Consider the following 97,539-nt stretch of genomic DNA (forward strand, 5'->3'; position numbering starts at 1 on the left):
CCAGTATCCTTCTGGTGATAGGTTAACGCCTCCTGTATCATCCGCATAAGAAAAACTTGTCGCACCAAACGTTGCCAAAGCCATTAATGCTAAAATTTTAGTTTTTTTCATTACTTCTCCTTTAATTCTTCTTTAAGATTAAGTATAAATTTTATTTCTTAACCTCTCGATACTAACAAAGATAATATTTTTATTCAAATATATACAAGACATTATTAGCATTTTTATAAATAAGGCTTATAATTAATTTTAATATTAAGTTATTAAGTCTATATTCTTGCAAGGAAAAATCATAACGAATTTCGGTGGCAACATTTCTGTCAAACTTACAAATGGCGAGAAAGTTTCGGCACTATTACGAAGCCACTTGAAAGGTGAACTGACTGTAGGGGATAATGTAGAATTAGAATATACAAATTCCACTTATGTAATTACTAAATTATTAGATAGAAAGAATTTAATCGCTCGTCCGAATCAATATCAGCGTAAAAATAAAAATATTGCCGCAAATATTGATAGTGCTGTAATAATTATTGCACACTCTCCGGCACCAGTTGAACACTATATTGATAGATATCTAGCTGCACTACATAACAGTAATATTGAACCAATAATTGTTATCAACAAAATAGATAATCAGACAGAAAAAGATAAAGAATATATTCAAAGCCTAGCAAGTGTTTACCAAGAAATTGGCTATAAAGTTTTTTATATATCTGCACAAAACAATATAGGAATTGACAAGCTTCTTGAAGAGCTTAAAGACAAAACATCAATATTCTTAGGTCAATCAGGTGTTGGCAAGTCTGAAACATTAAATACAATACTAGGTGAAAAAATTACTGCAACAACTGCTGTATCAGATTCTACCAAAAAAGGGCGTCATACTACTACATGCTCTACTTTGTACGAGATAGATGATACTACTAGTATAATTGACTCTCCTGGCATTAGAGAATTTGGACTTTGGCATATCACAAAAGAAGAGCTTTTTGATGGTTTCTTAGATTTCAAAAAATATAAAGGGATGTGCCAATTCAGAAATTGCTCACATGAAGAGGGATCTAAAGGTTGTCAAATTGTTGAGCAAGTTAATCAAGGTAACATCAATCCCGTTAGATTTAAGAATTATCATCGAATATTATCTGAGATCAAAAACTAAGAATACATCCTAACCAATCACCTCTTTTAGAAGTATTCAATCCAAAATGGCTTTAAACTAGTTTTAATTTGGCTTATAGTACTTAGGTGTAAATTCTATGCCATATTTAACATTCATCCACATTCTACTGATAAAACTCTGCATTTCTGCATCATGAATATTAAGAACATACATCTTTTTGATCATCTCATCAGTAGGTCTGATATTCGTATCATTAAATATATCATCTAAATATTTTTCATTTTGTGTTACTGCATTAGGCTGATATAAATAATTACTATTTTGAGCTGCCACATACGGATCTATAATATAGTTCATAAGAGCATAAGCTTTATCAAGATCTTTAGCTCCTTTTGGAATCATCAACATATCAAACCAAATATTAGTACCTTCTTTAGGTATCACATATGCTAAAGTCACATCAGGATTAACAGTTTTTGCTCTTTCGACAGATCTAACCACATCACCAGAGTATCCCATTACTAGACACAGATTACCAGCTGTGAAATCATTTTGATACTTATTACTATCAAAGTACTTAATATATGGACGTACGTTTTTGATAATATCTAGAGCTGCCTTCTCATACTCAGCTTTACTATTAGTATTAGGATCAATACCATGATAAAAAAAGTAATTACCGAATATCTGCTCAGGCTCATCAAGCAATGAAACTCCACATGGCGCTATCTGTTTGAGATACTTTTTATCAAATACATATTTCCAACTATTAGGAACAACATCCTTTCCTAATCTTTGTTCTATTTCTTGCTTGTTATAAGCTAGTCCAGTAGTTCCATAACTATATACTACAGCATAGTTATTACCCGGATCATTAATTTGAGATACCTTGTCATAAATAACTTTATTACGATAATCTAGATTTGGTAACTTTGACTTATCTAACTTAATAAGAGCATTCGATGCTATCTCACTATTCAAATACAAAGCACCCTGCTCTATCAAATCAAAACCAGAAGAGCCTGTCATTATCTTCGCTCTTGTCATATTATCATCAGATGTATATATATACTTAACTCTAGTATTAGACAACTCTGAAAAACAAGGCACTATATCCGGAGATATATAGTCAGCCCAGTTTGTAAAATTCAACTGAGTTCTAGACTCTGATGCTATAATTGGATTTTTGAGAATTTTGTTATCACAAATATACGAATCTTCTTCAGAATAAGCTACATTTAGTAAGCTAACTAGCAGGCCCAAAACAAAAACTTTTCGTTTCATAAAAGTAACACACGCTCTAGTTGTTATAAAATTCCTTTAAGTATATACTAAACCGTGGTATCGGAGAAATAGAAAAGTAGAATAATGGAACAAATTATTAGTAGTAAAAAGTTTGGTCTAATCAGACTAATAATGATAAATATTATTGCAGTTGATAGCTTAAGAAACATATCAATCACTGCTCAAGCTGGCTGGATAGTTATTACTTTTTATATTCTTGCGGGCATTTTCTTCTTAATTCCATGCGCTCTACTTACTGCTGAAATGTCTACAGGATCATCTCAAGAGACTGGCGGTATTTATATCTGGGTCAAAAAAGCTTTTGGTAAAAGATTGGGCTTCCTAGTGATATGGATACAATGGGTTTATAACCTTGTATGGTTTCCTTCTATTTGTGGTTTTTTCGCTGGTATTATTGCTTATGTAATAGCTCCGACTATAGGTCAAAATGCAAATGAGTTAGTATCTAACCCTTGGTATATGATATCAATGAGCTTGGTTATGTTTTGGAGTGCTACAGCTATCAACTTATTTGGTATCAAAACTTCAAGCACAGTGAGTACTCTTGGTGCTATTATAGGTACCCTTCTACCTATGTTTATTATTATATTAATAGCTATTATTTGGTCGTTTTCTCACACTTCTGAGATAATTTTACCCACTGTTGGTGATTTTATCCCATCAGGTAATAACATAAGTAGCTGGGCTTTATTTATAACAGTTATGTTTAGCCTATTTGGTCTAGAGATGAGCGCAATTCATGCTGCTAATGTCAAAAATGCCAAAAAGAACTTTCCTAGAGCCTTACTAATCTCAGGCTCTGTAATACTAGGTTCTTTGATTTTATCAAATATAGCTGTGATTTTAGTTAGTAGTCAGCTACAGATTGGTGATGTTGATATTGTCACAGGATTGATGGTTTCATTTCACTACTTCTTTAACCAAATCAATATGCCTTGGATGACATATGTTATTGCAATTACATTAATATTTGGTGCATTTACAACAACTTCAGCTTGGATTATGGGATTATCCAGAGCATTTATGGTTGTTAGTAATGATAATATCCTGCCACAAATATTTGGTAGAACTAACAAAAATGACGCTCCTGATACCATGCTTATAACACAAGCTCTTATCTTTACGGTATTTTGTTTCTCATATATATTCATGCCATCAGTCAATGAAGCATACTGGTATCTTAGTGACTTAACTGCGCAATTAGCTGTAATCGCATACATATTTATGTTTATAACAGCTGTTAAGCTTAAAATAAGCTATCCTCTTCAAGAAGGTCAATATGAAATATGTAAAGGCTCTCTTGGAACTATACTAATGGCTCTGTTAGGCTGTGTTGGTTGTATAGTTGCAATTATTGTTGGATTTATTCCTATAGACAGTATGGATATGTCGGTTTTAAATTTTGATATGATGCTTGTTGGTGGAATTGTAATAGCCCTAATTATCCCAGCTGTTATAACTATCAAAAAATAGCTTCTTCTCAGGTATACTTTTAATGTCTTTGTGTATTCAATTTTTTTGAAAACTGTTACAATATCTTCAATTTAATAATGATTTAATTATAAATGATTTTACAAACTATAAAAGACTGGTATCGCAATAGATATCAAAATAATGAGCCTATAGTGTTTTTTGGCTTAATGCTATTTTTCTACTTGGTTTTAACATTTTTAGGTAATTATATAGCACCTATATTGGCAGCTCTTGTTATTGCCTATTTACTCGACACACTTGTTAATATATTACAAAAATTCACCAAGATAAAACGTATCATATTAGTATATATTGTATATATGCTATTCCTTATATTACTTTTATCACTAATATTTGTATTATTACCAATTATTGTTAATCAGCTAATTGATTTTATTAAACAAGCTTCGCATACACTATCTAGTTTAAAAGAAAGCTTAGAACAGCTATCTGTAAAGTATCCAACAATACTTACCGAAGCTAGAATCAACTCTATAGTGACTTGGTTTGATAGTATTGACTGGCAAAAAATAAGCTCTAATATAGGATCATTTATTCTACAAAATACTGCGACAACAATTCCTGTTCTTTTCTCTATTTTGATATATCTATTTTTAGTACCACTTATGGTATTTTACTTTCTAAAAGATAAAGCAAGAATGATTAACTGGTTTAAATCATTTTTACCAGAGCAAAATGGTGCATTATATTTCGTTTGGAATGATCTTAAACCTAAACTTGCTGATTATGTTAGAGGCAAAGCTATTGAGCTGATTATAGTGTCTATCGTAACATATATGGGTTTTGCATACTTTAATCTAAACTATGCATTACTACTAGCTGTTGGTGTCGGTTTATCCGTAATTATACCTTATGTTGGCATGGTAATTATTACAATCCCAGTCGTCATGGTTGGTATTTTACAGTTTGGTTTAAATGGTACTTTTGTATCAATGTTGATCGTATTCTTTATTATTCAAGCTTTAGATGGTAATTTATTAGTACCTCTTCTTTTCTCTGAAGTTCTAAATATCCACCCAGTAGGGGTAGTATCATCTATCTTGATATTTGGGGGTATTTGGGGATTGTGGGGTATATTCTTTGCAATACCATTAGCATTACTATTTATATCAGGTGTAAATATGTGTCGAAACCACCTCAATGGTAAAAAAAATCTTTCTAATATAAATTTATGTTAATAAGACAAAAACAAACTAATCAAGATATATTATCTACGCTATTATCAAAAGGTTATGACTTATTTTTAGCACGGATTATCTCTTCTAGAGTAAGTAATTTTGAGAATATTGATCTTATACTAAAAGGCTCTATAAAAGATCTATCGTCCCCCTTTCTCTTCAAAGATATCGATAAAGCCGTAGATAGACTTTTTCAAGCGTTACAAAATAATGAAATCATTGGATTAGAAACCGACCACGACTGTGATGGGCAAACATCTCATGCAATTTTATATGAAGCACTGACAAAGATATTTAATTACCCTCAAGAAAAGATTCGTTCATATATAGGTCACAGAATGCAGGAAGGATATGGTCTGTCTGAATCTTTGATGAATAGAATATTAACAGATAGTATTAGACCAAATCTTATTATAACGGCTGACAATGGTTCAACAGATGAGCCTAGGATTGCTGTTCTTAAACAAAATGGAATTGATACTATCGTAACCGATCACCATGGTATTCCTCCTGAGGGAGCGCCTAAAAGTGCTATCGCCGTACTAAACCCTACTCAACATGATTGTAATTATCCAGACAAAGCTATAGCTGGTTGTATGGTTGCTTGGCTTTTTATGACAGCTCTTCGTAGAAAATATCTGCAAAATGGTAAATCATTATCTAAGTCTTATGGATTAAGTAATTTACTTGATTTTGTTGCAATTGGTACAGTTGCGGATTGTGTTAGTATGGCAAATAGTCATAATAACCGTATTGTTACAAAACTAGGTATAGAGCAACTTAAGAATAACGATCGTCTATGTTGGGACTTCTTAGATAAAGAGAAGCTATCAAGTGAGTATATTAGTTTCAGTATAGCTCCCTTGCTAAATAGTGATGGAAGAGTTTCTGATGCACTAGGATCTGTTAGCTTTTTACTTGAAAATGATGAACTTAAAATTGAAGAAACCTTTGAAAACCTAACTAAGCAAAATAACCAACGTAAAGAAATTCAAAAAAAGCTTACTTATGAGGCGATAACTAAAGCACATCAATTAGACAATGATAACAACTCACTATGTATATTACTTGATGATGGCCACTCTGGAATTCATGGTATTACAGCAAGTAGAGTCAAAGAAATGTTTGGTAAGCCTGTGATTATTTTTTCTGAAACACAAAATGATCCTAACTTAATATCAGGTTCTGCTAGGAGTGTAGATAGTATTAACATTAAAACGATACTTGATACTATAGCACTTAAATCGCCTACTTTGATGATAAAATATGGTGGTCATAAAGGTGCTGCTGGCTTGACAATAAACAAATCTGATTTCAATACTTTTTATGATTTATTTGAAAGTGAAATTATCAATTTCATTAAAAATGATAGTATATCTTTAGAGCCTATTTTAGAGTATGATTTTGAACTTGATGAAAATGATTTCAAACTACAAATTCTAGAAAAGATAGAATCTCTTGAACCATTTGGTAGAGAATTTGAAAAACCACTATTTTACAACAGTTTTACTATAGAGAATCTACGTTTAGTTGGTAAAGATAAAAATCATGCCCAACTAATTTTACGCTATAAAAATATTCCTTCAATCAAAGCGATATGGTTTAATGCCTTAGAAAATAAAATAATTGAACAAATAGCTATTGGCGATACTATAAAAGCCTGTTATGAACTTCAAAAAGAAGAATTCCTCGGGCAGACAAACTTATCTCTCAATATTAAACTTATCGAAAAATGAAAAATCATAAATATATTAAAACAGCTCTCAATAAAGTTATTGACGATATATATGTTGAACATTTCTCTACAATAGGCTCAACTAATGACTATTTACTAGAAAGAGACTTATCACATAAATATCATTTTTGCTATGCAGATCAACAAACAAAAGGACGTGGACGTCGTGGCGATAAATGGATCTCTGATAACAGTGATAACATTTACTCAACATTAGCATTTAGCTGTAACTTTAGCATCGCAAAAGACTCTTTTATAAGTCTTAAAATAGCATTGGGAGTTTTAGAAACTATCAAGAAATATATTCCAGTTGATCAAGAAGAAAAACTAAAAATAAAATTACCAAATGATGTATATTTTGAAGATCATAAATTAGCAGGAATACTTATTGAAACTAAAAATATTAAAAAAGATAGTTTTGATATTGTTATTGGTATCGGTATAAACATAAATATGACAGATATTAACGAAGATATTGATAGGCAGTGGACATCACTATCCATAATTAATAATCATGAGATAGACTCATCCAAAGTTATAGTCGATTTAGTAAGATATGTTATTAATAATTTTGAGAAATCTTACTTAGATACTCTAGAAACTTTTTCAAAGTATGATTACACGCTAAACAAAAAGATCACGTTTAACTATTCAAATAAGAATTTCCAAGGTATTGCCAAAGGTGTTACTGATAATCTAATGCTAAAAATTTTAGATGGCAATAACAATCTTCATGAATTTGATCTAGCAAATATTAGTAAAATAAGAGTCATAAAATGAGCTTAGCAAATATAAAAAAACGTGCGAAATATTTAGAAAAAATTCGTACTTATTTCAAAAACTTAGAAGTTCTCGAAGTGGATACACCCTTAGCATATGAGTTTGGTGTAACAGATCCTTTTATAGATGTTTTTAATATTGAGACAGTTTCTGGTAAAAGATATCTCCAAAGTTCGCCAGAGTATGCAATGAAAAGATTATTAGCTGCAGGTAGTGGTAGTATATACCAAATTTGTAAAGCATTTCGTGATGAGCCTTGTGGACAACTCCATAAGCATGAATTTACAATGATAGAGTGGTATCGAGTAGGTGTTGACTATCTACAACTAATGCAAGAGCTGGAGAATTTATTCTTAGCGCTTAAACCAAATTTAAACTTCATATATTTAAGTTATCATAAAGCATTTGAAAAGCATTATAAAATTAATCCTCACAATATTTCTCTAGAACATTTACAAAATATAGTCAAAGAAACAGTTGGAGATATTCAAGGACTATCAAATCCAACCATTGCAGATTGTTTAGATATACTTTTTAGTTATAAAATTGAAAGAAACCTTAACCAAAAAGATACCATTTATTTTATTTATGATTATACAATCCACCAATCGGCACTTGCTAGAAAAATATATAATCAAAATCAACAACTAGTAGCTGCAAGATTTGAAGTATTTAGTAATGGTATTGAACTAGCAAATGGATACTATGAACTAATTGATAAAGATGAACAGCTCAAGCGCTTCAATACTGATCTCGAAATAAGAAAGCAACAGAATAAAGCCTATTTAGATATAGATTATAAACTTCTAAACTGTATAGAAAATATACCAGAATGTTCAGGAGTAGCATTAGGTTTTGATAGACTTCTTATGAGTTTAGAAAATATTGATAAAATACAAGATCTAAGCATTATAGATTAATTTAATCAACAATACTACTTATGCAAAGTAATTGGATTTATTGCAAACTCCACGTTCAAATCTCTTAATTCTTTTGCAATGTTCAAAAACACTTCATCTTGAGCGGTTATAAAATCAACAAAAAATACCTTATTTACCATAGCATAAACTTGTAAATTTATACCATTAGTTCCAAAGCTACCCTCCGATCTACCGGAAATATTACTACCACTAGAAGCTAGTGATACTGATACTGTTTTATTCTGATCAATATTAGGATGAGACTTAAGCACAGCAAGAATTTTTTCCTTAATGACTGGTATCTTATCGATATATTTATAATCAACAGTTATAAACTGTACTATACGTCTATGAGTACGACGCGAAGTCGTTGTTATACAAGTACTCAAAAAAACCGAATTTGGAATATGCATCGGTGCTGTTTCATAATTATCAACCTGTGTTGTAAGAGTACCAATTTTTTTAATAGTCCCACTAAACTTAATCGATGAATTAATATCTGATGAAATAACATCGCCTTCAGAATATTTGCGATTAAATATAACAAATAACCCACCAAAGAAATTTGTAATTAGCGTACTTTGGGAAAAAGTTAAGCCAGCAAAAGCAACTCCACTAAAAGCTCCTAAAGCAGTTAACGGCACATTAAATGCAGCTAAGATTAGTATCACAGAGATAGCAACAGCCCCTAACTCAAAAGCCTTATATATAGCATTTATATCTCTAAAGTCACTGTAGGAATCTTTATTTTGTGCTTTTTTCTTCTCAATAGAAATATTCTTACTATTATACAAAAATTTAAATAAACTAATAATTATTGCCAGATAAATACAAAAATCAAAAATTTTATCTGAATATTGGATTATAACTTCTTTATAATTTGGAAAATTTACTATTACAGGTAAATCAACACAGGTCTTGATAAAGTAAGCCCAAATTATCAGGTATAAAGTTAGCTTAAACGATTTGACAAATGTAAACCTGATTGTATTTTTATACTTGATAACTAAAATGCTACCAAGTACAGAAATAACCACACTAAGAGCAAAGCATAATAGGAAATCTATAAACAGAATATACAAAGTAGAATAATTTTCTACTCTTAATAAAACATTATTCAAAACATTCATTATAAGAAAGTATTGTAGGTTTATTTGCTACTATCAATATCATCATCTATGACAATATTATTCATATTTGCAGTTGCTGGTGGATGAGCTGCCATACTATTATTAGTACTACTTTGAGGATGTTTTTTTGATTCGGTTGCTACAGCAGAGCCACTGCTTATCTCATCATTTGAGGATGGCACATTATTTTGATTAATAGATACATTACTAGAAGCAGCAGAATCATCAGCCACAGCTTGTTGATCAGTTTCATTCAGATCATAGTTAATTGGTGTATATATTATCGATGATTTAGGACTTTCTTCTGTGCTCGCTATGTACATATTTTCTTTAATATGTTTGACAACTAAAATAATTATTGCTATTGCTATTATAAGAATTGCTAACCTATTCAAATAATCAAAAAACTTTAATTTACCATAGCGTGATTTCTTATAATATAAAACATCAATTTTGTTAAGCATAGAGACTATCTTTTTCTCAGGAATTTCTAAATATTCACAATATCTTCTAATCTGATTTTTGAGTACACTACTAGAGTTTTGCAATAGCGAGTCATTATCAGCTTCTTCAATTATCTTTATTGTTTGTACTGACAAGTTTATCGCATCAGCAACTGTCTCTAGTTGAAGTTCTTTTGCTTCTCTTGTAGTTTTAAGAAAAGTTTGAAAATTATGCATAATTTACAAATATTTTATTATATTTAGATACTAAGAGAATTATATAAGAAAAAACTAAAAATTTAAATGAAGATATATACGAAAGGAGGATATTTACTTAGACTGTTTTTTCTTTTCTAACATTTTTTCTAAGAAATGTATGTTAGTTCCACCCTTGATAAACTCTTCATGATTAAGAATTTCTTGGTGAAGTGAAATATTAGTTTTAATACCACTAATAACCATTTCTTCAAGTGCAGCACGCATTTTCTGTAATGCAGTCTCTCTATCATGTCCACGCACAATCACTTTCGCAATCATTGAGTCATAATTTGGTGGCACTGTATAACCAGAGTATATATGAGAGTCAACACGAACTCTTGGACCAGCTGGAGCATGATACATATCTATCTTACCTGGAGATGGTATCATTCTCTCAGGATCTTCAGCATTGATTCTACACTCAATAGCATGACCAACTATAGCAATATCTTCTTGTTTCCAACTTAGTCCTAGACCAGATGCAACTTTGATCTGTTCTTTAATAAGATCTGTAGATGTGATCGACTCTGTAACAGGATGCTCAACCTGAATTCTAGTATTCATCTCAATGAAATAGAATTCGCCATTTTCATACAAGAATTCAAAAGTACCAGCACCACGATATTTAAGTATTTTACAAGCATTAACACACTGTTCACCAATACGCTTTCTCTCTTCATCAGTTAAACCGATAGCTGGAGCCTCTTCAATAACTTTTTGATGTCTTCTTTGAGTTGAACAATCTCTCTCAAATAAGTAGACAGCATTACCTTGACCATCTCCGAAAACTTGGATCTCAATGTGGCGTGGATTCTCTAAAAACTTCTCCATGTATACCATATCGTTATTGAAAGCTATTCTTGCTTCACTCTTAGTAAGAGAGATAGCACTAATTAAATCTTCTTTCTTTCTAACGATGCTCATACCACGACCACCACCACCACCAGCGGCTTTGATGATAACAGGGTATCCAATTTGCTCAGCGATTTCTAGATTTTTCTTTTCATCACTTCCTAATGGACCACCTGAACCAGGTACACAGGGCACACCAGCTTTCTTCATATACTTAATAGCTTCTACTTTATCGCCCATGACTTCAATATTTTCAGCACGTGGACCGATAAAAATGAAACCACTCTCTTCAACTGCTTTTGCAAATTTTGCATTTTCAGATAAGAAACCGTAACCTGGATGAATTGCATCTGCAGATGTTATTTCAGCAGCTGCTATAATAGCTTGGATATTAAGATAACTTAGATTAGGCGCTGCTGGACCAATACAAACGGCTTCATCAGCTAACTTTACATGCATAAGATTAGCATCAGCAGTTGAATACACTGCTACTGTCTTAATCCCCAACTCTCTACATGCTCTTAATATTCTAAGAGCTATCTCACCTCTATTGGCAATTAATACTTTTTTAATCATTTTGTATTACCTTTAAAAGTTTATACTAGATTTATGAAGTCTCTACTTAAATTATTGATTCGTTATTATTCAATAATAAATAAAGGTTGATCGAATTGAACAGGATCGCCATCTTTAGCAATTATTTTAACGATCTTACCAGCTTTCTCAGCTTCAATTTTATTCATAATCTTCATCGCTTCGATTATACAAAGAATATCACCTTTCTTAACTTCTTGACCTTCTTTAACATAAGGGGCTGCATCTGGTGAAGACGCTCCATAGAATGTACCAACCATAGGAGATTTAATTTCTTCACCACTAACTTCATTAGCTACTTCAACTTGCTTAGGAGCTGATGTAGAAGCTGTAGTGTTAGCTAATACTGGAGCCGCAGGTGCTACGTTACTCACAGCAGGAGCTGCTGATACAACTGTAGCAGCTGTATTATTTTTTGTCATAAAAATGCTTGAGCCACCATCTTTAACTCTAATTTCTTTGATATCGCTCGAGTTAAGAATCTCTGCTACTCTATCTATCGCTTTTAATAAATCCATATTTCTACTCTCCTTTCATATTAATGTAGTTAATTGCTTCTATTAGCGCTAATGTATATCCGTTTGGCCCAAACCCAAATATGCACCCATAAGCGATATCCGATAGAAGCGACTTAGTCCTAAACTCTTCTCTATTATATATATTCGACAAATGTATTTCAATAAAAGGCTTATCTATAGCCAAAAAAGCATCACGTATTGCAATACTTGTATGCGTATATGCTGCAGGATTAATAATTATTATTTTTGCCTCTGTTTGTTGAATTTTGTCAACGATTTCTCCTTCATGATTACTCTGAAAGAAATCAATGGCTAGTTTATTATTTTGTGCCGTTCTATATAAGTCATTATTGATATCATCAATAGTCTTATTACCATAGATATGAGGCTGTCTCTTTCCCAAGAGATTAAGGTTTGGACCGTTAATAACTAAAATATGCATGTTAAATATCCTTATAGCTTTTTAAGGCTTTAATACTATAACGCTTATGCGTCTCTACACAATAACAACTTAGCCGACCACCAAAAACACAACCCGTATCCAAAGCTATAGCATCGCTATCTTTTGTTTCCCCTTTGATAGCTGCCCAATGACCAAAAACTATCTTATATTTATTTTCAAATTTCTTATGTTTAAGTTTAAACCATGGCTTAAAATTTTCTGGAACTTGATCAATTGTTGAGCTAAATTTAAGATTTAATCTTCCATTTTTATCTATTGTTCTCATCCTAGTGAAATAATTGAGGATACATAACCATCTATCAATACCCTCTAACTCTTTATTCCACTTTTCCATTTCATTATTAAAAAGATTAGCTAACAAAAGTCTTCTTGTAGTTGGATTTTTTAATACAAATTCTACTTCATTAGCCCTTTTAAGTGCTTTTTTAGGCGACCAAATATGTGGGATTCCTGCGTGAACTATAAAAGTGTTATTTACTTTTACTAGAAGAGATTGGTTGCACAACCACTCTTGAACTTCTTTCAAATTCTTAGCTTTTAGAATATCGTCAAATGTATTCTTACTACTCGATGGTAAATAATTGTAACTAACTGCTAAAAATAATATCTCATGATTACCTAAGACAACTTGCGCCGATTCTCCCAAAGACATTATGAAATTAACTATCTCAAGAGACTTAGGTCCTTTATTTAAAATATCTCCGGCAAAAACAAGTTTGTCTTTATGCTTATCAAACTTTATATCTTGTAGCAACAGTTGTAGCTCATCATAACAGCCCTGTACGTCACCAATAACATATGTAGCCATTTGTATTCACCTTATTTAAAAAAGTTTGCTAAACTGACAAAATCCTCCACGCTTAAATTTTCTGCTCTAAGCTTAGTATCTACAGGCAGAGCACTAGGATTTATATCAAATTCTTTTAATATACCCTTAAGATTATTATGCAGAGTTTTTCTGCGTTGCGCAAAGCTTTGTTTAACAATATTTTCAAAAAAAACATAATCATTAACAACCAACTTATCAACTTTAGGCTTAAGACGTAGAATTGCTGAGTCAACTTTGGGCTGAGGATAAAAAACTTCTGGAGGAATATTCAGTATCATACTACAATCAAAATGATATTGTAAAATTACCGATAACCGACCATAAGTTTTCGAATTTGGTTGAGATATGATTCTCTCAACAACTTCTTTCTGTAACATAAAATGAGCATCAATAATTTTGTCACTTTGTTCAATTACTTTAAATAGTATTGGTGAAGAAATATTATAAGGTAAGTTACCAACAAGCTTTAACTTCTGTTGCGAATCAGCTCTTACAATATCCAAATCAAACTTTAAAAAATCTTCATTAAAGACTTTGGGTTCGCCATATTTTTGACAATTCTGTAACAAAGTATCGATGACACTAGCATCAAATTCAACAACATTAACATTATCAGAGCATTTAAGTATATAGCGTGTCAATGCTCCCAGACCAGGACCTATTTCAAGCACTATATCATCTTTTTTAATATTTGCTAATTGAACTATCTTTCTTATTATATTTTCATCTTGTAGAAAATTTTGACCTAATGATTTTTTAGCTTTTGTTTTATATTGCATTTTAATAAAGTTCTGGTGTCTTTAAATCATCTTCTAATATCTCAATGTATGCATCATCTTTCATTGAGGTTAACCACGTCTTATAGACTTCTTGAGCTTTCTCAGAAAAAATAGCTTCTAAAGCTTTTTGTTCTTTAAGCTCTTCTGCAGCGTCATGTTCTTTAACTTTTGTATATTTCATGATCATCCAAGTCTTAGGGTCTGCTTGAAAAGGCTCTGAAACCTCTCCCTCTTTCATTGTCTCTAGCTTTGCAAATGCTGCTGGTGGTATTGCTGGTGGACTATCCAACCTAGAAACCCATCTAAATTTACCATTAGCATGATCATAGTCCTGATTGTATTTCAAAGCCACCTTTGTAAAATCTTGACCACTTTCAATAGCAAGCCTTGCACGATCTAGAGAACTTTTAGCACCTTCCTCTGTCATACCACCATCTAATTTTATTTCTATAGCATAAACATAATATTTAGTAACTTTCTTACTTAACATCGGCGCTTTCTCATCAATGTTATCAATATATATCATTTGTAACGTATGATTTACAATAAAAGGCTCTGACACTTGGTGCTCTTTCAAATCTTTGACATAGTCCCTATACATACTGGGTATTGAATCAAATTTTACTTGTTGACTGACAATACCACCATAAGTAGCATTAGGAGCTTGAGAAAATTGTTTAACAACTTCAGAAAAATCAATATATCCTTTGTTAACTGCAATTGCTAACTTTTTAAATAAATCTATCTTCTTTTGTCGAGCTTTTTTTGAATCCGGCAAGGCTACAATAAGATTTTTTAGAGTATAAAGCTTAATAGGAGCCATTTCTCTATCAAATTGCTCTTGATGCTTCTTAATATACTTTTGAATTTCTTCTGGTGAAACATACACTTGTTGAGAGATTGCTTGTTGCTGTAGCTGACTAACCATAAGCTGCTCTCTTATTCTTTTCTTATAACTTTCAAAAGACATGCCCGAAGCTTCAACATTTAATTTTAAAGATTCAACCGAAACACCGTTTTTTGCTGCGATATCTTTTATTGCTGCATCAAGCTGTTGATTGGAAATTATTATATTATTTCGTTCAGCTAACTGTAACAATACACTCTGAGCAATTAAGTCTTGCAAAGCCTCTCTTCTAATTTGTAGTGAATCAGAGTGAAAGCTTGAATTTGGATTCATAGCTTCAAATTTTGCAACTTCTTGATCTAACTCAAAAGAAGTAATAGGTTTACTATTAACAATTGCCACTGTCTTGTTCACAAGATGCCTTTTATCTTCAGACATTTCTGACGAGTCTGATGGAGCACTAATACTCGAATCAAACGAGTTTTGAAACAAGCTAGAGGATATATCTGACAGACCGCTAGAGACTGTCAGCAATGTAATAACAACTGAAGTCAGCAACTTCTTCATTATATACCCTCTCCCCACTGACCTTCTTTATAGCCATTTATCTGTTGTAAACGTGAAGATAAATCACTAGTATTTCCAACTCCACCAAGACCTTTTAATTCAAACTCCAATAAATAAGTTTGTGTCAAGTCAGCTAATTTCTGCGGGTTATTTGGATCTTCATTAGTATATGAGCTAGCTTGCCACATAGCCCTAACAGCCCAAGACTTAGCATTATATTGAAGACCTGCGAATACGTTTGATATTTGCTGTTGCTTAAAATTATAGTTCCATAGTGCTGTAACACCCCAGTGATCCGTGATATTTAATAACGTTGATAAAGTTATAGTCTCTTGAGGTTGTGGAGTTTGTCCAGTATTGATTTGCTCTTGTGTAATAGAGTTCCAGTTATTTTCAATACTGTTATATGAAATATTAAAAATATTCTCATTTTCATCTTTGTATGATAATTGGTAAACCTGATAGTCAAATTTCGATGTTTGTAATCTATAATTAATTTGTGCCGATAAATAAATATTCTTTATTACTTGGAATTCAAAAGATGACATAATAGGAGAGAACATATCATTTGCATACTGATCCTCCATCTCAGGATATGGACATTTCGCATTACCTTGACATAGATTAACTTTTCTATCTGCAAAATATGCCATCTGCCCAATTTTAGCAGAGGCCAAAGTGCTCCCATCATCTTGGCTTGTAGTATATGTTTCTAAGGCATAAGTCAGCTGATTAGCATTATTAATTCTATCATAACCTGTAAATCTATTTACTTGGAACATCTGCATATACTGTTCATTCTGCATACTCGTATCAAATATTGGAATATCGGTTTGATTCTGATACGGGATATAAGTATAGAATAATCTTGGCTTAATCGTTTGCGTATATGAACCACCTTCTGTTGTATAATCCCTATCAAAATATGCAGCTGCATCTATATTGAATATAGGTAAAACACTTGTAACCGTACTATTATTAAATTTAACTGTATCAGTTGCTTTTCTATCAAGTTGATAATAACGAATTGGCAACTCTAAAGAAGGATTAAGATAACCCCACTCATTATTAAAATTACCTTTAATTTTAGGTGATTCATAAGATCTAAAGCCACTTACGTTAGTCCCTTCTGTTGGCGATACTGCAGGGTTTATTGCCCAAGGTGATTTATAGAAATATGTATTGAGCGTGTTCGCACTTAGAGTTACATAATCAGGTGTATAACCATCAGAAGTTACATTAAATTTCACTTCTGGTAGCTTGGCATAAGGTATGTTTGCTAAATCAATAGAAGGATTAACAACTCCATAATCTAGAACTGTTATTCCAGAATCAATATAATCATTATCATAATTTAAATCAAACTGTCTAGTAAGCAATGTTTTAGTAACTAAATTAACATTTCCTGCCGAGAAGTCATTATAGTAATTCTGATCACTGACATATTCATAGATAAGGTTTGTAGATAGAGTCCCATCTCCAAGTGCATAACTACCACTAGTAGTTATATCAAATGCACCTCTCATCCTACCTTCTTTGAAGTCCCAAGGAACAATAGAGCCATCAAACTCTCCTTCAAAATATTTAGTCATATAACGGAATGTACCATTTTCCATAATACCTCTTTCTGACCAAATAACGTTATTAAGTAAAAAATCATAGTTTGGTGCTAAATTAAAGTAGTATGGTACAGAAACTCCTATACCAGAATTACTATTTTGAACAAATCCTGGGAACAAGAAACCTGATTTACGCTTATCGTTTATCGGATGGGAGAAATATGGTATGTACATCACAGGCACATCATCTATCTTGAAGAAACCGTTTTTAACGTACGCCATCTCAGTATTGGTATCGATATCAATATCACTACCAGTTATCTTCCAAGCATTGTCATATGGTCCTCCTGATGTGATATAACCATCAGAAAGCATTAGATTACCATCTTCTTCTTTCTTAAGAGTTTTTGCATAGCCACGCAAGTAACCAGTAAAATTCTCTTTATCGTAAATCCTGGTATCAGGCATCTCACGAGCCATTCTAAAATAAGCTTCGCCAGTACTATAAGTGCCATTAGTCATATCAGAATCTAGCTCTTTAGTTCTAATTACAATACCTGTAGATGGTTGCTTAGCAATAACATCACCTGTCATAACCATTGATCTAATTGCACTATTATCACTCGTCAAATTTACTATGGCATTATTACCGTACAATTCTTGATCACATTGAAGAACTTGAACATTACCAGAAGCAATTAATGTACCATCATTATCAAATTCTGAATTTTCATAACTAAGATCAGTCTTCTTTGAAGCACATAGCGCTTGGGTAAACTGTGGATCATTACTGTAATAACCTCCCACAAAAGTTTCTGGTTTTTTAACCCATGCAAGATCATCAGCAAGAGCTTTCTCTCTTTCTGCAGCACTAATCTCTTTATCAAAAACATCCTTAGGCTTTTCTGCTCTTTTACAGCTCCACTGGCCATCTACAATTTCACATTTCCAATCTTCTTTGATAGGGTTTTTACTAATAATCCGCGCAGCATGAGCTTGTACTGTAAACGCTACAGTACCTAAACATACTAGTAAATACCTGTGAATCCCCTTTAACATATTTGACCTTTGAAAGCCTTAATTTTATTGAGTTTTTAAAAATAACCGTGATATTATATCTACATTTACTAATTTTTTCCATTTTTAATTTAAAGACGGTAACTTCTAAAACAAAGAACTGGATTATCTCAATGAATATAGAAAACCATTTATCAGACATATTTGCACAAGCATTTGAAAAGTTAGGATACTCTCAAAGTTTTGCTAAAGTTGTAACATCTACTCGTGAAGGTGTCGGCCACTTTCAATGCAATGGCGCGATGCCTCTAGCCAAATTTGCCAAAAAAGCACCTCTAGTAATAGCTCAAGAAATAATTGAACAAATTGAGAATGAAGATATTTTCTATAAGCTTGAGGTTGCAAAACCTGGATTTATAAATATATCTTTATCTAATAAGTTTCTAGCTGCTACAACTGATAAGTTTCTTAATTCATCTAAATTTGGTGTACAAGATAATACAAAGCCAAAAAAAGTAGTTTTAGATTTTGGTGGTCCAAACGTTGCTAAACCAATGCATGTTGGTCATATCAGATCAGCATTATTAGGCGATGCTCTCCAAAGATTACATAGATTCTACAATGATAATGTAATATCAGATGTGCATCTTGGTGACTGGGGTACTCAAATGGGTATGTTGATAGAAGAAATAAAACTAGAATCCCCTGATCTCGTGTACTTCGATGAAAACTATAATGGTGAATACCCTAAAGAATCTCCTGTAACAGTCCAAGAGTTAGCTGAAATATATCCAAGAGCTTCAAAAAGATGTAAATCTGATATCATCGAAATGGATAAAGCAAGACAGGCAACTTTTGAACTTCAACAAGGTCGCAAGGGTTATGTAGCTCTATGGCAACATTTTGTGAGAATATCTATAGAAGCTATTAAAAAAGATTTTGATAGTTTAGATGTCCATTTTGACTTATGGCTCGGCGAAAGTGATGCAAATAAATTTGTAGACGAAATGATCGCATATTTTAAGACAAATAAATTCATATATGAAGATGAAGGAGCATGGGTCATTGACACCAATAAAGAAGGTGTTCCTCCACTTATAGTCATCAAAAAAGATGGTGGTGTAATGTATGGCACGACCGATCTTGCGACACTATGGCAGCGTGCTAAAGATTTAAACCCTGATGAAATAATTTATGTGGTGGATAAAAGACAATCCCTTCACTTTAAACAAGTGTTTAGTGTTGCTAAGAGAACAAAAGTAGTTAGTGAAGAATGTAAACTTAAGCATGTTGCATTTGGCACCGTCAATGGAAAAGATGGTCGTCCATTTAAAACACGTGAAGGTGGCGTAATGCATCTTTCAGATCTAATATCTCAAGCAAAAAATTATGCTCATAAAAGAATGCCTGATGAGAATGATGAGAATATTACTAATCAAATCGCTATGGCAACTATTAAGTTTGGTGATTTGGTTAACAACTACGCTAATGACTATATTTTTGACTTAGAGAAGTTTGCACAGTACGAAGGTAAAACTGGTCCATATCTACTATATACAACAGTTAGAGCAAAAGCTATTTTGAGAAAAGTCTTCGGAGATAATTATGACATCAACTCTCTAGCTAAAGAATACAGAATAACAAAAGCAGATAATGAGCACGAAGAAAAACTACAATTACAATTGATACAATTCCCAATTGCAGTATCTCGTGCTTATGAGAATTCTCAGCCTCATCACATTTGTGAATATGCATACTCTCTTGCTAATAGCTTTAACAGATTTTATGTAAATTGTCCCATTATGAATCTTAACGATGAGCAACTAAAAAAATCAAGAATCGCACTATGTATGGCAACAGTAAAAGCCATGACTATAGCAACAGATTTATTAGGAATTTCTATTCCTGAGAGAATGTAGAGATAAATAACTACTTTAATCCTACCAAATTTAACTTTAATTTCTACTTTAAGACTCAGTTAGAAATTAATTGGAAACTAGCTTATGTTAAAAATCTTTGAACAGCCCAAGGCCTTTTATACCATCTTTATGTTAGAAATATGGGAGCGATTTGGCTATCAAGCTCTCGTTGCTATTTTAGTTGTTTATCTACAACGTGGTAGCATTCAATTAAGCGAAAGTTCGGCAATTGCAACTTATGCTGCATTCGCAGCACTGGTATATGCGTTTATAGTATTAGGTGGCTATATTGGCGATGCAATCCTAGGAGCAAAAAGAACAATCGTTCTAGGACTTATTGTCTTACTAAGTGGATATGCACTATTGACAATAGGAGATAAAGAGTCAACATTATGGGGACTTTCTTTTATATGTGTCGGTACAGGCTTATTTAAATCAAACCCTACAAGCCTACTATCAAAATGTTATGAAAAAAGTGACTCCGGACAAATCAGTAATGCTTTCACTCTTTTTTATATGGCTATAAATTTAGGCTCATTACTTGGTAGCTTAGCGATTCCAACTATTGCAAAGCATTATGGTTACTCTGCAAGTTTTGTAGTTATCTCTATAGCTTTGATCTTTGCTATAGCAACTTTTGTAGGCTTTGGTTTTACGATGAAACACATCTCTACTCACGCAGGTGCCAAAAAGCTTAGATTAAGTTATTTATTCTGGGTAATAATAGGGGTGATTGCTATGATATATATAGTCAAGGCTCTACTTGCATATTTATTCTTAGCAAAATTAATAGTTATTTTGAGCTTTATTGCTTGTCTACTTATCTATATATATCTAGCATTTTTATACAAAAAGGATGGATACTTCTATAAGATGATGCTTGCGCTGATACTAATGTGTGAGGCTATAGTATATAAGATATCATACATACAGATGGCATCATCTATAAACTTGTTTACTATCAAAAATACAGATCATTCAATTTTAGGATTTATAATAGCACCGGAGACATTCCAAGCACTTAATCCTTTCTGGATATTTGTTTTAAGTCCAATCTTAGCGATGTACTATGTACACTCTAATAACACAAAGTTTAGCTTAAATGTATATAGCAAATTCTCTACTGGGTTACTTGTAATAGGCCTATCTTTCATACTACTGTATATTTCTAAATTTACAGCTCATAGTGGTGTAATCTCATCATACTGGCTATTTGGTAGTTATGCTCTTCAAGCACTAGGAGAACTACTAATATCCGCTATTGGGTTATCTATGTTTAGCAGACTTGCTCCAGCTAAGGTTAATGGATTTATGATAGGAGTTTGGTGGGTATTCTTGGCATTTGCTTCGATTTTAGGTGGATTAGTTGCTCAATTAACTGCTATCAGTAAACAACAAGTATCTTCAGAAACCCTCACCCTATCTCTAAATACCTATACCAGCCTTTTCTTAATGATTGGAATTGCTATAGTAATTGTTTCATTTATATCTTTTGGTCTTTCGCCATTTAAAAGGAAACTTATTAATCAACAGTAATCATCTAAATTATTAAAAACGATCAAATAATTTTTGGATCTGATTTACGTTGTCTGTTTTTAGCAAACATAACTGGAGAAATATTCTCGCTTTCTCTGGTGAAAGAGTTCCTGACGATACAAGATCAAACTTATCATCCAGATTATTATAATTATGTGTAATCTGACCAGAACCTACATAACTTGAGCGTACAACAACTATACCTTTAGCTCTTGCTTTCTTGAGAAAATCAGCCTGATTAGATGGAATATTACCATCACCAAGTCCTGCAAGAACAATACCCTTTAAATCTTTAATTTCTAAAAGACTATCTAAAAATTCTAAAGACACATCAGGTGATTCAAAAACAACCTCAACATGAGGCAATGCTTTTATTTTCTCTAGATCATCTACAGATACAACATTTCCCACATATTTAGGAGTTTGATAATAGCTAACACTACTAGGAGTTACAGTACCTAATTTCCCATAATTTAATGCTTTAAAAGCATCAACATTCGTTGTATTAGTTTTAGAAACATCGTTAGCAGTTAAGATCTCTTCATTCATAACTACTAATACACCTTTATCTAAAGATTGTTTATCAACCGCAACCAATAACGCATCATAAAGATTCATAAGAGCATCACTGCTTAAAGCTGTAAATGCCCGCATTGCGCCTACTAGGACAACTGGTTTTTTAACATCTAAAACTTGATTTAAAAAGAAGGCTGTTTGCACCATGCTATCGGTACCATGAGTAATTATCACTGCATCAACATTAGAATTATCTAATAATTTTTGTATATGCTCAGCTAGCTTAATCCGCATTGCCATAGTCATATCTACACTATCAATATTATAAAACTGTTCAGATTTTATATTTGCTATTCTACTAATCGCTGGTACTTGCTCAACAATATCATCAATAGACAAACTTCCAGCTTTATATACAGAATCCGTTGATGATTTAGCAACCCCTGCGATCGTACCCCCTGTAGCAACAATATATACATTAGGCAGAGCTACTCCCATAGCAACTGTTACAAAACAAATTGATAAAATAAATATAATTTTTTTAATATTTGCCATAATGCCAGTAGACTGAAGTTAATCTACAGAAATTAAATCATAATTTTGAAATAACTCAACAAGAATTATATTAGGCAAGTAAGTAATGCTTACTCGATAAGGATAAATTTTATAAGAGACCTAATTTATCAAAGCCTATATTGTTTAACGCTCCATACAAAATCACTGCTACTGAATTTGATAAATTAAGACTACGACTATTTTTGTGCATCGGAATTTTCAGCTGTGTTTTTTCAAGCAATTTTAAAACGTCGATCGGCAATCCTCTTGTCTCAGGTCCAAAAAGTAAAATATCATCATAATTAAAATTTACTTGATGATAATATTGTTTCGCTTTAGTTGTACACGCCCAAATCTTATTTTGTTTATTTTTCTGATAAAACTCATCAAAATTTTTATAAATCTTAAGATCGGCAAACTCATGATAATCAAGACCTGCTCTTCTAAGTTGCTTGTCTTCTAATTTAAATCCTAATGGTTCTATCAAATGTAACTTAGCGCCAACATTTGCACACAACCTGATTATATTACCGGTATTTGGTGGAATCTCAGGCTCGTATAAAGCAATATTTATCATTTTTATATATCTACATCATTATTTAAAAAGTTATCAAACTCATCTTGTTTCGCTTTTTTTGCTGCTTTTTTATTTGAATGATAGCTCTCTGCTCGTGTTATAAAATCTTTATTCATAATTTTTTGCAAATATTCAGGATCAAGTAAAAATGGTTTGTTAGGTGTTTTTTGTTTTTTCATAGCTTCAGGAATTCTAACAGAATACAAGACTAAAATATCGTCATTATTCTCTATAACAACTAAGTTAGCTTCAAGATTATATTTCTGATTAACTAAATGATACTCCTTATGATTATCAATATCGATTTGCTTCACAGGTTTAACTTCATAATTAATTTTAACTGCTTTTCTAATAATTTTTTTGTTTGTTTCTTTCAAGTATTTTAGAAACTTCTGTTTATGCTTTATAACTTTATGTTCAGCAGCTATCATTTTAGGAAGAACATTGTCAAGAAAGTATTTTGTCTCACTTTCATCCAACGCAAAACAAGTACCAGACTCTTCTGATTTATAAAAACACCCTTTCGTATCAATAAATAGATAAAGCTTTTCTGTCTTATCATAATAAATATGATAATCACTCAAAGACTTAGGATGTCCCAAATAAACAAACTCATCTTGTGAAATTATTGCGCATGAAGAGATAATTAATAAAAAAAATACAACTGAAATCAAACTAAGTTTTTTTTTCACTGTAACGATACCTAAAATAATCTTATAGTTTCGATTCTATATTATTTTAAAATTTTTTGATAGTTCTTAATTTAACCAAGATGCAACATCTAAAGCTGTATAAGTAAGAATTATTTTAGCACCTGCTCTTTTCATCGATGTCAATGTTTCTATAGTGATTGCTTTTTCATCAACTAGACCTGCATTAGCAGCAGCTTTAATCATCGCATATTCTCCACTGACATGATATGCTGCTATTGGCAACTCTATTATATGACTCAGTTCATTAATAATATCTAAATAACTCAATGCTGGTTTAACCATAATAAAGTCTGCACCTTGTTCAACATCTGCTAGAGCTTCACGGATAGCCTCTTTTTTATTACGATAATCCATTTGATAAGTTTTACGATCTCCCTTAAGAGATGAACTACAAGCACTTCTAAATGGACCATAATATGCTGAAGCATACTTAACTGAGTATGACATAATACTCACAGTTTCAAATCCTGACTCATCCAATGCTTGACGCATTGCAATTATCATGCCATCCATCATTCCACTTGGTGCAACAATATCTGCACCAGCTTGTGCATGAGAAATAGCTGTTTTTTGTAATATTTCTAATGTTTGATCATTATCAACATAATCATGCTCATCCAAAATACCACAGTGTCCATGAGGTGTAAAACTACACATACACACATCTGTAGCTACTACAAGCTCTGGAGCAAGTTGTTTAATTTTTCTGATTGCTTGTTGCGTTATACCGTTTGGATCATAATTCTCTGATGATATAAGATCTTTGGTTTTTGGTACACCAAATATCATCAAACTTTTTATACCTAATTTTATAACCTGCTCAACAAGCTCATCAAGCATATCCACTGACCAATGATATTGATTTGGCATACTTGAGATTTCTTTTTTGATACCATTACCATGCACAACAAATATTGGATACATCAAATCATCTATGTTCAAATTTATCTCAGCAACCATATCTCGAAAGGCTTGAGTAACTCTAAGTCTACGTGGACGTGATATTGGAAAACTCATATTTATTTAAACCTACTTTTTCTTTATATTAGGATTTCTTCTGTATAGTACTAAGATATTACCGATTATCTGAACAAGCTCGGACTTTGTAGCTTTAACAATCTCTGCAGCAATTTCTTGCTTTTCTTGTTTCGGTAGACGACCTGCTTTTACTTTGATCAACTCGTGTGATGCTAAGGCTAGATCAATTTCTAACATTACATTCTCAGTAAGTCCTTTTTCACCCATTAACACAACTGGCTTTAAAGCATGTGCTTGGGCTTTTAAATTTTGTTGTTGTTTTACATCCATTTTATTTTACCTATTTTATAATTTCTAATATTAAATTTTCTAATACTAACTCTTTATCAACATTCTTAAAGTTTGAAAAATAACTCTTTGCATCTAATGATTTATGATAAAGGTTATATATGTAATCATCTGTAAATTTAGTCGCAAGATACTTTATAACTGCTAATTTATCGTAGTTAGCAACTTCTACCTGCTCATTAAGCTTATAATTATAAACATCTATTATTATACTAGTTAACCAATATAATGCATCTTTAAAATACGGATTAATCTCCTTTAAAAATACATTAGGATTAGTTTGATTAACCAAAACCTTCATCAAGTTATTCCTAAGCACCCAAAAATGTTGTTCAAGCTTAATCTTAGCTATAATATTTATATCATCACGAGCCATTTGCAATGATTTCTCAACAGCATCTTGAGACATATCAAATGTATACTTTAAATAGTTGTATTTATCTTTTTGGCTAAATTTAATATCATAGACTATAGATCTACTTTTAACCGTCGGCAAAATATCTGTATAGTTTTTGGTAAACATCAAAAAGAAAGTATCTGCTGTCGGTTCTTCTAAGGTTTTTAGTAAAGCATTAGCTGCAGATTCATTTAACAAGTCAAGTTCTTCAATTATGATTATTTTAGCTAAATTATTATGCGCAGTCAGTTCACAGTTTTTAATTATCTTTTTGATTTCAGAAACTTTGATTTCGTCATTTTCTATAGCGGCAACACTTACATACGGAGAGTCTTTATAGTCAGTAACATTCTGTCCCAACAATAGCTGGCACAAAGAATTCATAAAGCTATCTAATAATACTGCATCTTTTACCCTAAAAATAAGAGCATGATGTAATATATTTTTTGTTTTTTGCTCAAAAAAACTATCAAGAAGTTGCTGATGAATATCTAAAGATAACACTGTTGACCTACATTATTTTACGCGCATACAAAAAACTTGTTATAGTTTTTCTAATCATAGCAAGCTTAGATTTAATAAATCCTTTATCCTTTTTTCTAACGTAGCTAACTTCATAAACAGAATAATGATTATCAAGAAACTCAATTAAATAATCATCATAAGTTCTAATTTCATCAACTAGACCTAACTCTAAAGCATCTTTACCAAACCAATATTCTCCAGTAGCTACTTTATGCATATCTAAATTTGGACGATATGCCAAAATATGCTTTTTGAATAACTCGTGAATATTTTCTAAATCTTGCTTGAACTTTTTACGCCCTTCCTCTGTATTCTCACCAACAGTTGTCAATGTACGCTTAAACTCACCTGAAGTGTGCATTTCAACATTGATACCATTTTTTTCAAGAAGCTCTCTGATATTCGGAACTGTACCAACAACTCCAATTGAACCTACTATAGCAAAAGGTGCAGCAATAATCTTATTAGCAACCGCTGACATCATATAGCCACCACTAGCAGCAACTTGGTCAATACAAACTGTCAAGGTTATTCCTGCTTGTCTAATACGCTCTAACTGAGCTGCCGCAAAGCCATAACCATTAACAACACCACCTGGACTATCTATTCTAACCACCACTTCATCGTCTGCCACAGCTACAGCTAGAATTGCTGTTACTTCGTTGCGTAAATCTTCAACTTGAGATGCGTGAATATCTCCTTTAAAATTAATAATAAACTTTCTTTGCCTAGGTTTTTCTTGTTTATCAATTTTTTTCTGTTCTTTGACAAACTTTTTATATTCCTTTTTATCTAACAAAGTTTCTAAAATTTGCTCTTTAGTAGATTTATACTCATCGCCTATTTTATTTATTTCAAGTTTTCCTGCTGCTAATTTTGTAACTTCTTGTTTAGCTTTAGCAAGTAAAGAGAAAAAGCTCCCTACAACAAAAACAATAGCTATTACAACCAAGGCTGTACTCAAAGCAAAAAATACAAAATCTATAAAACCTTGATACCACATAGTTATTTTATCCTATCGATGAGCTCTTAAAGTCTTTAACAAAGACTCTCCAGCACCACCTTTTAAATTAGCTTTTTTAACAGAATCTCTTGCAAACACGCGTTTCTTATAATTGAAAATTGATCCATACTCTTCATCAATTACAAAGCCTTCTGCTTCTAAACAAATAATTAAAGCAGCTATATAACAATCAGCTAAAGTGAAGCCTGAAGATATAAAATAATCAGAATCTGAAAAAGCTTTTTCCATAGCTAATAAGCTTTCTCTAAGATCTTTAAAAATTGCTTTTAGCTTGGTTTTATTCTCTCTATTTTTTCTGATCTCATCAAGTACTGGATACCACTCATTATCAATCTTATCCAAAGAAAGACGTATTTTAATACGATCATTAACAACACTTGGTAATAAACTTGGCGCTGGAAAGCGCTCATCAATATATATTAATAATGCTTTTCTATTATTTATACTATAGTCCTTTTCCATAAGAACAGGAAAAATACCGTTAGGAGAGATTTTTTTAACAACATTTGGCTCTAAATCTCCTGCTTCAACAACATCCATTGCCATTTTCTTTTCTAACAGAGCAATTCTTGCTCTCAAAGAATACGGACAATATTTTGTAGTATATAATGTAACTTTCATCAAATATGCCTTTTTATGGATTAAAACAATTAGTCTTGTTTGCTATAATTGTCAGTAATAAAAAACTAGTATCAAATTTTACCATATTTGTGGATAACTACAACATAGACAAGCAAGGCTTTTTATTAGACTTTAACAGTTGGGATATTGGCTTTTGTAATAAAGTTGCTAATGATGAGAAAATCTCGTTAACAGATGAGCATATATTAGTCATCAATTTTTTACGCGATTTTTATCAACAAAACAAAAAATCTCCAGCGATTCGAGAACTTGTAAAAGCTTTAAGAGAAAAGTATGGCGAGAAAATAGGTAATAGTTTATATCTACAAATACTATTCCCAGTTTCACCTGCAGTACAAGCTGCAAAATTAGCTGGACTTCCAAAACCAAAAAGGTGTATTTAAAATATTCAAAGGAGCGAATAATGACAAAAGTTTTATGTAAAAAATACAATGAAGAATTAGATGCTATACCATTTCAACCACTACCTGGTGAACTTGGTAAAAAAATTCATTCAGAGATTTCTAATAAAGCATGGCAAGCTTGGTTAGCTCATCAAACAATTTTGATCAATGAATATCGTTTAAATCTAATAGAACCAAAAGCTAAAGAATTTCTTAAAGAAGAAATGCAGAAGTTTTTATTTGAAAACAAAGAAGATAAACCAGAACAGTTTAACGAAATTTAAAATATCCAGCTAAAGTTCATTAATATCTACTTGCGATTTATCTTTTTTAAGGTTAAATTTGCACATAATCTAAGCTTTATACCATCCATTGAAAGTGAGAAATTTAAGAAATACATATTTTTTTGATATTTTAATATTACTAACTATATATATCATTTATTTTTTCTTATTTTTAGGATCACGTCATCTAAGCATCCCTGATGAAGGACGTTATCCAGAAATTGCAAGAGAGATGCTAACATCTGGAAACTGGGTTACCCCTACAATCAATGGTGTACCCTTCTTAGATAAACCTCCCTTATATTATTGGCTTGAAGCAACTTCAATGCACTTTTTTGGAGTCAATGCTTGGGCAATTAGATTACCTCAAGCAATATTTGGTATACTCGGCTGTGTATCAATATATATTTTTGGACGATACTTCTATTCACGATTTGCAGGAGTTCTTGCAAGTTTCATACTAGCAACGAATGTACTTTATTTTTTCGAAGCTCACTATGCAAATATGGATCTGATTGTTGCTAATCTTCTATGGATTGCTTTTTTCCTATGTTTGGTTAGTTTAAAACAGTCAAGCACAAAGAGTAAAAGAATACTTATGTATATCGCATACTTTGTATCTGCTTTAGCTTTTCTTACCAAAGGACTAATCGCGATTGTTTTTCCATGTATGACTGTTTTCGTATGGATGCTTATTACTAATAATTGGCATAGACTAAAAGAGCTATATGTACCAACAGGCATAATATTATTTGCTCTAGTCGTTTCTCCATGGTTAATACTAGCACAAAAACAAAACCCTGATTTTTTATATTTCTTTTTTTATTTTCAACAGTTTTATCGTTTTGTAGGACAAGGTTTCAATAATGCCATAGGCCCATGGTTTTATTTTGTAATTCTTTTGGCGGTATTTTTACCATTCAGTATGTTACTCATCAATAGATTACCTAAAGGATTTAAAAACATTTGGCAAAATCGAAAATCTGATTATATAGGATTTTTGATAACTCTTTGGTGCATACTTATTCTTATTTTTTTCAGTATACCAAGCTCTAAAATTGTAAGTTATATTATGCCGATATTCGCTCCGTTATCACTTTTGATGGCTTTATCGTTTGAGAAAATCATAAAGACTAAAGATAATTTATCTACATTTAAAAAAATGCATTTAATTACGAGCATTCTGTTTTTTATTGTAGCAATTGCCATTGTAATATTTTCTCAAATTCAGCAAAGCATCTTAGATACTCAAGCACCTTTAGTTTATATAGCTTTAGTAGTAATACTAGCTTTGGCTTTAGCATACAGTTTTAGACTCTCATTAAAAAATAATATCAAACAAGCAATTATTTTTATAGTTTCTGTGATGATGCTCTTAAATGTGCTCGGACAAATCATAATACCTTTTTATGATATAAGAACATCTCAACCACTTGTAGAAAAAATACTCAATGACTCTAGTCCTGATACCACCTTTGTCTATTACAATAGGGCTCAACCAAAACACTTTATACTCGAGGATGAACTTAAACAAAAAGGTTACGAGGAAGATCTACCAATATTGTTAAATAAAAATATTTATATAGTTTATAACTGGAAAACTTATAAGCCTGAAATTGACAATTGGGCAAGAGAGTTCCATTATGGCATAAAACAATACCAGGATTCTCATAACGGTAAATGGCCAGAATATCTAATAACTTATACACAGTTTGATAAACTACTAAAGACAAATGATAATATGATAATTTTCATGCGTGAGAATCAATTAAGCGAATTGCAACAAAAATATCCTAAAATTGATTTTAAGATAGAAGCAACTTATAGAAAAAATATAGTTGTCAGTGTAATTAAAAAATAAGTATAAGAAAATCCTACAATATAACTAAAGATTTCTACTCTCATCTTCATCAATAATATAACGTGGACGCTTTTTTGCTTCTTCGAATATCCGACTAATATACTCCCCTAAAACTCCTAAGGATATAAGTTGTACGCCACTAAAGAACATTATACTAACAACAATAGTTGGCCAACCACTTACATCACCACCAAAAAATAAGCTTCCCATAAAAATATAAAATCCATAAGCTAAAGCAACTATAGAAACCAATATACCAAATATAGATATAAGTCTTAATGGTACTGATGAAAATGAAAATATACCTGTAAATGCTAGCTTAAAAAGCTTACGATAACCCCAACGGCTAGCTGTACCATCTTGCCTATCCGCAACATCAAAAGGAACAGGATATTCTTTAAAGCCTATCCATGCAAATAGCCCTCTAATAAACCTTCCATTTTCTGGTAAAGAATTAAACGCTTTTATGCACTGCTTATCTAATAACCTAAAATATCCAGCGTTTGCAGGAATCTTGACCCCCATTAGCTCATTACTAACTTTAAAAAAGGTTTCTGATAGAAAGCTTCTAGTTGCACTTTGATCTGTACGATTTCTAACTCCATATACATTAGAAAATCCCTCACACCATTTCTCATAAAACTGGTCAATAACTTCTATAGGATGCTGGAAGTCACAGTCCATAATAATCGCAGCATCTGCATTTTTAGATGCCTCTAAACCTGCTGTGATAGCTGCCTCTTGTCCAAAATTCCTTGAAAAACTTATAAATTTGATATTTATCTGCCCAACTAAAGATTGAATTATTTCAACAGAACCATCTGAACTTCCATCATTTATAACCACTATCTTATAATTAGGAGTAATCTGTAAAAGCTTATCAGCTAGTGCTCTAAGAAAAGACTCAATCAAAACCTCTTCATTATATACAGGTATAACTGCATAAATATTTGGATCTTTTATATTTCTAACGTTAGTCATCAAATAAAAATATTAGCCTCAACTAATGCTATTATAGCCATGTCAGTATAAAATGAGTAGCAGTAAAAAATATTTTTCTAAAACAAAGTAAGTTGTATATATGTCTAAAAAAATTATAATTTGTGCCGATGATTTCGGTATGAGTCAAAACATAAATAATGCTATTGTTGAACTTTTGAAAAAAAATATTATAAATGCCACTAGTTGCATGACTAATATGCCAGAATTTAAACAAGGTATCTCCGAGCTAAAGAGAATATACAATAATTCTATCAATGTAGGTATTCACTTAAATTTAACGGAAGGAACTCCTTTTACAGAAGCTAAATCATTAGTAAGTAATGACTCTTTTATACCCGTATCAAAACTTCTTATAAAATCACAACTAAGATTTATAAAATATAAAGATGTCTATAATGAATTGAAATATCAGATAAAATACTTCATAGATAACTGGGGAAACTTGCCTGATTTTATTGATGGTCATCAACACGTGCATCATTTCCCAATTATTAGAAAAGCTCTAGTAAGCCTCTATAAAGAATTCAATATGTATAATAAACAAACTTATATTCGCTCAACTTATAATATGTCCAAACCTGACTTTAAATCTAAGGTTATATACTATAGCGGTGCAAAAAAGCTCAATAAAATGCTAGTAGCTAACAATCTCAAGCATAACACAAGTTTTGCTGGAGTATATTCATTAGAAAGTAGCGCAGAAGATTTCCAAAAAGTTATAAATTACGCCTACAAAAATATACAAGATGGTGGAATAATAATGTGCCACCCAGCCAAAGCTATTGATAAAAATGATCCTATTGGTAAATCACGTCTCAGAGAATATGAATACTTCAAATCCGACCAAGCACTCGATGATCAAAAAAATAACAATATTCTCTTATAGTTAGAGCTATTTTTTTACTTTTTTATAGATATATTTAGGATTAATGGTATCTGCTAAAAGCTTATTTTCAAAGTCAATCCTCACTAGAATACCAAGAGTAAAACACATAATGAGCAAACTACTACCACCATAGCTTATAAGTGGTAAAGTAAGACCCTTTGTTGGCAACAATCCAGTATTAACGCCAATATTAACAAAAACCTGAAAGCCAATCCAAAAACTTATCCCATAAGATAGAAATGCTTGATAATATCTTTTTAGTTCAAAAGCTGCTTTTGCAATATTCATAGCTCTAAATACTATAAACAAATATACAACCAGTAATACCATCAGACCAACAACACCTATCTCTTCGGCAATTACAGAAGTGATAAAATCAGTATGAGCCTCAGGCAAAAAAAACTGTTTCTGAACTCCATTGCCTAAACCATCACCAAACCAACCTCCTCGACCAAAACCTATAAGAGCCTGAACAAGCTGATAACCAGAACCATTAGCATTTTCCCATGGATGAAGGAATCCCGTAATTCTGTGCATACGATATGGTGAAATAATCACAAGCATAGTCGCCATAATGAGCATAGCACCAATAAGTAGACCGTACCAACGCACCTTATTACCAGATACAAATAACATCCCCATTACACATATTGAGATAACAACTGTTGAACCAAAATCAGGTTGCATAAGCAATAAAACTGCAACACAACCTAATAGTGTAATAGGCGTAAGAATACCCTCTTTAAAATTAGCCATTTTGGGTAGATTTTCAGCAATATATCCAGAAAAAAAGATAATTGCTAAAAGTTTAGCTAACTCTGCAACTTGAATATTGATAATAATTAAAGGTATCCAACGTCTAGCTCCATTTACGCTTTTTCCGACACCTGGAACTAATACTGCCACAAGCACTATAAGCATTACAAAGAAAAAAACATTATAATTTTTCTCATAATTTTTAGTCGGTACTAACAACGCCAATAAAAAAAGGAATACTGCAATAACTGCAAAAAAACCCTGTCTAATAGAATAAAAATATGGGTTATTATAATCATCTAATGCAACAATCATCGACGCAGATGTAACCATAACCCAGCCAAAAGTAAGTAGCCCTAGCATTACAAAAACTATAGAGATATCTATTTCCAACTTCGCTCTTACACGTTCTTTTTTTGTATTTTGACCACTTAATAAAAGCTTTAATCTATATAGCACTCTACTTTCCCAATTTTTATTTTAACTCAGCAACAAGTTTCTCAAATACCTCACCTCGCTCAGCATAACCACTGAACTCATCAAAGCTTGCACATGCTGGTGATAATAATACAATCTCACTATCTTGAGCCTTTTGACTAGCTAATCTAAATGCGTCTTTCATATCATTACAAATCTGATACTGGCACAGATCTTTGATGTAATTCTCTATATATTCTTTATCTTGACCATATAAATAAACGTACTTAACATACTTAGCCAATGATTTACTCATTAAACTAAAATCACCACCTTTAGCAACTCCACCGAGTAATAATATAATATTCTTTGAACTAGTTATACTATTTAGTGCAGCTATAGTAGCCCCAACATTCGTACCTTTTGAGTCATTGATATAAGTAACACCAGCTATGTTTTTTACAATTTCACAACGATGCTTCAAGCCTTTAAATTTTTTAATTGCAGCTACAGCTTTAGAAATATCAATACCGAATCTATCAAAGATATTCAAAACAACAATAATGTTTTCTAGATTGTGTTCGCCAAAAAGATTTGTTTCAGTAATATCTAATAATTTAGTTGTATCTTTATAGATTGAACCTCTTACTATCTGATATTCCCCAGCATATTTAATGCCTGTATTATGTACATCATAAACGAAAAAATCTTTACTAAATTTTGCTAAATTTAGCTTCGACTGCTTATATTCTTCATAATTTTTATATCTATCTAAATGATCAGGAGATACATTAACTACACATCCTAAATCAAACTCAACACTGTTAAATAAATCTATTTGAAAGCTTGATACTTCAACAACACAATAATCAAATTTCTCGCCAATTTTATTTAACGGTGGTGTACCAATATTACCTACAAGAATACTCTTATAACCCAGATTTCTTAAAACAAAATCAAGCATCGTTACTATAGTACTTTTTCCATTTGATCCTGTAACGGCTATCATTTTTGCCTTAGTGTTTCTAATTGATTGATAAAACAAATCAATATCACTAACTATTTTTTGTTTAAATTTAGATAAAACTCGATACGGCGACTTATTAAGAGGAATGCCTGGGCTTACAGTTATTAGATCATATTGCTCTAAATCACAATTTATAAAATCATCATCACTCTGCGAAATATCTACTGAAAGATCAATAAAATTAGCTAAAAAATCACAAACAGACTTGCCTGTAGAGCCATAACCAACCATAAGTAGCTTAGAAATTTTTTTATTATCAAAATAAAAACTAAACATTATCTAACCTTAATAGCTACTAAACCGATTAAGAAAAGTATTAAAGAGACTATCCAAAAACGTATCACAACTTTTGTCTCAGGCCACCCCATTAATTCAAAATGATGGTGAATAGGAGCCATTTTAAAAATTCTCTTGCCATTTCTAAGCTTGTATGATCCTACTTGTAGCATCACAGATAAAGCTTCTACAACAAATAATAAACCCATAATAAAAAAGATTAGCTCTTGGCGGATCATTACTGCAATCACACCTAGCACAGCACCTAACGTCAATGAGCCTACATCTCCCATGAAAACTTCTGCAGGATGAGAGTTAAACCATAAAAATGCCAAACCTGATCCACATAAAGCTGCACAAAAAACTGCCACCTCAGCAAGACCTTGATTATTTATATATGGAAATAATAGATAATTAGCTAACATACTATTTGTTTCAATATAAGCATAAATACCTAATCCCGCAGCAACAAGGACAACAGGAACTATCGCTAAACCATCCAACCCATCAGTTAAATTAACAGCATTACTACTTCCATTAATAATGAAAAATGTCAAAACTACAAACAGGAAAATTCCCATAGGAATATGTAAATTTTTAGTAAATGGTATCGAAAGGTTCATCTGACCATTTTTAGACAAAAGGTAGAACAGAACTATAGCTAATATAATTGAAAAAATAGACTGTAAAGCAAATTTGTGCTTAGCTCTTAAACCCTTAGGATGCTTAAGAACTAGCTTCAAATAGTCATCAAAAAAGCCAATTGCTCCAAAGAAGATAACTACCAAAATTAAAATCCATAGATATATACTAGATAAATTTCCCCAAAGCAAAGCAGAAATAATAACTGAAGAAAGGATCAATACCCCTCCCATAGTTGGAGTATTTCTCTTAGAAAAATGGCTTTGTGGTCCATCATCTCTTACAACTTGACCAATCTGCATTTTCTGCAACCATCTAATCATTGGTCTACCAAGAAAAAGAGTTATTAACAATGAGGTTATAGAAATCATTATAATTCTTACAGATACATAACTACTAAAAACCTCTAGACCTTTATAGTAATGACTTAACCAATTAAAAAGATAAATTAACATATAATAAAAAATTTCAGTGTATTGGCGCTATTATAATGGATATATTATATTTTTTATAGAGAGAAAATTAGTATCTATATACTTGGTTCAAATTTCTTATATTTAACAGCGAAATCATCTTCTTCAAATTGTTCGTAATTTTTAATAAAACTTTTAATTAAAGACTTATACTGTTTTTTATATGCAGATTCATCTTCCCATAAATTTTTCAGATGTATAACCTCATCATTATCATAAATAGAAGTCAAAGCTTTAAAGTTAAAATATTTTTGACGTTCAAATTTGAAATTGACATTTTCTGGCTCTGTCAACAGGTAGTTGACAATCATCTTTGTTTCTTCAACAGGCACTCGTCTACCAGTTTTATAATCACCATCAATCCAACCAACATTAACCATATATATTTTAGCATCACTATGCTTCAAACGTTGACGCAGAATACTAGCATAACGAGTTGGTTTAAGTAATAAAAATGGTTGAGCATAACAGCATGAAAACTCTGGTTTAGGCTCAGTAACGCCTGCTTCAATTCCTGTAGATGTACATGTATAACCTGATAAGAAATAATAAATTGCTTGACCTTTACTCAGTTTAGCTACTCGAGGTAAAACCCCTTTAGCATCTTTTACAAGAAAGATTATTTTACTTGGATCATTTGTATTTACAATATTATCAAAATTTTCTCTCGGGAAAGTTACATACGTATTACTTTGTGATTTTGATTTTTCTCCAAAAATAATATTTTTATTTTCATCAAAGTTAGGATTCTCAATTAACAGATTGCCTTGAAGTGCTTTTTTTATACGTCTATCATTTTTCTTAAAACTTGCTGATTTGATAGTTAAGCCAGACTCTAAGCTATACACACCTCGTGTCTCTGTCCAAGCCACAGCTTCATTAGCAACTAAGCTTTTGTTATTATCTAATGCCAAAGTCGTTTTACCACTGCCTGATAATCCAAAAAACATAGAACTATTAGCTTCATCATCAACACTAACAGCACAATAAAAAACACCTATGTTATTCAATGATAGGTAATAACTCATAACAGATAACAATACTTTATTAATCTCAGCCAAATATAATGTCCCTACTAATAGGCTTTCACGCTGCTTTAGATTTGTAGCTATTATTTTTGATGAGTTTAGACCTATTTCAACATAGTCATCAATCTCAGTTTCTGGAGAGTGCATAATCACCCACTGCGGTTCAAACTCTTCTGACTGTTTTTGATTAGGCGCAATTGATATCAACTTAAAAAAATATGCTGCCGATGCCTGGGTTGTTATCAAGCGAACTGCAATTGAATTCTTTTCATCATGATTATAAAAACCATCGATTACGAAAATATCTTTCGTTGATGCATCCTGATGAAATTTTTGCTTAATTACTTTCCAATGCTTTCTTTTTAATCTTTTATTATCTGACCCATCTTCATGCCACCAAATATTTTTCTTAGCATATTTAGTCTCGACGATATATTTATCATCAGGAAGTCTTCCTTTGATATCACCACTATCAACAACTAAGGTTTTTCCTTCGCAACCAACAAAACCAGTATTGCTCTTGGCATGTTGAGCCAGCTCTTCTAGAGATAAATTTCGATGCACTTCTTTGATTGTATATAAATATTTGTTATCGTCTATGGTTGAAGGATCCATAATGAAAGTTCCTATGTTGCGAAGCATTTAGATTTTAACTGCAAATTATATCCAGTATATACTTTTTTTTCAAAAAAATATGTTATTGTTTTTGTAATAAAGTAAACTATTATCTAAATATATTAAGTAAATGATTTCTTCAACAAAATGAGTAGTGAAACTAAAGCAAATAAAACTAATTTTATTAAAAATATAATCAAAAAAGATATTGGAACAAAAAAAGTCTCTAGTGTTCTAACACGTTTCCCTCCAGAACCAAATGGTTATCTACATATTGGACATGCTAAATCAATATGTCTAAATTTTGGTATAGCTGAAGAGTTTGGTGGTAAATGCAACTTACGTTTTGATGATACAAACCCTGACAAGGAAGATATCGAATACATCAATGCAATAAGAGAAGATGTCGAATGGTTAGGTTTTAGATGGGAAAATGAGCCTCACTTTGCTTCAGAATACTTTGATAAGATGTATGAATTAGCAATACTGCTCATAAAAAAAGGTAAGGCATATGTTTGTGATTTATCAGCAGAAGAAGTGCGTGAATATCGCGGCACACTAAAAGAACCCGGTAGAGATAGCCCATATAGAGAACGTAGTATAGACGAAAATCTTAAGCTTTTTGAAGCAATGAAAAATGGTGAGTTTGCTGAAGGAAGTAAAACATTACGTGCTAAGATAGATATGGCTTCTGGCAATATTAACCTCAGAGATCCGGCTTTATATAGAATAAAGTTTTCACACCATCCAAAAACTGGAAATAAATGGTGCATATATCCAATGTATGCCTTTGCACACCCATTAGAGGATGCTATAGAAACTATTACTCACTCACTATGTACATTAGAGTTTCAAGATCAAAGACCTTTCTATGACTGGGTTATCGAAGAAACTGAATTTCAACAAAAACCTCAACAAATTGAATTTTCAAGGCTAAATTTGAATTATACTATAACTAGTAAGAGGAAATTGAAATACCTAGTCGATAATAACCTCGTAAGTGGCTGGGATGATCCACGTATGCCAACAATCAAAGGTTTCAGACGTAGAGGCTACACTCCTGAGTCTATTCGCAACTTCTGTGACATGATAGGAATATCCAAACAAGATTCAATCATTGATATCTCTGTTTTAGAAGAGACTATTAGAAATGATCTAAACAAAAATGCCCTAAGAAAAAATGCTGTTTTAGATCCTATCAAAGTTACTATAGATAATATGCCCGTACATGAATTAAATGTACCAAACCATCCCCAAGACTCTGAGTTTGGTCGCCGAGATATAACAATATCTTCTGATATTTACATTGAAAGAGATGACTTCGTCTTTGACTTAGAAAAAGATATGAAAAAACTCAGTCCTAGTGGGAGAGTAAGGCTTTTAAATGCTTATGTAATTGAGTGTAAAGAAGTTATTACTAATAATGATGGTGAAATTATAGAACTAATATGTTCTTATTTACCTGAAACATTAGGCGGTAAGAAACCTAATGATGGTATAAAACCTAATGGTATCATACACTGGGTTGATGCTAATAACTGTATTGACGCTGAAGTAAGAGTATATGACAGACTATTTAATCACGAGAACCCTGCAAGCTTTGATGATGTTGAAGATGTACTAAACCCAGACTCTTTACAGATTATTAAAAATGCTAAAGTAGAGAAATCTCTAGAAAATATAACCCCTGAACAACACTTTCAATTTAATAGAATTGGTTACTTTATATCTGATTTAAAAGACTGCACTAATGAAAATTTAGTATTTAACAGAACTGTCACTCTTAGAAATACTTGGGAAGCTAAATAGCTGGTATTCTTTGTATATTCTATACATTTTTATTCACAAACCTTCTCAGCAGTAAAATTATTATACTTGTTAATATCGCTATAACAATAAATGTATCTAAACCATCGCTCATATTAGCTTTAGATAAACCTAAATCACTATCTGAAATATAGAAGAAACTAGCAAGAAAACCTCCTAATTTACCTCCTACACCCAATGTAAGCAACCATATGCCCATATACAAAGCAACAAAACCTTTAGGCGCTATTTTTGTAATCATTGATAAGCCAATAGCCGATAAAGATAGCTCAGAAACACCCAATATTATATAAGCAAAAATGATACCATATGCTGAGACTTTAGTATGCTCAGGAGATATAAGTATTGAAACTAGTATTACTAAAAATGTGATCGTTAATAAAACAAAAGCAATATTAAATTTATCAATATCTTCCACTTTCATTCGCTTCTTATCTAAATAAATCCAAAATTTGCCTAGAATTCCTGCAAAAAATAATACACTTAATGATTCTACACTTAAAAACTGACTCGGATTTAATAGTGAATTATCCACTGAATACTGAGTAAACAGCAATACGCTTATAAATATTTGGAAGTACAGACCCCAATATATTATAGACAACAAGAAAAATATTCCTGCAACAAACACTTTTTTGAAACTAGATTTCTTCATTGATATACCAAGTATCACTTTAGATGCTATCACAGCAACAAATATAGATAAATTAGCAATTATTGGTTGTTCAAAGATATAAAATAAAACTATTATATATACTATTAATAATAAAGTTACTTTCAGAGTTACTGATAAAGTAAGTTTAAACTCTATAATATGTTTATTTAAAAACTTAAAGCCTACTAGTAAAAGACAAAGCATGAATGCACTAACTGCCATACTACTATAAAATGGTGCTCCATAGCCATAATTATCTTTTAGCCAACTAGCTATGAATAGTGCTCCGAAGCTTCCCAAATTAATACCCATATAGAAAATATTAAAGCCAAAATCTCTTTTTGAATCATTCAAACTAGACTTGTCATAAAATCTCCCAATAAAGGCAGACATATTTGACTTTATAAGACCTGTACTTACAGAAATAAAACTCAAACCCAAATATAACATGCTTTGACTAGTTGAATATGCCAATATAAAGAATCCGCTAAGCATGAAAAGTGAACCTAGTAGACCAGCTCGGTAATATCCCAAATATCTCTCAGCAATAAAGCCTCCTAAAATAGCTGAAATATATACCATCGAAAGAGTTGTACCAACCAAAGATGCTGATAAGTCTTGTGAAATTTGAAATTTATCTATCAGATAAAATATTAATAGTGATTGAATTATATAATATCCATAACGTTCAGCAAACTCTGCTAATGATGTAATTGCTAAAACTTTTTTTTCTTCTCTGAGATCTCTAGAGTTGATATCTTGGCTACTCATATTTAACAATATAAATAATCTTTAAACTTACATAGCCGTTATAATAACATAAATATATAATTAAATTTTGATTATTCTAATTCTAAAAGCTCTTCCCAAAGTACATATTTTTTCTCGAGATCTTCATTTAAAGAGTTGAGTTTTTGTTGAATTTCATTTTGCTGTGATTGTGATTTTTGGTAAAAATCCAATTCGCCCATTTGCTGTTGAATCAAAGTAATATTTGCTTCTAGTTTTTCTATTTGACTTGGTAAATTACGTAGCTGTTTTTTCTGCTCATAAGTTAATTTGTTTTTTGTCTGTGGAGCTTTATTTGTTTCTTTGGCTGGTTGCACAGGCTGTTTTCGTTGTGCTATCCAACTATCATAGCCACCAATATACTCTTGTAAGTTGCCATTCTCAAAAACTATAGTACTTGTCGCAATATTATTTATAAACTCTCTATCATGACTGACAATAATTACAGTACCTTGATAATTTATCAGCATTTCTTCAAGAATTTCTAGAGTTTCGATGTCCAAATCATTAGTAGGTTCATCAAGTATAATCACATTACTTGGTTTAGATAAAATTTTGGCTAACAATAATCTATTTTTTTCTCCCCCAGACAAATGAGTAATAGGAGAATGCAACCTCTCTGGAGTAAACAAAAATTTTTGTAAATAGGTAATTACGTGGGTTTCCTTACCATCTATATTGATAAAATCTGAACCCTCTTTGACATTATCTATAATGCTAAGTGACTCATCTAATTGATCTCTTAATTGATCAAAATAAGCGATTTTAATATTATCTGCTAACGTTACATTACCTTGTGTAGGTTTATCCAACCCAAGTAGTGAGTTTAGTAGCGTTGTTTTACCACACCCATTTTGACCAATAATTGCAATCTTATCACCCTTTTGAATTTCAGTAGAGAAATCTTTAAATAGAAATTTACCATCATACTCAAAGCCAATATTATTAGCTTGAATAACTTTTCTAGATGATTTGCCTGCTTCAGCAACCTTGATATCAGCTTTGCCAACATTTTCTCTACGTTGCTGTCTGTCACGACGCATTTGCTCTAGTGCTCTAACACGCCCTTCATTTCTAGTGCGTCTAGCTTTGATACCTTGACGAATCCAAGCTTCTTCTTGAGCTAACTTTTTATCAAACTCACTATTTGCTTTGTCTTGAGCATCTAGGATTTGCTCTTTCTTTTCAAGAAACTTTGTATAGTTACCATCAAATGAATATAAATGTCCCCTATCAAGTTCTATAATACTTTTAGCAACATTGTTTAGAAACTTCCTATCATGAGTGATAAAAAGTATAGCTCCAGCAAAGCCCGACAAAAATTCTTCAAGCCAACTAATAGAGTCAATATCCAAATGGTTTGTTGGTTCATCTAAAAGAAGTAAATCAGGTTTTTTTATCAAAGCTCTTGCTAGAATAACTCTTCTTTTCATCCCTCCAGATAGATCTTTAAAATAAGCTTGAGAGTCCAGATTAAGTTTAGAAGCCAAAACTTCAACATCGTTTAAATATGACCAACCATGATTTTCATCAATGTAGCTATGTAATTTTTCAAGCTCATTAGATTCAGGATCTGACATTAAAGTCTGCTGATATGCTATCAGATGCTCACCAAGCTCTCCTAAACCTTGTAATATAACTTCTGCGATACTTCCTTTGATATCACTAGGAACTTCTTGGATCATACTAGCGACAATAGCATTATTATGTACTATTACCTCACCGCCATCTGGAATAACATTACCTTCAATAATTTTCAATAATGATGATTTACCCGTACCATTACGTCCAATTAGACAAATTCTTTGTCCTTTTGTAACTTCTAAATTAACCTTATCAAGAACTATTTGAGTACCGAAGTTTAAACTTACATTTTTAAGAGAGATTAGCTGCATTTAAGAAAAATAATCAAATTTAATTAATGCTGATTATTGTACCCTTTCACGCAAGATTTTGATAGAAAAGACAAAGATAATAGCAGCAATAAAATACATAAAGCCAGCAAATGTAATAGGTGAACTTGGCGATATTGAGGATAAGTGTCCCATCATAATATCATTTAAAAACCATGCCAAACCAAAACCAGCACCAGCTGCTCCCATAGCTTTACCTTGCTCTTTGTCAGACACAGCTGCTGAGATCATTGAAAGAAGCGCTGTATAGCATATAAGCTGAGATGCTGATAAAACTATTGTTAAAACCCACTGTGCCGCTTCATTAAATATAATTGATACTAAAATAAATCCAACACCACAAATAACAGCAGCTCTCACAAAAGCTACTTGATTTGATACTTTTGCAAAAATCTTTGGTTGTATAAAAATGCTTGCTAATGCTGTGGCTAAGCCCATAACAGCATAAAAAGCACCTGTCATAGATATGTTATAACTATATGTTAAATTTAAAAACAACGCCACCCCTTGAGCATAAAACCCCCATGCGCACTGTACAAGAAGATAAACTACACCGATTAACCTAACACGTTTATCTGACAATAAAAAAGATATAGTCCTATAAATCGTACCTAATTGGATAACTAAACCTGGATTTTTTGGTAAATCTCTCTTCATAATGATAACTATAAATGCAATATTTACTAAAGCTAAAATAGCTGCAAATACAAATGGTATGGTATGGCTTACTTCCATTACAGATACAAAACTAGTGACTATTGGTCCTACTACAAAGCCTAAAGATGCGGCCATAGTTATGTAACCTAAATTTCGTGACTTATCTTCTTCTGTAGATATATCAATAACAGCAGCTTGAGCAATCTCAAAAGCTCCACCAGCTAAACCGCAAATAAACCTGCTTGCTACAAATAATAAATAATCATGAGAATATATTGCATATGCTGATAAAAGATAAGCAACACAAGTAGTTGATAAAGCTACAATCAATATTATTTTACGCCCATACTTATCAGATAACTCCCCTATTATTGGACAGCCTATCAATAACCCTAATGGCCAACAAGCCAAAGCTATGGAATAATACCAATTTTGAAAATTACCGCCAGGATCACCAAAAGTAACACAAGATTGACCAAAGAATAATGACGGCATTATTGGAAAAACAAGCCCTGCCCCCATAATATCTATAATAATTGTTGTAATAAGTATTGGAATCAAAATATTTTTAGAGTGCAAGTTCATAACTTATATAACCTCGTAACAAATGAAAATAAAAGCTTTTTAATAAGAAAATTCAAGCGTATATACTACCGTAACAGGCTTAATTTATCAATGTTTGGAAATCTGCAAAATATAGTTATGCTCTAACGAAAGTCTTTTTAATGCATTAAGAAACATCTTTATATAAAAAATGAAACTCTCATCTTTATCATTCAAAACTCTAACATCTTTTAATAAAGGTAAAATGTGTCTTTCAAAACGTAACAATTCTTTATAACTTATACGTTTGCGTTTTTTGATATCGTCTGAAACATTTGTTAGCGATTTCATGATATATTTCTTAAACTCTATAAAAGCAGGTTCTTTATCAAGATCTGCTATCGTTTGAGGGTCAAAAGAAAATTCTATATACTCATACATTACAATCATGTATCTATATAGTCTACGAATATATAAGCTCATTTTCTCAAACTCTTGCACTTTTTTTGCAGACTTTTCATATTTCAATTCTTTAATAAGAGTAAGGTGTTTTGCAAACTCATGAAATATACTAGTTCTAAGTTTTTTATGTGAATGATTACGCTCAATAAACAAAATATCAAAAAAATCATGAATCTCTGAAATTGTTTTAACATAACTTTCTTTAAGCCGTGTTTCTGCTCTAATCGGAAATATAAATCTATTTACAAATAATGAGATTGCTATACCTAGAGATATTTCAATAGCTCTATAAATAGCTACCTGCACACCCGGCTGTTTATTTAGAATAATAATTATGATAGTTATTCCTGCCAAAGTACCAGCATAACTATACTTAGAAGCTCCTGCAAAATAAACAGCTAAAAAAATAAATGGTAGAATTAACACTACTTGTAAAATATGATTTTGGACTGAAGCTATAATAACTAAAGCCACTAAGGCTCCAGTGACCGTCCCCAAAAACCTCATTAGCGCCTTATCTAGAGCCCCTCCTAAGTTAGGCTGAGTAGACATTACAACAACTACTGTAATTGTCATCCAAAGATACATTTGCTCTATGTTAAAAAAATTTCCTAACAGAAGACCTAGTGTATAAGCAATCGCAACAGCTATTGTAGCTTTAAGAGCGTTTATCGCTGCATACTTATTACTATTTAAAAAAGCAAATTGCATTACAAATATACCTTTAATTTATAAATTAACTACTCAGCACTAGCTCTAAAATATAACGAATCTACCTAAGATAGATGCTTCTTACTATTACTGTTGAGTCCTTTGTCTTACTGTTTCATACAATGCTATACCTGTAGCAACAGAAACATTTAAGCTAGAAACCTCACCTAACATTGGTAATTTAGCAAGAAAATCACAACTAGCTTTTGTGCGCTGACGCATACCACTACCTTCTGCACCAGCAACTATTGCTACAGAGTCTGCTAGATTCATCGAATATAAGCTGTCATTCGCCTCACCTGCTAAACCAATAACCCATACTCCTAATTGTTTGAGTTTTTCGATTGCTCTAGCAAGGTTAGTAACAACTACAATCTTTGTATGCTCTGCAGCACCGCAAGCAACTTTTTTAACCGTTGCATTTACTGGTGCGCTATTATCTTTAGGGATAATTATAAAATCAATACCTGCCGAATGTGCACTACGTATACACGCACCAAAATTATGAGGATCTTGGACATTATCTAATATCAAAATAAAAGCATTTTTATCCTGAGGAATTAAATTTTCAATATCATTCTCGGAGTATGTTTTAAAATCATTTATCTCTATCGCAAAGATATTTTGATGATTTGCATCTTTTCTGACTCGTCCTGGAAGTTGCTTAAAACTATCAATAAAAGTAACTTTTAACCCTTTTGACTCAGCTTTAGCGATAATACTTTCAATCTTATGATTAGCATTTGACTTCTTAAATACCAATATTTCTTTTGCTTGATTAGCTTCTACCAAACTATCAACAGCATGAATACCATATATTAAACTACTCATTTAGTCTCCAAAAGCTTGACTAGCTTTTCTCTTAACCCATCAAATGAGCCATTACTCATCATCACAAGCTGGATATTCCTATCTCGGTACTTAGTTAATAACTCATCTACACAATCAACAAAATCATCAACACTAACTATAAAATCAACATTATTACTATTTTTGAGAACTTCTTTAGCATCCCATTTTAGTAAACTATGATTATACAACAATACTCTATCAGCTTCGATAATTGACATCGGCAAATTATCTTTATTATCGCCTTGGCGCATTGTGTTTGAACGTGGATCTATAAGAGCTATTACATAAGCATCTTTAGCTTTGTTACGCACAGCTTCTAAAGTTAACTTAATAGAAGTTGGATGATGAGCAAAATCATCATACAAAGTAACATTATCCTGATGAGATAATACTTCCAAACGTCTTTTAACTCCTTTAAAGCTTTCTAAAGCAGCATTTATCACTTCATCAGATATATTTAGTTGTTTTGCTACCGCATAGGCACTCATTGCGTTAAGCGCATTATGCTCGCCTATTAAGCTCCATGATATTTCGATAGTATTACCATTAATATCACATAACTCAAACTTTGAATAATCTGCTGTATGCTTGGTTATACTGATACCATTACTAGAATTCGCTCTGACTAGTTCTGACCAACATCCCATTGATATTATTTTTTGAACATTCTCATCTTTGTCATTATAAATAATCTTCGCTGTTGATGGCATTTTTCTAAGTAACTGATGGAATTGCCAAAATATTGCGTCAATATCTTTGAAAATATCAGCATGATCAAACTCAATATTATTAATCACAAAAATACTTGGATCATAATGTATCAATTTTGAACGCTTATCAAAAAAAGCCGTATCATATTCATCAGCTTCAATGACAAAATACTCAGAATCTGTGTAACGTGATGAAACACCAAAATCACTACTAACACCACCAACCAAAAAGCTCGGATTTAAGCCAGCCTGCTCTAGTATTTTGATAGTCATTGTAGTAGTTGTAGTTTTACCATGTGTACCAGCTATTGCAATTACTTTTTTATATTTAAGAATATTCTGATATAGCCATTGTGGTCCTGAGAAATAGTTTAGCTTTTCTGCGAGAATTTTTTCTATCATTGGCATACCTCTTTTCATGATATTACCAATAATAATTTCATCAGGATTTGTATCTAGTTGATCACAATCAAATCCCTGTAAAATCTCTATGCCTTGAGACTCAAGATAAGTACTCATTGGTGGGTAGACATTAAGATCCGAACCTGTTACTTTATATCCCTTTTGTTTAGCTAATACTGCTAAAGAGCCCATAAAAGTACCACAGATACCTAAAATATGAATATGTTTTGACATTAAAAATTTTTTGAAACTAATTAATAAAGTAGTTAAATTATATCAGTTTATTGAGTTTAAATATATTAATAGATCTTCTATCTTAAACTATATTTACTTGGTATTACTAAAGTTATTATCTATAATTTATAACAAGTTTGAATATGTTAGGACATGATATATGTTTATAGAGTTTGCCCTTAAGAATCAGGTACTTAAATTTGGCGAATTTACGCTTAAATCAGGACGTATTAGTCCATATTTCTTTAATGCAGGGTTATTTAATACAGGTGATCAACTTGCCACACTTGCCGATTATTACGCTCAATTGATTATCAAAAGCGATGTCAAGTACGATATCCTTTTTGGTCCAGCATATAAAGGGATTCCTCTAGTTGCAGCTATTTCTACTGTACTAGCGCTGAAGTACAATATAGATATGCCTTACGCTTTTGACCGTAAAGAAGCGAAAGATCATGGCGAAGGTGGTGTATTTGTTGGTGCCGATATGACTAATAAAAAAGTATTGCTCATAGATGATGTGATGACTGCAGGTACAGCATTTTATGAATCATACAACAAGCTAAAAACTATTAATGCTGAAATAGCTGGTGTTGTACTATCGATAGATCGACAAGAAAAAGCTAAGGATAGCGATATTTCAGCAACTAAGAAAATATCTCAAGATTTCAATATTCCTGTTCTAGCAGTAACTAACTTTGAAAGTATTTTTGAGTATGTCAAAGAAAATCTTGATGAAACAATAATCGAAAAATTTAAACAATACCGTCAAAAATATGGCTCATAACAAAGATATTTATCTAATTTCGGATCTTCATTTAAATGCTAACCATGCTGAGATGGCCGATCTTTTTAAAAGGTTTTTAGATAGTATTACATCTACACAAAACAAGCTCTTTATTCTTGGTGACTTTTTTGATTATTGGATCGGTGATAACCATAGAGATGACTTTTATCATAAAATCACAAATTGGCTAAAAGAAGCTTCAGATCAAGGTTTAGAAATATTTTTCATGTATGGAAATCGAGATTTTTTGATTGGCAGAAAATTTGCTAAACAAAGTGGCGTGACTCTTATTAAAGATCCATACTATATAGATATATCTAATCAAAAAATACTTTTCTCGCATGGAGATCTATTTTGTACAGATGATAAGAGTTATCAAACTTATAGAAAATGGATAGCATATAACCCTATTCTGAGATTTATTTTTAGAAGATTACCTTTATTCATAAGAGAATATACTGCAAGAAATGTGCGCAAAGCAAGCTATGTAAAAAACCGTAAAAATCCAAATGTTGATGTAACAACCAAAGGTATCGAAAAATATCGTAATAACTGTAATATTGTCATTCATGGCCATACGCACAAAATGGCTATACACCTAAATGATAACTATACTAGATATGTACTTGGCGACTGGTTCAAAGATGGTAATTATATAAAAATCTCAAAGAATGGTGAGATTATGCAGGTCACTTCAATTTAAATAATCCTTTTTTAAAAACAAAATTTCTAACTAATTAATTGAAGTAGATACTACTTAAACATATAATAATTTTATCTTTATTTTTCATATTTTATAATTATGTTTTTTGGTGTTGACTATTACCCAGAGCAGTGGGACTATTCTCTTATTGATGATGATTTAAATCGCATAGCAGATTCTGAGTTAAATTGTATTAGAATTGCTGAATTTGCTTGGCATCTCATGGAGCCTAGAGAAAATGAGTTTGATTTTAGTTTCTTTGAAATGATACTAAACAAAGCTCATAAACTAGGATTAAAAGTCATGTTAGGCACACCTACAGCAACTGTTCCAGCATGGCTCTATAAAAAAGATCCTAAAGTTTTCTCTGTTGATGAAAATGGTTTACAAAGACATTTTGGTGGTAGAAGACAAGCTTGCCTAAATTCGCCAACTTATAATAAGTATGCTGAGCGCATTACTCAAAAAATGGTTGAAGCATATCATAAACACCCGGCTTTACTGCTTTGGCACATTGATAATGAGCTTGGTCATGAAACTAGTGATATGTGTTATTGTAACCAATGTGAGTTAGAATTTAGAAACTACCTAAAAGAAGTGTTTAATAATGATATCAATTCATTTAATGATGCTATTGGTTCTGTTTTTTGGTCTCAAACTTACAACAATTTTGATGAGATAAATATTCCTCGTCCAACAATTCCAGCTCCAAATCCTGGTATGATGTTATACTTCAATCGCTTTAGAGCTCAAACAACAACAAACTTTTTAGCAAGACAAGCCAAGGTTATTAAAGAGATAGTACCAAACCAACAAACTTTACATAATTTTACAGGAGACTACTTTTCTAAAGCACAAGATCATACAGATCTAGCAGAACAAATAGATATCGTTGCTTTAAACAACTATCCAGTATGGGGCGGTCAACAAATCCCAGTAGATGCATATAAGACAGCTATGAAGTTAGATCAAACTAGAGGTTTTCAAAGAAGAAATTACTGGATCACAGAACAACTGATAGGTGCTCAAGCACATAATATCATGGGATTTGTACCTCGACCTGGGCATGCTAAACTTTGGTCATTCCAAGCTATGGCTAGAGGCTGCGAAAATCTAATATACTTCAGATGGCGCACTGCTACAAAAGGTGCTGAACAATTTTGTTATGGTGTACTAGACCATGATAATAAATATAATCATCGCTATAATGAGATGTTAGATATTATTAGATTAGCAAAACAAAATCAAAAGGCAATACAAGCTCCAACACAATCAAAAGTAGCATTGCTATACTCAATGGATAATATCTATAGCTGGCGTATTCAGCAACAATCTACCGCTTTTAATATCCAACATGAACACGCTAGGTTATACAAACCTTTTTTTGATGCAAATATTAGTGTTGATGTATTAGATATTCGTCATGATTTTAGTAGTTACTCTGTTTTATTACTTCCAGTAGCTATGTTAATTACTGATGAAAATATTGCTAGAATCAAAACATTCATCGAGAATGGTGGCACAGTTATAGCTACATTTAGAGCAGGTCTAAAAGAGTATCATAATGAAATTCGTTTTGGCGTTGAGAATCCAATTCATGAACTTGCTGGTGTAAAAGCAGAATATTTTGAGCCTCTTCCTATGGGGACAGATTGTAAAATCAAATATCAAGATAAAGATTTAACTGCTACTGTATGGCGAGATATGCTTACTGTTAAAGAGCCTTGCAAATCATTGTGCAACTATATTGATGAATTTAAAAATTATAGTGCTGCTGTTAAAAATAAAGTGGGCAAGGGAGAAATTTATTATATAGGTACCGGTATTGATGATGAATATTTTTGGAATGATTTAGTCTTAGATTTAGCTAAAAAACATAATTTAGATACCTATAGTTCTCCGAGTGATATTGAAATTGTTATCAAAGGTGAAAAGGATTCTAAAATTGCTATTATCTTAAATCACAATGGAAATGAGATAGAATATTTAGGGCTTAAACTTAAAGCATATGATACTCAAATATTAAAATACTCAGAGTTTTATGAATTATACTCTAAACATTACCAATAGGAATCTATCATGAAATACAATATCCGTCGTTGGAATCCTTTTTTAATTTCAATACCCGATATTGGAATTGGAATGTACTGGTCATTAACTGGAACTATTGGATCATGGATAGTATACCAACACACAGACTCCTCTTTATTAGCTGGCTTCTTATTATCTATGGCTGCATTCACTGGTTTATTTATGCAGACGCTATCAGGAATTGTTTCTGATAAAACGTCCTCAAACACATTTCTTGGAAAAAGAACAACTTGGCTATTAGTAGGACTTGTCAGTACATGTATATTTCAAATGTTATGGCCTTTTGCTCCTAATTATATTTGTTTATTTGTAATAGCTTTTTTGACATATGCTAGCATAAACTTCTTTCAAGGACCTTACTATACAATGGTTGTAGAAGTTGTTGATCGTGATCAAATTCCTTTTGCTACACTACTAGCTAGGACTACAGCACAAATAGGAACAATAATTATTGGGCTAGTTGGAGCAATGATCTGGAACATGGGTGGTGCTTTTCTCAGCTGTATTGTTGTATGCTTACTCTTAATAGTTCCTACTATAGCTGTAATACCTTTTATAGTTAAAGAAAGACCTGAAAATCAGATAACGTCTGCTTTTAAACTAAGCTTTGATATATTCAGCAATAGAAATATTAATCTACTATTTTTAGCTACTTTTTGCATGCTAACTGGATTTGGTGCTTTTATGCCTCTAATGGGGGGATATATGAACCACTACTTAGGTTTTAGTAAAGACTTTTCAGCATCATTAGTAATGTTTTTTGGGATAGGCTCTGTCATTGTTGGAATACTAGCAACAACTATTATTAATCTAATAAAGGTTGAAAATATATTTAAAATCGGACTATTAGTATTTGCTATTGCGTTAATATGTGGATCTTTTTTAACTACAGAGAGTTATCTTTGGTATATTATTACATTCGCAGTTGCTACAGGATTTATTCTATCTCAAGTATCTTGTTATACATTAATAGCTAAACTAGCTCCTAAAGATAGGCTTGGTGAATATATGGGATGGTTAAATATGTTTTTCTCATTACCTCAACTAATTATCCTTATCTGTGGTGGATTACTTATAGATAGTAATTTAGCACCATATTTATATTGGATAGCTGGAGTTATTTTGATAATAGGATTTATTGCAGTTACTCAGATTAAATCAAGAAATTCTTAAAGAAATTTACGATCTACTTTTTCTTAAGCATCAAAAGCTCTTGCATAAACTTCACAAAGTTCATCCATAGATTTGTTTATTGCTACTTTATGTTGTTCTTTATCTAGTAGCTTCTGTAACGCTGGCGTAGCTGGAACCTGTATATCTAATATTGGCTCAATTACGCTCTCAAATTTAGCAGGATGTGCAGTCGCTACGATTATATAATCCTTATTAGCATCAAGCTGATTTTTTGCTACAAAACCTGTTGCTGTGTGTGGACAAACAACTTCATTATACTGACGATAAACCTGCTTAATTTCTTCTATGATTTCAAAATCAGAAACACATATAGCTTTAACATTAGCTTTGAAATTTTCATAATTCCCTAGCAAGTATAATAATCTTTCAAAATTACTAGGGTTACCAACATCCATCGCATTTGCCAATGTTTCAACACTTGCTCTTGGGTTAAATTCACCAGTATTTAAATAATCTATCACTGTATCATTAGCATTTAAGCTCATAGATATCTCACCAATTGGGAAGCCCATTTGCTTAGCCCAAAAAGCTGCTGTGATATTACCAATATTACCAGATGGAACAATGTAATTTGCTTTCTCTCCAGTCTGTAAATAATGCTGCCATGATGTATAAGCATAGTAAGTAGATTGTGGTAGTAATCTACCAATATTAATACTATTAGATGTATTTAGTTTGGTTCTTTCTGTCCACCAAGGTGTCTTAAAAGCTTCTTTAACTAAACTTTGACAATCATCAAAAACTCCTTCAACCTCAACAGCTTGGATATTATCACCCCAGCAAGTTATTTGTTTTTCTTGTCTCTTAGATATCTTACCCTTAGGGAACATCACTATAACACGAATACTACCCTTACCGTGAAAAGCTGCCGCTACTGCAGAACCTGTATCGCCAGAAGTTGCTACTAAAATTGTAAATGGTTTCTCGCTATCTATAGAACTTAAACAGTTGGCTAAAAATCTCGCACCGAAATCCTTAAAAGATAAAGTTGGTCCATGAAAAAGCTCTAAAACAGATGTTGTTTTATCCAAGCGCTTAACTGGCACATCAAATGTAAAAGCATTATTACAAATCTTATCTAAAGAAGCTTCAAGCTGATCTCCTTTAAAGAACTCTCTCAAAGTATTTGCAGCAAATTCAGCATAAGTTATATCTTTAGCAAAATTCTGCCAATTAACCGTTGGAAATCTCTCAGGCACAAACAGTCCTCCATCAGGAGCTAATCCAGATTGCATTGCCTCACTTAATGAAACTTTGATATTTTTATCTCTTGTACTAATAAAATTCATGTCTTACCTTTATTATTTTTTCTCTAATATGTATGCACCTTTGCCACTCATAGCACTTATCCAGCTATCTGACTTAAGGTTAAATTCTTTAAATTTATCCTGCATTGCTTTAGCAACAACATTCGCATCATCTTGTTTTTTTACAAGTGCAAACATTGTTGGTCCTGATCCTGATATACCACAAGCTATTGCGCCAGTATCATAAGCTGCTTTTTGCACATCATAAAATCCTATGATTAACTTAGATCTTCTTGGTTCAATCAATATATCTTTTAGACTTTCACTCAACAATTCAATATCTTGTGTGTATAAAGCACTTATTGTAGCTGCTAAGCATGCACTATGTTCAACTATTGTAGATAAATCATAAGGCTCTTTCAAAAGCTCGCGCGCCTTTTTTGTCTCAATTGACAGGTTAGGACAAACTATAACTACATTACAGTCTACAATTGGTAAATCTATTTTTTTACATGGTTTTGAACTTTGTAATAATACCAGTCCACCAAACATACATGGCACTGCATTGTCACCATGAAATGATCCTGATATCAAACTCTCACCATAGATAGCATAGTCAATCAAATCATCATAGCTATACGGTGTTTCAAAAAAAGCATTCATCGCGACTAGAGCAGCAACAGAAGAAGCTGCTGAACCACCCATACCAGAGCCTAGTGTTATACCTTTTTGTATATAAACATCAAAACCTATCTTGATATTTTTATCAGCCAAAAACTTTTTGATTACGGCTGTAGCGACATTTTTATCACTGTCAAAAGGTAGTTTATCTGCACCAGTAGCTCCACTAATTTGTTTGATAACCAACTCGGTATCGTCTCTTTTGATAAGTTCTACAGTATCTCCTACCCCATCGATAGCAAAACCTAGCAAATCATAACCAACTGCAAAATTTGCACTAGTTGCTGGAGCAAATGCTTTAGCTGATTTAATATTAGCTAATTTCATGACTACTTTTCTCTTATCACAGTTATAACATCTGCATATACGCCCGCTGCTGTTACCTCAACACCAGCACCAGCACCTTGGATAACCATAGGTTGAGTATATCTATCTGTATTTATCATCACGATATTATCAGTACCTTTCACATTTGCAAAAGGACTAGATTCATCATAAGCTTGGATACCTACATTTGCAACACCATTAACGATAGATCCAACATAATGCACCCCAGCAAGATCTTTCTTTTTGTCTGCAATCTGTTGCATTATTTGCTCATTGAATGCTGGAAGTTTTGCAAAAAACTCTTCTACACTACATTCACGCAACTCTTCCGGTACTAAATTTTCGATAACCAAGTCATTCAAGCCTATATTTAGACCTATTTCTCTAGCTAAGATCACAGTCTTTCTCGCCACATCCATACCTGATAAATCTTGTCTTGGATCTGGCTCTGTATATCCAGCATCATAAGCCATTTTAACTGCATCTGAGAAAATTACACCATTATTTAACTGAGTGAACAAATAACTTAAAGTTCCTGAGAAAATACCATTTATAGATCTAACATGATCACCACTTTGAACCATATTTTGTAATGTAACTATAAGAGGAAGGCCAGCACAAACGTTTGTTTCATATAGGAAACTAGTACCATTTTGCTTAGCGACTTTTCTAAGCTCTTGATAGAACTCATAGTTTCCTGAATTTGCATATTTATTAGGAGTAATTACGCTTATTCCATTCTTTAAGAAATTGCTATAATTTTTCGAAACATTTTCACTTGCTGTAGCATCAATAACAATTTTTTTGGTAGCTGAAGCATGTGACATAAATTCAGCCAACCTCTCTAGATTAACTTGCTCTGTATTCTCATTAAGTAGATTATCTATATTTTCAAATAGTAAATTCTCATAAGAAACACGCATTTGTTTTGAATTAGTAGCTCCGACTAATACTAAATTAATGCCTTTTGCATACCATTTTTCATAAGTTTTTTTGACTTGTTTAATAAATGCCTTACCAATATTTCCAGCTCCAATAACAGCAATTGCGATATCATCACTCTCAGAATTATAGTGACGATGCATAGCTTGTACGCCACGTATCTCATCTTCCGCTTTTACAGCAAATGTAACACTTCTTTCTGATGACCCTTGAGCAATAGCATGTATATTGATATTTGCTAATTTAAGTGAATTTACTAATTTTGCTAGCGAGCCAGTCTTAGACTTCATACCCTCACCAACAGCTGTAATCAAAGCATGATGTTTATGAACAACTATTTCTTCGATAAGATTACTCTTTATCTCATTTGCAAACTCTTGTCTAAGAGCTTCAGTTGCTTTGTCAGCATTGACACTATCTATAGCAAAACAGATCGAGTACTCAGAACTAGCCTGAGATATCATCATTACCGACACTTCTGCCTTCTCTAACGCTCCGAATACTTTAAATGATATTCCTGACACACCAATCATACCAGCACCTTGCACACGTACAATCGCAACATCTGAGACGCTTGTTAGACCTTTGATAATTCCTTGGTTTTCATCTTTATCTGCACTAATTTTAGTACCAACCTCATTTGGGAAATAACTACTCTTAATATAGATTGGTGTTCTTTCTAGAGCCATAGGAGCGATAGTTAAAGGATGTACTACAGATGCACCAAAATATGCAAGCTCAAGAGCTTCTTTATATGTTAATTGAGTTAGAGGTTTTGCTTCTGGAACTACTTGTGGATTAGCACTATATACACCCGCCACATCTGTCCAAATATATAATTTATCTGCTTGTAATAACTTGGCAAAAATAGCCGCTGAGTAATCACTACAATTCAAACCTAATATAGTTCTTTTGCCTAGCCTATTTTGAGCAATAAAGCCAGTTACGATGTATACATCTGCTGGATTATCATTTTTGATAGACTCAAGTAGCTCCAAACTTTTTTGCCAGTCAACTGTAACAGGATAGCTACGATCATTTACAATCAAACATTGTGATGCGTCTATGAAATAAGATTTTTTACCTTTTGATTGCAAATATAGTGTAAGAATTTTAGCTGACCAGATTTCTCCAAACCCTAGTATGAAAAATCTTAAACTATCTGCACAAAACCCTGTAATAGCAATAGTACTTAAAATATGTTTGATATTTTTTAAATCTTCTAGGATTGATTGTTGCAATAAATCATCTGAAGGAACTAATTCCTCAAGTATAGAACTATGATGCTCAAAAATAAAATTAAGTGTTTCACTATAATCTTGAGATTCAATCGCTTGATCTATAGCTTTTTGTAAATTACTAGTTGTTTTTGCTGATGCAGAAACTACCACAGCTTCATCGACACAACTAATTATATTCGAAACATTTTTTATTTTCTCAGCTGATGCTAAACTACTACCACCAAATTTATGTACTATCATATTTTACACTCTTACTCTTAACAAATATCAAATTGATTACTTTTGTATTATACTTGAGCCATAAATTTTATCACTAATAATTATGAGGGTTTTATGCTTAAAGTTGGTTTTATTGGTTGGCGTGGAATGGTTGGCTCAGTTTTGATGTCTCGCATGGTTGAATCGAATGATTTTGATGACATCATACCAACATTTTTTTCAACATCTCAAGCAGGACAACAACCTTCAGGATTTATGGAGAAATATGGCGTATTACAAGATGCCTACAGTATCAAAGAATTAGCTAAAATGGATATACTTCTAAGCTGTCAAGGTGGTGAATATACCAAAGAAATTCACTCTAAGTTAAGATCATCTGGTTGGCAGGGTTTTTGGATAGATGCTGCATCTACACTACGTCTAGAGAATGAAAGTACCCTAGTACTAGATCCGTTAAATCATGGGCAAATAATCAACGCTATTGATAGTGGTAAAAAAGACTTTATTGGTAGTAATTGTACTGTTAGTTTAATGTCTCTAGCAATCGCTGGACTACTCAAGGAAGATCTTGTTGAATGGGTTAACTCTAGTACTTACCAAGCGATATCAGGTTCGGGTGCTGCAGCAATGCAAGAACTTCTCCAACAAGCTGATCTTTTGAGTAAAGCTGATGATATAAATGCAGATATCCTAACAAGAGAAAAAACTCTAAGAGAACTATCTAAAGACTCTTCAAAAATCCCTCAACAAAAAACTGTACAAACTTTGGCTTATAATCTATTGCCTTGGATAGATGTTGGTATGCCAAGTGGACAAACAAAAGAAGAGTACAAAGCAGCCACAGAACTAAACAAAATTTTAGATACTAAAAAAGCAATCCCTGTTGATGGCGTATGTGTTAGAGTTCCTAGCCTAAGATCACACTCACAAGCTTTGACAGTCAAACTAAGACAGAAATTAACAATTGAAGAAATTAAGCAAAAAATATCTCAAGGTAATGAGTGGGTTAAAGTTGTAGATAATAATAAAGAAGATACTCTTAAGCATCTAACACCTCAAGCAACTTCAGGAACTCTTGATATCGCTATAGGTCGTATCAAATCATCTCTATTAGCTGATGATATATTTCATTGCTTCACGGTAGGAGATCAGCTACTATGGGGAGCTGCAGAACCACTAAGAAGAGTTTTAAATATTATTAAAAATAAAATCTAAGATAAAAAATATTAGAAAGTTTAGAAGATAATTATCAATTCTTTTAGGCTACTCCCAAACGTAACCTTTTGGCAAATCACAAGATACACCTTTTTGACTTAGCATCATGGTTTTCATATTTGTAATAGGACAACTACAAGTCGCATACTCTTTTGAACCTTTTTCATATTTACATGGTTGAGTCATACAACCTGCTACATCAATATTTTGACATTTAACTCCTTCACCTGGTTTTGCGATATCATAGTCCTTATTCATATCAAAACCATAAGTTGAAATTAAATCAGCACCTGGGATAAAAGATACATTATCATCTTGAGTATTTTGATCAGCTATATATTTACATACTGGAGCTTCTACTCCTTTACAATCACCACTACCATCCGGTAGACAAGTAGAAAGGTTTTTACATTTTGAACCATCTTTACCACAAACTGCTACTGTCTCATAATAAACGCCTAAGTTCATAATTCCATCAATATTGACATAATTAGGACCTGTGAAAATTTTACATCTACAATTAGCTGTTTTTCCATCTTCGCTTACTTTACATGGCATAGCTTGATTGTTTGGATTTATACCTGTTGCTTCTGGAGAGCCTGAGTAGTGACAATTTGCATAAGTAGCTTTTGCACAATACAGTTGTTTAGTTGCACTAGTTGCTCCACCACCAGACCAAGCTGAGCCATATTCAGTAGGCTTACATAAGGTCGGATAAAAAGGCATATTACTACAGTTATCGCCACAAAATGGTCTTACAGAATCACAAAGTACACTTGACTCCATTACTGGATACTTTATGATATCTTTACCAAAAGATACGCTTACAAGTAATACAAAAACTAATATGGCAAAAAGTCTTTTCATAATGTCCCTTATAAGTTTTCCTTAACAAATTTGACAACTTCTTCCATCTTAAAGCTTCTAGCTCCTTTGACAGTAAGTTTAGTATTTTGAGATTTATACCCATCAAGTACTTTTAATAGATCATTATTTAACTGTTTTTTATCATCATAATATTTAACATTTGAACCTTCATACTCTTCTAAAGCAAACTTTATTAAATTTTTTTCGCCAAATAAAAATATATTATCCAAGCCAGCCTTATTGAGCCATTGCCCCATTTTACGATGATAATTCTCGCCCTCATCACCTAATTCTCTCATTGAAGTAATTGCTATAACTTTTTTACCATCAAATTCAGCTAAATCTGCTATAGCAGCTTGGACAGCACCAGCACTAGCATTATATGTATCGTCTACAAGAGTTAACTTATCATTTAGTTTTTCGGTTGAGAATCTACCTTTATAGTTTTTGATATTTTGCGTATTTTGTAAGAAATCATTAGGTTCTAGTCCTGCAGCAACCACACTTGCTATCGCAAGCATGCTATTAGACAAATTATGTTTACCTATGTTGGGTAACTGATAGCTATATTCTTTGTTAAAAATTCTAATCTTAACATCGTATAACTCTGGCGTAACCTGATAATCTAAGATGATGATATCTGCATCTTGATTACTCATTGAGCAAGTAATTTTCTTGCAATCTAATTTATCTGCATAAGCTGGTATTCTTTCATCATCAAGATTTACAATACAAACGCCGTCTTTGGGTAAAGCTTTAAGAAGCTCACCTTTTTCAATCATTACACCATCTAGAGTTTTAAGATTCTCTAAATGACTAGCGCCAACATTTGTAATCATCGCAACATTAGGCTGGATAATTTCAGCAGCAGCTTTTATCTCACCTGCAACGCTTGTACCAGTTTCAATCACAGCAAAATCGACATCTTGTGGAGTTTCTAAAACTGTCATAGGCACACCAAGATAGTTGTTAAAATTACCTTGTGTAAAATGTACTTTTTTACCACCAAGTAGAGTTACAATCATTTCTTTAACCGTTGTTTTACCACAACTACCAGTTAAAGAAATAATTGGCATTTTTAGAGACTTACGATACTCTTTTGCTAAAGCTCGTAATCCTTTGATAGTATTGTTACAAACTACTTGAGGGATATTTATATCTTGTTTCTTTGAAACCAACAATGCTTTTGCTCCATTAGCAATGGCACTCGGGATAAATTCATGGCCATCACGATTAGCTACAATCGCGACAAATAAAGCATCTTGATTTACCTCATTAGAATTAATGCTAACTGTTTGAATTGATACATCTTCGCCGATGTATTCTAAGCCAGCTTGTGTTGCTAATTGTTTTAGTGATTTGATCATTTTTTCTCCATAAGACTCATATCAAACTCCTCTTCCGGTCACAGAGCGAAGTCGAAGTGTGAAGGGAAAATAGCTTTAAATAAACTATCATAGTGATAGATCATTGATCTGTCACTACAAATATTTGCTTAAACAAGCCACCCTTTCTCTACAGCTAAATCAATCTGTCCTTTTAAATATTGCCATAACTCCGGAGCAATGTCTTTTAATCCTAAGTTTCTACTGATAACTTTTTCTTTAGGCACTTTGCCATAAGCTACCCAACTACCACCATTATTTTGAATATTTTGCAAAACTGGGACTGCTCGCTCGATAGCTTTTGAATATTTTGCTTCTGCTGTTTGGTTATTTTCAAACTCAAGCCATAAAGCTTTATACTCATTAGCCTCATCTTTTGGCAACAATGAAAATATTTTCTCTAAAGCTTCTAGTTCTTTGGCGTTCTGTTCCTCTAGTACTGCATGATTATCAAAAGCATAAGTATCACCTGCATATATCTCAACAATATCATGGATCAATAGCATCTTAAGCACTTTTAGCATATCAAGCTCTTCAATTGCATATTCTTCTAATATAACGCCCATAAGAGTTACGTGCCAACTATGTTCTGCTGTATTCTCTCTACGATTATTATCACATTTTATCAATGCTCTACGATATACGCCTTTTAGCTTGTCTATCTCTTGGATAAAACTTATTTTCTTTTCTAAATTTGTCATTTTATCTTTTCTTTAAAATTATACTTAGCGATAACTTCTCGCTCATTAAAATGATTAACAGTAAGTGAATATGATTAATCAAACCTATCTAAAGTTATATTTAAAGGTTGAGGCCTCCAATCTTCAACACTATCCATTCTCACAGCATAAGCTAAAGCTCCTTGAAACTCTAGCGTACGAAGACTCCAGCTTAGGTCTTCATCATATGCTTTATATGTTACACTTTCTATTTTATCTGCAACATAAACTCCTATAATATGCCAAACACCACCTATAGACTTAAATATTGGACTACCTGAGCATCCTTGCCCTACAGGCTGACTTAACTCATAAAAACCACTTCCTTTAATACTTGGTAGTTTAAATGAGATTCTACGCCTTATATGACCAGAGGAATATATTAAGTCTGGTCGTCCAAGAACCCTACCACACTCATCTTTACAATCAACATCCTCATATAGGTTAGCACTAGGATAACCTAATAAACTATATGTGCATGCAGAAAATTGTTTTTCAAATAAAACTTTCGTATATACTTGATACTGCCTATTTTCAACAAATAGTAAAGTAATGTCTTCTGTTGGATGATTATCACAAATATCTATCTTAACTACATTCCATTTATTTGTAGCTGGATTAACAAACATTGCCATAATAAATTGATTAGATTCTAGAGTAATATTAACGACATGCTGTGCTGTTAAGTCATATCCTTTAGACCCAATAAAAAATCCTGTTCCTAAAAAATCTTTTTGACAATAATTATTCCCATTTTTTTCAATTAAAGATATTGGGAAAACTATATCTCTACACTTTAAATCATTTGACAAAACTTACCCCTGTTTATCACATCTCGCTCATCAAAATACTCTTTAATACCATTTTTATCAAGATAGCACTCATGTCCTTTACCTGCTAATAAAATAACATCATTAGCTTTCGAGTTTTCGATAGTATATTTAATAGCTTCTTCTCTGCTATCAATAAAAGTATGCTTATCAGGATGACTAAAACCTTTTTTGATATCATCAAAAATACTTTCAATACTTTCAAAACGATTATTATCTTCTGTGATGACTATTTTACTAGCATATTCCTCTGCTATTTGAGCCATGATAGGTCTTTTGGTAGTATCTCTATTGCCACCACAGCCAAAGATACACCATAGATTATTTGGATGGTAGTTTACTAGAGTTTGTAGAGCTTTTTCCAAAGCATCTGGAGTATGCGCATAATCAATTATAATCTTTGCACCATTTACTAGTGCAATTACTTCCATACGCCCTTTTACAGGTTTTAATTTAGAAATATTTTCTAGAAGTTGTTCTCTAGTAGAGCTATCATCTAATGCCGCTAAGCTCAAACCTAAATTCATTAGATTAAATTCGCCAACTAAAGATGTTTGATAAGTACCCATATACTTTTGAGAAATATATAAATCAAAGCTTGTTTGCATATTCTCTATACTCTTAGACTCTATATAAATATCTGCTCTTCTTGACTTTAGGCTGACTGTTATAATCTCAATACTATACTTTAAGTCAGTATCTATAGATTCCGTGGTCGGAGCCTGACGGAATGACGATTTATTGGTATTTTCCCAAAGTTTCTGACCATATTCATCATCTATATTTATTACAGCTTTTTTAAGGCTTCTAAACTGAAACAATTTTGCCTTAGCCTCAAAATAATTATCCATAGTCTTATGATAATCAAGATGATCATGACTAAGATTACTAAATACTGCAATATCAAAATCTAAACCTTCGGTACGCTTTTGATCCAATGAATGAGAAGATACTTCCATAACAAGATTTTGATAATTCTTATAATATGAAATAGTTTGATATAAAGATAATATATCTAATGTCGTATGGGTACTCTCTTGTAGATCTGGATAAATCCCATTGCCATTTGTACCTAGTAACAATGATTTTTGACCAATTAATTTTTGCAATTGTGCAATATAACTAGAAATCGATGTTTTACCATTTGTGCCTGTTATACCAATTATATTTTGAGGTTTTTTATAATCATAAAACCATTTAGCAAGATTCGATAGCTTCTCTTTTAAATTTTCAACATAAAAAATATTAGGTAATTCCCCTTCAGCTACTGAAGAGGTGGCAATCGAAGATTGACGGGGTAGTTTATCACTCAAAATAAGTTTTGTACCCTTAGCTAAAACACTATCAATATATTTATTACCATCATTTGATAGACCTTTGAGAGCTATAAATGCTGATTTTGCGTCACATTTACGACTATCTAAAGACAGCGATTCAATTTGAAAATTATTTTGAGATAAGGTTTGAATATCTAGAAATTTTAATATTTGGTTTATACGTTTCATTTTAATTTTCACCACATTAAAGCACTTTGTGGCAAGCTTATGTCAAAGTCATTGATCCAGTGACTACAACTGTCTGAGCTTGCGAGTTTTGTAGGCACCAATGACTTACATTAAAGCGCGAACATGTGCTAAGCAGTTTTGCATACTTTTTCTGCTATTGCAAAAAGTATGTCGCTAAAACTTACATCGTAAGTTAGCGAAAGCATTTAATCAATTATCTTTTTTAAAAGCTGGAAAACCCAATTTTTCTCTAGCGCTATAATATTCTTTAGCTACTTCTAGAGCTAATTTTCTAACTCTTAGAATATAGCCTTGTCTTTCTGTAACAGATATTGCATGACGCGCATCTAATAAGTTAAAAGTATGTGAAGCTTTCAATACAAACTCATAAGCTGGTATTGGTAGATTTTTTCCTACTAGTCTATAACCTTCTTTCTCTAATAAATCAAACTGTTTGAAAAGCTCTTCAACATTAGCTTCTTCAAAGTTATAAGTCGACATCTCAATTTCATTTTGTAAGAATACATCCCGATAATATAAAGGACCATTTTGCGTATTAGCCCATAATATATCATACATGCTATCAACATTTTGAATGTACATAGCTAGTCGCTCAAGACCATAAGTAATCTCGCCCATAACAGGCTTACACTCAAGTCCACCTACTTGTTGAAAATATGTAAACTGTGTAATCTCCATACCATTTGACCATACTTCCCAACCAAGACCCCAAGCGCCAAGTGTTGGCGACTCCCAGTTATCTTCAACGAAGCGAATATCATTCTCTAATGGATCAATACCTAGCTCTCTAAGTGAACCAAGATATAATTCTTGAATATCATCAGGCGATGGCTTCATCACAACTTGGTATTGGTAGTAATGTTGCGTACGGTTAGGATTCTCACCATAACGACCATCTGTAGGTCTTCTTGATGGCTGTACATACGCAGCTGTCCATGGCTCTGGACCTATCGCTCTTAGAGTTGTAGCTGGATGAAATGTACCAGCACCGACTTCCATATCTAGTGGCTGGATAATCGCACAACCTTTAGATGCCCAATAATGATGTAGTTTTAAAATAATTTCTTGAAATGTAAGCATTTTAAATATGTTATTAGCCTAATTAATTGAGATAAATTTTAACATATTTATGCTTAGAGTTGCGAAAAATGGTTATAAGATATTAGTATTTCTTTCTAGATAAGAATGCGAGCAGCCCATAGCTTGCTTTTATATAATATTGTTATTCGATTCATAGCCATTCGATTAAAAGTCGAGCTGTTCCACTATTAAATGTGACTTTGAATAACTATATCATCTTAAGTATTAGAAAATTTAGCAGAAAAGATCAATATTGGATTTTGAGCGCAACGGAAAATTTGTCCAACAGCCACCTCATTGTTATACGCCGCGTAGGTAACCTCGATTTTTTACTAATTTTTGTGCTTTTTTAGTTTCTAACAGCCAAAAAACTTCAAATATATAAATTGGAAGAAAGCACACAGAAGAAAGAACTGGATAATCCTCTATGAATTGCATATATGGGCCAATAATCATTAAAAGAGCATAAAATGATATGAGCAACCACAAAAGTATAAAGTATGAGTGAGCTTTGATTATTTGAAATATGACAGCATCTTGGTTATAGCGTATTTTTCGAATGTGATTATGCTTTTTCAACCTTCTCGCCCTAAAATAATTGCGAATAATGTTAGGAACGTGATTTAGGAAAAAAGAACTGATTAAGCTAATTAGCTTATCAATATATGGACTAATTTTGGGAATAACATAAGCGAGTATCGCACTAGCTAACAATCCAATTATCAACTCTAAACTCATTTAGAATCCTGTTTTCATATAACAACTATTAATACACTAATTATACCAATTCTAATAAAAATTAATATAACCCTCCAAAACCAACCAACTTCCATTGCCAATTAGGTTCGCCTACAGTACCAGGAGTATTTAATCTAGCCTCACTACCTAATTCTAAAATATCTTGTACTGGCAATATTACATATTCAGCATCACAATTAAGTAAATACTTAATAATCTTTCTAAAAATATTTCTATCATTAGCTTTAAAATATTTCTTTAACAGCTTTCTTTGATATCTATTTAGCTCATCAAAATACCATCCTTTGAGAGTATTATTATCGTGAGTACCTGAGTATGCAATGATATTTGTACCCTCAACAAACTTAGCTGTTTTTAGATCAAAGTGAAAAGGGAACACTTTCATACCCTTTAGCTTATAATGATCTCTTAGCTCAAATACTTCATCTCTTAAGTCTCCTAAATCTTCAGCAATAATATTAGCATCTGGAATACGCTTATAGACTGTATCAAAGAAATCATAACCAGGAGCCTCAACCCACTCGCCATTTATAGCAGTCTTTTCACCTGCTGGTATCTTCCAATATGTATCAAAAGCTCTAAAATGATCAATCCTAACAATATCAAATAATTTGAAGTTACCCTTCAGGCGTTCTATCCAAAAATCAAAATTTGTTTCTTTGAGCTTATCCCAATCATATAGAGGATTACCCCATAGCTGGCCGGTTTCTGAGAAAAAGTCAGGTGGAACACCTGCAACGAAACTAGGATTTAGATTCTCGTCTAATAGAAATATATCTTGATGCTCCCACACATCGGCAGAGTCAAAACCAAGATAAATAGGCAAATCGCCCATAATTTCGATATTATTTTGATTAGCATATTCTCTTAGCTCAAACCACTGCTTATAAAAGATAAACTGCAAAAATATTTGATAATCTATCTCGTTTTGAAATTGATCAAGTTCTATAGCTTTATCTTTGATCCAGTTTTTATATTCTTGCGGCCAAAAATTCCAAGCTTGGTTATTATTAGCCTTTCTAAAAGCTTTAAAAATAGCATAATTTTTAACCCATGAGTTTTGAGCTATAAAATTATTATATTCTTGTTCAAACTTATCTTTTGAACTTTGAAAATTGCTAAATGCTTCTTCAAGATAACTATCTTTGAAATTACGAACAAGTTCATATTCAACTTTATCAGAGTTTACATTCAGACTTTTAAGAGATGATTCTTCAAGCAAACCATAATCTGCTAGTTTTTCTAAGCTAATATAGATTTCATCACCTGCAAAAGAAGAGCTTGACTGATATGGAGAGTTGCCAAAACCTAGTGGTGTAAGTGGCAGCACCTGCCAAATCTTAGTATTTGCTTGTTTTATAATATCAACAAATTCATAAGCACTTTTACCCAAATCACCAATACCAAACTGACTTGGTAAACTTGAGATAGCTAATAATAATCCAGATTTTTTCATATACTCTCTCTACATCATAAAAAAATGCACATTGCGGTAACCAAATAGTACTAAAATATTCTAAGAGTGACAATCTCAACCGCAGTCATCCTATGACTTCACCATAGGATCCATTGGGTATAAGCTAAGTAAGTTATTGGATTCTACGATCAAGTCGTAGAATGACATATATTTATAACACTAATCATCCTTGTATCACAAGTGTAATACAAGTCTAAATCTTCCAGATATCTCTGTTATAGTCAGCAATAGTTCTATCTGAACTGAAGAACCCAGCTTTTGCAATATTTACTAAAGCCATAGACATCCACTCTTTACGGTTCTCATAATCTTTGATCATTTGATCCTTAACTTGTGCATACTCTACAAGATCTATCAAAGTCATAAACCAGTCTTTATTAAGTAACTCGTTATACAACTCTTTTAAGTTAGATTTCTTACCAAGCTTAACAAGTTTTTTAGAAACTATAAAATCTACGATCGGCTTGATCGCAGGCTGCTTGTAGTAATCTTTAGAAATATAACCACTAGTCTTATATAGATTGATAATAGTGTCACTATCTTTACCAAATGTGTATATATTATCTTGTCCAACTAGCTCAGCAATCTCTACGTTAGCACCATCCATAGTTCCTAATGTAATAGCACCATTTAGCATAAACTTCATGTTACCTGTACCACTAGCCTCTTTTGATGCTAGAGAGATTTGCTCAGAGATATCAGCAGCTGGGATTAACTTCTCAGCAACGCTTACATTATAGTTCTCAACAAATAATACTCTCATGTACTTATTCACATCAGAATCATTATTGATAAGCTCTTGTAAGCATAGTATTAGATGAATAATATCCTTAGCTATAATATAAGCTGGAGCTGCCTTACCACCAAATATAAAGTTAACAGCTCTTGCAGGCTTAAGCTTACCTGACTTAATCTGTAAATATCTATGGATTATATACAAAGCATTCATTTGTTGACGCTTATATTCATGGATACGCTTGATTTGTACGTCAAATATTCCATCTTTGATAAGCTCCACACCATAATGCTCTTTAGCAAATTTAATAAATTGTGCTTTTTTAACCTTTTTGATATCTTCAAGAGCTTTTAAAGTATCATCATTATCAAATTTTAGAAGTTTTTCTAAATCAGTAGCTTTAGTTTTAAAACTATCACCGATAACACTTTCTAAGTATTTTGTTAACTCAGGGTTAGATTGTAATAACCATCTTCTGAATGTTATACCATTAGTCTTATTATTGAATTTGTTTGGATAAATATCGTTAAAGTGCTTCAATTCATCATTTTTAAGAATCTCTGTATGAAGTGCTGCTACACCATTTACACTAAAGCTATAATGAATACTCATATGAGCCATATGCACAATACTTTTATCATCAATGATAGATAATTTCTCATCGATATGCTCTAGCTTAACTTTAGCATCTAAATATCTAATAATATCGATTAACTCTTGAGTTAGTACTTTTTTAAGATATCTTAGAGGCCATTTTTCTAGCGCTTCAGCCAAGATAGTATGGTTAGTATACGCTACTGTTTTCTTAACTATTTCGATAGCTGCATCTATAGATAGCCCTCTAGTCATAAGCTGACGTACAAGCTCAGGAATCACCAAAGTTGGATGAGTATCATTAATCTGGATAGTTGCATGCTCATGAAGCTTCTCAATTGAGTAGCCTTTGTCATCCATATCTGCAAAGACTAAATGCACAGCATTACTTACCATGAAATACTGTTGGAAAATTCTTAATAAATGTCCTGCTTCATCGCTATCATCTGGATATAAGAAAAGCGTAACGTTCTTTTCGATAGCTGTTTTATCAAAAGATATACCTTTTTTAACGATACTAGAGTCAACGCTCTCAGCATCAAACAAGCATAATTTATTAACAAAGTTATTTTGATAACCAACCATCTCAATATCATACATCTGAGATTGTATACTAAAACCATTAAAATCAATCTTATAAGCAGCCTTTCTCTTATTAAGCCAGCCTTTATCCTCTATCCATGGATTAGGTGTTTCTTTTTGTAGATTCTTTTTGAATTTTTGCTTAAACAAACCATAATGATAGTTCAAACTAACACCTGTTGCAGGGATAGCTAATGATGCTATTGAATCTAAAAAGCACGCTGCTAATCTACCCAAACCACCATTACCTAGAGATGGTTCTGGCTCACACTCTTCGATCAAAGCTATATCTTTACCATTAGCCTCAAATAGCTCTTTAACATCATTATAAATTCCAAAATTTATAAGATTATTTGCTAACATTCTACCGATCAAAAATTCACTAGATATATAATATATTTTCTTTTTAAAATCAGGCGTTGGTAGTTTTTCTGTTTGCTCTTTAACATAAGATAATAGTGCATAATATAAATCTTGATCACTTGCTTTAGCTATATCACATCCTAAAGCATCTTGTAAAAAAAGCTTGATTTGATTTTTGTTATCCATTTTTTTAGAAACCTTTGATAATAATTTATTGATAAAAAATAATTACATTAAAAATTATAATATCATTTAAGTATTTTTTTTGGTAAAAAAATATTGATTTTTTGAACTTTTTTGAAAGCCTATCAGACCAGTTGAGAATAAATTTGATGTATTTTATCAGCAGCTGCATTCCAATCTACTTTTTGTTGCATTGCAGTTTTTCTAACCTTCTTCCAGTCTGCTTTACGATTATATAATGCGAATGCTCGGCGTATTGCTAAGGTTAGAGACTCCACACTAAACTCATCAAAAACAAACCCTGTAGCCGTACCATCAGCTAAATTCTCTAATGAAGAATCTGTAACCGTATCTGCTAGGCCACCAACTTTGTGTACTAGAGGTAAAGTTCCATAAGTCAAACCATATAATTGTGTCAATCCACAAGGCTCGAAACGTGATGGTACCAATATCACATCAGAACCAGCAATTATACGATGTGCTTGGTTTTCATCATAGCCGATTTGTACAGCGATTGATTTAGGAGATTTCTTAGCAGCAGCTAAAAATGCTTCTTCCAAAGCTTTATCACCACTTCCTAACAAAACAATTTGACCGCCTCTACTAGTGATTTCACCTATTGCTTCAATTAAAAGGTTTAGGCCTTTTTGCTCAGTTAAGCGTGTTACAATTCCAAAAACCACTGCATCCTCTTTTTTCGCAAGTCCAGTCATTGCTTGTAGAGCTGTTTTACATTTTGCTTTACCAACATTCGCTGTAGTAACTGAATAGTTAGCTTCTATAAGAGTATCCTTTTTAGGATTCCATACTTGAGGATCTACACCATTAAGTACTCCATATAGATCATTATGACGATCTGCAAGTAGCCCTTCTAATCCACATCCCTGCTCATAAGACTGAATCTCTTTAGCATATGTAGGACTTACTGTGGTGATCTTATCAGCAAAATATAGACCCGCCTTCATAAAAGATACTTGACCATAGAACTCTAAACCATTCATACTCAAGAATATACCTGGTAAATCTAACTCCGCAAAAACACTCATTGGGAAAAGACCTTGATAAGCAAGATTATGCACAGTGAACACTGTTTTTACAGCTTTTTTGCCAGATGCTAGTTCACTTGCTTTGATATAAGCAGGTACTAATCCAGCATGCCAATCATGACTATGAACAACTTCTGGCTTCCACTTAGCATCCAAGCCTTCAGAAATTCTTGCTGCTACCCAACCCAATAAAGCGAATCTGAGATAATTATCTGCATAAGCTTGATTACTACTATCTGCGTATGGATTACCCGGACGAGCGAATAAACTAGGAGCATCTATTACATATATGTCGATTTTAGTATTAGGAATCTTAGCTAAAAATATGTTTATCTCTTCTGCACCAAAACGAGAAGGGATATTAATCAAAAGCTGCTTATCCTTAATAGCATTCATAAATGCCGGAAATCCTGGAACCAAAACCCTACTATCAACTCCAAAACTGGCTAATGCAGGAGGCAAAGCAGCTGTAACATCTGCAAGACCTCCTGTTTTTAGAATTGGATATAATTCACTACATACATGTAAAACGCGCATAAGCTTCTCTTATTTTTCTTTTAGTTCATCTATCATTTTTTTAGTTACTAGTACAACACCCTTATCAGTTCTGTAGAAATTCTTAGCATCTTCTATAGGATCTTCACCAATAACCATACCAGCTGGAATATCACAACCTTTATCAATCACAACTTTTTTCAGACGGCAATTTTCACCTACTACCACCTCAGGCATTATCACGCACTGATCAATCTCACAACCTGCTGAAACTCTAACTTTTGAGAACATCAGAGATTTAGAAATCTGTGACCCTAATACTATACATCCTCCAGATGTCAAAGTATTTGTAATCACACCATGATTACCCTTTCTATCTGGCACAAACTTAGCCGGTGGAAGCTGCTCTTGAGCTGTCCACACAGGCCAATCTTTATCATAGATATTCAACTCAGGCATATTAGCTGCTAGATCAAGGTTAGCTTCCCAGAATGCATCTATAGTACCGACATCTCTCCAATATGGTTCAACACCCTCACCTCTAGGTACACATGACATACTAAATGGATGTGCTAAAGCTTGATTTTCACTAACAACTCTTGGAATTATATCTTTACCAAAGTCATGGCTTGACTCTTTGTTTGCAATATCTTCTTCAAGTAAATCATACAAATAGTCAGAATTGAATATATATATACCCATACTTGCATAACATCTATCAGTAGTACCAGGAATTGTTGGTGCATTTTTCTTAGGCTTTTCGATGAAACTAGTAATTTTACGATCTTCATCAATACCCATAATACCAAATGCATACGCTTCTTCTTCAGCAATCTCAACACATCCTACAGTACACTTATAACCACTTTGAGCATGATCCCTAAGCATAACTGAGTAGTCCATTTTGTATATATGATCACCAGCTAGAACTATGACATACTCAGGACCATAAGAGCGTAAAATATCAATATTTTGATATACTGCATCTGCAGTACCACGATACCAATGCTCTTCATCAACCCTTTGCTGAGCTGGTAATAAGTCTATAAACTCATTTAACTCACCGCGTAAGAAGCCCCAACCACGTTGGATATGACGAAGTAACGAGTGTGATTTGTACTGTGTAACCACACCAATTCTTCTAATACCAGAGTTTAAGCAGTTGGATAGAGCAAAGTCTACAATTCTAAACTTACCACCAAAATAAACAGCTGGCTTAGCTCTAGTATCTGTTAGATTATATAAACGAGAGCCACGCCCACCAGCTAATACAAGTGCCATCGCTTTTTTATATAATTGATGTGATGATGAATTATGATTATCCATGATAATTAACTCCTTAGTGTTAATGCATTTTTAAATTAAGTTACTACAGTTGGTTCAGTCATTCCTGTCAGAGATTTGATATTGGTTAAATCTCCAGCAATATCTATCAGACTAGCTAAAGCTTGTTGTGTAGGTATATTAAATTTAGAAGAATCCGACTCATATTTCTCTAAATATATACGTAAAGTAGCTCCCTGTGTTCCTGTACCTGACAACCTAAACACAATCCGAGAACCATCTTCAAAAATAATTCTTATCCCCTGATGGTTAGAAACTGAACCATCTATTGGATCTGTATAACTAAAATCATCTGCTTTAGCCACTTTCTCACCATTTAATTGAGTTCCTGCAAGACTAGATAATTTATCTCTTAAAGAACTCATGATTGAGTTAGCAATCACAGTATCTATAGCTTCATAATCATGTCTTGAATAGAAGTTACGACCAAATTTTTGCCAATGTTCTTCGACCAACTGATCAATTTGCTTACCTGTCGCAGCAACTAAATTCAACCAGAACAATACTGCCCAAACCCCATCTTTCTCACGGATATGATCTGAACCTGTTCCATAACTCTCTTCACCACACAGTGTGATTTTCTGAGCATCTAATAAATTACCAAAGAATTTCCATCCTGTTGGAGTCTCGAAACAAGGTAGACCTAATGACTCTGCCACCCTGTCAACTGCTGTTGATGTAGGCATTGATCTAGCAACACCTTTAATTCCTTTTGAATATGCAGGTATAAGATGCGCATTTGCAGCCATAATTGCTAGACTATCTGAAGGTGATACATCTATTTGTTTACCTACAATCATATTTCTATCAGCATCACCATCTGAAGCTGCACCGAAATCATACTTACCACTACGCATGTGCTTGACTAAGTCTTCGGCATTTACAGGATTTGGATCCGGATGAAAACCGCCAAAATCTTCAAGTGGTTCAGCATTGACAACTGTACCAGCCGGAGCTTGCAAAAGAGTCTCAAAAATATACTTTGCATAAGGACCAGATACTGCACTCATAGAGTCAAAACGTACCTTAAAGCCATTTGCAAATAGTTCACGAATTTTATCGAAATCAAATATTTGTTGCATTAACTCAGCATAATCAGTCACTGAATTAATAACCTCAACGGTTGTATTTTCAATTTTGTATGTGCCTACCTTGTTTAAATTAACACTATCTTTAGGTGCGTCACTTATCAAGTATTGGCCAATCTTTTTAGTTTCTGAAAAAATTCTATCTGTAATTTTCTCAGGTGCTGGACCACCATTAGAAACATTATATTTGATACCAAAGTCTCCTTTTGGACCACCTGGATTATGACTAGCCGATAAAACAATACCGCCAAAAGCTTGATACTTTCTGATAACACAACTAACAGCTGGCGTAGAAAAGATACCATTTTGACCAACTATAATTTTACCAAACCCATTAGCCGCAGCCATCCTAACAATAATCTGTACCGCCACATCATTATAGTACCTACCATCGCCACCAACAACTAGAGTCTTGCCTTGTATATCATCCAAAGAATTAAATATAGATTGTACAAAATTCTCTAAATATCCTGGTCGCTGAAAAGCGGTAACTTTATTACGCAGACCAGATGTCCCTGGTTTTTGATTTTCGAAAGGTTTAGTAGATACAGTTTGAATAGCCATTTCTTTACCTTAGTTATTAAGTTAGTTTAATGAGTAAAATAAGCAACAATCTCTTACCAAATTTAGGATTAGGTAACAGCCTATACAATTCATCTTATCACTATATCTATGAATTTAAAATAACCAATAACTGTATTATTACTAAAATTATTTTTTATATTAATTATTCAGTTTACTAAGTTCTCATAAACTATTAAGATTGTAATTATAGAGATTTTTGGTGCTCACAAGCATCCAAGCTAGAAACCATGTGGATTCTATACTTTTTGATTAGGAGCTTTTATGAAAAACGTAAATTCAAAACAAAATAATCACTCTACTATTGGCGAGCAAGATATTCATTTCTTCCATGAAGGTAAGCACATATATGCTTATGAGTTCATGGGTGCTCACAAAGCATCTGAAAATGGAATTGATGGTATTAGATTTACAACATGGGCTCCAAATGCAAAAAGTATTTGTGTCATTGGTGATTTTAACCACTGGCAAGTTGAAGATAAAAATTACATGAAACGCATCACCGATGCTGGACTATGGAGCGTATTTATCGCAGATGTAAAAGATGGTGATAAATATAAGTTTGTAGTCACAAATAAAGATACTAATCATTATGTATATAAAAGTGATCCTTATGCTTTTTTCTCAGAATTAAGACCAAACACAGCCTCTGTAATAAGTACGCAAACCACTTACAAATGGCACGATGAGAAATGGTTAAAAAAGCGTGCTACTGCTGACTACTATAATAGTCCAATGAACACCTACGAACTTCACTTAGCATCATGGAAAACTAAAGATGATAGGTTTATGACTTATGAAGAGATTGCTGAAGTATTACCCAAATATGTCAAGGATATAGGATACACACATGTTGAGTTTATGCCGTTACATGAGCATCCACTAGATGCTTCGTGGGGTTATCAACCAACAGGTTTTTACTCAATTAATAGTCGTCACGGTGATTTAGTAGGTTTGAAGCACCTGGTTGATAAGCTTCACACTCATGATATTGGTGTAATCCTAGATTGGGTACCGGGACACTTCTGTAAAGATCAACATGGCTTAATCAACTTTGACGGTAGTGCATGTTATGAATACCAAGAGCCTACAAAAGCTATAAATAAAGGTTGGGGAACGCATAATTTTGATCTAGGTAGAAATGAGGTCAAATGTTTCTTAATATCAAATGCCATGTACTGGATCAATGAATTTCATATCGATGGACTTCGTGTAGATGCAGTATCGAATATCTTATACCTAAACTATGATAGAGAAGATGGTCAGTGGGTACCTAACATTCATGGAGGACATGAGAATTTAGAAGGTATTGCTTTCTTAAGAGAGCTCAATGGTGTCTTAAAACATACTTGCAAAGGAGTAATCACAATTGCTGAAGAATCATCATCTTGGCCAAATATATCCACACCTGTTGAACAAGGTGGGTTAGGATTTGATTTCAAATGGAACATGGGTTGGATGAACGATACACTACGCTATATTTCATTAGACCCTGTCTATCGCAAATATCATCACAACTTAATTACTTTCTCTATGGTATACCACTATTCAGAGAAATTTATTTTGTCTATATCTCATGATGAAGTTGTACATGGTAAGAAGTCATTGATAAATAAAATGTGGGGCGATCTGTGGAATAAGTATGCGGGACTTCGCTTATATATGTCATTTATGATTGGACATCCCGGTAAAAAACTCATATTTATGGGTAGTGAATTTGGTCAATTTATCGAATGGCGAGAGTATGAACAACTACAATGGCAAGTTGTTGATGAATATCATACGCACAGGGAGACATTAAATTTCTTTAAGAAACTAAATAAATTCTATAAAGCTGAAACTGCACTATGGGAATGTGACTATGATCATAAAGGCTTCCAGTGGATTGATGCAAACAACTCTGAACAAAGTATTTTGTCTTTTGTTAGATCAAACAAGGATGGTAAAGAAAAGCTAATATTTGTCTGTAACTTCACTCCGGTGACATATTACGACTACCACATAGGTGTTCCTGATGCAGGATCTTATATTGAAGCATTTAACTCTGATGATCTTGAATTTGGTGGCTCTGGTCAACTTATTGCCGATGAAATATTTTCAACTCCTGAATCATCGCATGGTTTTGACCAAAGGATTACAATAAAAGTCCCTCCAATGGCCACTCTTGTTCTCAAACTCAAAAAATAAAGCTATAATGGCTTAACCAAATTATTCACAAACATATTAATTTAACTTAAAGTTGTAGATATGCAGTCATCAAATAATATATGGATAGAAAAAAATAATATTTTCGAAAAATTCAATGCCGAATATACACTCGATCAAGATCCAGATACAAATAGTATTAGATTTAGAATCAATGCACATGGCTTCTCATATGGATATGTTATAGGACATTTCAATCATTGGAAAAAAGAAGATAGATATAAACTTGTTTGGGAAGCAGATCCTGACGATGGTAGTCTATGGCTAACAAAAAATGTACTTAAAATCTCTAGTCTTATCAATGGTTCAAATCAATACTCTTTTGTATTAGTTGATTTAGAAGGTAATGAAAGAAGACTATCAGCAAGCAATCGTACTTTTGAACCATTAACTTTCAATTGGTGTGTAAATCCTCAGATTCTTTCAATAAAAGCATCTGAAGACTATATAGTACCTGGTTATAAAGTAGACCTAGTTGCAATAACAGAATCATTGACAAAAAAGAGAAGTATTGTAGATGTTACATGGCGAGTAGAACCTAAATCAAAACTTATTGAAATCAAAAACAATCAACTAATTATAGATCCAGCAATAACTGATATTAGTGAAGTTAAAGTTTTCTGCAGTAGCAAAAACAATCCTAATCATAGAGCGGAAAGAGTTTTTAGAATAGCTAGAGAACCTAGAGAAGGTCAACTCGTTCATTTTGTCAAAAAGGATGATCAATACTTAGGACAGGACTTTAGTTGGGAATTATGGACATATGATGAAAAAGGCAAAACACGACCTAAATCATTATCCAAAAAAAGTGATTTTGGCTTATATGCTGATTGTGTAAATAAGAATATTATTGCTCGCAAAAGAACATGGAATATGTATTGGCAAAATGATTGGGCTGAACAAACAGGCTCATTCAAAACAAATGAAGAGCATGATAATTTTTATATAGTTTATGGTGATTATGATATCTATACATCACTAAATGATGTTATTAATCGAACTAACGCTAGAATAAATTATGCAGTATTAGATGAACCTAATAAAATTGAGGCATACCTATCTGATACGCCTCTTGTCGGCACTATATTTGAACTATGGATCAACTCAAAAAAAGTAACCCATGCGGTAAGTATTATCAAATATAAATCTAAAAAAGTTATATTTACTAATTTGCCTACAGATTTAAATCCTAGTGATTTGATAGAAATACGTGCAAATAATACCTTTATGCCAACTAAAGTATGTATCGGAAACTTCTTGGATAAATATTATTACCCAAATAATGATATGGGTGTGACATTTTCTAATGATATTGTATCTTTTAGAATATGGGCTCCGACAGCAAAACACGTTGAGCTTTTGATATATCATGAAGATGATAATGATAAGCATGAGATGCCAGATGATGCATTTAATCTAATACCTGAGCCAGAGTATGGTACTCATAGTGTAAGTATTGCTAGAGAATTCTGTGAGAATAAGTTCTATCTGTATAGATTTTATTTTGATGATATAGACTATCGTGGTAATAAGTATACAAAAATAACTTATGCTATCGATCCTTATGCGGTTGGACTTGGTGCTAATGGTAGAAAAGGCTTTATACTCGATCTTAACTCCGAAGATCTTGCTCCTGAAAGCTGGAAAAACAGCTACTTCCATACACCTAAGAATCCTCAAGACACTATTATATACGAACTACATGTTAGAGATTTTACAATCAGCCCTGACAGTAATATCCCAGATAATATTCGTGGCAAATTCTTAGGTACAGTATATGAAGGATCTGAGATAACCAGTCCAGATGGTGAGCTATCTGTTTCAACAGGTATAGATAGTCTTCATGAACTTGGAGTAACCCATGTGCATCTATTACCAATATTTGATTTCTCATCAGTTGATGAGTCAAATGCTAATATCAAAGATAATAGAAATTGGGGATATGATCCACAAAACTATAACGCTCCTGATGGAAGCTACTCTATCAACCCTTTTGATCCAACTCAAAGAATCAAAGGTGCTAGAGAGATGATTGCCGGATTCCATAACAAAGGTATTGGTGTAATCATGGACATGGTTTATAACCATATGACTGATACATCGAACTTTGACAGTATCGTTCCAAAATACTATTTCAGAACAGATAGCTTAGGCCATTTTACTAATGGTTCCGGATGCGGTAATGAGCTTGATACCGAAAAACCAATGGTACGTAAGTTTATTAAAGATTCTGTTTTGCATTGGGTTAAAAACTATAAAGTCAATGGACTAAGATTTGACTTAATGGAACTAATCGATTTGGATACTATCAAAGAAATTACTGAAGAAGTAAAACAAATAGATCCAGGTATTATAGTCTATGGTGAGCCATGGAAAGCTGGTGATTCACCTCTTAGAAATGGTACCTACAGAGGCACACAAAGAAACCAAGATTTCTCTGTATTTAATGATGCCTTCAGAGATGCTATTCGAGGTAATAATAGTCCAGGTAATGGCTATGTTAATGGTGATGCTCATAATCCCGCTAATATTGGCAAGGTTATGGAAGGATTAAAAGGATCCATACATGATCTAACTGCTAACCCTAAAGAAACTATCAACTATGTTGATGCTCATGATAACTATACACTTTGGGATCAAATAGAGAAGAGTTTGAATAGAAATATACAAGCTGGTAACTATAGACAAAACATCCAAGAAAATATCTTTGACAGTCGTAGAGTTCGCCAGAATAGTTTAGCTCTTGGCATAGTATTGACATCTCAAGGTGTACCATTCTTACATGGGGGTTGTGAATTTCTTAGAACAAAACAAGGCGATCATAACAGTTATAAAAGTAATGATGATATCAATGCTTTCCACTGGCAAGACAAATTACAATACAAGCCTTTTTTTGATTATGTGAAAGGACTTATAAAGATAAGAAAAGAACACCCTGCTTTTAGAATGACCTCTCCTGAAGATATTAGTAAACATCTAATTGTTTCAGCAGCATACCATGATCTTCATTCTGGAGTTATCGTATCTCATCTTAAGGATAATGCTAACGGCGATATGTGGAAAAATATAGTTGTAGTGTATAATGCGACAGCTATAGAAAATTACGATATCAATGATATTGTCCCTATTACCGAAACTAATGAGTGGCATGTTGTCGCAAATCATGAAAGAGCTGGTACGGAGACTATAGAAAAAACAACTAAAGGCAAGCTACCTCCTCTTAGAGCATACTCAATGTTAATTATTCATAGCTAAGGAAATAAGATGTCTAATAATTTTAAAGCTCCTCTTAATACTGAGACTAAGTTTTTATTTTCTACTTCTGGTAGTAACTCATCTATATCAAGACATAATACTGCTATACAGAAGCTAGGCTTAAATCTTTGTTATTTTACATTTTCTGGTGATATAACTGCCAAGACATATACTGATGCTATTAGAGCACCCTTTGTCAATGGTGGTACAGTAACGGCTCACAATGGTCTAAAATCAAAAGTAATACCATTTTTAGATTACATAGAGCCTTTAGCTAAAGAGACTTTAGCTGTAAATACAATTATCAATAAAGATGGCAAACTTTATGGTTACAATACAGACTGTCATGGTTTACAAACAGCTCTTAAAAAAGGTATCAAAGCATCAAACAAAACTATCAAAACCGCAGTAATATACGGTAATGGTGGCGTATCTGGAGTTGCTTTTAAAGTTCTACAAGACTTAGGTATCAAAGTAACTATAGTCGGTAGAAGTGCCGAAAAAGTAGCTCAAAAAAGAAAAGAACTAGGTATAGAAAACATTCCTCATTTTGAAGGTCCGTATGACCTAGTAGTAGATGCCACACCAATATCATCATCACCAGAACTAGAGCAAAATACCCAATTTATAGACTTAGTTAAAAATGCAAAAATAGTATTTTGTCACGCTATGCCTGAAAAAGATAATAAGAAAAATTATCTACTCGAGTATTGTAATAAAAACGATATTTTCTATATCTCTGGCGAGGATATGTATATTAACCAGCTGATTAAACAATATATGATCTACTTTGAAAATCTCAATCAAAAGAAAATCACTGAAGAAGATATAATAAAAGCTTGGAATTTATAATTCTGCTATTTAATATCTTTAATAATATCCAACCAATTAGAATAAAAAGTCTTTCTATCATTTTGCCATGAATAATTAATATTATTTTGGCTGTCATAGTAGTTATATGGCTTATCTATATTATCGGTAGTTGCTTTATCCCTTAAATACTCTGCTTCTAGGGTATCCTGAGTATATTCTAGGTGATTAAACATATAAGTAATATCATACTTTTTATCTGCTAAACAATCTAAGCCATCTATTGCAGATGCTAGGATAACATCTGTATGCTCCAATACTTTCTGATCTGTAATTTTTGTTTGTCGAGATATACAAGCTTTAAGTTCACCATCTATACCTTTTAGCAGTGGATGATCGTGCTTAATAGGCTTATGCCCATATACACCAAATAACTTCTTTTCTAGACATTGTTTGTTTATACCATATAGATAATTTAGACCGGCCTGAGCAGCCCAGCAAACTAACATCACAGATAATTTATACTCAAGACTTTTTGAAATTATCTCACAAACTTCTGGATAGAAATCAACGCTCTCAAACTCTAATAACTCAACAGGAGCCCCTGTGATAATAATTCCATCTAAATCAGCAAAATCATAATCCTGCCAATTAGCATAATTTTCTTGTAAGTAACTCTCGCTAACTCTAGTACTAGGACGTACTAATGAATGAAAAAACACTAACTCAACAATTGTAGAATTATTATGAGAAAGTACATCTGCCCAGTGCTTTTCAGTTTCTTTGACAGTTGGCATCAAATTTACAATAGCAACTTTTAATCTTTTGATACTAGAGCTATTCTTGATACTAATTTCAGTTTGATAATTAAGCTGTAAGTCTCTAAAAAACTCAAATGACTTTTTTGCATTGATCGTCATACTGCACCTCCGAATAATCCAAAGCCTGCTTTAAATCCTCTATTAGATCATTAGCATCTTCTAAGCCTATTGATAATCTTACCAAACCATCAGATACTCCTGATTGTATACGCTCTTGCTCTGTTAACTGCGAATGTGTCGTTGATGCTGGATGTATAATCAAGCTTCTAGCATCCCCGATATTAGCACAGTGTGTGAATAGCTTTGTTTGCTCGACCAAATTCTTACCAGCATCAAATCCTTCATTTAACTCTATGGTTAGCAATCCAGCGACACCTTTTGGAAAATATTTATTAGCCAAAAGATTATATGGAGAGTTAACAAGACCAGCATAATTAACTTTTTTAATCTTTGGATGAGCATTTAAAAATTTTGCTACTTTTTCAGCATTTTTGATATGCTTGTCTAACCTTGCTCCCAATGTTTCTAGACCTTGTATAGCCAAAAAAGCAGTATGTGGACTAAGAGTAGCACCTATATCTCGCAAACCAACTGCAAGCCCCCTAACGGTAAAAGCCAACTTGCCAAAAGTTTCATGAAATGAAATATTATTATAGGATCTATCAGGTTTTGCTAATAAAGGAAATTTATCATTCGCTGACCAATCAAAAGTTCCTCCATCGACAACTGCACCACCTACTATAGAACCATTACCACTTAAATATTTTGTCAAAGAATAAGAGACAATATCTGCGCCATGTTCTAATGGGTTTAATAAGTAAGGTGTTGCAACAGTATTATCAACTATCAACGGAATACCAGCTTCATGAGCAATTTTTGCAAGTGCTTTGATATCAGCAATAACTCCAGAAGGATTAGATTGAGACTCTATAAATAGTGCCTTGGTGTTCTCTTGGATAGCATTTTTGACCTCATCTAATTTATTTATATCAACTAGAGTTGACTGCCACCCAAATTGCCTTGGAAATGTATGTGTCAATTGTGTTACTGAACCACCATACAAATATTTAGAAGCAACTATATGATCACCACTTTGAAGTAGATTTAAGAAAATCAAAAGTTGTGCTGCATGTCCTGATGAGCAGGCAAATCCGCCAGCAGCTCCATGAAGATTAGCTAGCCTAGAAGCATACTCATCTACTGTTGGGTTAGTTAATCGTGAATATATACTACCAAACTCTTTTAATGCAAAAAGATTTGCAGCATGCTCTGTACTTTCAAATACAAAACTAGAAGTTTGATGTATAGGTGTTTGTACTGATCCACTCTTTTCTGGTATAGAGCGATGTACGGCTAATGTTTCTAAAGAATATTTACTCATAGTTTTCTCCTATTTATAAAACTCTTTAGCTTGGGAGAAATCTGAGAGGGAAAGATGGAATAATCCAAAACACCTTTTAGCAGATTATTTTTCGTGTCCGCAAGCTGAGTTATCAAATCAACACGTTTATAAGACTATGCTTATAATTCATATGGAATTAAGTCCATATCTTTCAGCATATTACTTAGAATTATCTTTGTCAAATGATTATTTAACAAAATTTTGAAAAATTACTATCACTTATCTCTTGTGACAGGTCTAACAGCCAACTCTGATAATATATAATTATATAATGCCCTATGCACTTGATAGGTTGGATGAACATGATCCCAAAACGCATAATCTTGGGGATTATCACACATACTACCAGCATACCCTGCATCTATAACACTTTGCATTGATGGCTGATCTAATAGATCATTCATTTTGACTTTAGAGTCTGTTTTGGCGTTAGCCTCTAGGCTATTATATGCACTATCAATACTAGACTTCTCAGATGAAAAATATCCTCCCAACCAACAAGAATCTTTGATATGATCCAAGCTTATAGTTGCATTATATTTTTTATTAAAGCTCTTAGTATTATTTACCATTTCATCAAATACTGTAGCAATATCTATAAACTTCATTTTATGCTTATCCGCATACTCTCTTAAAATTTTGTTATGCTGTTTGTATATTTTTTTGAGAACTTTCTCATTACTTAGTGATTTAGACTCTCCTGTGATACTTAGATCAGGTAATCCAACAACAATTGTCTGTTTTGCAGATACTTTTTCAATAGCATTGATGATACCATCTGTCACTTGTTTGACTGCTCCATCAATATCCGTCATCTCTGGATTAGTAGTTAGGTAATCATTACCTCCGACAAAGAATATTGCCAAATTATCTTTTATATCATCATTAGCTTCTAGATTTAGATATAAGCCTACTTGATCATCTAAGACATACGGAGTGCTATTATCAGCCCACTCTGGAAACACTATAACCGAACTACCACCTACTGCATAATTACTCACAGGAATATTATTTAAATAAAGCCTATTTGCAAACTGTTCTGACCATACCTCACCATTAGAAAACATCCCTCTATAATATGGTGTCGATTTTGGTAAGAGTTGTAATGAATATTTATACAAATTACCCTTATCACTTAAGCTATCGCCAAATATCATTATTCTTTTGACACCAAATAATAGACTATCAAATATATCTAGCTCTTGATGACATGCAGAAACTGTAAAAGTTGGTGTTATTAAACTACCATTTATCAATGTTTTAAGGTTCACTGAATAATTAGTCCAATAGTATTCATAACCCTCATTGCGGAATTGATGATTTATTTCTATATTACCTTTTGGATCTTTAAATAAAGCTCGATTGGCACCTTTTTGACCAAAATAAAAAAAGCCATTTGATAACTCGTATTCTACAGAACCTGACGAATCTTTAGATTTGAAGCCAATATCATAATACGATGTTGTTGAATCCATAAAATTATCATTTGATAGCTCTTTAGTCATATAGTATTGATGTGGTTTTAGTGTCTTTGTAAAAGTTGATTTGTTATTTTTATCTTTGATAGTAAATACAGCATCTGTACTACAGTTATTCTCGAGCATTAGTTTGGTATGAGCATATCCAAAAGAATAATTTATAGATAAAGAGGTCAATAAAAGAATACTAGATATTTTTAAGAAAATGTTACGCATCTAATAGTTACTATGGATTAGAATATAACAAAAATTATACACTAGTGAATATAAAAACTTTAGCTCTAAAAATACACCCACAAAAATATTAAAATTGTCATATCAGCAAATGTATGAGTAATGATAGGTGCAAGTACTCCTTTTACTTTATATCTCATCAAACCTAGAGCACAAGCATATACAAAGGTCATCGCAAAACCTATTAACCCATTAGGGAACCCTCCCGCATAATGAAATCCGGCAAATAAAAATGCTTGTAAAAATATTGCTACTGAAATATTAAAAACTTTAGTCAATTCAGTTTGGATAATTCCTCTAAAAATAACCTCTTCAACAATTGCATTCAATAATGCTCCAACAGGTATTAGCATTAAAATTACAATAGTACTAAGCTTCGCAAGCTCTTGAGAAGTTGCCTCTCCAACTCCAGTTAGCTCACTTGTTAATATCCCCCAAACTATCAAGCTTATTGAAGTTACTACAGATACAAGCGCTACTGCTAACCAGATTTTAATATCTTTTATTTCCCCAAAATTAAACAGCTCAAAAACCTGCTTTTTGTATACTAGTGCAGATATTAATAGTGTGATTAATAATGTTGCAAACATTGGATTTTGATAAAGAGGTATTATCAAATAAATTGGCAAGGTTGATAAAAATAAAAATAGATTTGAATTGAAAATCTTCTTATCAAAAATCACACTTGTCATAAGTGATATAGCTGCACATAGTACTGCAAGATTACTAGATAACTCGCTCTGAAAATAAAAAGATAAAGTTATAAAAATTATATTTATTACAAATATAATTTTGACTAGATTAAGATTTGTAGACATGTATATATTTTTTTGATAAATCTAAAAGGATTATAAAGAAGAATTATTTAGGCTGCCAAACGATATCTAGCTCTTTAGCTGCTTTGACATCATCAAGACGACGCGCTGGTAGATTATAAGGAGCACCTTTTAGATACTGAGGATCTTTCTTAGCAATATCTCTGATTTCAACCATTGCTTGGATAAACTTCTCCATACTATCAATATTTTCAGTTTCAGTAGGTTCTATTAATAGACACTCTGGTACCAATAGCGGAAAGTACATTGTAGGAGCATGCACCCCTCTATCTATCAAGCACTTAGCAAAATCAGTGGCTGTCACACCATAATTTTGGAACTCAGGCTTCAAAGTTACGATGAACTCATGAGAAGCTCTTCTCTCAGGATATGCTATCGTGAAGCCTTCTTGTTTTAAGCGAGCCATCATATAGTTAGCATTTAGAGTAGCTATTTCAGAAGCTTCTGTTAGACCATTACCGCCTAGCATAGCACCATAAATATATGCTCTAATTAATACACCGATATTACCATTAAATGCTGATAATCTACCGATAGTATTTGGTACATCTTTTTCTTCTAGCCATACAAATTTATCATCTTTTTTACCAACCATTGGCACTGGTAAAAACTCTTTTAGCTTATCATTAACAGCAACTGGGCCAGCACCTGGACCGCCACCACCATGAGGAGTAGCAAAAGTCTTATGAAGATTCATATGTAAAACATCAAAGCCCATATCACCAGGGCGTGCTTTACCCATGATTGCATTTAAGTTGGCACCATCATAGTACAATAAACCACCAGCTTCATGGACTTTCTTCGCGATAACTGCGATATTTCTTTCAAATACACCAACAGTTGATGGATTAGTTAGCATAATTCCAGCTGTCTTTGGACCAAGTACCTTATCTAGAGCCTCGATATCAATATCACCATCCTTCTTGGTAGGTATCTCAATAACTTTTAGACCACAAACTTTTGCAGTAGCTGGGTTAGTACCATGAGCAGCATCTGGCACGATGATTTCATCACGCTCAAAATCACCACGCTTGTGATGATATGCTTTGATCATAGCTACACCTGCAAACTCACCTTGAGCACCAGCCATAGGAGCTAATGATACACCTGTCATACCAGTTAGCTCTTTGATTAAGTCTTGTAAATCATATAGACATTCAAGAGTACCTTGTACACTTTGAGCGCTTGCATAAGGATGTCTTTCTAAAAATCCAGCTAATGAAGCATACTTATGCGCAGCTCGCGGATTGTATTTCATAGTACAAGAACCTAGCGGATAGAAATTTGTATCTATACAAAAATTTTTGCGTGATAGTTGTGTATAGTGTCTAACAACATCTAGCTCAGCTTGCTCTGGAAGTATTGGTTTTTTAGAACGAAGCATATTTGTAGGGATATTTGAAACATCTCCTTTTTTGCTAGGCATTACAGATGGTGAGTTTTTACCTCTAGTTTTTTCAAAAATAACCATTTAAATTAACCTCCTATCCTAGCTAAAACTTTTTTAGTAGCTTCTATATACTCTTTGATATCTTCAGATGTATGAATCTCTGTAGCACAAACCATAATAGAGTTAGCTAAATCACTATGATACTCGCCTAAGAAATAACCTGCATCTATACCTTCTTTTTCCATTTCTGTGACAAAGATTTCGGCATTTACAGGTAAATCGATCACCACTTCATTAAAGAATACATTATTAAATCTAGCATTTACTCCATCTAGTTTAGATAATTCATTTGCTAGCTTAGTGGTATTCTCATGAGATACACTTGCTACTCTTTCTAAACCTTCTGCACCTAATAAGCTCATATAAATAGTCGCAGCTGTAACCATCAAACCTTGGTTAGTACAGATATTTGAAGTAGCTTTTGCACGACGGATATGCTGCTCTCTAGCTTGTAGAGTTAAGCAAAAACCTTCATTACCATCTAAGTCAACTGTTCTACCAACTATACGACCTGGCATTTGACGTACATGAGCCATCTTGCAAGTCATAAAACCAAAATATGGTCCTCCAGAAGCTAAAGGCACACCCATAGGTTGACCCTCACCACATACTATATCAGCACCATTTTCACCCCATTCCGCAGGTGATTTCAATATCGCAAGTGACATAGGATTAGTCACAGCAATTACTAAAGCGTCATGCTTATGTGCCCAATTTGTAATCCCATCAACATCTGCAAGTTGACCTAAGAAATTAGGACTTTGGATAACTACAGCTGCATAATCAGTATTCGCAAAATCTTCTAACTTAGTAATATCTGTCTTACCATTTTTAGAATCAAGATTAACAATATCAAACTCTATACCTTGATGCTTTGTTATAGTTTCTAATACTCTCAAATAAGTCGGGTGCAAAGCTTCAGCAATCAAAATCTTTTGGGATTTAGCTTTTTTGTTTGAGCGAATCGCCATAAGTACAGACTCTGCCAAAGCAGTTGCTCCATCATACATAGAAGCATTTGAGGCATCCATACCTGTCAAGCCAGCCATCATAGTTTGGAACTCATATATAACCTGTAAGCCACCTTGAGAGGCCTCTGCTTGATATGGTGTATATGCTGTATAAAACTCTCCTCGAGCTACAATATCCCATATAGCAGATGGTATATAGTGACTATATGCTCCAGCTCCTATAAAGTTTGTATTATGATGATTTTTATTAGCTCTTTTTCTCATCTGATTTGCTAACTGAATCTCATTGATTCCATCTTTAATCTTAAGAGTATCTGCTCTTAACTGGGCTGGAATTTCATCAAATAACTGATCTATAGAGCTTGCGCCTATAGTACCAAGCATTTTTTCTATCTGCTCAGGTTTATGTGGAATAAAAGACATATTTCCTCCATGTCTTCGTATATAGAATTTTATAAAGGACTAAATAGAAACTCTGAAAGTCTATAATTAGTCTTCAAGAGTTTTTGCATAAGCATCCGCAGATAATAGATCCGCAAGTTGAGATTCATCAGAGATTTTAAGTTTAAATAACCATCCATCTCTATATGGTGCATGGTTTACTTGAGAAGGATCATCACTTAGAGATTCATTCACATCAATAACCTCACCATCAAGAGGAGCATATACATCTGAAGCTGCTTTCACAGATTCAACAACACAAGTATCATCACCAGCTGAAAATTCCTCTCCAATTTCTGGTAACTCAACATATACTAAATCACCTAATAAAGACTGCGCATGTTCAGTAATACCTACAGTAACCTCATCACCATCTACTTTCACCCATTCATGAGATTTTGTGTATTTTAATTCATTAGGAATATTTGACATTTTTATACCTCCGTATTGACTACGATTAATTATTGTTGTGAAAATATTTATTTTTTAAATCAAAGATTGCCCATTCTTGACAAACTTTGCTTTAACTAATTCTACTTCTAATTCTTTACCGCGTATATTAACGATCGGATTAGCACCTTCTTTAGGCACATAAGCTAATGCTATTGCAACTTTAAGAGTAGGTGAAAAACTACCACTTGTTATATATCCTTTTTCGCCATTATCAAAATCAATCTCTTGGCCAGCTCTAAGCACGCCTTTTGACTTTAGAACAACTCCTGTCCACTTAGTAGTTATACCATGTGATTTTTTTGCAAGATATGCTTTTTTACCAATAAAATCTCTATTCTCATCAGATAAATCAACACTCCAACCAAGCCCTCTCTCTAGAGGAGTTGTAGTTGTATTCATATCTGATCCATATAGGTGCATCCCTGCCTCTAAGCGCAAAGTATCCCGAGCACCCAAGCCTGCTGGCTCGGCACCATTTTCTAATAAATTATCCCAAAAATCTGCTACTTGGTCTGCTGGCAACATTATTTCAAAACCATCTTCGCCAGTATAACCAGTACGAGCAAACATCCAATTACTAAAAAACTTAAATGTAAAAGGCTTCAGCTTAGCTATTTCTTCTGCGACCTCTGTAGTTACAGTATGCTTAACAATCTCTACAGCTTTTGGACCTTGTACAGCAACTATCGCTAGGTTTTGTTGTGGTGTTATCTTAACATCTAAGTCTTGAGAGTTTTCTCTAAACCATGCCACATCTGACTCTCTATTGCCAGCATTGACAACTATTCTAAAATTCTCTGAGTCAATCTTATATGTAATAAGATCATCAACGATACCTGCCTCATGATTTAGCATACAGCCATACTGTGCTTTGCCTGCTTCTAGCTTAGCAACATCATTAGCCAAGATATGACGCAAAAATTTCTCGGCATCTTTACCTTGAATATCAACAGCTAGCATATGTGATACATCAAAGACACCACAGTTCTCTCTAACATTATTGTGCTCTTGAATTTGTGAACCATAGTTAATTGGCATTGACCATCCAGAGAAGTCTACCATTTTAGCATTTGCTGCTAAGTGCGATTCATAAAGAGGAGTTTTAAGCATTTTTTTCACCTAAAATTAGACTCGATAAGCAACACTATACATTTTTTTTTAGCTGATTATAAGCGTTTTTTTTCAAAAAAATTTAATATTAATCATCAATTACTTTGATATATAATTTGCCATCTTTTGCCCTCTCAGGACCATGTATATCTGTATCAAATCCTGGCAACATTGAGCCTATCTTTTCTAGCATCAATAAGAAATCTAATATTACCTTAGATTCCTCTGTTACTTTTTCGCCTGGGAATATCACTGGAATACCTGGTGGATATGGTAATATCATCACAGCTGAAGTCTGCTCATACAGCTCTGCTAAAGGGACTTTTTTGACTTTACCTTTTAGTAATTTCTGAAAAGCCCTATGAGGATTAAGTTGTTGTTCAGGTAACACATTAAAAGCATGGTACATAAGATTAGGAAGATTAGCTTCTTTCATATACTGATGCAATCTTTCACTAACTTCTTGGATTCTCATATCTTCATAGAACTTAGGGTCTTGAGCATATAATGTCGGTAGCATCTTCTCAACCAATGTATTCTCATCATACATTTGTTTGAATTTATTAAGTACTGATATTAGCCTTACTGATTTTGCCTTTGTAGTGCCTAAACTAAAGATAAATAACAATGAATAAGGCCCAGATTTCTCAACCACGATATCATGCTCATCTAAAAACTTAGCCACTATATCCGCTGGCACCCCCCAATCTTGGACATTATTATCTTTTATACCAGGAGTTAAGATTGTTATCTTAATAGGATCTAGTGAAAGAAAATCTCCATCTATATTTTTAAATCCATGCCACTTATCAGCATTTCTTAGTAGCCAAGCCTCTTTATTAGAGATATTATCAGGTTGCCAAACATCAAAGAACCAATCACCAGCTTCTGATCTAAGCTTAACTAGCTCTCGTCTAAAATCTATCGCCAGATTGATAGTTTTGTCAATAAGATTATAGCCCTGCTCGCCCTCCATCATCGCTGCTGCTGTCTCAACACTAGCAACTATTGGATAAAAAGGAGATGTTGAAGTATGCATCATATATGCTTCATTCAAAACTTCATCGTTATAATCACCTTTTATGTGTAACATTGATGACTGGCTGAAAGCTGCCAGAAGTTTATGAGTAGATTGTGTCTCAAAAATTATATGCTCTGGCTTTGGTTCAATCTGCATTGCAGACTTATGTTTATAGATTGGATGAAATATTGCGTATGGTATCCAAGCACTATCAAAATGTAACTTTTTAACATCTAGTTCATAATGAATAGTATCTGTGTTATATAGAATGCCATCATAAGTTGAATTTGTGACAACAGCATATTCAGGCCATTTATCTGCAATGCTACTATTATCAATTTTTTCTTGAATAGTTTGGCGCTGAAATTCTTTTTTAGGTATACCTCCAATTATGCCATAAGCATTTCTTGTTGGTTTTAGATATATTGGATTAACATCTACCATCATCATTAGATGTGTAACTGATTTATGGCAATTTCTATCTACAAGAATTGTATCGCCATCAGCAACACTATACATACCGACTATCTTATTTGCTGTTGATGTCCCATTGGTCACAATCAACGATCTATCAGCTTGGAAAACTTTTGCAATATACTCTTCTGCATCTTTGTGAGCTTCCGAATGATCTAATAAACTTCCTAGCTCTTTCATTGAGATAGATAAGTCAGTCTTAAAAACATTCTCACCATAAAAGTCATAGAATAAAGCACCTACTGCCGAACGCTGAAAGCCATACCCTCCCTGATGCCCTGGTGTGCAGAAAGATGAGTTAAAAGATTTGGAATATTTAAACAACTCATAAGTTAAAGGTGGCAAAATATCATTGAAGTAGTTTGTAATAGTTCTATGAATAAAATCCGAATCCTCGCCAGCTAAAGCATCATACTGTAAGAAGTTAATATTTAAGTTAAAATCACGCAGATTGAGTTTGATACTTTGGTTATAATCAGAAACCACAAATACTGGTAACTTAGTGTTAAGATGCGCAATATTGTGGAATGCTTCAATACTAAAACTAGTTCTATCAAGAACGATACAACATATTCTTGAATTATCCTCAAGAATCTCTACAACCTCAGATAAATCATCTACTGTTAAAGTATGATATTCATAACTTTGTAGATCTTTTTCAATCTTTAGCAAGAATTTTTCTTTATATGATTTTAAAGTGTCTTTATATACAAATACAATTGTCTTCATTAGCTTTACCACTTATGGACTACATACTTATGCAGTATACTAAAAGTGAATCAGATAAAAATATTTTTTGCTAATGAAAATCAATAAATAATGATTTAGTTGGTATGTTCAACTAATTCTAATTCACCATCAACTAATCTATAGATTTTATTCATACGACTAGCTAGTTTCTCATCATGCGTGACAATTACAAAACTAGTTCCAAAATCATCACTAAGCTGTTGCATCAAAGCAAATATACTTTCAGATCTTTGGCTATCTAAGTTACCTGTAGGTTCATCTGCTAAGATACAGTTAGGATTGGTAACCAATGCTCTAGCAATAGCAACCCTCTGGCGTTCACCACCAGAAAGCTCGGCAGGTTTATGATCTGCACGATGCTCTAAACCAACTTTTGTTAGAATTTCATTAGCAAGCTTTATTGACTCTTTTTTAGTATATTTTTTGGTAATAGCTAATGGAATCATTACATTCTCAATAGCTGTAAACTCTGGCAATAAATGATGTAACTGATAGATAAAGCCTAAATGCTTATTTCGCATCTTTGCACGCTTATTTACAGATTGATTATCAAATCTCTCACCCATAAGCATTACCTCACCTGAGCTACACTTATCTAGTCCACCCAAAACATTTAGCAATGTTGTCTTACCTGATCCTGATAGACCCAGTATAGCAACCTTTTCTCCTTTATTAATTTCAAGGTTTACACTTTTAAGTATAGCTATATCTGTCTTGAATTCTGTGTAGCTTTTTGAGACATTCTTACAACTTAAAACTATATTACTCATATCTAAGCGCCTCCACTGGTTGAACCTTAGAAGCACTCCAAGCCGGATAAAGTGTAGCTAAGAAACTTAAAAACATAGAAACTAAAGTAACCTTAAATACATCAGACCACATAAGCTCCGATGGAATATAATTAATTAGATACACGCTAGCACTCAAGAATTGTCTCCCTGTAACATGCTGAATGAAATTAACAATCTCTGTGGCATAAGTCGATAGTAAAATTCCCAATAGAACTCCTATAACTGTACCAATCAAACCAATTATAAACCCTTGGTAGATAAACACAGTTATAATTTGTCTTGATGACATTCCCATCGTTCTAAGGATTGCAATATCACTTCGCTTATCAGTCACAACCATCACTAAAGATGACAGTAGATTAAATATAGCAACCGTAATTATTAGCAATAGGATAAAGAACATCATTGTCTTTTCCATTTTTAAAGCATCAAAGAAAGATTTATTTTCATCAGTCCAATCGCGAGTGAAATAATATGGAGCGATAGCACCATCATTAAGTTTATTTTTCACAAGTGGTGCATCATAGATATTTTTTAGACCTAATTGAAGAGATGATACTGAATTACCAGTTTCAAATACTTTTTGGGCATTTTTGATATTAATCATCGCATAATAAGCATCATATTGATAACTTACTGAGAATATACCTGATACCGTAAACTGTTTAATCCTAGGAATCATTCCAGCTGGTGTTAAGCTTATTTTAGGAACTATTAAAGTAACTTTATCTCCCACGCTAACACCTAAACTATTTGCTAGCGCACTACCTAAAACAATATTATAGCCCTCATTATCATCTAGTGATGATAACTTACCCTCTATAATGTGATCGCCAATTGGTAACACCTTAGTTTGATATTTTGGCTCTATACCTTGTATCTGTACAAAAGCTGTCGTACTACCACCATTATTTGCACTTAACAATCCTTGAGACTCCACGATAGGAGCTGCTGCTGTAACACTTGGAGCACTTTTCTCAACTTCTTTTGCTAATTTTAGCCAGTCAGTAACTTGCCCACCCATCTGATATACTTTCAAAGGTGGAACCATCATCAAAATTCTATTTTTGATTTGTTGGTCAAAACCATTCATCACAGACATTACTGTAATTAATACAGCAACTCCCAAAGATATACCCAAAAAAGATATAGCAGAAATAATAGATATAAACCGATTACGCTTCTTAGCACGGATATATCTTAACCCTATAAAAAGAGGAAGACTTCTAAACATTTAAGCTTTGTTTTGCAAATAAAATTACCATGTATAATAACATATTAAGGGACTAAAAACATTTCAAATAACCATAGCCAAATTTATCAAAAAATTTTTCCTAGTATCAATTTTTGATTAACCTTGTTAATTTTTACTAATTGTTGAAATATTTATATTGCTATATTATATGCCTCATTGACAAAAAGACATGTAAGTGAATAGATATGAGAAAAAATTTTAGATCTCAATTTTGTGCTTTACCAATATATTTAGGTGGACTAACTATAGCTTACATAATAACAGCATCGATAATAACTAATTTATTGTTCTAAATATGGCTGGCTTAGTTAGATTTTGATTTAGAAAGGTTTATGTTGATCCTCCCCCACACAAATAGGACACATAAAACTATATAACGAGTCTATACATAACTAACTTAAAGACTAACTTCAGCCAGCTATATTTAAACTTCTTTAAAAAAAGTAAATATTCTAAATGACAAGATCAAAATAAAAAATTGAAAAAAGGTTTGACGATTACCTACTTTCACCTGGGCATTGCCAGACTATCATCGGCGTGAGACCGTTTCACTTCTGAGTTCGGAATGGGATCAGGTGGTTCCAGACTGCTATTATCGTCAATAGCCACATATGATACTCTCATTAATTATTATGTCAACTATATATTCAAAAGTTTTGTCAAAAAACAAATACCAAATATGGAAATAGAAAAATAATTTTCTAGTAAAAGACTCTTTGTTTACAATAATTTTATAGATAACTAACTCCCACCTAGATGGGTGAAACAAAAGACCCATGGATATCTACCATATAAATATAGAAAGTTCGAAATATTCCCACAGCAAGTATATTGGCATTAGCAGAGCTTATATCTAAGATCAAACTATTTGAGTTAATAGGATGAAACCTTAGGTTCTCATGGCAGTAACAGCGATTATAAACTTCTGATTTATCGTGCCATATATAAGATAGCATATCATAAGCTTAATATCTAACGATAGAGTAACTACATGCGTTATTGAATCCAATAGAAATACATTGTTCTAATGCTATGGATATGGTTAAGAAGAGTTGGTTGTAGTAATAACCTACCAACTATCGTCAGTCATACAGAATTGATATCGCTTTAGACAAAAAGAATGTAGTCATATAAAAAATAATACGTAGTGCTCTAAAAATCGCTTTATTTAGAATTAGCTCTCCTGATAGAATTATTATACACTCTGATAAAGAGTCTCCATACTGTAGTGGTAAATACCAAGATATGATATGACTCTAAGTCAGTATGAATATATAATAAAAAATAAAGAAGTAAGCTGTCCTAAATTGACATGATAGATCAAAACTCATCAAGTAATAATTTTGATACTGTACACCAAGAAAAAGCACAATTTAGAATTATTAACTGTATTGACTCTAATCACGATAATATTTATCTATGATGAGGATATTACTCTCAAGGAGGTGTTGTAATGCCACTATTAAAGTATGAGGATAAGCATAGGCTTGAGTTCTCGGTAACAAATGTATTTACTTGTTTGTTATTTTCCACTTTATTTTTTTTGGATTTTGTAATGCAAACATCATTTAGCATTAACTTAAAAGAATTCAAAAGCCAACTAAGTTTGGATTCATTTTATTTAGGTTTGTTAGGCTCATCATTTCTAATGGGATATATTTTGATGCAACTGCCTATAGGTTTCTTACTGACCATTTTTAGAGTTAAAACAGTAATGTTATCTTTTATCGTAGTGACTATTATTGGTAACATAATTATTATATTAAGTAACGATTTCTATAATCTTTTTATAGGGCGATTTTTGACTGGCTCAGGATGTGCTATTGCTTATATAGGTGCTGCATACGCAGTGACTCACTGGTGGCCTAATAAATATGAAGGTTTTGGTTATGCACTTATACTAGCTTTAGGTTCCTTGGGAGGTTTTGTAGGACAAGATATTTTCAGTTTATTTCTTCAGTACAGGTTTTCTTGGGAGTATACGACAGTATTATCAATTGTATTTTCTCTAATAATTCTTTTTATTGTAATATTTTCTTGGGTAGAAAATGCACCAGATGAGTCATTTGAAAATGTAAAAAAATTAATTTTAGTTTATTTACTAAGACATTATTTAATAAAAATATAATGTTTATAGGTATATTGGGATTAATAGCAAACTCTCCAACAGCTTCATTAGCAGGGCTATGGCTTGTGCCCTACTTTGAGATAAATAATTCACTTCAGCAGCAGCAAGCTATAGATATCATAGCAGCATTTTGGTTTGCACTGATTGTTTTACCATTTATAATTAGTTTTTTATCCTTAAAAATCTCACCCAAAGCACTGTTGATTATATCATTCTTCTTTGTATTCCTTGGTTATCTATTGCTTATATTTTCACATTTAATTCCTACATCTTTGCTTTACTTGTCGATGATATTTTAGCTATTAGTCCATCAATACCTTTATATCTATTTGTAATGATGAGAGTCGTTGAAGTGAAAAATTATGCTATAGCGTTTAGCTTTTTAAACTTAATGACTATGTTTGGTGGTATGGCTATGCAACCCATATCTGGATATATTATAGATCTCTTTGGAAATGGTGATAGTTCAGGATACCATTTGTTAATAGCTATATTTGCACTTTTATCGATAATCTGTATTCTTATATCAGTTTTAGGAATCAAGCTTAGCTTACATCAACAGGCTAAATGTAGAAAGAAAATGTGCTAATAGTATCTCGTAAGTATATCCTCCTATTGAAATATTAAATAAAGAGTCATTAATCTGCATGTTGGATGAATACCAAGTTTTCTCAAAAATCACGGATTAATCACAAAAAATGGTTTCAAAAGTTATTCGGATTAGCTATATCTTTGAACCGTCTCATTTGACCTTTTTAGAAATCTCATTTAAACTACTATCCGAATATAAAATATGTATAGCATTTTGAATATAATTACTTGTCAAAGGTAAAGTAGGTTCTCTAAAAAATGTCCCATGACCTGTAGGGAGTATTCTATAAGCATACTTTTCAAAATGACTATCCCAAAACTCTCTTGGATCTTTATCTGAGTTAATAAATGGATTTAAAAAGCTCTGTCCAAACATCATTAAAGTCTTACCTTTGTATATCTTTGGAAAATACTCCAATGTAACTAAATACGGCTTAATACCTAAAACTCTATCGAAATGAACCACTAATGAATGTGCAAACATACCAGATTGACAATTACCAAATATTACAAATGGCTTTGATAGATCATGAATTTTAACTATTCTAGCAAAATACACCAATACTAAATTTTCTTGAAATTGTTCGTAGCTTTCAGCTGTTTTTGCATGTGTATGTAAAGATCTCATTCCATATAAAGGTTGATCCTTATCTATTACTTTTGCAAGATTTGAAAACTCTGTCCAGTTATTACATACCCAAAATATTGGTGATTTACTTCCATTCTCATTGACAGCTAATAATAAACCTTTTGCGTTTCCTAATATACTAACTGACATTTCATCGACATCTTTTTGCATACTTTGCAGAATAGTGTAAAACTGTCTTTTAGAGTCATTATCCATCTCATAATAACTCATAGGTTGGGGTTTATTATCCCAAAACTCATCTGCAGGAACACCTTCTCTTTTTACAGGCTCTTCCTTAATATCCTCATACTTTTTATTGACTAATTTACTAATAGTTGGGAAATCAAATATATCTTTAACATCTATTTTTGCTTCTACTTTTTTATTAAGCTGCGAAACTATCTTAATAGCTAAGATACTATTACCACCTATCCTAAAGAAATCATCTGTAACTCCTACCTTCTCTAAGCCAAGTACCTCTGCAAATATATCACACAAAGTTATTTCAAGCTCTGTCGTCGGGGCTACAAACTCATCTTCATTAACAAACTCAGGATCTGGTAACGCTCTTCTATCTAATTTACCATTTACCGTCAATGGCATAGA

Annotated in this window: 81 protein-coding genes, 1 rRNA gene and 1 riboswitch (1 of these 83 cut by a window edge); of the genes, 24 read left to right on the forward strand and 58 right to left on the reverse strand. The window is 32.7% G+C overall.

Features of this window, described 5'->3' with window-relative positions:
* Positions 1-111: the 5' end (the start) of a DUF2147 domain-containing protein gene (locus tag FTPG_RS09060; protein ID WP_004288166.1), read on the reverse strand. The gene continues 597 nt to the left of window position 1, outside the view; 111 of the gene's 708 nt are visible here — the first part of the coding sequence; its start codon is at positions 109-111; its stop codon lies off the left edge, out of view.
* Between the two features lie 166 nt (positions 112-277).
* On the opposite strand from FTPG_RS09060, the gene rsgA reads away from it, so the two are divergent.
* Positions 278-1,162 carry a ribosome small subunit-dependent GTPase A gene (gene rsgA / locus FTPG_RS09065; RefSeq protein WP_004288167.1) on the forward strand — a complete coding sequence of 295 codons (885 nt, stop codon included), beginning with the start codon at positions 278-280 and terminating at the stop codon, positions 1,160-1,162.
* A gap of 63 nt (positions 1,163-1,225) precedes the next feature.
* Here rsgA and FTPG_RS09070 read toward each other — a convergent pair whose 3' ends face one another.
* Positions 1,226-2,407, reverse strand: a complete 1,182-nt coding sequence (locus FTPG_RS09070; protein ID WP_004288168.1) for a polyamine ABC transporter substrate-binding protein — start codon at positions 2,405-2,407, stop codon at positions 1,226-1,228.
* Between the two features lie 84 nt (positions 2,408-2,491).
* Between FTPG_RS09070 and gadC the strand changes: the two genes are divergently transcribed.
* From gadC to epmA, 5 genes are all read left to right on the forward strand, one after another.
* Positions 2,492-3,901 carry a glutamate transporter GadC gene (gene gadC / locus FTPG_RS09075; RefSeq protein ID WP_004288169.1) on the forward strand — a complete coding sequence of 470 codons (1,410 nt, stop codon included), beginning with the start codon at positions 2,492-2,494 and terminating at the stop codon, positions 3,899-3,901.
* A gap of 92 nt (positions 3,902-3,993) precedes the next feature.
* Positions 3,994-5,100 (forward strand): AI-2E family transporter, encoded by a 1,107-nt coding sequence (locus FTPG_RS09080; protein WP_004288170.1) that lies wholly within the window; start codon positions 3,994-3,996, stop codon positions 5,098-5,100.
* Positions 5,094-6,836: a single-stranded-DNA-specific exonuclease RecJ gene (recJ, locus tag FTPG_RS09085; protein ID WP_004288171.1), complete on the forward strand. Its 1,743-nt coding sequence runs from the start codon at positions 5,094-5,096 to the stop codon at positions 6,834-6,836. The genes FTPG_RS09080 and recJ overlap by 7 nt, the downstream gene beginning before the upstream one ends.
* On the forward strand, positions 6,833-7,615 hold the full coding sequence (locus tag FTPG_RS09090; RefSeq protein ID WP_004288172.1) for a biotin--[acetyl-CoA-carboxylase] ligase: 783 nt from the start codon (positions 6,833-6,835) through the stop codon (positions 7,613-7,615). The genes recJ and FTPG_RS09090 overlap by 4 nt, the downstream gene beginning before the upstream one ends.
* On the forward strand, positions 7,612-8,535 hold the full coding sequence (epmA, locus tag FTPG_RS09095; RefSeq protein ID WP_004288173.1) for an EF-P lysine aminoacylase EpmA: 924 nt from the start codon (positions 7,612-7,614) through the stop codon (positions 8,533-8,535). The genes FTPG_RS09090 and epmA overlap by 4 nt, the downstream gene beginning before the upstream one ends.
* A gap of 14 nt (positions 8,536-8,549) precedes the next feature.
* On the opposite strand, the gene FTPG_RS09100 is transcribed toward epmA, so the two are convergent.
* From FTPG_RS09100 to FTPG_RS09140, 9 genes are all read right to left on the reverse strand, one after another.
* On the reverse strand, positions 8,550-9,665 hold the full coding sequence (locus FTPG_RS09100) for a mechanosensitive ion channel family protein (RefSeq protein ID WP_004288174.1): 1,116 nt from the start codon (positions 9,663-9,665) through the stop codon (positions 8,550-8,552).
* 20 nt (positions 9,666-9,685) lie between these two features.
* On the reverse strand, positions 9,686-10,345 hold the full coding sequence (locus FTPG_RS09105; RefSeq protein ID WP_004288175.1) for a helix-turn-helix domain-containing protein: 660 nt from the start codon (positions 10,343-10,345) through the stop codon (positions 9,686-9,688).
* A 93-nt stretch (positions 10,346-10,438) separates the two neighbouring features.
* Entirely contained in the window at positions 10,439-11,794 is a 1,356-nt protein-coding gene (gene accC, locus FTPG_RS09110) for an acetyl-CoA carboxylase biotin carboxylase subunit (RefSeq protein WP_004288176.1), read from the reverse strand.
* A gap of 65 nt (positions 11,795-11,859) precedes the next feature.
* Complete coding sequence (accB, locus tag FTPG_RS09115; RefSeq protein ID WP_004288177.1) at positions 11,860-12,330, reverse strand: acetyl-CoA carboxylase biotin carboxyl carrier protein; 471 nt, start codon at positions 12,328-12,330, stop codon at positions 11,860-11,862.
* Positions 12,331-12,334: 4 nt separating this feature from the next.
* A complete protein-coding gene (gene aroQ, locus FTPG_RS09120) occupies positions 12,335-12,772 on the reverse strand; it encodes a type II 3-dehydroquinate dehydratase (protein WP_004288178.1) in 438 nt (145 codons plus the stop codon).
* Between the two features lies 1 nt (position 12,773).
* Complete coding sequence (locus tag FTPG_RS09125; RefSeq protein ID WP_004288179.1) at positions 12,774-13,601, reverse strand: symmetrical bis(5'-nucleosyl)-tetraphosphatase; 828 nt, start codon at positions 13,599-13,601, stop codon at positions 12,774-12,776.
* An 11-nt stretch (positions 13,602-13,612) separates the two neighbouring features.
* Positions 13,613-14,401: a 16S rRNA (adenine(1518)-N(6)/adenine(1519)-N(6))-dimethyltransferase RsmA gene (gene rsmA, locus FTPG_RS09130; RefSeq protein WP_004288180.1), complete on the reverse strand. Its 789-nt coding sequence runs from the start codon at positions 14,399-14,401 to the stop codon at positions 13,613-13,615.
* 1 nt (position 14,402) lies between these two features.
* Positions 14,403-15,815, reverse strand: coding sequence for a SurA N-terminal domain-containing protein (locus FTPG_RS09135; protein ID WP_004288181.1), 1,413 nt, complete (start codon positions 15,813-15,815; stop codon positions 14,403-14,405).
* Positions 15,815-18,433, reverse strand: a complete 2,619-nt coding sequence (locus FTPG_RS09140) for an LPS-assembly protein LptD (protein ID WP_004288182.1) — start codon at positions 18,431-18,433, stop codon at positions 15,815-15,817. The genes FTPG_RS09135 and FTPG_RS09140 overlap by 1 nt, the downstream gene beginning before the upstream one ends.
* Before the next feature lie 131 nt (positions 18,434-18,564).
* Here FTPG_RS09140 and argS point away from each other — a divergent pair, with 131 nt between their 5' ends.
* Positions 18,565-20,310 (forward strand): arginine--tRNA ligase, encoded by a 1,746-nt coding sequence (gene argS, locus FTPG_RS09145; RefSeq protein WP_004288183.1) that lies wholly within the window; start codon positions 18,565-18,567, stop codon positions 20,308-20,310.
* Positions 20,311-20,394: 84 nt separating this feature from the next.
* A complete protein-coding gene (locus FTPG_RS09150; RefSeq protein WP_004288184.1) occupies positions 20,395-21,846 on the forward strand; it encodes an oligopeptide:H+ symporter in 1,452 nt (483 codons plus the stop codon).
* A gap of 12 nt (positions 21,847-21,858) precedes the next feature.
* Here FTPG_RS09150 and FTPG_RS09155 read toward each other — a convergent pair whose 3' ends face one another.
* From FTPG_RS09155 to sspA, 8 genes are all read right to left on the reverse strand, one after another.
* Entirely contained in the window at positions 21,859-22,917 is a 1,059-nt protein-coding gene (locus tag FTPG_RS09155) for an asparaginase (protein WP_004288185.1), read from the reverse strand.
* A 109-nt stretch (positions 22,918-23,026) separates the two neighbouring features.
* The gene (trmL, locus tag FTPG_RS09160; RefSeq protein ID WP_004288186.1) at positions 23,027-23,494 is read right to left on the reverse strand and encodes a tRNA (uridine(34)/cytosine(34)/5-carboxymethylaminomethyluridine(34)-2'-O)-methyltransferase TrmL; all 468 of its coding nucleotides are present in this window, start codon (positions 23,492-23,494) and stop codon (positions 23,027-23,029) included.
* A 2-nt stretch (positions 23,495-23,496) separates the two neighbouring features.
* Complete coding sequence (locus tag FTPG_RS09165) at positions 23,497-24,186, reverse strand: FTN_0109 family protein (RefSeq protein WP_004288187.1); 690 nt, start codon at positions 24,184-24,186, stop codon at positions 23,497-23,499.
* Between the two features lie 66 nt (positions 24,187-24,252).
* Complete coding sequence (gene hemB, locus FTPG_RS09170; protein WP_004288188.1) at positions 24,253-25,224, reverse strand: porphobilinogen synthase; 972 nt, start codon at positions 25,222-25,224, stop codon at positions 24,253-24,255.
* Between the two features lie 12 nt (positions 25,225-25,236).
* Positions 25,237-25,515: a ribosome assembly RNA-binding protein YhbY gene (yhbY, locus tag FTPG_RS09175; protein WP_004288189.1), complete on the reverse strand. Its 279-nt coding sequence runs from the start codon at positions 25,513-25,515 to the stop codon at positions 25,237-25,239.
* A 10-nt stretch (positions 25,516-25,525) separates the two neighbouring features.
* Complete coding sequence (locus FTPG_RS09180; RefSeq protein ID WP_004288190.1) at positions 25,526-26,434, reverse strand: DNA polymerase III subunit delta' C-terminal domain-containing protein; 909 nt, start codon at positions 26,432-26,434, stop codon at positions 25,526-25,528.
* A 7-nt stretch (positions 26,435-26,441) separates the two neighbouring features.
* Entirely contained in the window at positions 26,442-27,458 is a 1,017-nt protein-coding gene (gene sohB, locus FTPG_RS09185) for a protease SohB (RefSeq protein ID WP_004288191.1), read from the reverse strand.
* A gap of 12 nt (positions 27,459-27,470) precedes the next feature.
* Complete coding sequence (gene sspA, locus FTPG_RS09190; RefSeq protein ID WP_004288192.1) at positions 27,471-28,100, reverse strand: transcriptional regulator SspA; 630 nt, start codon at positions 28,098-28,100, stop codon at positions 27,471-27,473.
* An 89-nt stretch (positions 28,101-28,189) separates the two neighbouring features.
* On the opposite strand from sspA, the gene FTPG_RS09195 reads away from it, so the two are divergent.
* From FTPG_RS09195 to FTPG_RS09205, 3 genes are all read left to right on the forward strand, one after another.
* Complete coding sequence (locus FTPG_RS09195; protein ID WP_004288193.1) at positions 28,190-28,504, forward strand: TusE/DsrC/DsvC family sulfur relay protein; 315 nt, start codon at positions 28,190-28,192, stop codon at positions 28,502-28,504.
* 20 nt (positions 28,505-28,524) lie between these two features.
* Positions 28,525-28,788, forward strand: coding sequence for an oxidative damage protection protein (locus tag FTPG_RS09200; protein WP_012279794.1), 264 nt, complete (start codon positions 28,525-28,527; stop codon positions 28,786-28,788).
* Between the two features lie 94 nt (positions 28,789-28,882).
* Complete coding sequence (locus FTPG_RS09205) at positions 28,883-30,649, forward strand: ArnT family glycosyltransferase (RefSeq protein WP_004288195.1); 1,767 nt, start codon at positions 28,883-28,885, stop codon at positions 30,647-30,649.
* 24 nt (positions 30,650-30,673) lie between these two features.
* On the opposite strand, the gene FTPG_RS09210 is transcribed toward FTPG_RS09205, so the two are convergent.
* Positions 30,674-31,630, reverse strand: coding sequence for a glycosyltransferase family 2 protein (locus FTPG_RS09210; protein WP_004288196.1), 957 nt, complete (start codon positions 31,628-31,630; stop codon positions 30,674-30,676).
* A gap of 100 nt (positions 31,631-31,730) precedes the next feature.
* Between FTPG_RS09210 and FTPG_RS09215 the strand changes: the two genes are divergently transcribed.
* Positions 31,731-32,537 carry a ChbG/HpnK family deacetylase gene (locus FTPG_RS09215; protein WP_004288197.1) on the forward strand — a complete coding sequence of 269 codons (807 nt, stop codon included), beginning with the start codon at positions 31,731-31,733 and terminating at the stop codon, positions 32,535-32,537.
* A 6-nt stretch (positions 32,538-32,543) separates the two neighbouring features.
* On the opposite strand, the gene ftsW is transcribed toward FTPG_RS09215, so the two are convergent.
* From ftsW to FTPG_RS09235, 4 genes are all read right to left on the reverse strand, one after another.
* Entirely contained in the window at positions 32,544-33,752 is a 1,209-nt protein-coding gene (gene ftsW, locus FTPG_RS09220; protein ID WP_004288198.1) for a putative lipid II flippase FtsW, read from the reverse strand.
* Positions 33,753-33,768: 16 nt separating this feature from the next.
* On the reverse strand, positions 33,769-35,013 hold the full coding sequence (gene murD / locus FTPG_RS09225) for a UDP-N-acetylmuramoyl-L-alanine--D-glutamate ligase (RefSeq protein ID WP_004288199.1): 1,245 nt from the start codon (positions 35,011-35,013) through the stop codon (positions 33,769-33,771).
* Positions 35,013-36,110 (reverse strand): phospho-N-acetylmuramoyl-pentapeptide-transferase, encoded by a 1,098-nt coding sequence (gene mraY, locus FTPG_RS09230; RefSeq protein WP_004288200.1) that lies wholly within the window; start codon positions 36,108-36,110, stop codon positions 35,013-35,015. Before mraY ends, murD begins: the two co-directional genes overlap by 1 nt.
* A gap of 74 nt (positions 36,111-36,184) precedes the next feature.
* Positions 36,185-37,771 (reverse strand): phosphoenolpyruvate carboxykinase (ATP), encoded by a 1,587-nt coding sequence (locus FTPG_RS09235; RefSeq protein ID WP_004288201.1) that lies wholly within the window; start codon positions 37,769-37,771, stop codon positions 36,185-36,187.
* Between the two features lie 147 nt (positions 37,772-37,918).
* On the opposite strand from FTPG_RS09235, the gene FTPG_RS09240 reads away from it, so the two are divergent.
* Positions 37,919-39,580, forward strand: coding sequence for a glutamine--tRNA ligase/YqeY domain fusion protein (locus tag FTPG_RS09240; RefSeq protein WP_004288202.1), 1,662 nt, complete (start codon positions 37,919-37,921; stop codon positions 39,578-39,580).
* A gap of 19 nt (positions 39,581-39,599) precedes the next feature.
* Here the strand turns inward: FTPG_RS09240 and FTPG_RS09245 are convergent, their stop codons facing one another.
* The 6 genes from FTPG_RS09245 to mpl all read right to left on the reverse strand — a co-directional run bounded on the left by FTPG_RS09245 (position 39,600) and on the right by mpl (position 47,526).
* Positions 39,600-41,024, reverse strand: a complete 1,425-nt coding sequence (locus FTPG_RS09245) for a peptide MFS transporter (RefSeq protein ID WP_004288203.1) — start codon at positions 41,022-41,024, stop codon at positions 39,600-39,602.
* A 71-nt stretch (positions 41,025-41,095) separates the two neighbouring features.
* Entirely contained in the window at positions 41,096-42,937 is a 1,842-nt protein-coding gene (locus FTPG_RS09250; RefSeq protein WP_004288204.1) for an ATP-binding cassette domain-containing protein, read from the reverse strand.
* 33 nt (positions 42,938-42,970) lie between these two features.
* On the reverse strand, positions 42,971-44,197 hold the full coding sequence (locus FTPG_RS09255) for an MFS transporter (RefSeq protein ID WP_004288205.1): 1,227 nt from the start codon (positions 44,195-44,197) through the stop codon (positions 42,971-42,973).
* An 87-nt stretch (positions 44,198-44,284) separates the two neighbouring features.
* Positions 44,285-45,328: an FUSC family protein gene (locus tag FTPG_RS09260; RefSeq protein WP_004288206.1), complete on the reverse strand. Its 1,044-nt coding sequence runs from the start codon at positions 45,326-45,328 to the stop codon at positions 44,285-44,287.
* Between the two features lie 87 nt (positions 45,329-45,415).
* The gene (rlmB, locus tag FTPG_RS09265) at positions 45,416-46,159 is read right to left on the reverse strand and encodes a 23S rRNA (guanosine(2251)-2'-O)-methyltransferase RlmB (protein WP_004288207.1); all 744 of its coding nucleotides are present in this window, start codon (positions 46,157-46,159) and stop codon (positions 45,416-45,418) included.
* Positions 46,156-47,526, reverse strand: coding sequence for a UDP-N-acetylmuramate:L-alanyl-gamma-D-glutamyl-meso-diaminopimelate ligase (gene mpl / locus FTPG_RS09270; RefSeq protein ID WP_004288208.1), 1,371 nt, complete (start codon positions 47,524-47,526; stop codon positions 46,156-46,158). Before mpl ends, rlmB begins: the two co-directional genes overlap by 4 nt.
* 160 nt (positions 47,527-47,686) lie before the next feature.
* On the opposite strand from mpl, the gene pyrE reads away from it, so the two are divergent.
* From pyrE to FTPG_RS09290, 4 genes are all read left to right on the forward strand, one after another.
* Entirely contained in the window at positions 47,687-48,313 is a 627-nt protein-coding gene (pyrE, locus tag FTPG_RS09275; protein ID WP_004288209.1) for an orotate phosphoribosyltransferase, read from the forward strand.
* Complete coding sequence (locus FTPG_RS09280) at positions 48,303-49,016, forward strand: UDP-2,3-diacylglucosamine diphosphatase (RefSeq protein ID WP_004288210.1); 714 nt, start codon at positions 48,303-48,305, stop codon at positions 49,014-49,016. Before pyrE ends, FTPG_RS09280 begins: the two co-directional genes overlap by 11 nt.
* A 99-nt stretch (positions 49,017-49,115) precedes the next feature.
* The gene (locus FTPG_RS09285; RefSeq protein WP_004288211.1) at positions 49,116-51,086 is read left to right on the forward strand and encodes a beta-galactosidase; all 1,971 of its coding nucleotides are present in this window, start codon (positions 49,116-49,118) and stop codon (positions 51,084-51,086) included.
* Positions 51,087-51,095: 9 nt separating this feature from the next.
* The gene (locus tag FTPG_RS09290; protein WP_004288212.1) at positions 51,096-52,280 is read left to right on the forward strand and encodes an MFS transporter; all 1,185 of its coding nucleotides are present in this window, start codon (positions 51,096-51,098) and stop codon (positions 52,278-52,280) included.
* 23 nt (positions 52,281-52,303) lie between these two features.
* Here FTPG_RS09290 and thrC read toward each other — a convergent pair whose 3' ends face one another.
* The 3 genes from thrC to thrA are packed head-to-tail and all read right to left on the reverse strand — an operon-like array spanning position 52,304 to position 56,979.
* Positions 52,304-53,590 carry a threonine synthase gene (thrC, locus tag FTPG_RS09295; RefSeq protein WP_004288213.1) on the reverse strand — a complete coding sequence of 429 codons (1,287 nt, stop codon included), beginning with the start codon at positions 53,588-53,590 and terminating at the stop codon, positions 52,304-52,306.
* 12 nt (positions 53,591-53,602) lie between these two features.
* A complete protein-coding gene (locus FTPG_RS09300; protein WP_004288214.1) occupies positions 53,603-54,556 on the reverse strand; it encodes a homoserine kinase in 954 nt (317 codons plus the stop codon).
* A gap of 2 nt (positions 54,557-54,558) precedes the next feature.
* On the reverse strand, positions 54,559-56,979 hold the full coding sequence (thrA, locus tag FTPG_RS09305; protein WP_004288215.1) for a bifunctional aspartate kinase/homoserine dehydrogenase I: 2,421 nt from the start codon (positions 56,977-56,979) through the stop codon (positions 54,559-54,561).
* Positions 56,980-57,072: 93 nt separating this feature from the next.
* Between thrA and asd the strand changes: the two genes are divergently transcribed.
* Complete coding sequence (asd, locus tag FTPG_RS09310; RefSeq protein ID WP_004288216.1) at positions 57,073-58,173, forward strand: aspartate-semialdehyde dehydrogenase; 1,101 nt, start codon at positions 57,073-57,075, stop codon at positions 58,171-58,173.
* 48 nt (positions 58,174-58,221) lie between these two features.
* Here asd and FTPG_RS09315 read toward each other — a convergent pair whose 3' ends face one another.
* From FTPG_RS09315 to FTPG_RS09370, 12 genes are all read right to left on the reverse strand, one after another.
* Positions 58,222-59,040: a hypothetical protein gene (locus tag FTPG_RS09315; protein WP_004288217.1), complete on the reverse strand. Its 819-nt coding sequence runs from the start codon at positions 59,038-59,040 to the stop codon at positions 58,222-58,224.
* An 8-nt stretch (positions 59,041-59,048) separates the two neighbouring features.
* A complete protein-coding gene (locus FTPG_RS09320; RefSeq protein WP_004288218.1) occupies positions 59,049-60,407 on the reverse strand; it encodes a UDP-N-acetylmuramoyl-tripeptide--D-alanyl-D-alanine ligase in 1,359 nt (452 codons plus the stop codon).
* Positions 60,408-60,535: 128 nt separating this feature from the next.
* Entirely contained in the window at positions 60,536-61,126 is a 591-nt protein-coding gene (locus FTPG_RS09325) for an HD domain-containing protein (protein ID WP_004288219.1), read from the reverse strand.
* Between the two features lie 74 nt (positions 61,127-61,200).
* Entirely contained in the window at positions 61,201-61,956 is a 756-nt protein-coding gene (locus FTPG_RS09330; RefSeq protein WP_004288220.1) for a S1 family peptidase, read from the reverse strand.
* A complete protein-coding gene (locus tag FTPG_RS09335; protein ID WP_004288221.1) occupies positions 61,941-63,479 on the reverse strand; it encodes a UDP-N-acetylmuramoyl-L-alanyl-D-glutamate--2,6-diaminopimelate ligase in 1,539 nt (512 codons plus the stop codon). Before FTPG_RS09335 ends, FTPG_RS09330 begins: the two co-directional genes overlap by 16 nt.
* A 210-nt stretch (positions 63,480-63,689) precedes the next feature.
* Positions 63,690-64,580, reverse strand: a complete 891-nt coding sequence (glyQ, locus tag FTPG_RS09340; protein WP_004288222.1) for a glycine--tRNA ligase subunit alpha — start codon at positions 64,578-64,580, stop codon at positions 63,690-63,692.
* 300 nt (positions 64,581-64,880) lie between these two features.
* Complete coding sequence (locus FTPG_RS09345; protein ID WP_004288223.1) at positions 64,881-65,318, reverse strand: hypothetical protein; 438 nt, start codon at positions 65,316-65,318, stop codon at positions 64,881-64,883.
* Positions 65,319-65,379: 61 nt separating this feature from the next.
* On the reverse strand, positions 65,380-66,795 hold the full coding sequence (malQ, locus tag FTPG_RS09350) for a 4-alpha-glucanotransferase (RefSeq protein ID WP_004288224.1): 1,416 nt from the start codon (positions 66,793-66,795) through the stop codon (positions 65,380-65,382).
* Positions 66,796-67,009: 214 nt separating this feature from the next.
* Positions 67,010-69,277, reverse strand: coding sequence for a glycogen/starch/alpha-glucan family phosphorylase (gene glgP, locus FTPG_RS09355; RefSeq protein ID WP_004288225.1), 2,268 nt, complete (start codon positions 69,275-69,277; stop codon positions 67,010-67,012).
* Positions 69,278-69,399: 122 nt separating this feature from the next.
* Positions 69,400-70,857 (reverse strand): glycogen synthase GlgA, encoded by a 1,458-nt coding sequence (glgA, locus tag FTPG_RS09360; protein WP_004288226.1) that lies wholly within the window; start codon positions 70,855-70,857, stop codon positions 69,400-69,402.
* A 9-nt stretch (positions 70,858-70,866) separates the two neighbouring features.
* Complete coding sequence (glgC, locus tag FTPG_RS09365; RefSeq protein WP_004288227.1) at positions 70,867-72,141, reverse strand: glucose-1-phosphate adenylyltransferase; 1,275 nt, start codon at positions 72,139-72,141, stop codon at positions 70,867-70,869.
* Positions 72,142-72,176: 35 nt separating this feature from the next.
* Complete coding sequence (locus FTPG_RS09370; protein ID WP_004288228.1) at positions 72,177-73,811, reverse strand: alpha-D-glucose phosphate-specific phosphoglucomutase; 1,635 nt, start codon at positions 73,809-73,811, stop codon at positions 72,177-72,179.
* Between the two features lie 282 nt (positions 73,812-74,093).
* Between FTPG_RS09370 and glgB the strand changes: the two genes are divergently transcribed.
* Genes glgB through FTPG_RS09385 form a run of 3 tightly spaced genes read left to right on the forward strand, consistent with a single transcriptional unit; the run spans position 74,094 to position 80,141 of the window.
* The gene (gene glgB / locus FTPG_RS09375) at positions 74,094-76,016 is read left to right on the forward strand and encodes a 1,4-alpha-glucan branching protein GlgB (RefSeq protein WP_004288230.1); all 1,923 of its coding nucleotides are present in this window, start codon (positions 74,094-74,096) and stop codon (positions 76,014-76,016) included.
* A 60-nt stretch (positions 76,017-76,076) separates the two neighbouring features.
* Positions 76,077-79,289 (forward strand): type I pullulanase, encoded by a 3,213-nt coding sequence (gene pulA, locus FTPG_RS09380; protein ID WP_004288231.1) that lies wholly within the window; start codon positions 76,077-76,079, stop codon positions 79,287-79,289.
* 9 nt (positions 79,290-79,298) lie between these two features.
* Positions 79,299-80,141, forward strand: coding sequence for a shikimate dehydrogenase family protein (locus tag FTPG_RS09385; protein ID WP_004288232.1), 843 nt, complete (start codon positions 79,299-79,301; stop codon positions 80,139-80,141).
* A 5-nt stretch (positions 80,142-80,146) separates the two neighbouring features.
* On the opposite strand, the gene FTPG_RS09390 is transcribed toward FTPG_RS09385, so the two are convergent.
* From FTPG_RS09390 to rrf, 12 genes are all read right to left on the reverse strand, one after another.
* Positions 80,147-81,019: a homoserine O-acetyltransferase/O-succinyltransferase family protein gene (locus FTPG_RS09390; RefSeq protein WP_004288233.1), complete on the reverse strand. Its 873-nt coding sequence runs from the start codon at positions 81,017-81,019 to the stop codon at positions 80,147-80,149.
* Complete coding sequence (locus FTPG_RS09395) at positions 80,991-82,301, reverse strand: O-acetylhomoserine aminocarboxypropyltransferase/cysteine synthase family protein (RefSeq protein ID WP_004288234.1); 1,311 nt, start codon at positions 82,299-82,301, stop codon at positions 80,991-80,993. The genes FTPG_RS09390 and FTPG_RS09395 overlap by 29 nt, the downstream gene beginning before the upstream one ends.
* Positions 82,302-82,357: 56 nt before the next feature.
* Positions 82,358-82,435, reverse strand: a riboswitch (SAM riboswitch).
* A gap of 102 nt (positions 82,436-82,537) precedes the next feature.
* A complete protein-coding gene (locus FTPG_RS09400; protein WP_004288235.1) occupies positions 82,538-84,016 on the reverse strand; it encodes an SGNH/GDSL hydrolase family protein in 1,479 nt (492 codons plus the stop codon).
* A gap of 65 nt (positions 84,017-84,081) precedes the next feature.
* Positions 84,082-84,852 (reverse strand): CPBP family intramembrane glutamic endopeptidase, encoded by a 771-nt coding sequence (locus FTPG_RS09405; protein ID WP_004288236.1) that lies wholly within the window; start codon positions 84,850-84,852, stop codon positions 84,082-84,084.
* Between the two features lie 43 nt (positions 84,853-84,895).
* Positions 84,896-86,341 (reverse strand): aminomethyl-transferring glycine dehydrogenase subunit GcvPB, encoded by a 1,446-nt coding sequence (gene gcvPB / locus FTPG_RS09410; RefSeq protein ID WP_004288237.1) that lies wholly within the window; start codon positions 86,339-86,341, stop codon positions 84,896-84,898.
* A 5-nt stretch (positions 86,342-86,346) separates the two neighbouring features.
* Entirely contained in the window at positions 86,347-87,714 is a 1,368-nt protein-coding gene (gene gcvPA / locus FTPG_RS09415) for an aminomethyl-transferring glycine dehydrogenase subunit GcvPA (RefSeq protein WP_004288238.1), read from the reverse strand.
* A 66-nt stretch (positions 87,715-87,780) separates the two neighbouring features.
* The gene (gene gcvH, locus FTPG_RS09420) at positions 87,781-88,164 is read right to left on the reverse strand and encodes a glycine cleavage system protein GcvH (protein WP_004288239.1); all 384 of its coding nucleotides are present in this window, start codon (positions 88,162-88,164) and stop codon (positions 87,781-87,783) included.
* A 54-nt stretch (positions 88,165-88,218) separates the two neighbouring features.
* The gene (gcvT, locus tag FTPG_RS09425; protein WP_004288240.1) at positions 88,219-89,295 is read right to left on the reverse strand and encodes a glycine cleavage system aminomethyltransferase GcvT; all 1,077 of its coding nucleotides are present in this window, start codon (positions 89,293-89,295) and stop codon (positions 88,219-88,221) included.
* A gap of 88 nt (positions 89,296-89,383) precedes the next feature.
* Positions 89,384-91,519 (reverse strand): lysine decarboxylase LdcC, encoded by a 2,136-nt coding sequence (locus FTPG_RS09430; protein ID WP_004288241.1) that lies wholly within the window; start codon positions 91,517-91,519, stop codon positions 89,384-89,386.
* Between the two features lie 95 nt (positions 91,520-91,614).
* Positions 91,615-92,310 (reverse strand): lipoprotein-releasing ABC transporter ATP-binding protein LolD, encoded by a 696-nt coding sequence (gene lolD, locus FTPG_RS09435; RefSeq protein WP_004288242.1) that lies wholly within the window; start codon positions 92,308-92,310, stop codon positions 91,615-91,617.
* Positions 92,303-93,565 carry a lipoprotein-releasing ABC transporter permease subunit gene (locus FTPG_RS09440; RefSeq protein ID WP_004288243.1) on the reverse strand — a complete coding sequence of 421 codons (1,263 nt, stop codon included), beginning with the start codon at positions 93,563-93,565 and terminating at the stop codon, positions 92,303-92,305. The genes lolD and FTPG_RS09440 overlap by 8 nt, the downstream gene beginning before the upstream one ends.
* Positions 93,566-94,074: 509 nt before the next feature.
* Positions 94,075-94,189: ribosomal RNA gene (gene rrf, locus FTPG_RS09445) — 5S ribosomal RNA — on the reverse strand.
* 850 nt (positions 94,190-95,039) lie between these two features.
* On the opposite strand from rrf, the gene FTPG_RS09450 reads away from it, so the two are divergent.
* The 3 genes from FTPG_RS09450 to FTPG_RS09460 are packed head-to-tail and all read left to right on the forward strand — an operon-like array spanning position 95,040 to position 96,303.
* Positions 95,040-95,714: an MFS transporter gene (locus tag FTPG_RS09450; RefSeq protein WP_004288244.1), complete on the forward strand. Its 675-nt coding sequence runs from the start codon at positions 95,040-95,042 to the stop codon at positions 95,712-95,714.
* Positions 95,714-96,013 (forward strand): hypothetical protein, encoded by a 300-nt coding sequence (locus FTPG_RS09455; protein ID WP_004288245.1) that lies wholly within the window; start codon positions 95,714-95,716, stop codon positions 96,011-96,013. The genes FTPG_RS09450 and FTPG_RS09455 overlap by 1 nt, the downstream gene beginning before the upstream one ends.
* A gap of 38 nt (positions 96,014-96,051) precedes the next feature.
* Positions 96,052-96,303: a hypothetical protein gene (locus FTPG_RS09460; protein ID WP_035722679.1), complete on the forward strand. Its 252-nt coding sequence runs from the start codon at positions 96,052-96,054 to the stop codon at positions 96,301-96,303.
* A 153-nt stretch (positions 96,304-96,456) separates the two neighbouring features.
* On the opposite strand, the gene FTPG_RS09465 is transcribed toward FTPG_RS09460, so the two are convergent.
* Positions 96,457-97,539, reverse strand: a 1,083-nt coding sequence (locus FTPG_RS09465) for a phosphopantetheine-binding protein (protein ID WP_155105188.1), incomplete at its 5' end; no start/stop codon positions are given.

The organism is Francisella philomiragia subsp. philomiragia ATCC 25015, from assembly GCF_000156715.1.
Classification (GTDB): Bacteria; Pseudomonadota; Gammaproteobacteria; order Francisellales; family Francisellaceae; genus Francisella; species Francisella philomiragia.

Coding starts and splice junctions, on each gene's coding strand:
- FTPG_RS09345 (WP_004288223.1), bottom strand. CDS start 65,318: ATGAGTTTAGAGTTGATAATTGGATTGTTAGCTAGTGCGATACTCGCT.
- aroQ (WP_004288178.1), bottom strand. CDS start 12,772: ATGCATATTTTAGTTATTAACGGTCCAAACCTTAATCTCTTGGGAAAG.
- accC (WP_004288176.1), bottom strand. CDS start 11,794: ATGATTAAAAAAGTATTAATTGCCAATAGAGGTGAGATAGCTCTTAGA.
- glgP (WP_004288225.1), bottom strand. CDS start 69,277: ATGGATAACAAAAATCAAATCAAGCTTTTTTTACAAGATGCTTTAGGA.
- FTPG_RS09070 (WP_004288168.1), bottom strand. CDS start 2,407: ATGAAACGAAAAGTTTTTGTTTTGGGCCTGCTAGTTAGCTTACTAAAT.
- mpl (WP_004288208.1), bottom strand. CDS start 47,526: ATGTCAAAACATATTCATATTTTAGGTATCTGTGGTACTTTTATGGGC.
- FTPG_RS09100 (WP_004288174.1), bottom strand. CDS start 9,665: ATGAATGTTTTGAATAATGTTTTATTAAGAGTAGAAAATTATTCTACT.
- hemB (WP_004288188.1), bottom strand. CDS start 25,224: ATGAGTTTTCCAATATCACGTCCACGTAGACTTAGAGTTACTCAAGCC.
- argS (WP_004288183.1), top strand. CDS start 18,565: ATGAATATAGAAAACCATTTATCAGACATATTTGCACAAGCATTTGAA.
- recJ (WP_004288171.1), top strand. CDS start 5,094: ATGTTAATAAGACAAAAACAAACTAATCAAGATATATTATCTACGCTA.
- rlmB (WP_004288207.1), bottom strand. CDS start 46,159: ATGAGTAGTTTAATATATGGTATTCATGCTGTTGATAGTTTGGTAGAA.
- FTPG_RS09210 (WP_004288196.1), bottom strand. CDS start 31,630: ATGACTAACGTTAGAAATATAAAAGATCCAAATATTTATGCAGTTATA.
- asd (WP_004288216.1), top strand. CDS start 57,073: ATGCTTAAAGTTGGTTTTATTGGTTGGCGTGGAATGGTTGGCTCAGTT.
- FTPG_RS09455 (WP_004288245.1), top strand. CDS start 95,714: ATGTTTATAGGTATATTGGGATTAATAGCAAACTCTCCAACAGCTTCA.
- FTPG_RS09395 (WP_004288234.1), bottom strand. CDS start 82,301: ATGAGTAAATATTCTTTAGAAACATTAGCCGTACATCGCTCTATACCA.
- glgA (WP_004288226.1), bottom strand. CDS start 70,857: ATGCGCGTTTTACATGTATGTAGTGAATTATATCCAATTCTAAAAACA.
- FTPG_RS09285 (WP_004288211.1), top strand. CDS start 49,116: ATGTTTTTTGGTGTTGACTATTACCCAGAGCAGTGGGACTATTCTCTT.
- pyrE (WP_004288209.1), top strand. CDS start 47,687: ATGTTTATAGAGTTTGCCCTTAAGAATCAGGTACTTAAATTTGGCGAA.
- FTPG_RS09400 (WP_004288235.1), bottom strand. CDS start 84,016: ATGCGTAACATTTTCTTAAAAATATCTAGTATTCTTTTATTGACCTCT.
- gcvH (WP_004288239.1), bottom strand. CDS start 88,164: ATGTCAAATATTCCTAATGAATTAAAATACACAAAATCTCATGAATGG.
- gadC (WP_004288169.1), top strand. CDS start 2,492: ATGGAACAAATTATTAGTAGTAAAAAGTTTGGTCTAATCAGACTAATA.
- FTPG_RS09215 (WP_004288197.1), top strand. CDS start 31,731: ATGTCTAAAAAAATTATAATTTGTGCCGATGATTTCGGTATGAGTCAA.
- trmL (WP_004288186.1), bottom strand. CDS start 23,494: ATGATAAATATTGCTTTATACGAGCCTGAGATTCCACCAAATACCGGT.
- FTPG_RS09405 (WP_004288236.1), bottom strand. CDS start 84,852: ATGTCTACAAATCTTAATCTAGTCAAAATTATATTTGTAATAAATATA.
- FTPG_RS09300 (WP_004288214.1), bottom strand. CDS start 54,556: ATGAAATTAGCTAATATTAAATCAGCTAAAGCATTTGCTCCAGCAACT.
- FTPG_RS09090 (WP_004288172.1), top strand. CDS start 6,833: ATGAAAAATCATAAATATATTAAAACAGCTCTCAATAAAGTTATTGAC.
- FTPG_RS09135 (WP_004288181.1), bottom strand. CDS start 15,815: ATGAAGAAGTTGCTGACTTCAGTTGTTATTACATTGCTGACAGTCTCT.
- mraY (WP_004288200.1), bottom strand. CDS start 36,110: ATGTTAATTTATCTTTTTAATTGGTTAAGTCATTACTATAAAGGTCTA.
- FTPG_RS09335 (WP_004288221.1), bottom strand. CDS start 63,479: ATGAAACGTATAAACCAAATATTAAAATTTCTAGATATTCAAACCTTA.
- FTPG_RS09240 (WP_004288202.1), top strand. CDS start 37,919: ATGAGTAGTGAAACTAAAGCAAATAAAACTAATTTTATTAAAAATATA.
- FTPG_RS09140 (WP_004288182.1), bottom strand. CDS start 18,433: ATGTTAAAGGGGATTCACAGGTATTTACTAGTATGTTTAGGTACTGTA.
- FTPG_RS09370 (WP_004288228.1), bottom strand. CDS start 73,811: ATGGCTATTCAAACTGTATCTACTAAACCTTTCGAAAATCAAAAACCA.
- gcvT (WP_004288240.1), bottom strand. CDS start 89,295: ATGCTTAAAACTCCTCTTTATGAATCGCACTTAGCAGCAAATGCTAAA.
- glgC (WP_004288227.1), bottom strand. CDS start 72,141: ATGGATAATCATAATTCATCATCACATCAATTATATAAAAAAGCGATG.
- FTPG_RS09450 (WP_004288244.1), top strand. CDS start 95,040: ATGCCACTATTAAAGTATGAGGATAAGCATAGGCTTGAGTTCTCGGTA.
- FTPG_RS09105 (WP_004288175.1), bottom strand. CDS start 10,345: ATGCATAATTTTCAAACTTTTCTTAAAACTACAAGAGAAGCAAAAGAA.
- accB (WP_004288177.1), bottom strand. CDS start 12,330: ATGGATTTATTAAAAGCGATAGATAGAGTAGCAGAGATTCTTAACTCG.
- FTPG_RS09255 (WP_004288205.1), bottom strand. CDS start 44,197: ATGAACTTGCACTCTAAAAATATTTTGATTCCAATACTTATTACAACA.
- FTPG_RS09325 (WP_004288219.1), bottom strand. CDS start 61,126: ATGACAAATTTAGAAAAGAAAATAAGTTTTATCCAAGAGATAGACAAG.
- FTPG_RS09200 (WP_012279794.1), top strand. CDS start 28,525: ATGACAAAAGTTTTATGTAAAAAATACAATGAAGAATTAGATGCTATA.
- glyQ (WP_004288222.1), bottom strand. CDS start 64,580: ATGCTTACATTTCAAGAAATTATTTTAAAACTACATCATTATTGGGCA.
- FTPG_RS09320 (WP_004288218.1), bottom strand. CDS start 60,407: ATGATCAAATCACTAAAACAATTAGCAACACAAGCTGGCTTAGAATAC.
- pulA (WP_004288231.1), top strand. CDS start 76,077: ATGCAGTCATCAAATAATATATGGATAGAAAAAAATAATATTTTCGAA.
- epmA (WP_004288173.1), top strand. CDS start 7,612: ATGAGCTTAGCAAATATAAAAAAACGTGCGAAATATTTAGAAAAAATT.
- FTPG_RS09245 (WP_004288203.1), bottom strand. CDS start 41,024: ATGAGTAGCCAAGATATCAACTCTAGAGATCTCAGAGAAGAAAAAAAA.
- FTPG_RS09390 (WP_004288233.1), bottom strand. CDS start 81,019: ATGACGATCAATGCAAAAAAGTCATTTGAGTTTTTTAGAGACTTACAG.
- FTPG_RS09430 (WP_004288241.1), bottom strand. CDS start 91,519: ATGAAGACAATTGTATTTGTATATAAAGACACTTTAAAATCATATAAA.
- FTPG_RS09080 (WP_004288170.1), top strand. CDS start 3,994: ATGATTTTACAAACTATAAAAGACTGGTATCGCAATAGATATCAAAAT.
- yhbY (WP_004288189.1), bottom strand. CDS start 25,515: ATGGATGTAAAACAACAACAAAATTTAAAAGCCCAAGCACATGCTTTA.
- thrC (WP_004288213.1), bottom strand. CDS start 53,590: ATGAATTTTATTAGTACAAGAGATAAAAATATCAAAGTTTCATTAAGT.
- FTPG_RS09315 (WP_004288217.1), bottom strand. CDS start 59,040: ATGAAAAGACTTTTTGCCATATTAGTTTTTGTATTACTTGTAAGCGTA.
- FTPG_RS09125 (WP_004288179.1), bottom strand. CDS start 13,601: ATGGCTACATATGTTATTGGTGACGTACAGGGCTGTTATGATGAGCTA.
- FTPG_RS09290 (WP_004288212.1), top strand. CDS start 51,096: ATGAAATACAATATCCGTCGTTGGAATCCTTTTTTAATTTCAATACCC.
- FTPG_RS09260 (WP_004288206.1), bottom strand. CDS start 45,328: ATGCAATTTGCTTTTTTAAATAGTAATAAGTATGCAGCGATAAACGCT.
- FTPG_RS09150 (WP_004288184.1), top strand. CDS start 20,395: ATGTTAAAAATCTTTGAACAGCCCAAGGCCTTTTATACCATCTTTATG.
- glgB (WP_004288230.1), top strand. CDS start 74,094: ATGAAAAACGTAAATTCAAAACAAAATAATCACTCTACTATTGGCGAG.
- gcvPB (WP_004288237.1), bottom strand. CDS start 86,341: ATGGTTATTTTTGAAAAAACTAGAGGTAAAAACTCACCATCTGTAATG.
- FTPG_RS09155 (WP_004288185.1), bottom strand. CDS start 22,917: ATGGCAAATATTAAAAAAATTATATTTATTTTATCAATTTGTTTTGTA.
- murD (WP_004288199.1), bottom strand. CDS start 35,013: ATGTTTAGTTTTTATTTTGATAATAAAAAAATTTCTAAGCTACTTATG.
- gcvPA (WP_004288238.1), bottom strand. CDS start 87,714: ATGTCTTTTATTCCACATAAACCTGAGCAGATAGAAAAAATGCTTGGT.
- malQ (WP_004288224.1), bottom strand. CDS start 66,795: ATGAAAAAATCTGGATTATTATTAGCTATCTCAAGTTTACCAAGTCAG.
- FTPG_RS09280 (WP_004288210.1), top strand. CDS start 48,303: ATGGCTCATAACAAAGATATTTATCTAATTTCGGATCTTCATTTAAAT.
- FTPG_RS09385 (WP_004288232.1), top strand. CDS start 79,299: ATGTCTAATAATTTTAAAGCTCCTCTTAATACTGAGACTAAGTTTTTA.
- FTPG_RS09460 (WP_035722679.1), top strand. CDS start 96,052: ATGAGAGTCGTTGAAGTGAAAAATTATGCTATAGCGTTTAGCTTTTTA.
- sspA (WP_004288192.1), bottom strand. CDS start 28,100: ATGAAAGTTACATTATATACTACAAAATATTGTCCGTATTCTTTGAGA.
- FTPG_RS09235 (WP_004288201.1), bottom strand. CDS start 37,771: ATGGATCCTTCAACCATAGACGATAACAAATATTTATATACAATCAAA.
- sohB (WP_004288191.1), bottom strand. CDS start 27,458: ATGTGGTATCAAGGTTTTATAGATTTTGTATTTTTTGCTTTGAGTACA.
- FTPG_RS09250 (WP_004288204.1), bottom strand. CDS start 42,937: ATGCAGCTAATCTCTCTTAAAAATGTAAGTTTAAACTTCGGTACTCAA.
- rsmA (WP_004288180.1), bottom strand. CDS start 14,401: ATGCAATATAAAACAAAAGCTAAAAAATCATTAGGTCAAAATTTTCTA.
- FTPG_RS09440 (WP_004288243.1), bottom strand. CDS start 93,565: ATGTTTAGAAGTCTTCCTCTTTTTATAGGGTTAAGATATATCCGTGCT.
- lolD (WP_004288242.1), bottom strand. CDS start 92,310: ATGAGTAATATAGTTTTAAGTTGTAAGAATGTCTCAAAAAGCTACACA.
- thrA (WP_004288215.1), bottom strand. CDS start 56,979: ATGATAGTACATAAATTTGGTGGTAGTAGTTTAGCATCAGCTGAGAAA.